This window comes from Nonomuraea sp. NPDC049714 (assembly GCF_044465295.1).
GTDB lineage: Bacteria > Actinomycetota > Actinomycetes > Streptosporangiales > Streptosporangiaceae > Nonomuraea.
Genome location: NZ_JBITLM010000003.1, coordinates 320,819 through 433,561 on the forward strand (window position 1 = coordinate 320,819; position 112,743 = coordinate 433,561).

Here is a 112,743-nt window from a genome sequence, read left to right on the forward strand (position 1 = left end):
GGCCCAGCGCGCAGCCAGCCGCGCCGTGGACGGGAACGGCGTGCCGTCCAGCCGGGCCACGGTGCGCAGCGCCGCGTCCTCCATCTCGGCGGTCGCCTGGGGTTCGAGCTGCCGCAGCCAGGGGCGCTGGCCGTAGCGGTCGGCCCAGACCGTCACCGCGTCACGCAGGTCGTGCAGCTGCACGCCGCGCTGGTGGGTGCCGGACCACAGGTCGGGCAGCGACCTGCCGAGCTCGGCATGCCACATCATGGGCGGCATGTCCTCGATCACGATCGCCATGCCCACATGGTTGACCGGGCTGTTGGTCATCGTCTGGATGGCGCGGTCGGGCACCGAACGCCCCCGGAAGATCCACAGATCGCCGGTCCTGGTCAGCTCAACGGCCTCGTCGAGAGTCAGCACACCGCTAGCGTAGGCACATGCGCTTGTGGAAGATAATCGGGCTGGCAGGAGCCGCGGGCGTCGCGGCCACCGGAGTGGCGATCGCGCGCGCCGAGCGCCGCCGCCGCGCCTACACACCGGAAGAGATCAGGGTACGGCTCCGCGAGCGGATCGAGGATCAGCCGGAGGGCCGCAGGTCGTAGACGAAGACCACGTCGGGATAGGCCGGGTTGTCGTCGTAACCCTGGATCCCGCCGAGGTAGGCCCTGCGTGAGTTCACCACCCACGGGATCGCCGCGGCGGCCCGCTTGTCCAGCACCCGCACGGTGGCCTGGGCGAAGGCGCGCTGCGCGGCGGCCTGGTCGGTCACGATCAACTCCGGCAGCGTCTCGAGCAGGGCGTCGGTGGCCGGGTCGTTCATGTACGACAGGTTGAACAGCGGCGGGTCCGCACTGTGGAAGACGTTGCCGAACCAGGAGTAGCCGTCGGCGTAGTCCGGCCACCAGTACATGAGGAAGATGTCCTGGCGCTTCTTCTTGCCCTCCTCCCACTGGGCGGTCCAGGGCATCGCCCTGGCCTTGAGCGTGACGTTGAGCGGGGCGAGGTCCCGGCGCAGCCTCCTGACGAGCAGCCGCTGGTCGGTGTCGCCCTCGGCGTAGGAGAGGGTCAGCGTGAGCGGCTCGCCCCCGGGGCCGTACCCGGCCTGCTGCAGCAGAGTGGCCGCGGCCTGCAGGTCCTGCCTCGGCACGCGGCCCCGGACGTGACCGAGCAGCCCCTCGGGCACGATGCCGCTGGCGGGCGCGACCCCGCCGCGCAGGGCCCTGACCACGCCCCCGTAGTCGACGGCCTTCTGCACCGCCCGCCGCACCCGCAGGTCGGTCATCGGCCCGTTGGCCATGTTGAACAGCAACATCGCCGTCTGGAACGAGGGCTGCTCGGCCGTGCGGATGCCCGGCGTGGCCGCCGCCCTGGCGAACAGCCGGGAGTCGAGCCGGTACACGAAGCTGACCTCGCCGCGCAGCAGCAGCCGCCAGGCCCGGGTGGGATCGGGCACGACGCGGTACTTGACCGTGCGGTAGTGCGGCCGGTCCCAGCCTCCCCAGTAGTCGCCGTACGACTTGAGCGTGAGCTCGTGCTCACTGCCCTTCTTCCACGCGGCCACGGTGTACGGCCCGGAGCCGGCGTCCCGGCCCGCCGCGAACCAGGTGCGCAGGTCGGGCGCCGCCTCGGTGTCGTAGATGTAGGCCGCGTACGCGGAGGAGGCCACCAGGTCCAGCGGGACCGGGTAGCGCAGCGTGAAGATCACGGTCGACGGATCCTCGGCCCGGATGGAGGAGACGGCATCCCAGATGTAGGAGGCGCCGGTCTTGGCCTGCCGGGTGCGCTCGATCGAGGCCTTGACCGCGCTCGCGTCGAGCGGCCGGCCGGTGTGGAAGGTCACGCCCTGGCGGATGGTGAACGTCCACGTGCGGCCGTCGGGAGAGGTCCGCCACGAGGTCGCCAGCCGCGGACCGGCCCTCTTGGTGACCGGATTCCACAGCGTGAGCGTCTCGTAGACGTTCTGCAGCGCGACGACTTCGTTGGAGTAGGACCGGCTCGGGTCCCACTCTGTGATCATGTCCAGGTGCCTGACGTAGACGAACGCCGAATCTCCTGGCGGAGCCTGCCGCACCTCGGGCGGGACCGAGCAGGCCGTGATCAGCAGCACCAGCGCGGCGACCGCTGCGAGTCGACGGCGCAACCTATCTCCCTCAGTGACCGAATCTACCTGCGAAACCTACTGCATGATCATGGTTACATGTCCAAAGGCGCTGAAAAATTGGGCATTCCGGAGATCCGATTGCTATCCTCTTGGCTTGTCCCGTCCGGGGTTGCCAGCAGGGGACCGACCGGAGTGAGGTGTCATGGGTCGTAGCCGCACGATCCGCACAAAGATCATCGGCCTGCTGCTGGTTCCGCTGGCTTCGATGGTCGTGCTGTGGGGAGTCATCACCGCGGTCACGGCCGGTGAGAGTCTGGAGCTCCGGCAGTACACCACGCTCTGGACCAACCTGCGTCATCCCGCGCACAAGCTCGGCAACGAGTTGCAGCGTGAACGCCTCGCCTCGGTGAAGTTCCTGCATGCCGGAAAGACGGCCGACGACAGGTCGGCCATCTCCCAGCAGCGTGCTCGCAGTGACAGGGCAAGAGAGGAATTCAAGAAGCTCTCGGGCCGGTCCCGGGACACGTCGGAGGCGATCCGCACGCAGGTTGACGTGGTTCACACGCAGTTGAGCAGGCTCGACTCGGTCAGAGGGGAGATCGACGCGGGCCTGTCCGATCGGCTGCACACGGTCGAGGCCTACAACGCGGCCATCGACGCGCTCTTCGGGCTGCACCGGCGGGTCGGCTTCATCGACGACATCCCGATCTACGAGCAGTCCCGCCTGGTCATCGACCTCGGCTACGCCGAGGAGCTGCTGACCAGGGAGCAGGCCATCGCGATCGGCCCCACCACGGCGGCCGAGCGCAGGCTCTTCACCCAACTCGTGGGCAACCGGCGCTTCCTCATCGACCACGCGCTGGGCGAGCTCGACCCCGCCCTGCGCGAGATCCAGGTCGCGATCATCACCTCGCCCGCCTATCAGCGGCTGCGGCTGATGGAGGACCAGATCATCGCCGGCGGCGCGCCGCGCGGCTGGCTCGCCACGACCGAGGCGCTGTCCAAGTCGTTCGCGGAGGCGCAGCTCAAGGCGAGCATGACGCTCTCGGCCCGGTCCGAGCCGGTGGCCGACGCGGTGCTCGTCCGGGCGCTCATCCTCGCGGGCACCTGTCTCCTGCTGATCATCGTGTCGATCGTCTTCACGCTGCGGATGGGCAACCGCCTGTCCAAGGAGCTGTTCACCCTCAGGGAGGCGGCGCTCGACGTGGCCAGGGAGCGGCTGCCGCAGGTCGTCGCCAAGCTCCGCAGCGGGGAAGCGGTGGAGGTGCCCGAGCTGTCGGTGGCCAGCACCACCGTGGAGATCGGCGACGTGGGCCAGGCCTTCTCCACCGTCCAGCAGACCGCGGTGGAGGCGGCCGTGGGCCAGGCGCAGCTGCGCGACGGCGTCGGCCACGTCTTCCGCAACCTGGCCAGGCGCAGCCAGACGCTGCTGCACCGCCAGCGCATCCAGCTGGAGGACATGCAGCACAAGGCCACCGACCCGGACGCGCTCGAAGACCTGTTCCGGCTGGACCACCTGACGACGCGTATGCGCCGCCACGCCGAGGGCCTGATCATCCTGTCGGGCGCCACCCCGGGGCGCGGCTGGAGTCGGCCGGTGCCGCTGCTGGACGTGGTCCGGGGCGCGGCGGCCGAGGTCGAGGACTACCAGCGGGTCATCGTCGAGCCGATGCCCGCGCAGCGGCTGGACGGGCCCGTGGTCGGTGACGTGATCCACCTGATCGCCGAGCTGATCGAGAACGCCACCGTCTACTCACCCCCGCACACCACGGTCATGGTGCGCGGGGAGGCGGCCGCCCGCGGCTTCGCCGTCCACGTCGAGGACCGCGGGCTCGGCATGAGCGCCGAGGAACTGGCCGACTTCAACGGACGGCTGGCCAGTCCTCCCGAGTTCGACCTGGCCGACAGCGAGCAACTGGGTCTTTTCGTCGTTTCCCGACTGGCAGCCCGGCATGACATCCGCGTGACGTTGCGCGGTTCACCATATGGAGGGACCACCGCCATCGTGCTGATCCCGGCAGAGCATGTGACAGATCCCCCGGCCGAACCGGCGGAACCCATCAGGCAGCCGGCACGCCCCATGCGGGTGGTGCAAGGTGAGTGACGAGCGCTGGCTGGACGAGGACGCCGGCCCCATCGTCCCGGCCTACTTACTCACCAGAGGCCGGACCGTGCCCGCGAGCGAGGCCATCGACCTCATCGCGGTGATCATCACCTCCGGCGGGCTCACCCCGCCGGTCGGGCTCGGTCCCGAGCATCTGATCATCCTGCAGAAGTGCACCAAGCCGACCCGGCTGGTGGACGTCGCGGCCGAGCTCAACCTGCCCATCGGCGTGGTGCGGGTGCTCGTCGGCGACCTCCACACGCAGCAGCTCGTCCAGGTGGAGTCGCCGCCTCCGGCCCCCGACGCCACGGTGCTCCTGGAGGTGATCACCGGGCTGAAGGCGCTGTGACGCCCCCTCAGGCGCTCAGCACGTCTTCGGCCCGGTGACAGGCCCCCGCTCAGGCGCTCAGCACGTCCTCGGCCCGGTGACAGGCCACCCGCCGCCCCGCCACCTCACGCAGCGCGGGAGCGCGCTCACACTCGGGTACGGCCAGCGGACAGCGCAGGCGGAACGGGCAGCCCGTCTCAGCCGGCCGCGTCTCGGCCCGCCCTCTCGCCACCGGCGGCTCTCCCCCCAGCTTCGGTACGGCCTCGCGCAGCGCCAGCGTGTAGGGATGGGCGGGTCGGGCGAGAAGGTCGGCCGTGCCTCCGGACTCGACCACGCGGCCCGCGAACAGCACGTGGGAGGTCCTGCACAGGCGTGCCACGATCGCCAGGTTGTGGGTGATGAGCAGGCGTTCGGTGTCGAGCCCCGCCAGCAGGTCGAGGATCTTCGCCTGCACCGTCACGTCCAGGGCGCTGGTGGGCTCGTCGAGGATGAGCAGGCGCGGGCGCACGGCCAGCGCCCTGGCGATCACCACGCGCTGGCGCTGGCCGCCGGAGAGCTGGTGCGGGCGGCGGGCGGCCAGGTCGGGGCTGAGGCCGACCTGTTCGAGCAGGCCGGGGACGCGGTGCCGGTCGCCGCGCGGCAGCGCCTCGGCGATGGAGCCGCCGACGCGCATCCGCGGATCCAGGGCCTCGGCCTGGAAGACCGGCTGTACGTCACTGCGGAACTTCCGCATATCCACTTTTCTCAGGTCTTGCTCGCCGTACCAGATATTTCCTGACAGGGGGGCGAGGAGGCCGAGGAAGGCGCGCGCCAGCGTCGTCTTGCCCGACCCGCTCTCGCCGATCAGGCCGACCCCGCCCTCGGTGATGTCCAGGGTGACGTCGTGCACCACAGGCGTACGGCCGTAACCGAGTGTCACCCGCTCCGCCCGGAGCGACGTCCGCACCGACGTCCTCACACCAGGGCTCCTTTCCGCCGCGTCTTCATGGGAGGGCCTCCAGGAGTTCGCGGGTGTAGGGGTGGGAGGGGTGGGCCAGCACCTCGGCGGCGGGGCCGCTCTCGACGACCTCGCCGTCCTTCATGACCAGCACCCGGTCGGCGATCGTGGACACCAGGGCCAGATCGTGGGAGACGAGCAGCAGCGCCAGGCCCCGCTGCTCCCGCAGCCTCCGCAGCACCCCGACGACCTCCGCCTGCACGGTCACGTCCAGGGCGCTGGTGGGCTCGTCGGCCAGGATCACCTCGGCGCCCAGCGCGATGGCCAGCGCGATGGCGAACCGCTGCGCCTGACCGCCGGAGATCTCGTGCGGGTAGCGGCGCAGGATCTCCGGATCGAGCATGACCGCCTCGACGGCCTCCGCCATGACCCGCTCCAGCCCGCCCTTCCCGGACCCGCCCGCCGCAGGGCCACGGGCCGCAGGGTCACCGTCGCGGGTGTCGCCGACGGGCGGGCCGGCGATGCCGTGCAGCTTGAGGGCGCGGCGCATCAGGGTGCCGAGGCGGGTGGTGGGGCTCAGGGCGGCCTGCGGGGACTGCATGACCAGGGCCACGCGCGCGCCTCTGATCTCGCGGAGCCGCCGGGCGGATGCCTGCAGCACCTCGACCCCACACACCCGGATATATCCCGAAATTTCGGCACCCTCCGTGAGCCCGAGCAGGGACAGCAGCGTCGTCGACTTGCCCGAGCCGCTCTCCCCCACGATGGCCACGCACTCCCCCGCGCTCACGTCCAGCTCCGGCACCCGCGCGACGACCCGCGTCCCGTACCGCACCTGAAGGTCCCGGACCTCGATCACCTGACGACCCTCCGGGGATCCAGCGCGTTGCGCAGCCCCTCCCCCAGCACGTTGAACGCGAAGGCCGTCACCAGGATCGCCAGCCCGGGGAAGGTGACGACCCACCAGTTGGTGGTGAACAACGTCTGCCCCTGGTCCACCATCAGCCCCCACTCCGCCGTCGGCTCCTGCGCGCCCAGCCCCAGGTACGACAGCGCGGCGGCGGTGAGGATGACCCCGCCCGCGTCGAGCGAGAGCTGGACCAGGACGGGCGTGATCGAGTTCGGCAGGACGTGCCGTACGATGATCACCGGCGCGGGCACGCCGAGGCAGCGGGCCGCGTCCACGTACGGGCGGGTGGCGACGGAGGCGGCCACCGACGCCGACAGCCGCGCGTACCACGGCCACCAGGTCACCGCGATGGCCACGATCACCGTCGTGACGTTCGGCTGCAGCACCATGGCCAGCATCAGCGACAGCAACAGCGCGGGAAAGGCCAGGAACACGTCCGTCACCCGCATGATCACGTCACGCACCCAGCCGCCGGCGTACCCGGCGACCAGGCCGAGCGTGACGCCCACGGCCGCCGACACCGCCAGCACGGACACGGCGATGAACAGCGACGTACGGCCGCCGTACAGCACTCTGGTGAGCACGTCGCGGCCGACCTGGTCGGTGCCGAACCAGTGCTCGGCGCTCGGCGCCAGCAGGGCGTTGACCGGATCCACCTCGTCCGCCGGGTACGGCGCGAGCCAGGGCGCGAGCAGCGCGGCCGCCGCGATGACCACGATGAGCACCGCGCCGGTGGCGGCGAACCGGTCGGTGATCCTGGGGAGGGTACGGCGCAGCCGCGCCTCGGGGAGTCCTGTCACCATGCTGCCATCCGGGCTGTCATCCGGCCCTGACCCTCGGGTCGATCAGGCCCTGAAGGAGGTCCACGACGAGGTTCGCCAGCACGTAGACCACCGCGACCAGCAGGGTCACCCCCGCGATGGCCGGGGTGTCGAGCGAGGAGATGGCGGAGGCGGCGTAGCGGCCCAGGCCCGGCCAGTTGAAGACGGCCTCGACCAGGAAGCCGTTGACGATCGAGTAGGCGAAGACCAGGGCGATCAACGACAGCACCGGGTTGAGCGCGGGCCGCAGCGCGAACCTGGTCAGGATGGACGTCTCACCGAAGCCGAGCGCGCGTTCGAGCCGGGCGTGGTCCTGGCCGGCCTCCTCGATGAGCATGGCGCGGGTCATCTGGGCGATCACCCCCGTCGGGTAGGCGGCCACCACCAGCGCGGGCAGCACCAGGTGCCGCAGGGTGCTGGTGAAGATGGGCCAGTTGCCGGTGATGAGCGCGTCGACGATGGTGATGTTGGTCCAGAGGGTCAGCGGGCTCGTGGTGTCGAGCGAGGAGTCGTACTCTCCCGCGACGGGGAACCAGCCGAGGTTGCTGGCGAAGACCGTCTGCAGCGCCAGGGCCAGCCAGAACACGGGGACGGAGACGGCCAGCATGCTGGTGACCCGTACCCCTAAGTCCGGAAATTTCGTCTTGAAGCGGGCGGCGAGCACCCCGACCGGAATGCCGACCACGATCGCGAACAGCAGCGCCGCCCCCACCAGCTCCAGGCTCGCCGGGAACGCCAGGAGCAGATCGTCACGTACCGGCTGCCGGGTGTGCAGGCTGGTGCCCCAGTCTCCCGTCACGAGGTCCCTGACGTAGCTCCAGAGCTGCGCCCACAGCGGATCGTCCAGCCCGAACCGCTCCCGCGCGGCGGCGAGCTGCTCGGGCGTGGCCTTGGGGCCGGCGAAGGCCACCGCCGGATCGCCCGGCACCAGCCGCATGACGACGAAGGTGAGCATGACCACGCCGGCCACGACCAGGAGCGCCTGGCCGAGCCGGCGGATCAGGTAGCGCAGCACACAGGCCTCAGCTCGCGCGCTTGAGGTCGTAGAAGAAGACCACGTTCGGATAGGCCGGGTTGTCGGCGTACCCCTGCACGTCCGCCGTCAGCGCGCGCTGGTAGGTCTGCACGTACGGGACCGCGACGGCGGCCTGCTCCTGCATGATCTTCTTCGTCAAGTTCTCGTACGAGGTCTCCGCCGCGAACAGGTCGGTGGCCGTCAGCTTGGGCAGCTCGTCGATGGCCGCGTCGATCTCGGCGTTCTTCAGGTAGGAGAGGTTGAGCTCCGGCTTGTCCTTGCTCCTGAAGACGTTCAGGAACCACGAGTACGCGTCGGGATAGTCCGGATACCAGTACATGACGAAGATGTCCTGGCCCTTCCCCTTGCCCTGGTCCCACTGGGCGTTCCAGGTCATCGGCTTGGCCTGCAGGGTCACGTTCAGCCTCTGCAGCGCCGAGGTGAGCAGGGTGACCAGCAGCTTCTGATCCTCGTCGCCCTGGGCGTAGGTCAGGGTGAGCTTGAGCTCCTCGTTGTCGGCGCCGTAACCCGCCGACGCCAGCAGCTCCTGCGCCCTGTTCAGGTCCTGCTTGGCCTCCAGGTTGGCCACGTGACCGACCAGGCCCTCGGGCACCAGCCCGCTGGCCTTCACACCCGAGCCCTTCAGCGCCGCGAGGAGGCCGTCGTAGTCGATCGCGAGCTGCAGCGCCTGCCGTACCCGGACGTCCTTGGTCGCGCCGCCGGCGGTGTTGAACAGCACCAGCAGGTTCTGGAACGACGGCGTCCGCGTCACCTGCACGCCCTCGGTGTCGCTCGCCTGCTCGAACAGCTGCGGGTTGAGCCGCTGCACGAAGTTGACCTCGCCCTGCTTCAGCAGCTGCCAGGCGGTGGTGATCTCCGGCGTGACCCGGAAGGCGACCTTCTTGTACTGGTCGGGCTTCCAGCCGCCCCAGTAGTCCTCGAACGCCTTCAGCGTGAGCTCGGTCTCCTTGCCCTTCTGCCAGCTGTCGATCGTGTACGGTCCCGTGCCGGCGTCGGTCTTGCCGTCCTTGACCTGGTCCACGGCCTCGGTGTCGTAGATGTAGGCGGCGTAGCCGGAGGAGGCGACCACGTCGAGCGGCGTGGCGTACTTGAGCGTGAACTTCAGCGTCGAGGCGTCAGGGGCCTCGATCGTGTCGACCGCGCCCCAGATGTAGGCCGCGCCCGAGTTCTGCTTGATCGTGCGCTCGATGGCCTTCTTGGCCGCCTCGGCGTCGAGCGGGGCGCCGGTGTGGAACTTCACGCCCTGACGCAGCTTGAACGTCCACTCCTTGCCCTCGGCCGCCGAGCTCCACTCGGTGGCCAGGCGCGGCTCGGGCTTCCTGGTCTCGGAGTTGTAGCGGGTCAACCCCTCGTAGATGTTGGACATCGCGACGATCTCGTTGGAGTACGAGGTCGCGGGGTCCCAGTCGGTCACCACGTCGAGGTTGGGGGCGTAGACGAAGGTGTCGTCGTTGGACGCGGCCGGCTGGGGGGCAGGCTGGGTCGCCGCCGTCTCGCCGGTGCTCGGCGGGGGTGACGCGGCGCCGCGTACCTGGCCGCCCGCGCACGCGGACGCGGCCATGGCCACGGCGCCGGCGAGCCCGGAGAGGAGCAGACGCTTGTGCCAGCGCATGTGGGGGAAGTCCTTTCGATCTGTCACCGGGTGAGGGGTCCGGCGGCTTTGACGTGCACCCGTACGGCGGGTTCCGACAGGTAGCTCAACGGCACCTCGAGGAGATCGACGATCTGGACACCGGCCGGATCCGCGCCTGCCGCGACGGCCCGCGCCGCAGCCTCCTCCTTGACCCTTTCGATCGCTTTTGACCGGCTTTCTCCTGCAGGCATGATCGTATCGACTCTGCCGCTCGCCAGCGCGATGGCTGCGCCGACGGCGTTGGCCACCGACGCGTGCTCCGGGCGGATGACCTGGCTCACCCCGGGGATCCGCTCCGGCAGGAGGAACGCCCCGCCACCCACCGCCACCAGGGGACGGTCGGCCCGGCCGAGGGTCATGCGGTCCACCGCGTCCAGCGCCAGCTCGTCGGCGACGGCCAGCGCCCTTTGCAGAGTGTCGCGAATATCTTCCGACATGTCGCCCACCGCCGCCCGTCCCGCCGACGCCCGTCCCGGCTCCGCCAGCGCCGACAGCGCTGCCTCCAGTCGCTCGTGCCAGTCCGAGACGCCTCGGGGCAGGCGCCCGCCCGCCACGGCCGCGTCCGTGAGCGTCGCGGTGCCGCCGCCGAACACCAGCGCCTCCTCGACGATCCGGTACCCGACCGAGTCCGGCCCGACGGCTCCCCGCCCTACCACGCTCCCGCCGCCCAGCGCGATGGCCAGGATGTCCGGCATGCGGAAGTTCGTCAGCACGCCGCCGATCTCCACCGCCGCCGCCGACTCCCGGGGGAACCCGCCCACCAGCACACCGAGGTCCGTCGAGGTGCCGCCCACGTCCGCGACGATCGCGTCCTGGACCCCCGACAGGAGCGCGGCCCCGCGCAGCGAGTTCGCCGGGCCGGAGCCGATGGTCGACACCGGCAGCCGCGCGGCGTGCTCCACCGTCATCAGCGTGCCGTCGTTCTGGGCGAGGTACGGCCTGGCCGACAGCCCGCGCTCGGCCAGCGCGCCCGTCAGCGCTCGCGTGACGTGCCCGGCGACGGTGTACAGGGCGGCGTTGAGCACGGTCGCGTTCTCGCGCTCCAGCAGCCCGAGCGATCCGATCTCGTGGCTCATCGAGACGGGCAGCCCGTACTCCCGCCTGACCAGCTCGTCGATCACCCGCTCGTGCTCGTCGTTGGCCGGGCTGAACACGCTCGTGACCGCGACCGCGTCGGCCCGCACCCCGTCCAGGAAGCGGCGGACCGCGTCCAGGTCGAGCGCGCCGATCTCCCGGCCGTCCACGTAATGCCCGCCGGGCACGATGGCCTCGCCCGCGGAGACGACCTCACGCAGGTCGGCGGGCCAGTCGGAGAGCGGCGGCACCGCCGTGGTCGCGGGCGCGCCGAGCCGCAGCACCGCCACCCGGCCGAGGTTCCTGCGCTCCAGGATCGCGTTGGTGGCGTGCGTGGTGCCCAGCATGACGCGGGTGACGCGGCTCCACGCCGCCATTCCACGCTCTGTCCCGTACGGCGCGAGCTCGGCCAGGACGGCGTCCAGAGCCGCCCGCAACCCGCCGGTGACGTCCGGGGTCGTCGGCCGCTTGGCCTTGGCGATCACCCGTTCGGACGCGTCCAGCACCACCGCGTCGGTGTTCGTGCCCCCGACGTCGATGCCGACGCGCAGATCGCCCTCAGCCACGCGACTCCTCCTTGACCGGCGCCTCGACGGGCACGTACTCCAGGTCGTAGCCGAACGCCCGCGGCCCGGCCGTCTCCAGGCCCTTGGGCGTGCGCCAGAGCGGGTCGCACGGCCAGGCGAGCACCGCCACGCGCTGGCCGTACCGCAGGCTCTCGGTCTGGATCGCGGCGGCCGTCTCGGTGTCGACCACCGTGATGAGGTCCGGCACCATGGCCCGGACCTCGCCGTCCTCGACGGCGACGAGGTTCTCGTTCTGCAGCTCCAGCCGGAGCGTGCGGCCGCGGTCGTCGCCGGTGCCCTCGATCGTGGCCGTGCCCCTGACGAAGCCGCCGGTGGTGCGCCGCTCCACGTCGGTCAGCTTGCCGGTGATCAGCCTGGCCGCCCCGAGCTCACGCTGGAGGGCCGGCAGCGGCTCGGCCGTGCCCTCGGTGGACCGGCCGACCTCCAGCGCGCGGGTGACCGTACCCTCGATGACCGCGCCGCGTGCCCGCGCGGCGGTGATGACGTAGTCGGCCATCAGCGCGTGCGAGCCGGCCGCCACGCACACCGCCCGCGCCAGCCGCTCCGACCACAGCCCGTCGATGGGACGGATCGTCACGACGTTGCCCACGATGTCGGACATGATGACGAGGTCGGCGGGCAGCCCCGCGACGTACATGGAGACCATCTGGACCTCGGGGAACGCCCGTCCCATGCCGTCGGCGTCGAGCAGTGGCAGGCCGAGCTGGGCCGCCCAGGCCACCGGCGCGACGCCGTTCGAGCCGCCGATCTCCGACGACATGACGGCGGCGGGCGGCCTGCCGAAGATCCGTTCGACCTCCTCGGCGACGCGCCTGGGCTCGTCCTCGCTGTAGATCATCTCGTGGCCCACCGTCGGCGCCCCGATCCCTGACAGCGGCATGACCAGGGCGTCCTCCGGCAGGTCGGCCAGCTGGACGAGCGGCACCTCGCCGTACGTCCGGATCGCCCGCACGGCCGCCAGCGCGCCGGTGCGCACGTCTCCCCCGCCGCCGGTGCCGAGCACCGCGCATCCTCGCGCCAGCGCTGGAACGTCTTCCGCTTGAATGCTGCTCATATGGCGACACAACCAAGCACATAAGACCGCATTACGCCACTTAATCGGTTGCCTTCCCTGCCCCTCTCACGCGAGGCTGCTGCTCGGCGGGTGAGGGTGCTGGTGTGCCCGGCGGTTTCATAAGCCGCTTCGGGTGGGTTCGATTCCCACACTCGCCACCATGCTCTGGTACATCTGAAGCCATGCGGATCTCAGTGGCGGCCGACAGCCTGGACGGGGTGGCCGAGCAGGTCGTGACGGCGCTGCGCGAGCGCGGCCACGAGGTCGTCCCGCACGGCGCGCTCAACGCCGGGGAGCGCGACGACTGGGCGTGGGCCTCGGAGTCGGCGGCCCGCGACGTCAGCGAGGGGCGGGCCGACCAGGCGGTGGTGTGCTGCTGGACCGGCACCGGCGCCGCCATCGCCGCCAACAAGGTGCCCGGCGTACGCGCCGCCCTCTGCGTCGACGCCTACACCGCCGACGGCGCCCGCAAGTGGAACGACGCCAACGTGCTGGCGCTCAGCCTCCGCCTCACCTCCGCCGTGATGCTGGAGGAGATCCTCGACGCGTGGCTGGCCGGCCTGCCGAGCACCGACTCCGGAGATCAGGCGAACGTCGCGCATCTGGGCGAGATCTAGAAGCGTCGCTATCGTCGGGCGATGACCGACTTGAGGTGCACGTACTGCGGCGAGGACGGCCTGCAGGCCGGATTCATTCTCGACGAGAGCCCGATGGGTTTCGGCAGGTGGGTGGAGGGCGCGTTGGAGCGAGGGATCTTCGGCGGTGCCAAGCTGTCAGGGCGACCCAAGTGGGAGATCGAAGCCCATCGCTGCCCTAACTGTCAGCACCTGGAAATGTTCGCCAAAAAGCGCGCCTGACCCGCGCGTCCTGGGAATCGTCGGTGCCGCGCTCTAGGGTGCTGGCATGACCGACGTGCCGGTGCCGGCGAGCGCTCCCGCCGAGGCCTTGATGGTTCACCCTGCGCGGACTCTGGTCATGAAAGACGGCGTCGTCCTGCACAATTGACCGGCGGGACCATCGAAAGGCAGGCAAGTGCTCTCTATTCACCAGCGGATCGCCGAAGAGCTCGGGGCGCGCGAGGGGCAGGTGCGAGCCGCGGTCGACCTGCTCGACGGCGGCGCCACGGTGCCGTTCATCGCGCGATACCGCAAGGAGGCCACCGGCGCCCTCGACGACGCCCAGCTGCGCACCCTCGAAGAGCGGCTGCGCTACCTCCGCGAGCTCGAGGAGCGCCGCACCGCGATCCTGGAGTCGATCGAGTCGCAGGGCAAGCTCGACGACGAGCTGCGCGCGCAGATCATGGCGGCCGAGACCAAGGCCCGCCTGGAGGACATCTATCTGCCCTTCAAGCCCAAGCGGCGCACCAAGGCGCAGATCGCCCGCGAGCTGGGCCTGGAGCCGCTGGCCGACAAGCTGCTCGGCGACCCCTCGCTCGACCCCGCCGAGGTCGCCGAGTCCTTCGTCACCGAAGGCGTCGCGGACGCGGGGGCGGCGCTGGAGGGGGCCAGGGCCATCCTGATCGAGCGGTTCGCCGAGGACGCCGACCTCATCGGCGGCCTGCGCGAGCGGCTGTGGACCCACGGCCGCCTGGCCGCCAAGGTCCGCGAGGGCAAGGAGGAGGCGGGGGCGAAGTTCTCCGACTACTTCGACTTCGCCGAGCCGTTCACCAAACTGCCCTCCCACCGCATCCTGGCCATGTTCCGGGGCGAGAAGGAGGAGATCCTCACCGTCACGCTGGAGCCGGACGACAGCCCCGATTACGAGCTGCGCGTCGCCTCCCGCTTCGGCGTCTCCGACCAGGGCCGCCCCGCCGACAAGTGGCTGACCGAGACGGTCCGCTGGGCCTGGCGCACCCGCATCCTCGTGCACCTCGGCATCGACCTGCGGATGCGCCTGTGGCAGGCGGCCGAGGACGAGGCCGTGCGGGTCTTCGCGGCCAACCTGCGCGACCTGCTCCTGGCCGCCCCCGCGGGCAGCCGCACCACCATGGGCCTCGACCCCGGGCTGCGCACCGGCGTCAAGGTCGCCGTGGTCGACGCCACCGGCAAGGTCGTCGACACCGCCACCATCTACCCCCATGAGCCCAAGCGGCAGTGGGACCAGTCGCTGGCGGTGCTGGGCGCGCTGGCCCAGAAGCACGGCGTCGAGCTGATCGCCATCGGCAACGGCACCGCCTCCCGCGAGACCGACAAGCTGGCCGGCGAGCTCGTCACGCACATGCCGACCATCACCAAGATCGTGGTGTCCGAGGCCGGCGCGTCGGTTTACTCCGCCTCCGCCTACGCCTCCCAGGAGCTGCCCGAGCTCGACGTGTCGCTGCGCGGCGCGGTCTCCATCGCCCGCAGGCTCCAGGACCCGCTGGCCGAGCTGGTCAAGATCGACCCCAAGTCCATCGGCGTCGGCCAGTACCAACACGACCTCGCCGAGTCCCGGCTCTCCCGCTCCCTCGACGCCGTGGTCGAAGACTGCGTCAACGCCGTGGGCGTCGACGTCAACACCGCCTCGGCCCCGCTGCTGACCCGCGTGTCGGGCATCGGCTCCACCCTGGCCGAGAGCATCGTCCGCCACCGTGACGCCAACGGCCCGTTCAAGGCCCGCAAGGCGCTCAAGGACGTCGCCCGCCTCGGGCCCAAGGCCTTCGAGCAGTGCGCCGGCTTCCTGCGGATCCCCGGCGCCGACGACCCCCTGGACTCCTCCAGCGTCCACCCCGAGGCCTACCCGGTGGTGCGCCGCATCCTCGGCTCGGTCCGTACCGACCTCAAGTCCCTGATCGGCAACACGGCGGCGCTGCGCTCCATCAAGCCGCAGGAGTTCACCGACGAGACCTTCGGCCTGCCGACGGTCACCGACATCCTGCGCGAGCTCGAGAAGCCCGGCCGCGACCCGCGCCCCGCCTTCAAGACCGCCACCTTCAAGGAGGGCGTCGAGAAGCTCTCGGACCTCAAGCAGGGGATGATCCTGGAGGGCGTCGTCACCAACGTCGCGGCCTTCGGCGCGTTCGTCGACGTCGGCGTGCACCAGGACGGCCTGGTCCACGTCTCCGCCATGTCCCACAATTACGTGAAGGACCCGCGAGACGTGGCCAAGTCGGGCGACATCGTCCGGGTCAAGGTCCTCGACATCGACATCCCCCGCAAGCGCATCTCCCTCACCCTCCGCCTCGACGACGACCCCGCCCAGTCCACCACCGGCGGCCCTCGCGCCGACACCGCCCAGCCCGGCGGCTCAGCCGAGGGAGGCCGCCGCCCACGCGGCGGCCGAGGCGACGGCGACCGCACCGGCGCGGGCGGCCAGCGCGCTCGCGGCGACGGCGCCCAGCGGGGCCGTGGCGACGGCCCTCAGCGTGACGGCGGCCAGCGTGACGGCGGCCAGCGCGGCCGTGGCGACGGTGCCCAGCGAGACGGCCAGCGGCAGCGCGATGGCCAGCGGCAGCGCGATGGCGGCAAGCGTGACACGGGCCAGCGCGGTGGAGGTCAGCGGCGCGCGGAGCCATCGGGCGCCATGGCCGAAGCCCTCCGCAAGGCAGGCCTCACCGGCGACAAACCCTGACCAACCCTCCTCCCTGCACCTTTCCGCCGCAGGGCCACGAGGAGTGCCGTCCCCCGCAGGCGTCCCCTACGGGGGACGTACCGCCGCAGGCGACCCCACAAAGGACACGCCGCCGCAGGCGATCCCACGGAGGACACACCGCCGCAGGCGTTCCCGCGGGAACGCCTGCGGCGGGCTCCTGTCTTCGGCGGCGGGACGGACGCCGAGGAGACGTTCAGGGCGGTTAAGGGCACCCGGCTCGGGACCCCGGCCAAGACAACGCTGACCGCCCACCGGACGGCGCTGGAGCGACGTTTCCCGCCGCAGGCACCTGCGGCGGGACCCTGGGCGTAAAACGAAACACCGAGGCGATCTCGTACAGGATGGCGAAAGCCCGCTGGCAGGATGGTGAAAGCACGCTCGGGCTCTCGGCCGGAGGCGGCGTCGGCCGCCTCGCCGGCTGGTGTGCGGCGCTAGACGCCCCAGGCCGGGATCGTGGCGACGGTCTTGCGGGTGTAGTCCTTCATGTCGCTCACGATGATCGCGGGGGGTTGGGTGACCATGTCACCCAGGTCCTGGCAGTGGCCCCAGAGGTCGATGACGAAGGCGTCGGCGTTCCAGTCGGCCGGCTTGCCATTGATGTCGCCGGTGGTCCGGCCGGCGACGAGGACGTAGTGGTTGTCGTGGCCCTTCTTGAGCTCGACGACCTCGATGGGGACGGTGAACGTCGGCGCGGTGCTCTTGAGCGCGTAGACGCACAGGTGGGCGAACAGGATGCACGTCAGCGGCCGCTCGGCGTCCTGTTCGAGGGCTCCGGCGACGATCTCGCCACCGGCGAACCAGTACTCGGGAGTGGTCGTCCAGGTCTTCATCTCGCCCGGGGTCCGGGAGACGCCGTCCGAGGGCCGGACGAGCGCGATCTTCCTTTCGAGCTGCCCGGCGAGATGGAGTTTCTGCTGGTCGGCGCTCTGGTTGACGGGATTGGCGACCTTTGACTTCGCGTAGGCACTCAGCACTTCGCGGGCGACCCTGACATCACTCATCCGCACCACTTTCGTCGTGCGCGGTGCGCCTCCCGGTCTGAGGCGACTCCGCGCAGACCCTCATTCTGTGCCTGAGCGCCGCGACGATGAGTATCCTCACGGACACAATCAGCTGGCATGAAGTGCCCTGTAGAAGTCCTTCCCGAGGGCGGTGTTGTGCGCTTCAGCCGGCGCGGACCGCCATGTCACCCGATCGTCAGGACCAGTTTGCCGCGTACGTGTCGCACGTCGCTGCGGGCCGGCGGCACGTAGGCAGCTCGCTGCCCTCCTGGCACGCCGCGCCCGGTCCCGCTGAGCCACCGCCGCCTCCGCCAGGGGGTATGTGGCCGCCACCGTGATGATCAGGACGCCCCCGGCGGCCCGCTCGACCGGCTCGGCCGGCTCGGCCGGCTCGCCGAGCGTTCCTGGGGGCGGGCCGCGAAGGTGATGCCGAACCGCTCGGCGCGGAAGTCGGCGATGGTGACGATGCGGTCGGTGCCGCCGCGCAGGTCGACGGAGCCAGGGAGCGCCCCCCCAGCCCGCGACGTCGAACACGCGTCGACGCCGTTGGGGGGAGCGCGTACCCGCTCGGCCAGCCCTTCACCGTAGGCGGGAGCCGTACAGGATGGAGCCGCTACGGGGGGCGCGGTCGTCAGTCGGCCGCGCGGGGGCGGTCCGCGATGGACTTCTCGATCACCTGGGCGAGAGCGACGAAGGACTCGATCTCGTCAGCGGACAGCCCCTGGACGGAGATGTCCTCAAGGGCGGACCACATGGCCTCGATGGGCTCGCGCATGGCGCGACCTCGGTCGGTGAGCCGGACGAGCTGCACCCGCCGGTCGTGTTCGGCCGGTTCGCGGGTGAGCAGGCCTGCCTCCTGCATGCGCCGCAGGGACTTGGAGACGGTGGAGTGGTCGAGGCCGACGGCGTCCAGGAGCTCCGACTGCGTCTGGCCGTCCCGGTCGAACAGCCGCATCAGCAGCAACTCCTGGCCGGGGTGAAGGCCCAGATCCCGCAGCATCCCGGCCGCGTGCGCGCGGTGGGCGCGGGCGAGGGTGAAGATCGCGAAACTCAGGCGTCCGCCGCCTGCCGCGCTGGGCCGCCGGTCCGGTGGGGAAGTGGTCATGCCTCGCCTCTGGCTGACGCTCGCATGGAGCTCTGTGGTCGTCTAAGCCTCCGTAGGGAGATCCCGTCAAGGTATCACCCATTAGGTGGCTAGCCAAATAGTCAGGTCGGTGCAGCTCAGAGACGATTCGCGGGGACTCCAGAACTCCGCTCGCAGCGCAACGCCCACACCGCCGGGGCGAGGCCGGGGGCGATACGGTCGAAGGGTGAGCACCACAGCTTTCGACACGACCATCAGTCAGGCCCGCGACCTGCTCAGGTGGCGTTCCCCGCTGCGCACAGAGCTCTGGGCCGCCCGGCTCACCACCGAGGCACGGGCCGACGAGACGCTCCTGCAGCAGCTGGCGCGAGACGGCGGAGCGGAGGCCCGGCTCGCTCTCGCCGCTCTGGCGGCGGTCAATCCCGAGGAGCCCGCCACCGCACCCGAGGACGACGACGTCCTCGGGCCCCACCTGCGGGCCGGTCGCGAGGCCATCGGCTCACTTCCCGGCTGGGTGGCCCGCATGGGCCAGGTGACCTGCGAAGGAGCCTGGTACGGCAAGGCGGACCGCTACGGCGAGCAGACCCTGGCCGCCCTCTCCTTCCGCTACGGCAACGGCAAGGAGCCCCACCTGCTCGTGGTCGGCATCGACCAGGTCCACGGCGGCCTGGCGGTCGACGCCGTCGTCGAGGAGCTCAAGTTCCTCGACGATCTCGATCTCGCGCCCACCGACGCGGGGGTGGCGGCGGGGCGCATCCTGGACGCGTTCGAGCTCACCGACCTCGTCATGGGGGCGGAGGTCGCGCCGACCCTCCCCGCCGTCCGCGCCCTCGCACTCTCCCGCGCGCACGCCGTCCCCCACCCTGTACGGCATGCGGGCGACGACCTCGTGGCCCATTTCCACGACCTGCCGGACGAGCCGGCGGCGCGGGAGGCGTTCGAGGCGCTGGTGGACTTCCTCGGCGACCGTCCGCTCTGGTGGAGTCCGGCCAGGGCTTCGCAGTTCCTCACCGCCTGGCTGCCCCGGGAGGCCCTGCTGTCGGACGAGGCGATCGCGGCCATGCCCGAGGTGGTCCGGCGGTGGACCCGCCACCACGGCGAGCACCCTGAGATCCTGCGCCGCATCGACGCCGACGCGCCGGGGCTGCCCCTTCTCATGGCGGACGACTCCCTGGCCAGCGTCAACAAGCGCATCAGCCGGCACCGGGCCTGACCACCGCCGCCCGTTCTCGCGGCAGCCGGGCCGGCGGTGAAAGCGAGGCATCCGGCAAGGGCGGCTATGCTGCGCAGTGACGTTCACGCCGCCCCAGCTCGGGCGTTCCAAGGGAGATCTACGCAATGTACAAGGAGTTCGCTGCCGAGGCCGTCGTCTGGCTGGTGCCGATCGTGGTTCTCATCGGTCTCGCCCTGATGGTGACCTCCTGACGACCGACACCGGATACGCCTGACGGGTTCGACGGCGGACGCCGTCAACGCGCCTGATGGTCGGCACCCCTGATGGTGCCGGCCCTTCAGCGACGGCTCATCTGTAGTACTCGTAGCGCACGACGGTGTTCGCCTTCTTGTCGAAGCGGATCTCGCCATCGAGCCACCGGTTCCACAGGGTGGACAGCGTGCGGGTTTTGACCGTGCAGCCTCCCCAGCGGACGCGCTTGGGGCGAATCTTGCCGATGTAGTCGTAACACGATCCGGCCTTGCGGCCGTTGATCTTCAGGCGTGCGTTCACATTCACCGAGTAGACGGTTGTCCGGGACTTATTGGTGATTCGCACCTTGATGCGACAGGTGTCCTTGCAACGGCCGAAGTAGATGGTGTATTTGATCAGCTTGGCCGCGGTGACCGTGGCTCTGTCAGCGGTGGTCGAGACGCTGGTCGCCGCCGGAGCAGCGGCCAGGTGCCCGATCGCGGCACTCGCCGGAGGTGGCGCGAGAGTGACGGTGACCGCTGTCGCGAGTAAGAGCGCGCCGGCGCACTTCCTGATCATGTTGCCCCCATAGCAACGAAACCAGCCGCTTCCCCCTGATGAAAACGGCCTCCCGCTTTCCGATTAACCGCCAGGAAAGCGACAGGGTCAATGATTACCGACAAAAGTCAGGCATACGCCTAATGTCCGGACGAACCGGCCGAGCAGTGGACCGCTGAGCCTCGGCTGATCGTCTCGGGGAGCGCGAGTGTGCCGCGAACGGGCATCACCCGGCGAAGGGCGGTGAGTCCCCTGGCTCGTTGAGCTCGGCGATGGCGAGCTCGGCCGTGGTCCGGATGTCGAAGAACTTGTCGAGCGCGGTGATCGCGAACAGGTGCTTGCACCTGCCGTTGAGCCCGGACAGCAGCAGCCGCCCGCCGGACGCGGTGACCGCTTTGTGCAGGTAGACCAGCACGGACAGCCCTGAGGAGTCGCAGACGGCGACAGCCTGCATGTCGATGACGAGCAATGGTGGCTGGGTCAGGTCGAGAGCCTTGGTGACACGATCGCGAACCTCGGCCGCGGATCCGAAGTCGAAGTCTCCCGTCAGCCTTGCGATGACGCACGGGCCCTGAAGCCCGAGACTGATCGACAAGGCTTGATCTGAACTCACCCAGCTCCACCTACCCGCGTTTGTGCTGTCCTTCCCCACACTTTACGAGAGGTCGCGTCGGGGGTCGGACACCAGCATCTGCTCGATCTGCTCATCGGACACACCGAGTCGCGCAGTGCGGCCAACACGTCGTCGTGAATGTGATCGTAGCGGCAGTTGGCCCTGTCGCGCTGAGGCGCACGTCCCAGGCAGAGGCAAAACAGCTCCCACCCCGGCGAGGGCGCGGCTGAGCGCGATCCGACGGCTCGGCCAGGGGCCACGAAAGTGGCCCCTGGCCGAGCCGTCGGGCCGGCGATGTCGATCAGGAATCGGCCCACACCAAACACCGCCAAACCAACGGCAAATACTCCAAATCGTTACTGCACTCGTCAGACCGACCGGCTCATCCCCCGAGCCGCGCGAACAACGGCTCCGGCCGCGGCAACCGCACCTCCCCCACCGCGCCTTCCGCTGCCTCCCCTACCGTGTCCCCCGCTGTGTCCCCCGCTGTGTCCCCCGCTGTGTCCCCCGCTGTGTCCCCCGCTGTGTCCCCCGCCGTGTCGCCTACTGCCGCCGCCACACGAGCCGCCGCAGTGGGCAGGAAAGGCGCAAGTTGTACGGCCAGCGCCCGGCAGGCGTGCACCAGAGTCGCCAGGGAGACCTCCCGGTCGGCCGGCGACTGGCGCCAGGGCTGCGCCGTTTCGACGTACTTGTTCGCCTCCTCGACGATGGCCCAGACGGCGCCGGCCGCCCGGCGGAAGTCGAAGGCCTCCAGCGCCTCGTGCACCAGCTCCGGCGCCCGCTCACAAGCGTCGATCCGCTCGGGAGGCACGTCCGGCACCAGCCCGCCGTGAAAGCGGTGGACCATGGTGACGACCCGGTTGACCAGGTTGCCGACGCCGTTGGCGAGGTCTTCGTCGGCCCTGGCGATCAGCCGCTCCTCGGTGAAGTCGGCGTCGCCCACGCGCGGCACCTCACGCAGCAGCCACCACCGCACCGCGTCCACGCCATAAGCGCGCACGAGCGCCACCGGATCGACGACCGCCCCGGACGACTTGCTGATCTTGTGCCCGGCCGCCGTCAGGTAGTCGTGCACGAAGATCCCGGTGGGCAGCGGCAGACCCGCCGAGAGCAGCATCGCCGGCCACGTCACCGCGTGGAAGCGAATCACGCCCTTGCCCATCAGGTGGATCTTGCGCGGCTCCCGCACCCACCAGCGTTCGTACCCGTCGCCGTCCAGCGCGGTGATGTAGTTGGCCAGCGCGTCCCACCACACGTAGATCACCTGGCTCGGATCGCCGGGCACCGGGATGCCCCAGCCGCGCGAACGGGCCGCGGAGCGCGAGATGCTGATGTCGTCCAGGCCCGTCTCGATGAACGCCAGCACCTCGTTCCTGCGGGCGGCGGGCTCGATCGTGAGCCGGCCGCTGCGGATCAGCTCCAACAGCGGGCCCTGATAACGCGACAGCCGGAAGACCCAGTTCTCCTCCGACACCCGCTGCAACGGCGTCCGGTGACCTTCCGGGCACGGACCCTCCGGGTAGAACTGCTCACAGCCGACGCAGTAGAGCCCCTCGTAGTGCCGCCGGTAGAGGTCGTGCCCGATCGCCTGCCAGATCCGTTCCACCCCGGCGCGGTGCCCGGGATGGGCGCTCGTCCGGACGAACGCGTCGAACGACAGGTCCAGCGGCTCGCGCAGCCCCTCGAACGCGGCGGCGTTGCGATCCACGAGCTCGCGCACCGGCACGCCTTCGGCCTCGGCGGCCAGCACGTTCTTCAACGAGTTGTCGTCGGTGCCCGTCTGGAAGCGCACCGGCTCGCCGCGCCGCCGATGGTGCCGGGCGAGCACGTCCCCCTGCACGATCTCCAGCGCGAACCCCAGATGCGGACGGGCGTTCACGTACGGGATGGTCGTCGTGATGTACATCGGATGCCTCCAAAGGGCCCCGGACACGACGAGAGGCCCCGGTCGCAGGGCCTCAACAGAACGTCGCCGGTGAGCCCCGCTAGGGGGCCATCATCACCTGATGCGCCGTCATGCCCCCATCGTAACGTCCGTCATCAGACGAACCCAGCCAATTTGTAGAGCACGAGCGACCCGGCGACCGCCACGTTCAGGCTGTGCCCCGTACCGATCATGGGGATCTCGACCACGGCATCGAGCAGATCGACCGCCTCTGCGGGGATCCCGGCCGCCTCGTTGCCGAGCACCACGATCGTCGGCTGCCTGGCCATCGGCAGGTCGGCCAGCCTGATCGCCTCCTCTGCCAGCTCCACCCCCACCACCCGGTCACCGGCCGCCCGCCGCTCCCCGAGCCACCGCAGCGGCCGCACCCAGTGCACGCACGCCCCGGCGCGCAGGGTGTTGCCCTTGTCCAGTGCCTCGGGCACCCACGGCAGGCGGGGCACGGCCATACAGGCTCCGACCGCGTCACAGGTGCGCAGCAGGGTGCCCAGGTTGACGCCGTGCAGCGGCCACAGCGGCGCCACGGTCAGATGGCCGAGACAGCGCGGCGGGCGGCGGCGCCGTACAGACCTCAGATCTTTTCTCGTACGGACCCTGACCCCGCTCATGCGCGCGGGCGGATCTCCTCCGCGGAGGTCGTCATGTGGAGGGCGCTTTCAGCGGCACGCCCGAGCCATCGAAGGGAGCCCTCAGGATAACCCTCCGGACCGTCCGTCCCAAGGCCGATGCCGCACCGCCCAGACGACGGCCCCGACGGCGAAGACGGCCAGCCCGGCGAGCACCGACTGCCCCGGGAGGGTGGCGGCGAGGCCCAGACAGAGCAGCAGGCCCAGCCCCGATACGACCTTGGGAGGCGCGCCCTCGTCGCGAGCGAGCGTCAGCGCGCTGGCGTTGGCGATCGCGTAGTAGACGAGCACCCCGAACGACGAGAACCCGATCGCCCCTCGCAGATCGGCCACCAGCAACAACCCGATCACCGCCGCACTCACCACCAGCTCCGCCCGCCGCGGCACCTGCACAGCGCCCCCGCTTACCGCGGAAGACCCTCCCGACACGTCCTGGGCACGGGCTGAATCGCCGGAACCGCCCGAGGCATCCTCCGAACGACCGGAAGCGGCGGAACCGCCCGAGGTGTCCTCCGGACGACCGGAAGCGGGGGGACCGCCGAGCGCGGGGCGGACTGGGGAGAGGACGGCGAGGACGGCTGGGAGGTCGCGTTCGCGTGCCATGGCGAGGACGGTGCGTGAGACGCCCAGGAGCAGGGCGAGCAGCGCGCCGAGCGCGGCCACGGCGGCACCGGCGCCGACGACCGGCCGTAGCCAGGCCGCGCCCGCCGCGTCCACCACGTCGGCGAGCGGCGCGGCGGAGTTCGCCAGCGCCCACGGCCCCAGCTCGGTCAGCGCGGCCGCCGCCACCAGCGCGTAGACCACCAGCGTGATGCCGAGCGCGAGCTGGATGGCGTGCGGGATGGTGCGGCCGGGGTCGCGGACCTCCTCCCCCATGGTGGCGATCCTGGCGTAACCGGCGAAGGCGAAGAACAGCAGCCCGGCCCCCTGCAGAACCCCCCAGAGTCCAGGGTCGGCGACCTCAGCCGTCAGGGCCTGGACGAAGGACCGGGCCGGGCCGTCGGGGAGACCTGCGAGGTCGGAAAGCTGGATGACCTGCTCTTTGTCGATGATCTTGGCGTTCAGTGGCAGCGTCTCACCGGCCCCATCGGACGGCACCGGCTGAACACCCTGGTCCGACGCGGCGGTGCTGGTGTCGCCCATGCCGCCGCTGGTGGGCGGGTGGCTCAGGAAGGCGGCGCCCACGACGGTGGCGAGGACCACGAGGACGAGCGCCACCATGACGCGGGCGGCCGTGGCCGAGCGCTGCACGCCGAAGAGGTTGAGCGCGGTCAGCGCCACCACGGCGGCGATGGCGAGCGGCCTGGCCAGGTCGGGGGCCACGTAGGCGCCGAAGGTCAGCGCCATCGCGGCGCAGGACGCCGTCTTGCCGACGGTGAACCCCCACCCCGCGAGGTAGCCCCAGAACGGGCCCAGTCGCCGCCTGCCGTACACGTAGGTGCCGCCGGACTCGGGATAGCGGGCCGCCAGCCGGGCCGAGGAGGTGGCGTTGCAGTAGGCCACGACGGCGGCCAGCGCCAGCGAGGCGGGCAGCCACGCCCCCGCCGCCCCGGCGGCCGGGGCGAAGGCCGCGAAGATCCCCGCGCCGATCATGGCGCTCAACCCGACGAACACCGCGTCGGCGGTGCCGAGCCGCCGCGCCAGCCCCTCCGCCATACGTCTCCCCCCGTTGTGCTCGCAGCAACTCTGCACCATCCGGCCGACACTTTGCCACGGCGGGTCCCGGCAACCCGCACCACGGTGGACAAGCGGCTACGCCGGGTAGGCGTGGGTCTCCGTGGCCTTGACGGAGGCCCAGACCGTCTGGCCGGGGGTGAGGTCCAGGTCGGCGAGGGCGGCGGCGGTGATGTCCGCGGCGACCGCGATCGGCCCGTCGAGGTGTACGCGGACGCTGTCGCCGTGGGGTTCCATGCCGTCGATGCGGCCTTCCCACAGGTTGCGCGGGGTGCCGTTGGGACGGGCTCGGTAGAGGGCCACGGCTGACGGCCGGAACGCCACGAACACCGGCCCGGTGGTCTCCTCCTGGGCCCGGAGCACCACCTCGGGCCCGAGCCGGACGAGGTGCCCGTCCGCGTCTCCCCGGTAGAGGTTCAGGCCGACCAGGCGGGCCACGTAGTCCGTACGGGGGCGGCGGGCCACCTCGGCGGGCGGTCCCTGCTGGACGACGGCGCCGTGTTCGATCACCACGAGCCGGTCGGCGAGCACCATCGCGTCCAGCGCGTCGTGCGTGACCAGCACGCACGCGCCGTCGAAGGCGGCCAGCCGCCGCCTCAGGTCCGCGCGGATCTCCAGCCTGGTGTGCGCGTCGAGCGCGGCGAGCGGCTCGTCCAGGAGGAGCAGTCTGGGCTGTACGGCCAGCGCGCGGGCCAGCGCGACCCGCTGAGCCTGCCCTCCGGACAGCTGTCCCGGCTTGGCGGCGGCGAAGTCGCCGAGGCCGACGCGTTCCAGCCAGGTCATGGCCGTACGGCGTGCCTCGGCCTTGGGTACGCCGCGCGAGCGGGGGCCGAAGGCGACGTTCTCCAGGGTCGACAGGTGCGGGAACAGCAGGTAGTCCTGGAACACCACCCCCACCGGCCGGGCGGCGGGCTCGGCCAGATGGAGCCGCTCCCCGTCCAGGTCGATGAACCCGTCGGCCAGCGGCTCCAGCCCGGCCAGGGCGCGCAGGGCCGTGGTCTTGCCGGCCCCGTTCGGACCGAGCAGCGCCACCACCTCGCCGGGCGCGACGTTCAGCGCCAGATCCAGCCGGAAGGCCGGCCGCTCGACCACGAGCCGTGCCCTCACGAGATCCACCGGTCCCTGAGCCCGGCCAGCACCACGATGGACACGGCCAGCAGGACCAGGCTGAGGACGATGGCGGCCTCGGGTTCGGTCTCCAGCGCCAGGTAGACGGCCAGGGGCATGGTCTGGGTGCGGCCGGGGAAGTTGCCCGCGAACGTGATCGTCGCCCCGAACTCCCCCAGCGCCCGCGCCCAGCACAGCACCGCGCCCGCCACGATGCCGGGCGCCACCAGCGGCAGCGTCACCCTGCGGAACACGGTCAGCCGCGAGGCGCCGAGCGTCGCCGCAGCCTCCTCGTAGCGTAGGTCGGTGCCCCGCAGTGCCCCCTCCACGCTGATCACCAGGAACGGCATCGCGACGAACGCCTCCGCCAGGACGACGCCCGCCGAGGTGAACGGAAGCTGGAATCCCAGGTACTGCCCGACGAGCCCGTTCCTGCCGAAGACCAGCAGCAGGGCCACGCCCCCGACGACCGGCGGCAGCACCAGCGGCACGGTGACCAGCGCCCGCACCACCCGCCTGCCCCTGAACTCCACCCGTGCCAGCACCCACGCCAGCGGCACCCCGAGCAGCAGGCACAGTCCGGTGGCGATGGTCGCGGTCACCAGCGACAGCCGCAGCGCGTCGAGCACCTGCGGCGCGGCGAGCCTGGCCCCGAGCGTCCCCCACGGCGCCTCGACCAGCAGCCCGGCCAGCGGCAGCACCAGGAAGGCCAGTCCGACCGCGGCCGGCACCGCCAGCACCCACGGCACCCGCCCCCGTACCACCCCGGCCTTCACGCTCACCCGCTCCCCCACCGCCCGGTCTTCACCCTCACCCGCCACCGGCGTCGAACCCGGCGTCGGTCAGCACCCGCTGTCCCTGCTCCGACAGGACGAGCGCGACGAAGTCCCGGGCCGCCTGACCGTCGCCGAGCGCCGCGATCGGGTAGTCGTTCACCGCCTTCGCCGACTCGGGGAACTCGATCCCCTCCACCTTCCCCTGGGCCGCGAGGACGTCGGTCCGGTAGACGAGCGCCGCGTCCACCTCACCGAGCGTCAGTTTGGTGAGCGTCGCCTTGACGTCCCGTTCCAAGGTCACGGGCGTGACGCCCAGCCCGGCGAGCACGGTCGCCGCGGCGGCCCCGCACGGCACCTGGGGCGCGCAGATGGCCACCTTCACCTCACTGCCGGCCAGATCCCGCAGCCCGCTGATCCGGGAGGGGTTGCCGGGCGGCACCGCGATCGTCAGCCGGTTGCGCGCGAACACCTGGGACTCCCCGGTGACCTGCCGCATCGTCGCGGGCGACGCCGCGGCGAACACGTCGGCCGGCGCCCCACGGCCGATCTGCTGGGCCAGGGTGGCACTCGACCCGAAGTTGAGCGTCACCTTCGTCCCGGGACGCGCCGCCTCGAAGGTCTCAGCCAGCTCGGTGAAGGTGCCGGTCAGCGAGGCCGCGGCGAAAACGGTCACCCCCGGCCCCGAGGCCGCACACGCCGTCGACACGGCGAACAGGCAGACCCCGAGCAGGCAGTGGACAAGAAGGCGGAGGCCCAGGAGGCGGGAGACGGGAGGCACACGACGCATCGGGGGCACTCCTAGGGAGCCAGCTCGATGACGACGTTCGTCGACTTGATCACGGCCACCGCGAGCACCCCCGGCGCCAGGCCGAGCTCGTCGGCGGCCTGGCGGCTCATCAGGGAGACCACTCTGTACGGCCCCGCGGCGAGCTCGACCTGAGCCATGACCGCGTCCTTGACGACCTCGGTGACGATGCCCCTGAACCGGTTGCGCGCCGAGGAGTAGCCCCACCGGCTCTCCTCGCCCACCTGGGACCGGGCGAAGACGGCGAGCTCCTCGCCCGGCACGACCCGGTGGCCCTGCTCGTCACGGGTGGCGGCGAGCCGGCCGGCGTCGATCCATCGGCGGACGGTGTCGGGGCTGACGCCGAGCAGCGTGGCCGCGTCGCCGATCCGAAATTCCGTCACAAAACCGTACGATATCCTGGCAGATACCAGGAGAGAACCCCCTAAGAGGTGGATTCTGCGCCTGGCACCACCAGCACGGGCCGGTGCGCGTGGTGGAGCACGCGGTCGGAGGTGCTGCCCAGGAGCAGCGACTTGACGCTGCCCATGCCCCGGGTGCCCGTCACGATCAGCGTGGCGTCGAGCTCGTCGGCCACGTCCACGATCGTGGCCCACACGGCGACGGAGTCGGGCTCGCAGCGGGGGGTGGCGTCCAGCCCGGCCTGCGTGGCGAGCTCGGCTCCCCCCTTGGCCAGCTCGGTCATGGCCTTGCCGACCGCCTCGTCCTCGGCGGCGGAGTTGTCGAGCGTCATGACGAGCCCCGCCGACGCGCGGGCGGTGGTCAGCGCCAGCCGCTCCCACACCGTCAGCACCACCGCCGACTGCCCCGGGAACAGCTTGCCTGCGAACGCGATCGCGGCCTTGGCGTCGTCCGAACCGTCATAAGCGATCAAAATGGTCATTTCCGGCCAACCTCCAGAAGTAAGCAGGCATTCCCTCTAACCCGGTGGGAGCCGTTCACGCCTGGATCAGGCCAGGACGGCCGAGATCCCGCTCTGGGAACGCCGGGCCAGCGGCTGCAGCATCGACAGCCCGGCCAGGGCGAGCACGCCGAGCTCGGTGACGACCACGGTGCGCTGGATCAGCCCGGCGGGGATGTCGTCGTTGGACAGCGGGATGCCGAACCACCGCACCACGTACGGGACCACGACCAGCACCAGCGCGCCCAGGGCGATCACGCTGAGGATCCGCACGCATCTGGCGTAACGGATGCGGGCCCTGGCCAGCAGCAACCCGGCCAGCGGCATCACCAGGAAGGCCACGAAGGCGGCGTAACGATGGATGCCTCCGGACAGCGACAACGGCAGGCCGGGAGCGTCGGTGGGGAAGGCGCCGACCAGGAACATGCTCGCCCCCCACGTCAGCACCAGCGCCACGACCCAGCGATCCGCCCCGGACCGGCGCAGCGCCTCGGCGATCAACGCGGAGCCGAACGCGAACAACGTCAGGGACAGGGGGAGCATCCAGCCCGCCGCCTGGAAGGCGTACTCACTGATCACGGAGTGCAGTGGGTCGAGCCCCGCTTCCGTGTGCAGGGTGAGCATGGCGCCGGTTCCGGTGCCGATGGCGGTGAATCCACTTACGAGCAAAGCCTTCATGCCTCAAAGGTCGTGCAGCACGGCCTTTTCGAGTATCGGAGATATGCCCCAGCAGGCCCTGAACGATCCCCTAATACTTGAGTCGCACTACCCCTGAGACGCCCGCCTGACCAGCGTGAATACCGTCTCCGGTAGGGAAGGCCCCCTCAGGGAGGGTAGGGGGTCAGCGCGCGGGGACGTCGAAGTAGGTGCGGATGACCGTGGCGCCGGCTCGGGTGTGCACCCGGACCAGGTCGCTGAGCAGGTTGACGATGAGCAGCCCGCGCGAGCCTGCCACCCGCGGATCGACCGGATTGCGCCCGGCCAGCGGGTCGGTGATGTGGCCGGAGTCGCTCACCTCGCAGACCAGCCGGTCGTCCTCGCTCCAGATCCTGATCCGGCCGGAGCCGCCGCCGTGGTCGAGGCTGTTGGCGCCCAGCTCGGCGACCACCAGGCGGACGTCGTCGACCCTGACGGCGCCGAACCCCAGCTCGGCGGCACGGTCGGCGGCGAGGGTGCGGACCTCGGCGAGATTGGTGCGGTCGAAGTGGAGGGCCATGAAGTCGACGGGGTCGGCGAGGGGCCCGTTGTGCCCGTCGACGACCCGCTGCGGGGCGTAGTGGTCGCTGACCCGCTCGCCGGATCCGTCGCGCAGCACGGGGTGCGTGATCGCGGCCTCGTGGATGACCTCGGGGTCGAGCCCCTCCAGGTCGTACGGGCACAGGATGGTGGCGTGGCGGCCCCTGAAGGCGTAGTTGATCAGCGCCTCGTGCTGGGCGCACGCGGGATATTCGGCCTCGCTGCGGCCCGGCCAGATCGGCTCGCCGATGATCCGCACATGCTCGTCGGGGTGGCGGTCGGCGAACTCCCTGAGCACGCCCGGGATGATCCGCCCCGGATTGCGGCCGGCCTCCGTCATGTCGAGCAGCATGACCCGCTGCGCCTGGGATCCCAGCTCTTTCTCGATCAGCGCGAGGTTGCGCCCGGGAACCGCGACGGCCACGGGCTCGCCGGCTTCGAGGCCCTCGCGCACGAAACCGGTGGTGGCAGTCACATACTCCCGGTCGCCTCTGTAGAAGAGTGCCGGGTGCGTGAACGGGTCCGCCAACATCGTCTACCACGCTACCCGTCGTTGAGGAGTTCAAGGCACACCGTTGGGTAGCTATTCACCGTGAAGACTCAACAGGTCGTCCAGCGCCCTCGGCCTCCCCGTCGGCCGCTCCCCCTCGATCTGCGCACTCCCACCGGCAAGTTGCTCCCGTTTTGAGACCCTTTTACCTATGCTCGAAGCATGTCGGACATGCAGATCCGCGCCTCCGACGCGGATCGAGAGCGCACCGCCCAGCAGCTGCAGCAGGCCTTCACCGAAGGCCGGCTGGACCACCTTGAGCTGGAGGACCGCCTGGAACGGGCGCTGACCGCCAAGATCAACGCCGATCTCACCGAACTGGTCGAGGACCTCCCCGCCGAAGCGCCGTCGGCGGCGGAGGCCGTCGTGCTGGAGAGCGTGCACGATCAGGTGAAACGCACGGGCGACTGGGCGGTCCCCCGCCGCCTGCGGATCGTCGCCAAGCACGGCGGCGCCCACCTCGACTTCACGGAGGCGGTCATCCCGCACCAGGTCGTCGAGGTCGAACTCGACCTCAAGTACGGCTCCGCCAAGATCGTGCTGCCGGAGGGCGCCACCGCGGACATCGACGGCTTCCGCACCACTTACGGCACGGCCTCCTCCGCCGTGGCGGGCCGCCCCCGGCCCGGCACCCTGCACCTGGTGGTGACGGGCGAGAGCAAGTACGGCCAGCTCGCGGTCCGCTATCCGCGCAAGCGCTGGTTCACCCAGTCGTGAAAGGCGGAGATGTGGTGCTCGCTGGGCACCAGCACGCCGCCCTTGCTGTAGGCGCGTGACGACATGCCGGGCTGGGTCCGCTCGCAGGCGTCGAAGTCCTGCTCGTTGACCCGATGGAACAGCTCGACCGACAGCGACAGGTCGGCCCCCGAGGCCACCACGTCGGGGTGGTAGAGCCAGTCGCACTCCACGATCGTGCGGTCGGCGGCCAGCGGGTACATCCGGTGCATGATCACATGGTCGGGCACCAGGTTGACGAAGACCTGCGGCTTGACGGTGATCGCGTAGTAGCGCCGGTCCTGCTCCTCCGACACGTCCGGCAGCTTGCCGAAGCCGGGACTGCCGTCCACCGTGAACCCCTCGACCTTCTTGGCGAACTCCGCCCCGTGGCCCACGTAGTACTGCGCGGCGTAGCCTCCGGCGAACTCGGGGAGCACCGCCGTCAGCTCGGGGTGGATGGTGGCGCAGTGGTAGCACTCCATGAAGTTCTCGACGATGAGCTTCCAGTTGGCGCGCACGTCGTAACGGATGCGCCGGCCCAGGGCGAGGGCGTCCACGTGGTAGTGCTCGATCGCGGCCAGGTCGCCCAGCCGTTCGACGGCCGCGTGCGTCACCGTCTCCTCGAACGAGGGCGGCTCGTCGGCCAGGCAGACCCAGGCGTACCCGAGCCACTCGCGCAGGCTCACCGGGATCAGGCCGTACTCGACGCGGTCGACGTCGGGCATCTTGACCAGGTTCGGTGCGGCCACGAGCGTGCCGTCGAGGTCGTAGGACCAGGCGTGGTAGGCGCACCTGATGGTCCGCTTGACCTCGCCGTCCTCCTCCAGGCACAGGCGCGCGCCGCGGTGCCTGCAGACGTTGAGGAAGGCCCGTAAGGCTCCGTCGCGGCCCCGGACGACGATCACGTTCTCCCTGCCCACCTGGACCGTCTTGAAGGCCCCCGGCTTGCTGAGCTGGTCCGATCTGACCGCGCAGAACCACAGCGCTTCGAAGATCTTCGCTTGCTCCTCGGCGAACACCGCCGGGTCGGTGTAGGAGCGTCCGGGCATGGTGGAGATCAAACTCGAAGTGCTGGTCAAGGGACACTCCTTGTTGCGTAATACGCACCGAGTTGCTCTATATGCGACATAGTCAGCTCGGCCCAGGAGGCTGTCAAGAGGGAGGTTCGCGCGCCGTCGTTTTACGCCCCCTTGATGCCGGTGGTGTTAGTGGGGTGCAAGCGACAGTCAAGAATGCGGCCATACTGTCTCTTCGTCTCCACAACAACGAAGGGCACGGAAATGACTCCCCCTCGCCGTCGCATCGCCATCGCGTTCGCGACGCTCACCCTTGCCGCGATGACCAGCGCCTGTGGCGCCGTCGGAACCGCGGTGGACTGCAACGCCGCCGCGCAAGAGGCAAGCAAGATCACCACTGACTGGTCCGGCACGGTCACCAAGAGCATGACCGACCCGGCGGCCATCGAGAAGGCCTCGCAGGACGCGGCCACGAAGACCAAGGACCTCGCGAGCAAGCACGACGGCGAGATCGCCGCCGCGCTGAACGACCTCGCCGCCGGCTTCGAGAGCATGAAGGGCGACATGACCGACGTCAGCACCTTCACCACGAAGATCCAGGGCTTCCAGACCAAGATCACGGCTGCCTGCTCCTGATGAGTCCGGCGGCCGTTCCGCCTGCGGGGGGCAGGACGGCACGGCGAGCCGGGGCACGTTGATGTGACATCGGTAGTGTGATCACCCGTGAAGCGGGACACGTCGGCGGCGCGGTCCGGGGCGACCGTCGCCGCCACCACCACCGGCCGGAAGGCCGGGCTCGGCGGACATCGCTCGCGCGTCGGTCTCATCTGCCTGGTGGCGGCCGCCGCCTACGCGATGATCGGCCTGGTCAAGCTGGCCACCTACCGGACCTCCACCTTCGACCTGGTCATCGTGGACCAGGCGGTGCGCAACTACGCCGCCTTCCAGCCTCCGTACGTGCCCGTTCTGGGGGCATGGCACGACCGGGGGCTGGACTATCTCCAGTTGGCCGACCACTTCTCGCCCGTCTACGCCCTGCTGGCGCCGTTCTACTGGGTGCACGACGGGCCGGAGTCGCTGATCGTCGCGCAGGCGCTGCTGTTCGCGGCTGCCGTTCCGTTCGTCTGGCTGTACACCCGGCGGGTGCTCGGGACCGCCCCCGCCTACCTGGTCGCGGTGGCGTTCGCGCTGTCGTGGCCACTCGCGCGGGCGGCCTCGTTCGACGCGCACGAGGCGATGTTCGTCCCGCTGCTCTCCGCGATCGTGATCGAGCGCTACCACGCGGGCAGGCGCCTGCCCGCCTTCCTCGCCCTGCTCGCCCTCCTGCTGGTCAAGGAGGACATGGGGCTCATGGTGATCGGCTTCGGCGGCTACCTGTTCTGGATCGGCGACCGCCTGCGCGGCGTGTGCTGCGCCCTGGCCGGCCTGGCCGGGATCCTGGTGGCGCGGGGCGCGCTCATCCCCATGCTGGGCGGCGATCCCAAGGACTTCTGGGCCTACGGCCATCTCGGCGCCGATCTGCCGGGCGCGCTGCTCGGGATGGCGCGCGACCCCCTGGCCACGCTGCTGCTGCCGTTCAGCGCCGAGGCGAAGGTCGACACGCTGTTCCTGCTGGCCTGGCCCACACTGCTGCTCTGCCTGCTGTCGCCGCTGTCGCTGGTCGCGCTGCCGCAGGTGCTGGAGCGCATGCTGTCGGACCGGCCTCTGTGGTGGCAGTCGGACTTCCACTACAACGCCTTCGTCGTGGTCATCCTGTTCTGCGCGGGCGTGGACGGCCTGGCCAGGTTGCTGCGCCGGCTCGGCCGGGACGGCGACCGCTCGCTCGCGCTGACCTGGGCGGTGGCCGTCGCCGCCGTGGCCCTGACCCTGGTCCCCCGCTTCGGCCTGGATCAGCTCTACCATCGCGACTTCTACCGAGGCGACCCGGTCAAGACGGCCGCCGCCGCCGAGGCCGTCGCCAGGATCCCCTCGGGGGTCACGGCCGAGGCGGCCAACTCACTCGGCCCCGCGCTGACGCGGCGCACCACCGTCCTGCTGTGGACCGGCCGGCCGAACGGCGCTCCCTGGGTGGTGGCCGACACCTCCCGCTGGGAGTTCCCCTTCGGCAGCCCGGAGGAGCAGCTCGCCCAGGTGGACAGGCTGGTGTCGGAGGGGTACGCCAGGGTCTTCGAGCGCGACGGTTACGTGGTGCTCCACCGCGGCTGACCCCGGCGCAACAGGGTCGCGATGTCCTCCTCCCAGGACCGGAGGAAGGACGCGTAGCGCGCGGCGAAGTCGCTCAGCCCCCGCGCGCCCTCCGGGGACAGGGCGGTGAGCTCGTAGGTGACCTGGACGGCGGTCCCGCCCCGGCCGTCGCCGTCCGCCGCCACCGTCACCTTGCCGGCCCGCGAGCCGGGGGTCACCCGCGCGTAGGCGATGCGGCGGCCCTCCTCACGCTCGGCCACCACCCAGATGGTGTGCTCGCCGTCGGCGTGGGTCTCGAACACGGTGCCGGGCGCGGAGTCGTCGTCCGACGACACCGGGAAGCGCGGCCGCCAGCCCGGCACCCACCGCTCCTCACCACGCGGCGTGAACAGCGCGAGCGCCTCGCCGGGCGGCAGCGCCACCGCGACCTGACCGGTGAGCGAGACCTGGGCCCCGCTCATTTCTCCACCAGCCGGTGCGCGTCGTCGGCGGTCAGCGTCAGGCCGTAGACGGCCTTGAGCTGGTCGATCTTCGCCAGTGTCTCGGGGGTGAACGGCGCGCGCCCCTCGAAGGCGTGCAGCGCGATGCCCTCGACCAGATCGCCCAGCGACATGTCGAGATACTCGGCGAGGCCCTTGAGGACCTTGAGCAGGTTCTTCTCTACGCGGAGCCCGGTCTGCGTCCGCTCGGCAGTTACCATGGTAACAATGTACCGCTACACGCTCCTGTCGACGGCCTGGGCGTACGCGCGGTCGAAGCCGGCCAGGACGGTCGGCCACGAGCCCGCCGACGGGGTCGTGGACCGGTTGTGCGCGGTGATGCGCGCACGCAGGCCAGCGTCCACGCAGAGCCGGGCCACCGCCTCGGCCAGCGCGTCGAGGTCGCGGCCGAGCAGCCCCTCGGTGCCGTGCGTGACGAAGTCCGCGACACCGCTCTGCGCCCGCGCGACCACCGGCAGCCCGGCCGCCCGCGCCTCCAGGGCCGCGATGCCGAACGACTCGCGCGGCGCGGGCGCCACGAAGACGTCGGCCGACTCCAGGACCTTGGCGATCTGCTCACGGGTGTAGCGGCCGGGCAGCGAGACCCACTCGGTCATGCCGTGCCTGGCCAGATAGCGCTCCATGGAGCCGCGGGCCGGACCGTCGCCCACCACGGTGGCCCGGAGCGGGATCGCCGCCGGGACCCGGGAGCGCACCGAGGCGAGCAGCCTGAGCAGGCGTACGGGCTGCTTGCGCGGCGCCAGGCGGCCCACGGCGACCAGGTGGACGGCGTCCGTCCCGGACGGGGGCCCGGCGGGGGCGAGCCGCCAGCCGGACAGGTCGAGGCCGTTGGACACCACGTGCACCGGCACCCGGGGGCCGGCGACCGAGCGGATGGGGACGGCCGCGGCGTTGCTCACCGTGGTGGCCACCAAGGACCACCGCTGCCAGCCGTACCCGAGCCCGAGCAGGCGGTACAGGGCGCGGGTGAAGGGATCCCACATGCTGTGCACGGTGACCACGCACGGCAGCCCGGCGCGCACCGCGGCGCGCACCCCCATCCAGGCGAACGGCGAGACCGCCCCCGTGTGCACGTGCACCACCTCGGGCCGCGACAGCGCCAGCCGCCGCGTGAGATGCCTCACTCCGGCAGGGTGCACCGGCAGGTCGAAGGGCATCCTCGCGACGATCCTGTGCACACCCGGCAGCGGCTCCCCACCGGTGGCCGTGGCCACCTCGACGTCGTGGCCGGACTCGCGCTGCATCCGGACGAGATCGGCCACCTGCACCTCGATCCCCCCGAGTCTCGGCAGGTAACAGTCACTCACGTGAAAGATCCGCACCCCTCCCAGACTAATCTGGCCCTGTGCCTCCACGTACCGCTGTGTTCTTCCATGCCCACCCCGACGACGAGGCCCTGCTGACGGCGGGCACGATGGCCATGCTCGCGTCCGAAGGACACCGCGTCGTGCTGGTGGTGGCCACCGCCGGCGAGCGCGGCCTGGCCGAGATGAGGCCGGGCGAGGCGCTCGGCGAGACCCGGATGAAGGAGCTCTACGAGTCGGCCGCCGTGCTCGGCTGCGCCCGCGTGGAGTGCCTCGGCTACGGCGACTCCGGGCTCAGCCCGCAGGGCGGGGTGGCCGACGAGCGCCCCGACAACGCCTTCATCGACGCCGACACCGAGAAGGCCGCCCAGGCGCTGGCCGCCATCCTGGAGGAGGAGGACGCCGACCTGCTGTCGATCTACGATCCGGCCGGCGGCTACGGCCACCCGGACCACGTGCAGGTGCACCGGGTCGGCAGGCGGGCGGCGGAGATCGCGGGCACGGAGATCGTCCTGGAGGCGACGGTCAACCGCGACCCGCTGGTCAAGCTGCTGAAGATGGCGGGCCGGGTCTACCGCTTCCCGCCCGAGTTCGACGTACGGACCTTCGAGAGCGCCTATTCGCCGAGCGAGGCGATCACGCACCGGGTGAACGTGCGCAGATTCGCCCGGCAGAAGCGGGCGTCCATGGCCGCGCACGTCTCCCAGGCCAGCGGCGGCGAGAGCGACCGCACGCTGGCCGTCATGCTGAAGGTCCCCAGCCCCGTTTACCGCCTCGTCTTCGGCACCGAGTGGTTCGTCCGCCGCGATCTGCCCCCGGGCACCCGGCTGGCTCATCCGCTCGACCGATGGCCGAAATAGTCCGCAGAAAGGACTCCACGCCCGACAGACTGGTAGCGATGAAGAACAAGTGGCTCCAGATCGCCCTTTCCGTCCTGTCGCTGGGGCTGGCCGTGCTGCTCGTGGTCTACCTGCCGCAGATCGTGCAGGCGCTCACCGGCAAGCCCGTCTCCTGGCATGAGATCGGGGCCGTGTTCGGGGCGCTGGAGGCCGGCACGATCGCGCTGATGGCCGCGCTGTGGTTGCTGAGCCTGCTGGCCTACACGTTCGTGCTGACCGGCTCGCTGCCCGGGCTCAACAACCTGCAGGCGCTCACCCTCAACGCCGCCGGCAGCGCGGTGAGCAACCTGCTGCCGTTCGGCGGCGCGGCCGGGGTGGCGCTGACCTTCGCGATGACCAAGGGCTGGGGGTTCGCCAACCGGTCGATCGTGGTCATGACCCTGGTCAGCGGCATCTGGAACACGCTGTTCCGGTTCATCCTGCCCGCCGTGGGGATCATCGGGCTGCTCCTGGCCGGACAGGTGCCCGACCGGACGGTGGCCAACGCGGGCTGGGCCGGCGCGGTCTCCATCCTGGCCCTGTGCGCGCTGGTCGCGGCCGCTCTCTACTGGGACCGCGCCGCCACCGCCCTGGGCAAGGGGCTGGACTTCCTCATGCGGCTGGTCCGGCTGAAGGCGCGGCCGTCGGCGGCCTTCCACCGGCTGCGGTCCGACACGGCCGAGATCGTCAGGACCCGGTGGGGGCGGCTGTCGCTGGGCATGGCCGGCTTCCTGGTGTTCCAGTGGACGATCATGGTCGCCTGCATGGTCGCCACCGGCGCCTACCCCGGGCTGGCGCAGTCGATCGCCGTCTTCGCGCTCTCGCGGGTGCTCACCTCCGCCCTGGTCACGCCCAGCGGGGCGGGGATCATGGAGGCCGGGGTGGTCTTCCTGCTCACCAGCGCCTTCGGCATGGCGGCCGCTCCGGCGACCGCGACTGCACTGCTCTTCGGCTTCTGGACTTACACTATCGAGATCCCGTTCGGCGGCCTCGCGCTGGGCGCGTGGGCGCTCCTGCGCAGGCGCAACAGCCGCGGCGCCGCCGCACAGCCACCATCAACGATCTCGAAGGCCCCCCAGTGACTATCCCGAACCGAACCAGCGATTATCGACCATGGGCCTTGTGCGTGATTCGGAAGCACGCATAGCGTGGCGGCTGACATGGTGGCGTTCCGAGTTCTGGGGCCAGTCGAGGCGTACGAAAACGACGAACTCGACCTCGGCGGGTTGCGGCAGCGGGCCGTCCTCGCCCGGCTTCTCGTGGCCAGGGGTCAGGTCGTGCCGGTCGACACGCTGCTCTACGACCTGTGGGCCGACGACACGGCCAAGGGCGCGCAGTCGGGCCTGCAGGTCTACATCTCACGGCTGCGCAGGGTGCTGGAGCCCGGCCGCCCGCGCGGCGGCCCCAACCGGCTGCTGGTGACGGTCGCCTCCGGTTACGCGCTGCGGGTGGCCGCCGACCAGGTCGACGCGCTGCGCTTCGAGCAGCTCGTCAGGGCCGCGGGCGAGCACCTCGAAGAGGGCGATCCGCACGCCGCCAGGGGCCGTCTGGAGAAGGCGCTGGGCCTGTGGCGCGGCACCCCCTACTCCGACTTCGCCGACCAGCAGTGGGCCGAGGCCGAGGTCAACCGGCTGACCGAGCTGCGCCTGGTGGCGCGCGAGCGACACGCCGACACCGGGCTGCGCCTGGGCATGCACGCCGAGACCGTGCCCGACCTGGAGGCGCTCACCACCGAGCACCCGCTGCGCGAGGAGGGCTGGCGGCTGCTCGCCCTCGGCCTCTACCGGTGCGGCAGGCAGGGCGACGCGCTCGCCGCGCTGCGCAGGACCCGCGCCATCCTGGCCGACGAGCTCGGCATCGACCCCGGTCCCGCGCTGCGCAAGCTGGAGTCCGACATCCTCTCCCAGGCGCCGGAGCTGGAGCTGGCCGCGCCGCCGCGGACGTCCCGGCAGGTTCCGGCCGCCGACACCTGGCCGCCCAGGCCGGCCACCCCGGTCGAGCCGCCGCCGCTGGACCCCGAGCCTTTCGTCGGCCGTGACACCGAGCTGGCCCGGCTCACCACGACCGCCGCCCGCACCGGCAGGTTCCAGGTGGCGATCGTCACCGGCGTGGCGGGCGCCGGCAAGACCACCCTGCTGCGCCGGCTCGGCCAGCAGCTCACCGCTGACGGCTGGATGGCCGCCTCCGGCGCCTGCCCCGACTCCAGCGCCACCCCGCCCGGCTGGGCCTGGGTGGAGATCCTGCGCACACTCGTGGCCGGGACCGGCGCGGGCGAATACTCCCAGCTGCTGGCCCCGCTGCTGGACGACGCCGCGCCCGACCCCGACGACGACGAGGTGTCCGGTGGTTTCCGGCTGCACCGGGCCGTCGGCGGCTACCTGGCCGGGGTCGCGCGCCGGGCGCCGGTCCTGCTGACGCTGGAGGACCTGCACTGGGCCGACGACCAGACGCTGGCGCTGCTGCGCGCGCTGCCCAGCCTGCTGGCCACCAGCCGGGTACTGCTCGTGGTGACGTGCCGGGAGAGCGAGCTCGACGACCGCCAGGCCGACGTGCTGGCCGCCCTGGCCAGACTCGGCCCGGTCCGTGTGGGTCTGTCGGGGCTGGAGCCCAAGGCGGTGGCCGAGCTGGTCCGGGCCACCTGCGTGCGGGAGATCGACGAGGACGCGGTCGAGTCGATCGTGGAGCGCACCGGCGGCAACCCGTTCTTCGTCCGCGAGACCGTACGCCTGCTCGACGCCGAGGGCGCGGCCGACCGGGCGAGCGCGGCCGAGGTGCTGTCGCGGGTGCCGTCCGGCGTGCGTGACGTGCTGCGGCGGCGCATCTCCCGGCTGCCCGCCGGCGCGCAGCAGATCCTGCTGCAGGCCGCCGTGATCGGCCGCGACGTGGACGTGGACGTGCTGGTCGACGTCGCCGGCGACGAGGACGCGGTGGTGGAGGCGGTCGAGGCCGCGCTGCTGGCGGGGCTGGTGACCGAGCCGGGGCCGGGGATGCTCCGGTTCGACCATGACCTGGTCCGTGACACCATCTACTCCGACGCCTCCCGGCTGCGCCGTACCCGCCTGCACGCCGCCGTGGCGGCGGTGATCGAGCGGCGGGCGCCGTCCGACGTGGCCGCGCTCGCCCACCACTACTTCCTCGCCGACGCCGCCGAGAAGGCCGTCCACTACGCGGGGCTGGCGGCCGAGCAGGCCGAGCGGCGCTTCGCGCACCGCGAGGCGGCCACCCTGTGGGAGCAGGCCACCGCCGCGTTCGACCGCACCAGCGGCGACACCAAGCAGCGCCTGCAGCTCATGCTCCGCCGGATCAAGGCGCTGGCGTTGTGCGGCGACATGGCGGCGGCCAGGCTGCTGCGGCGTGACGCCATGGACGCCGCGCTGCCGCTGGGCGACCTGGAGCTGACCGCGCGGGTGGCGGCGTCGCTGGCCGTGCCGCACAAGGGCATCGCACGCGACTTCACCCGCACCGCGTGGGAGATCGTCGACGTCACCGAGAAGGCGCTGATGGAGCTCCCCGAAGGGGAGCAGTCGCTGCGCGCGAGCCTGCTGACCACGCTGGCGCTGGAGCTGGAGGGCTCCTCCTCGCCCGAAAGGGGCCGTCAGGCGTCGCTGGAGGCGCTGGAGGTGGCCAGGCAGAGCGGCGACCCGGTGCTCATCGCGGTGGCGCTGAGCGGGCGGCTGCGTCAGTCCTACGACATCCCCGCCGTCGACACCCGCGAGAGCATCGGCCGTGAGCTGCTGGACGTGGCGCAGCGGTCCGGTCAGATCGCCACCCAGGCGCTGGCCCATCTGGTGCTGCTGGAGTGCGCGGCGGCGCGCGGCGAGTTCGCCGTCGCCGACGAGCACGCGGCCGCGGCCGACCAGCTGGCCAGGCAGTACGACCTGCCCGCGCCGGCGGCCGTGCACGCCTGGTACTCCGGGCAGCGGCAGATGATCGCCGGCGACTACGCCGGCGCCGAGCGGGCCTACCGGGACGCCGCCAGGATGACCGCGCGGGCGGGCATGCTGGAGGGCCGCCAGGACCTGCCGCTGATCGCCGCGTTCTGCCTGCACCTGGTCTCGGGGCGGGCCGCCGAGATGGTCGACATGCTCGCCGAGAAGCACCAGCGCGGCGCCAAGTGGACCCTCGACGCCTACGCGCTCGCACTGGCCTCCGCCGGTCACGTCCCCGACGCCAAGGCGGTCGCCGCCGTGCGCCCGCCCGTGCGGCCGGACTTCCTGTACGAGCTCGCCATGACGTGGCGGGCGCTGGCCGGGATGCTGCTCGACGACCGGGAGCGGATGGTCGACTGCTACGACAAGCTCAAGCCGTTCGCCGACCGCATCGCGGGCGCCGGGACCGGGGTCGTGGCGCTCTGGCCGGTGGCGCTGACCCTGGGCGACCTCGCCGTGCGGCTGGACCTGCCCGACGCCGCCCGCGCCCACTACGACAAGGCGCTGGAGGTGGCCCAGCGGGTCGGAGTGCCCCGGTGGGTGGAGGCGGCGCGGCGCTCGGTCAGCAACTCGATCAGCAACTCACCTGAAAGCGATCGCTCCTGACGGTCTTGCGGCCCTCGGCCTTGAGCTCGACGCGGTACCACCCGGGGTTGGCGGAGATCGTGTAGGCCCAGTCGGCGCTGTGCTCGGCGCCGGCGAAGCCCGAATAGTCGACCAGGTAGGTGTGCCAGGTGTTGGTGCCGGGGTTCCAGCGTGACAGCCGCCAGTTGTAGGAGACCGTCTCCCGCGGCGCCGGGTTGACGATGAGGCTGCGGGCCACGAACGTCTTGAGGCAGCTCGGGCCGGTGGCTCGCGTGCTGATGCCGATCCGGCCGGCGGCGACGGCGGGTTCCTGGGCCGCCGGCGCGACGATCGGCCGCTCGTCGGCGGACAGGTGCGCGGCGGGGGCGGGGGCCGAGTCGGCGGTGCCGTAGGCGGACAGACCGACGTAGGCTGCGGTGAAGGTGAGAGCCGCCACGAGGAACTTGGCCGCGCTCGCCGAGCCGCCCGCCAGAATCGTGCTACCGATCTTCGCCATGATCTTTACCCCTCTTCGCTCATATACAGGGATAAGGCAGAGTGGTTGAGCACGGCTTGTCGGGCGGTTGCACCGCGCTGCGGGCCGGTGTGGCGACGGCCTGTCCGTTGAACTAAGGTAAGGCTGACCTTACGGATTTGCTGGGAGGAGTGAGCAGATGCGACACCTCCCGCTCGCCGTCCCGGGCCCGGCCGACCCCTTCCTGCTCGGCCTGCCCTACTGGCTGGTCGGCGCCGTCCTGATCCTGGCGCTGTTCGGCGCGTTCCAGGTCTACTACTGGGTCGGCCGCGCGCTCGGCGAGAAGATGTACGACTCCCGCCTCGGCCTCAAAGTGGGCCGGGAGCGGATCGAGAAGGTCGAGCGGGTCGTCGAGAAGTGGGGGGCGTTCGCCGTCTACGGCTGCTTCTGGGTGCCCATGCTGCGGCACACGCTGCCGTGGGTGGCGGGGGCGTTGCGGGTGTCGTATCCGTGGTACGTCGTGGCCAGCGCGCTCGGCTGCCTGACCTGGGCGCCGCTGTGGTGGTTCGGCCTGTGGGGCTGGCTGCACCTGGCCGTCCGGTCGCCGGTCACGGCCGCGGCCGTGGCGGTCGTGCTCATCGCGGGGGTGGTCGCGCTGGTCGTCCGGCGCAGAAGGAAGCGAGCGCACGTCGCCGCTTGACCCGTCCCACACCATCCGGATATGCCCGATTTACCCTATTTGTCATTACTTTACTGCTACTGGTGCGTTGTTTCCGCGTCGCGAGTAATTTTCCGCATCCCGCGGCTCCGCCGGGATGCCACCATGTCCGGCATGCGTATTGCCGCTCTCATCAGCTCCACCCTCCTCGCCCTGGCCATCGGGGCCTCCTCAGCCGCGCCCGCGACCGCCGCGGACGCCCCGGCCGTGGGAGCCAGGGTCGCCTACGTGGTCGACTCGGCGGGAACGATCCACTACGACAAGCGCGAGACGGCCCGCGTCCCGGTCGCCAGCCTGGTCAAGGTGATGACCGCCTACGTGGTGCTGCGCGAGGCCGAGCCCGGCGACATCGTCAGGGTCACCGCCGAGGACGTCCGCTACGCCGCGAAGAACGGCGCCGCCACCGCGTCGCTCCGGGCGGGCGAGCGGTTCACCGTCAGGGATCTGCTGTACGGCCTCATGCTGCCGTCCGGCGCGGACGCCGCCAACGCCCTGGCCCGCACGTACGGCCCCGGCAAGCCGGCCTTCATCCGCAAGATGAACGTCGCCGCCCGCTCGCTGGGCCTGGACGACACCCGCTACACCAACGCCGACGGCATGCCCACCCCGTCGCAGGGCGGCTACTCCACCGCCGTCGACCAGGCCAGGCTGGCGCAGCTGGCGCTGTCCGACCCCATGTTCGCGGAGATCGTCGGCAGCCGGGCGCACGTCGTGCGCAAGACCGCCGCGCACCGCGCGCACACCTGGCGCAACACCAACAAGCTGCTGACGCGCACGGACGACGTGCTGGGCGTCAAGACCGGCTACACCCGCGCGGCGGGGCACTGCCTGCTGTTCGCCGGTGAGCGCAACGGCAGGCTGGTGGTCGGGGTGCTGCTGAACGACCAGGACGAACGCCGCTTCAGCACGGCCGAGAAGCTGCTCGACCATGCCGGCGACCAGATCGCCTTCGGCTGAGAATCGTACTGAAATTTCAGTGAAAAGGAGCTGATCGGGTACCGTACGCGCGCCCGGAGTGGACCGTCAAGTGGCGCGGGAGGCAGGAAAATCGCCCATCTCAACCCATTGACCTCATGAGCATCGCGTCGTAGTTTCACTGAAAATACTGCGAAAAGTGTGATTCGCGAGGAGACGTGTGAACACGATCGCGTTCATGGGCGCCAACTACGTCACCAGAGAGACCGGCTACCGCATGCCCTCCGCCGGATGGGGTGAGGCCGACCGGGTCACCAACGAACGGTTCGCGCCGCTCGACGGGTACGCCGAGCGGTTCGGGCAGATCGTCGCGGAGGTCGAGGAGCTCGGCTTCGATTCGATGGACGTCTGGACCGCCCACCTGAACCCGCGCTGGGCCACCGACGAGCATCTCCGGATCGCCGCCGGACTGCTCGCCGAACACAAGCTCACCGTGCCGAGCCTGGCCGGGTCCGCCGGGGCCGACCTGGACTACTTCCGCGGCCTGTGCCGGATCGCCCGCGCGGTCGGCGCGCCGGTCATCGGCGGCATGGCGCCCGTGCTCGCCGCCGACCGGGCCGGCGTGGTGGCGGCGCTGGAGGAGTACGACCTGGTGCTCGGCGTGGAGAACCACCCCGAGCGCACCCCGCAGGAGTATCTGGAGTCCATGGGCGACGCGGCCGGCGGCCGGATCGGCGCGGCGCTGGACACCGGCTGGTTCGGCACGCACGGCTACGACGCCGCCGACGCGATCGAGGCGGTCGCCGACCGGCTCAAGCACGTGCACATCAAGGACGTGGCCGCGCCCGGCGGGCACGACACGGTGTCACTCGGCGAAGGCTGCGTCCCTGTTCAGCGATGCGTGGAGGTGCTGCGGCGCATCGGCTACGAGGGCACGATCAGCATCGAGCACGAGCCCGAGGACCGCGATCCGGTCCCGGAGGTCCTGAGATCACGAGAACTGCTGCGCCAGTGGCTGGCCGCCTGATCCGCTCAGAAGGGATGCCATCGTGACTTCCGAGATCACCGGCGTGGCCGTCGTCGGCTGCGGCAACATCGCCCAGGCCTACGCCCGCCAGCTCGCCGGCTACCCCGAGATCGACCTGCTCGGCGTACAGGATGTGGACGCCGGGCGGGCGGAGACGCTCGCCGCCGCGCACGGCGTGCGCGCCTACGGCTCCCTGGAGGAGCTCCTGGCCGACCCCGGCGTGGAGATCGTGGTCAACCTGACCGCGCACCGCGCCCACTACGAGGTGATCCGCCGCTGCCTGGAGGCCGGCAAGCACGTCCACAGCGAGAAGCCGCTCGCCCTGACGCACGAGGAGGCGGCGGAGCTGGTCGAGCTGGCGGACAAGCGCGGCTTACGGCTCGGCGGCGCCCCCGCGACCTTCCTCGGCGAGGCCCAGCAGACCGCGCTCAAGCTCCTCCGCGAGAACGCCGTCGGCCAGGTCAGGCTCGTCTACGGCGAGGTGAACTGGGGCCGGATCGAGGTCTGGCATCCGGATCCGGTCGGCTTCTACGAGGTGGGGCCGCTGTTCGACGTGGGCGTCTACCCGCTGACGATGACCACCGCCGCGCTCGGCCCGGCCCGGCGGGTGACCGCGTTCGCCTCGATCGTGCGGCCGCGGCGCGTGCGCCTCGACGGGGAGCCGTTCGCCATCACCACCCCCAACTACGTCGTCGCCCACGTCGAGTTCGACGGCGGCGTGCTGCTCCGGCTGACCTGCGACTTCTACGTCGACAACCACAACACCCACCAGCACGGGCTGGAGTTCCACGGCGACGAGGGATCGCTGCTGCTGCACAGCTGGCAGAACTTCGACTCCGCCCTGGAGATGTCCGCCTTCCGTGAGGAGCTCCGGCCGGTCGCGCCGGTGCGGGAGCCGTACCCGGGAGTGGAGTGGGGCAGGCCCGTGCGGGACCTCGCGGCGGCGATCCGGGAGGACCGGCCGCACCGGGCCACCGGGGAGCAGGCCGCGCACGTCGTGGAGATCCTCTGCGCCATCCGCGCGTCCTACGAGACGGGCAGGCCGGTCGACCTCGTCTCGTCTTTCGTCCCGGCGGCGCCGATGGAGTGGGCGCTGTGACTGGGTAGGCCCTCACAGGACGAGAGCTTTCCAGGAAGGAATGCGATGCCGATCAGGGTCACGGTCTGGAGCGAGAACTACCACGAGCCGCGCGAACCGGACGTGCGGCGGCGCTATCCGGACGGCATTCACGGCGCGATCGCGGCCGGGCTGGCCGAGCACCTCGGCGAGCGCGTCCGCGTGCGCACCGCCGTGCTGGAGGATCCCGAGCACGGCCTGTCGGACAAGGAGCTCGCCGAGACCGACGTGCTGACGTGGTGGGGGCACATGGGCCACGAGGACGTGGCCGACGAGGTGGTGGAGCGGGTACGCCGGCGTGTGCTCGGCGGCATGGGCCTGCTGGTGCTGCACTCGGGGCACTACTCGAAGATCTTCCGCGCCCTGATGGGCACCACCTGCAGCCTCAACTGGCGGGACGCGGGCGAGCGGGAGCTGGTCTGGACGGTGGCCCCCGGCCATCCCATCGCCGCGGGCGTCCCGCACCCGTTGGTCATCGGCGAGCAGGAGACCTACGGCGAGCCGTTCGGCATCCCGCAGCCCGACGAGCTGGTCTTCATCAGCTCCTTCAGCGGCGGCGAGGTGTTCCGCAGCGGCTGCTGCTACCGCCGGGGCAAGGGCAGCGTCTTCTACTTCAGCCCCGGCGACCAGAACTACCCCGTCTATCACAATCCAGATGTACGCCGCGTCCTGGCCAACGCGGTGCTGTGGGCCGCCCCGGCCCGGGGGGTCGGCGAGCCGCTCGACAACGCGCACACCCCCATCCAGTGGTAGGAGATCCATGACCTTCGACACGGTCGACACGGACCGGCCGCTGCGCGGCGTACTCGTCGGGGCCGGGTTCATCGGCGGCCAGTGGGCCCCCGAGCTGCTCGCCCACCCCGGCACCCGGCTTGTGGGCTGGGTGGACGTACGGCCGGAGCGCGCCCGCGCCGCCGCCGCCGGGCTGGGGCTGACGGGCTTACCCGTCGGCGCGTCGCTGACCGCCCTGCTGGACGGCGAGGAGCCCGACTTCATCGTCAACTGCACCGTCCCCGAGGCCCACCACGAGGTGACCGTCACCGCCCTGGAGCGTGGCGTCTCGGTGCTCAGCGAGAAGCCGATGGCCGTCACGCTCGGCGAGGCCAAGAGCATGATCGCCGCCGCGGACCGGGCCCGGCGGCTGTTCATGGTCAACCAGAACCGCCGCTACATGCCTGCCTTGGCGGCCTACCGCAGGACCGTGGCCGACCTCGGCGAGCTGGGGCTGCTGGCGTCGGAGTTCCTCATGCCGTACAAGGGCGCCGAGTTCCTGTCCTCCCTGGAGCATCCGCTGCTGCAGGACATGGCGATCCACCTGTTCGACGCGGCCAGGGCCGTCTCCGGCGCCGACCCGGTCTCGGTCTACTGCGAGTCCTTCCGGCCGCCGTGGACCTGGTACCCCGGCGCCTGCTCGGCGATGGCGATCTTCGAGATGAGCGGCGGGCTCCGCTACTCCTTCACCGGAAGCTGGTCCGCCCCCGGCCTGCCGACCTCGTGGACGGGAAGCTGGCGGGCCTCCGGCACGCGCGGCACCGCCCTGTGGGACGGCCAGGACGCCATCACGGTCGGCGCCGCGCGAGGCGAATCACTCAAACCCGCCGAACCCGAGCCGGACCCGTACCCGGAGCGCCGCCGCTACACCGGCCTGGCAGAAGGGCTGGCGGAGTTCGTCACCGCCCTGCGGACGGGCGACCGCCCGCAGGGCGAGTGCCACGACAACCTTCGCAGCCTCGCCATGGTGACGGCCGCCCTGGAGTCCGCCCGTACCGGGAACCGGGTGCCGATCTGACCCCGGTGCGGTAGGTCAGCGCAGCTGGGAGGCGGTCCAGCAGTCCACCGCCCCCGGCTGTCCGCAGTCGCGCAACGTGTCCAGCGCCGTGGCGAGCCCGGCCGTCCCGGCGTGGTCCGGGTCGTTGTTCTCCTGGTGGGGATCGGCGACCGTGTCGTAGTACTCGGGCTTCGCCTCGCCCTCGTACTCGACGTACAGCTCCTTGGCCGTGCGCAGGGCCGCGTAGGTCGGCGGCTGTGCGTTGCCGGCCTGGCGGACGTCGGCGTCGGGGTCCGGCTCGCCCTGCGCGGCGGGGTCCGGCTTGACGTGCTCGATCAGCGCCGCGTCGCGCCAGTTCGCGACCTTGCGGCCCTGGATGAGGGGCAGCAGGCTGCGGCCGTCGCGGCTGTCGCGCACCGCCCTGTCGACGCCGGCCATGTCGAGGAAGGTCGCGAACAGGTCCACGTTCTGGGCGACGGCCCCCGTCACCAGGTCGCCCTGCCGGCCCGCTGCCGGGCGCTTGACCAGCAGGGGCACCCGGACGTCGTGGTCGTAGGCGGTGGACTTGCCGCGCACCAGGCGGTGCTGGCCCAGGTGGAAGCCGTTGTCGCTGGTGAACATCACGTACGTGGTGCGCTTCTCGTGCTCCGTCAGCGTGGACAGGACGCGCTCGACCATGTCGTCGATCGACTGCACCATCCGCACCCGGTCGCGGAAGTCCCGGCGCAGCTCCTTGACGAGCTTCGCGCCGATCGGGGCGCGGCGCACCCAGGAGGGCTTGTCAGCGGTGTCTTCGTTGAAGCCGGGCAGCGTGGTCACGTCGAGGTCGGCACAGTCGGGGCCGCCGCAGTCGCCGTGCGGGAACTCCCCCGCGGGCCACTGGGTCTTGGGGCGGTCCCGGCGCGCGGGCGGGAAGAGCGGCTCCTTCTCGCCCGGCTTGGCGCCGACCCTGGAGTGCGGCGAGAACGGCGCGACCTGGAGGAAGAACGGCTCGCCGGGGGCGTGCTCACGGGAGCGCTCGATGAAGGCGGTCGCCCGCCGCCCGAGCTCGTCCACGAGGTACGTGCCGTCGGAGGGGTCGAGCGGCTTCTCGCCGGCCGTCTCCTCCTTGATGTAACCGGTCAGCTTGTACCTGAACTCGTTGTAGCCGCCGCCCGCCGCCACGTGCCACTCGTCCCATCCGGACGGCACCCGGTAGTCGGCGCCCACGGGGTACTCGTTGATGTACTTGCCCAGGTAGCCCGTGCGGTAGCCGGCCCCGTCCAGGGAGACGGCGTAGGTACGGCCCTCGTGCTTCTCGAACGCGGGATAGCCGCCGCCGTCGGAGCCCTTGTTCGTGGCCACGCCCGTGTTGTGCGGGAACTGGCCGGTGAACGTGGAGGCGCGCGAGGGGCAGCACAGCGAGTTGGACACGTAGAAGTCGGTGAAGGTGGTGCCGCCGTCGGCCAGGCCGCGCACGGTGTCCATGTACTGGAGCAGCTCGGCGGACAGGTCGTCGACCTGGAAGAAGATGATGTTCGGCCGCTTGGGCGTGGAAACCGTGCCGGCGGGGGCCTGTGACGTCATCGTCAGGGCCAGGGCGACGGCCGGCGCCACCGCCAGATATTTTCGGATATTTCCGCTTAAGGCCATGACTGCCCCTTCAACACCGATTCGAGATCAAAGTTGCGGAAACGCTATTCTCCGGCCCGAGGGCAGGGCAACGGATCCCTCCTGCGGGTTCTCTGGCAAGCATCCGGCGCTTCCGGAGCGGCCCGTCAGATCCAGGCCCGACAGATCCGGGCCCGACAGATCCAGGCCAGTCAGAGCCTCGCTCGTCAGCCCCTGGCCCGGCTCTCGATCGTCCGGTGCCGGAAGGTCTGCGCGCTCGCGCGGTGCACGGCGGCCTTGACCAGGCCGAAGAGCGCACCCTGCATCGCGGCGGCGACGAGGATCTCCGTCCAGCCGCGATCGAGGTCCTCGGCGTCCGGCGCGTCGTCCTCCCCGGACGACAGCTTCCACATCCTCCTGAACATCGCGGTCGCCAGCGCGGCGCTGACCAGGCTGATCCCCAGCGAGGTCGCTTTCTCCACGGGGTGCATGTCGTCTCCTCACAGTGGTGTCCGACCACCCCTGGGCCACAGACCCACGGTCGGTGTGGCCCAGGGTCAGACGACACGCACTACCCCGTACGCCGAAGAAGATTCGATCGCGGCCGACTCGGACGAATGCGCCCTACGAACTCGAGAAGCAGCTCAGCAGTTCCTTGATCGCGGTGATCACCGGCACGCCCACTTCTCCGAGAAGGGCCGCGATTCCCGCGATCCGCTTCAGCGGCCCGTCGAGCTCCGCCGCGGTGCCGTTCGCGTCGAGTTGCCGAACCGCCGAATCGACCGCGGCCCGGTCCGTCTCATTGAGATGCCCTTTCAGGACCTGGACCGCCGCGAGCACATTCGCCATCGCGGCCGACGGCGATTCCGGGCCGTGAACGCGCTTGTCTCCGGCCACATTGTCGCCCGATCCGGTGTGCTGTTGCTTGCCGACGCTTCTGTCGCCGTACTGGCGAATGTGGTCGCCGCCGGTCATCTGCCGACCGTGTTGTTTCCGGAGCCGCTGTGCTGCTGCTTGCCGACGCTGCCCGCCCCGTACTGCTGGATCAGGTCGCCCTGGACGGCGTGCTCGACGTTGTAGATCAGCTGGGCGACGTCGGGCCGGCCGATCGCCTTGGCGACCTCGTTGACCAGGTAGTCGACCTCGGACCAGGCCGTGCTCCAGACGGCGTCGCGTTGTGTCCCGGAGGTGTTGATCACCAGGCCGTACAGGTCCGGCCTGGTGATCACCGAGATCAGCTTCCAGGTCAGCAGCGCCAGCACGGCGAGCAGGACGACGAGCCCGGCGGTGTCGAAGAACGGCACCAGAACTCCGCCGACGACCAGGGAGATCAGAACACGGATGAGAAATCTCCGCCAGGCGGCCCCCTTGTCCACCTGGAGTATCCGCTGCCCGACATGAGAGATATTCCGCAATGGATAGGCCTCGCCGCCCACCCACAGTATTCCGCCCTCGACCCTGACCTGGACCACTGAGTGGTTGATGGCCATTACCCCGCCCCTTTCTTTTGGCAGTGAAAAGAAATGTAGGCAGAGCCAAGACCACCAGCGCACAGCAAACGATAACGATGCCATAACCCTAAAAAGCCAAAGAACCGCAAATCCCCCGTACGCCCCTATTAAATTATAACTGCTTTGCATTTCGGCTTTTTCAGCAAAAATCGGTATAAATGAGGAACTCAGTTCTCCTGGCTGGACCTCATCAGCCCATGGCAGGCGATGGCCGCCGCCGCCACGACGTTCAGGGAGTCGACGCCGTTGGCCATCGCCGACGGGCTCATCGGGATGCACACCGGCTCGTCGGCCTCGTGCAGCCAGCGCGACGACAGCCCGTCCCCCTCCGCCCCGAGCAGCAGCGCCACCCGGTCGCCCATCTTCACCCTGTCCAGCGCGGTGGCCGACTGGTCGGGGGTGAGCGCCAGCGTCTGGAAACCGGCGCCGCGCAGCTCGTCCAGGCCGGTGTACCAGTTGTCCATGCGCGCGTACGGGATGGAGAAAACCGCGCCCATGGACACCTTGACCGCCCGCCGGTAGAGCGGGTCCGCGCAGCGGGGGGACAGCACGATGCCGTCCACGCCCAGGGCCGCGGCGCACCTGAAGATCGCCCCGACGTTGGCGTGGTCCACGATGTCCTCCAGGACCACTACGCGGGCGGCGGGGTCGAGGACGGTCTCCGTCGAGGGCAGGGGCAGGCGCTCCATGGAGGCCAGGGCTCCCCGGTGGACCTGGAAGCCGGCGACGCCCTCCATGGTCTCGTCGCTGACCACGTACACGGTCGCCTCGCCGAGGACGTCGGCGAGGGAGGCCACCCAGCGGGAGGTGGTCAGGACCGAGCGGATGGGGTAGCCCGCCGCGATGGCGCGCCTGATCACCTTCTCGCCCTCGGCCACGAACAGGCCGCGCTCGGCTTCGAGGCTCTTGCGGAGCTCGACGTCCCGCAGCCGGGTGTAGTCGGCGAGCCTGGGGTCGGCGGCGTCCGTCAGATGTTCAAGCACCTTCCGATACTGCCATGAGGCGCCTGACCTGCCAGACCGCCGCGTAGCAGGTGAGCACCAGGCACAGGCCGACGACCGTGCCCGCGCCGACCTTGGTGATCACGCTGGCCAGGCCGAACGCCGGGTTCGGCTCGTCCACCAGGGGCCACAGGAAGGCGCCCGCGACGATCCCGGCCGAACCGCAGCCGATGACCGCGCCGCGGACCCGGGCCGAGATCATGAGAAGGCCGGGCACCGGACTCGCGGGCATGGCCCTCAGGCCGCACCAGGCCCACCGGACGACGAGCGCCAGGCCCACCGCCGAGGAGACGTACTGCAGGAGGCGGAAGACGGGCAGCACGCCGAAGATCATGGCTCCGAGCCAGTGGCCCCACTCCGCGGCGGCGGTGGAGTGGGTGAAGGAGTCCCACAGGACATGACTGGCCGCGCCGATCAGGGCGCCCGCCACGATGGCGGGCAGGCTGCCCGCGAGGTGACTCCACGAGGGCCGCAGGGTGGCGGCGCGGCCGGCCAGCGCGGGCGGCAGCAGTGACAGCAACGGGTCGCGGAAGAGGCCGTGGAACAGCACGAGCAGGATCAGGACCGAGGCCAGGTCGACCGTGACCACGCCCTGCCAGGAGTGCCAGTCGCTGTAGTCGGGCAGGATCGGCAGGAAGATCGGCAGGTCGGGGACCATGGCGCCGATGGCCAGCGCCCACGGATCGGCGAACCTGCGCAGCCGCGGCGACGACATGAGTGGCAGCACCGCCGCGATGTGGCTGGGCGTGAACGGCATCGGCCCCCGTTTCTCCCCGTCGTGATCATTTAACCCTACCCATTCTTTGCCACGACTCTCTAAGCGTCACGATAGGTAACGGATAGGCTACTTATCGCTGTCGACGGCCGGAAGGCGGGAATGCGGAGGTTCAAGGTGCCTGATCAGCTGGTTCATGCGCATCCGGCCGCGTCAGCCGATTGGTTCAGGGCTGCCCGCCTGACGCGGTCGCTGTCGCTGCTCACGCTGGCCTGGCTGGCCGTGGAGAGCTCGCTCGGGCTCCTGGCGGGGCTGTCGGCGCACTCCGTCGCGCTGATCGGGTGGGGGCTGGCGGCCCTGGTCGAGGCGGCGGGGAGCCTGATCGTGCTGTGGCGCTTCACCGGGGCGCGCACGCTGTCGCCGAACGCCGAGCACCGGGCGCGGCGGGCGATCGCGGTGAGCTTCTGGCTGCTCGCCCCCTACCTGATCATCCATGTGTGGTACGACCTGGACGCGGGACATCGGGCGGCGCCGACCGTCCTCGGCATCGTGGTGACCGCGTTCAGCCTGGTCAGCATGCCGGTCCTGGGGACGATCAAGCGGCGACTGGCGGTGCGATTGGGCTCCGGGGCGACCGCCGGCGAGGCCACCCAGAACTTCATGTGCGGCGCGATGGCGGCCGGAGTGCTGGCCGGCCTGTGGCTCAACACCATCGGATGGTGGTGGGTGGATCCGGTGATGGCGGTGGCGCTGGCGGCGGTCGCGATCAGGGAGGGAGGTCGCGCCTGGAGCGGTCACGGATGCTGCCACTGACCGTAACAGAGGGTCATCACTGCACCAAAAGGGCTGTTTTGCCACAGCAAGCGTACCGAGTATCGTTCCCCGAGTATCGCGGAGCATCTCCGGCTATGGTCTCCGGAAGGTCTCGAAGTCACCAAGATCACACCAAGAGGACATCGTGGGGCGACACCGCACAGACGAGTTCGAAGGCGGCTACCAAGCCCAGGATCCATCCCCTCGCCGGCGCTCCCGCGCCGGCCGCGGCCGGGTGCTCGTCCCGCTCGCGGGAGCCGTGGCGCTCGCCATGCTGCTCGGTGTGGCCGCATTCGTGATCTTCAATCGGGAGCATGACTGTTCGAGCGGGAAGCTGCCGCTCCAGATCGTGGCGACGCCCGACATCCAGCCCGCCCTCGGCAAGATCGCGGATACGTACAACAAAGCCCTGCACTCGATCGATGCCAAGTGCGTCGAGGTCGCGGTGGCCAAGCAGGCCGCGACGCGGACCGAGAACTCACTGGCCGCCGGCAAGTTCGCGGCCGACGTCTGGGTCGCCGACTCGAGCCTCGTGGTGAACCGGGTGCGCAACCATCCGTCCGGCGCGGTCGAGCTCCCGGAGTCGTCCGGCTCGATCGCCAGCTCGCCCGTGGTGCTGGCGGCCGCCAAGTCCTCGGCGGCCAAGCTCGAAGGCAGCCTCAAGCCGAGCTGGTCGAGCCTGGTGGCGGCGGCCAACGTGGCGAACGTGGACGGTCCCGGCAAGAAGGTCCGGGTGCTGGCCCTCGACCCGCAGAAGAACTCGGCGGGGCTCGCCGCGCTGCTGGCCGCCGCCGGCACCGCCAAGGCGGCCAAGCAGGACAAGGCTCTGGTGGGCGCGCTCAAGGAGCTTTCGGGGCAGCTCGTCTCCGACCCGACCGCGCTGCTGGCCAGCCTCACGGTGAAGGGCGGCAGCAAGATCCCGCTCGGCGTCACCTCAGAGCAGGCGATTCACGCCCATAACGCGAAAAAGCCGGAAACGCCGGTCGTGGCGCTCTATCCCGGCGAGGGCACGCTGAGCCTCGACTACCCCGTCACGGTCGTCACCAAGGATCCCGAGGTGCGCAAGGCCGCCGCCGCCTTCAGCCAGGAGCTCGCCAAGGAGTCCGCGCAGAGGGTGCTGCGCGGGCAGGGCTTCCGCAGCCCGGACGGCGAGGCGGGCGAGGTGCTGACGGCGGCCAAGGGCTTCGTCCCCAGCCCGCCGAAGGCGCTGCCGGCCCCCAACGTCAAGACCGTGGCCACCCTGACCCAGACCTGGACCCGGCTGAACCTCGGCACCCGGCTGCTCACGCTGCTGGACGTCTCCGGCACCATGGCGCTGCCCGTCCCCGGCACGAACCTGACCCGCATGCAGGCCATCGGCAAGATCGCCACCGAGGGCCTGGGCCTCTTCCCCGCCGACTCCGAGATCGGCGTGTGGAAGTTCTCCACGCACCTCGACGGCCAGGGCAAGGACTGGCGGGAGGTCGTCTCCATCGGCCCGCTCACCGAGAGCATCGACGGCGTGCTGCGCAAGGACGCGCTGGCCCGCCAGATGGCCACCGTCCAGGCCAAGGCCACCGGCGACACCGGCCTGAACGACACGCTCAAGGCCGCCTACACGGAGATGACCAAGACCTACCAGCGGGACAAGATCAACACCCTGCTGATCCTGACCGACGGGGCCGGCAACGACGACCCCGACGGCGGCGTCACCAACGCGCAGATCCTGACGTTCCTCAAGAAGACCTACAACCCCGAGCGGCCGGTGAGCATTCTGCTGATCGCGTTCGGCCCCGAGGCGCAGTCGGGCAAGCGGCAGATGGACGCGGTGGCGCAGGCCACCGGCGGCGAGGCCTACATCGCCAAGGACCCGCTGCAGGTGCGCGACTTCTTCCTCCAGGGCATGGAGCGGCGCCTCTGCTCCCCCAACTGCGACGGCTGATGTCATCAGTCACATCTGACCCAGTTTTCCCTGGTCAATGCCTGTTCGGCATGATCTAGACGCCTATGTCAACCCGCCTGCCGCAGGCGGCGTCCTCTACGTCGAGGGGCCGCCGAACCTGCGGGGAGGGAATTCGTGGCTGGATGGCCGACCGTCGAACGCGCCGACGAGCTGGAGCTCGTCAAGGCGCTGCGCCGCGCCGACACCGGCGCCCCTGACAGGTTGTACGGCGCGTACGCCGAGCGGCTGTTCGACTACGCCTCCTCGCTGCTCGGTGACCGGGACCGCGCGGCCGACTGCGTGCACGACGCCCTGGTCACCGCTCAGGGATGCGTCGACCGCCTGAAGGACGCGGGCAGGCTGCGCGCCTGGCTGTACGCGTTGACCAGGTTCCAGGCGATGGCCCGGCTGGGACACCGCGGCCAGGACCGGACACCGCCGCCGGCGATCGAGGACCCGGAGGATCCGGAGCTGGCCGAGCTGGTACGCGAGACGCTGGGTGAGCTGAGCAGGAACGCGCGCGAGGTGCTGGAGCTGTCCCTGCGCCACGGGCTGACGGCCTCGGAGGTGGGCTCGGTGCTGGGGCTCACCTCTCGGCAGGTCGCCGCCCGGCTGGGCCGGGCACGCGACACCCTGGAGAACGCCGCGGCCGCCGTGGTGCTGGCGAGGACGCAACGAGCGCACTGCCCGGACCTGTCGGCGATGGTGGACTCCTGGGAGGGGCCGCTGACCCCGCTGCTGCGCCGGCGGCTGTCCGGCCACATCGGCCGCTGCGAGGTGTGCACCGAGCGGCGGCACCGGCAGGTGTCGGCGGGCCGGCTGCTCGGTCTGGTGCCCGTGCCGCTGCCGCCGCTCTCGCTGCGCGGCAAGGTGGTCGGGACCTGCGTGGACCCCGGACTCGACCAGACCCGCACGCTGATCACCGACCGCGGCGACAGCTTCGACCGCACCGGTTTCCCCGTCGCGCACGAGGACCGCTCGCGACGCCAGGGCCGGCGCGGGCTCGCTCCGGTGGTGCTGGCCGGCGCGTGCGTGCTCGCGGGGACGAGCGTGCTGATCGTGCTGAACGCCGGCGAAACCGCCACGAGCGCGCTGCACGTACCGCCGAGCTCCCTCCCCACCGAGGACGAGGACTACGCCTTCCAGAGCCCCGAAGGCACGCCGAGCACCGAGCCGGTCGCCACGCCCACGCCCACGCCCTCACCCTCGGGCGGCGAGCCCACCGGCGCGACGCCGAGCAGGCGGGCCGCCGTCACCGGCGCGACCACCCGGCCACCGGCCGTGCCCACGCCCACCCGCCGGCGAGCGGCGCCCGCGGCCCGGCTCTCCGTCGACTGCCCGGCCGGGATCGAGGACGCCGCCGAGGTGGGCCTGAAGGCCCGCAACGCCGCCGTCACCTGGAGCGCCGGCACGTCGAGCGGCCTCAACGTGTCTCCCGCGACCGGCTCGATCAAGGCGGGCGGCTCGGTGGTGGTCTTGGTCACAGTGGACGACCCCGGCGCCGCCGGCAGCGGCACGATCTCGTTCACCTCGAACGGGGGCGGCGCCACCTGCTCGCTGTCGTGGCCCGGCGACGATCCGCGGCCGCAGACCCCGCCGTCCGAGGAGCCGCTCCCGGACCTGGAGCCGACCGGGACACCCCGTGCTTCCTCGGAGAGCACGCCGGTTGAGAGCGCCGCGGACACGGCCAGAGACATGACCGGAGACGGTGTCCGAGAGGACGCCGGCACCGAGTCGTTGCACGCCACCGACGGGCATTGATCACCATCGGATCGGCAAGCGCCGGTAGATAATGATTTACACGACAAAGGGGTAGGTATCGGGCCCCGGGTCGCTACCTCTGCGACAAGTAGGGCATCCTGGGGTGCTTGGGAATGATGTCGGGGACCGGAACCTCTTTTCCATGTGTTGAACGCCACATGGAAAAATCTGCCTACCGGTAAACCAGATGACGCATCCAAGCGTCGGCGTTGACGTACACGCGCGAGGATTGATCCCATGAATGCGATCGATCGTCGCTTCGTCCAGCGGGAACGGGAGAGAGACAGTAGATGCTCAAGCACCGCAGAGCGCTCACGTGGCTGCTCGCGCTCGCCTGCATCGCGGGAGCGGTGATCGCGCTCGTCGACATCGACACGCCACTGCGACCACTGCTGATCTCCCTGTTCCTGCTCGTGGTTCCCGGGGCGGCGGTCGTGGGACTGTTGCGTGATCGTGATCCGCTTGCAGCACTATCTGTAGGAGCCGCGGCAAGTCTCGTCATCAACGTGCTGCTCGCCCAGGCCATGCTGCTCTTCAACGCGTGGTCGCCTCGGGCCGGCGTGGCGACGGTCGCCGTGCTCGGAGGATTCATGTACGTGCTTCGGGTGCTGTACCGGGGGAAGAACATGCAGACCGAACAGGGGGCCAGGGCAAGGTGAAGATCAACGTCATCCGCCCAGGAGAGCTCGGCGCTTCTGAGCGAGCCCGATGGCGGGAGCTTCAGAAGGCCGATCCCAGCCTGGACAACCCGTTCCTGTCGGTGGAGTTCGCCATCGCGATGGACCGTCTGCGCGACTATGTGAGAGTGGCCGTCATTCAGGACGGAAACCGCATAGTCGGCTTTCTTCCGTACGAACGGCACAGCTTCGGCATCGGCAAGCCGCTCGGCGGCTTCCTCACCACCTGCCACGGATTGATCGCGGTCCCGGATCTGAAGATCGACGCGCGGGTCCTCCTTCGGGCCTGCAAACTCACCGTCTTCGACTTCGATCACCTGGTCGCCGGCCAGCCGACGTTCGCGCCCTTCGAGAGCGACGTCCGCCCCGCGCCGGTGATGGACTTCACGCTCGGTTTCGACGCCTGGCTCGACCAGGTCAAGACCAACTCCCCGAAGAACCTGAAGACCGTGCGCTACAAGGAGCGCAAGCTCGGCAGGGAGCATGGTGAGCTCCGCTTCGAATGGTCCTCCGCGGACCCCGAGGTGCTGCGCACGCTGCTCAACTGGAAATCGGACCAGTATCAGCGGACCGGCCGGGTCGACCGGTTCGCGCAGCCGTGGATCGTCGAGCTCATCGACCTCATGCACGCCGAGCGGTCGCCCGACTTCTCCGGCGTGCTCACCATGCTCTACTCGGGTGACGTGCCGGTCGCGGGCCATTTCGGACTGAGCACCGCCACCACCCTCGTCGGCTGGTTCCCGGCCTACGACACCGAGTTCGCCAAGTACTCCCCCGGCATCGTCCACCACATGCAGATGGCCGAGGCCGCCGCCGCGAGCGGCCTGCACATGGTCGACATGGGCAAGGGCGGCAAGGAGTACAAGGACTGGCTCAAGAGCGGAGTCCTCTACGTCGCCGAAGGACGCGTCTCCCGACCGTCTCCCGCGGCGGCCGTTCACTGGATGGGCCGGACTCCTTTCAACAAGGCCCGAACAATTGTCATGGACCGACCGTCTCTCTATAGGGCGGCCGATCGCGTGCTGAAGGGTTTCGGCCGAGTACGCCGCTCCATGCAGCAGGACAACGCAGTCGCCAAGGATCCGACGGGGGCGGGCTGAGCCCGTCTCCGCCCCGGCACCAAGGCAGCACGGCACCACAAGCACCACGGCAGCACAGCACCGAAGCAGCACAGCACCAGCACAGCCCTCACCTCAGGACCCACCCGATGCACCGCTCGCCTCATCAGCCATTCCCTCAGCACCAGGGAGTCGCTGACCACACGGTGCATCGGGAGGTCTCGGAAGGATCAACCTCGCTATGAGTCCCGAGATCACGAAGTACAACGGCAAGACACAGATCAAGCCGCTGCGCTCCATGCCCCCTATCGAGCGGTTCACCCCGGTCACACCTCACCTGGCCATCTCTCCGACGGTGAGCGTCGTGGTGCCCGCGATGAACGAGGCGGAAAACCTGCCTCACGTGTTCGCCACCCTGCCTCAGTGGCTCGACGAGATCGTGCTCGTGGACGGCAACTCCGTCGACGACACGGTGGCCGTCGCCCGCCGCCTCCGGCCCAACATCAAGGTCGTCACCCAGACCGGCAAGGGCAAGGGCGACGCCCTGGCCGCCGGTTTCGCCGCGTGCACCGGCGACATCATCGTGATGATCGACGCCGACGGCTCGACCGACGGCCACGAGATCATCTCGTTCGTCGGCGCGCTGGTGACGGGCGCCGACTTCGTCAAGGGCTCGCGCTACGCCGCGGGCGGCGGCAGCGATGACCTGACGTTCAACCGCCGCTTCGGCAACAAGGTCCTCACCGGCATCGTCAACACGATGTACGGCACCCAGTACACCGACCTGTGCTACGGCTACAACGCCTTCTGGGCCCGCCACCTCGACGTGCTCGACGTCGACTGTGACGGCTTCGAGGTGGAGACCCTGCTGAACATCAGGGCCGCCAAGGCCGGGCTGCGGGTGCACGAGGTGCCGAGCCACGAGCGCAACCGCATCCACGGCGAGAGCAACCTGCACGTGGTCCGCGACGGCCTGCGGGTGCTCAGGACCATCCTGCGCGAGTGGCGCCGCCAGCCCACTCTCTCGCAGCCCGAGCCCGCCGCGACACCGGCCGCTGACCGGGGCGTCGCGTAGGTCGTCCGAGTCGCTCGAAGGAATCGTTGTGAACACGTCTGTTGTCATCTGCGTCTACACCGAGGACCGGTGGGAGGACATCAGGCAAGCCGTGGAGTCGGTCGAGCGCCAAACGCGCCGGCCGTACGAGCTGATCCTGGTGGTCGACCACAATCCGGACCTGCACCTGAAGCTCAAGCGTGAGTATCCCGACGTGATCGTCGTGGAGAACACGCACGAGCAGGGGCTGTCCGGCGGCAAGAACACCGGCGTGGCCACGGCCACCGGTGACATCGTCGCGTTCCTCGACGACGACGCGGTCGCCGACGCTGGGTGGCTGGAGGCTTTGGAGGAGGGCTTCCAGGATCCCGGTGTCGTCGGAGTGGGCGGTCGCACCGAGCCGATCTGGGCGTCGAAGCGCAGGCCGCGCTGGTTCCCGTACGAGTTCGACTGGACGGTCGGCTGCACCTACCGGGGCATGCCCGAGGTGCGGGCGCCGATCCGCAACGTCATGGGAGGCAACGCGGCCTTCCTGCGCGAGGTGGTGTCCGAGGTGGGCGGGTTCCACAGCGGCATCGGCCGCAGCGTGCAGGGCCGTAAGAGCAGGCCGCTGGGCTGCGAGGAGACGGAGTTCTGCATCAGGCTGAGCCAGCGCAGGCCCGGCTCGGTCATGCTGTTCGAGCCACGGGCGCTCATCGGGCACAAGGTGTCCGGGCAGCGGGAGACGTTCGGTTACTTCCGCTCCCGCTGCTACGCGGAGGGGCTGTCGAAGGCCCTGGTCACGCAGGAGGTCGGCACCCAGGACGGGCTGTCCAGCGAGCGGGCGCACGCGCTCAAGACGCTGCCGCTCGGCGCGCTGCGCGGTGCCGGCGAGGCGCTCAAGGGCGACGTGGGCGGGCTCGGCAGGGCCGGCGCGATCGTGGTGGGGCTGGCCTGGACGGCCTGGGGGTATCTCGTGGGTTCGGTACGACTGAAAGTGGTGCGGTCATGATCCGGGTGCCGATCCTGATGTACCACTCGGTCAACGACAAGCCCAACGAGGAGACCAAACCCCATTCGGTACGGCCGTCCGACCTGGCCGAGCAGCTCGCCTACCTGAAGGAGAGCGGCTTCACCCCGCTGACCCTGGGCGATCTGGTGGCCTCGTTCAACAACAACAACGGCCGGGTCCTGCCCGACAAGCCCATCGTGCTGACCTTCGACGACGGCTACGCCGACTTCCACAGCCAGGCGCTGCCGCTGCTGGAGCGCTACGCCTTCCCCGCCACGGTCTTCCTGACCAGCGGCTGGGTGTCCGACGCGGGCAAGGACGCGGCGGGCCGGCCGCTGGACGACATGCTGTCCTGGACCCAGGCCCGCGAGGCCGCCGGGGCCGGCATCGAGATCGGCGGCCACAGCCACAGCCACCCGCAGCTCGACCAGCTCCCCAGCGAGGAGCTCCGCCAGGAGCTGCGCCGCAACAAGGCCCTGCTGGAGGACAAGATCGGCGCACCGGTCGCCACCATGGCCTACCCCTTCGGCTACAGCAGCGCCCGTGTCCGGCGTGAGGTGCGCAAGGCCGGCTACTTCGCCGCCTGCGCCGTGGCCAACTCGATCGCCGCCGACAAGCACGACATGCTCGCCATCCCGCGGCTGACGATCTCCACGCACACCACCACCGCCATGTTCAGGCGCGCGGTCGAAGGCACCGGTGTGCCCCTCATCTATCTGCGCGAGCGCATCCTGACCAAGGGGTACGCGGTCGTCCGGCGAACACGGTACGGACTGCAACGGGTCCGCGGAAATGTCTAGCCTCTGGCAGAAACTGCTCCGCGACCTCCGCAATCCACTGTTCAGGAACGGCTACGCGTTGATGGCCAACACCGGCATCACCGCTGTTCTCGGCATGGGCTACTGGCTGCTCGCCGCGCACTACTTCTCCGAGGAGGAGTTCGGCCGCGGGCAGGCGGTGATCGTGCTGATGCGGCTGTTCGCGTCGCTGACCGCGCTGGGGCTGGTGGGCGCGCTGGCGCGCTTCCTGCCGGTGGCGGGCCGCCGCACCCCGGAGCTCATCCTGCGGGGGTACGGCATAGCCGCCGCCACCGGTGTGACCGCGGCCGTCGGCTTCTTGCTGACCCTGCCGCTGTGGGGTGAGACGTACTCCGTGCTGGCGGGGTGGGGGCCCGGCCTGTTCTTCCTCGCCGCGGTGGCGGTCTGGGCCGTCTTCACCCTCCAGGACGTGGCGCTGACCGGGCTGCGCCAGGCGACCTGGGTGCCGCTCAACAGCGTGGTGTTCGGCCTGGTCAAGATGGGGCTGCTGGTGGCCCTGGCCGGCGCGCTGCCCAACGGCGGGATCTTCGTCTCTTGGATCGTTCCCACGGCCGTCGCGCTGATCCCGATCAACTGGCTGATCTTCGGCGTCGTGGTGCCCCGGCACGTCAGGCAGACCACCGACATCGGGCAGAACCCTCCCGGGCTGCGCGAGGTCGGCAGGTTCCTGGCAGGCGACTTCCCGGGCGCCCTGTCGGTGCTGGCGATCGTCTACCTGGTGCCCGTGGTCGTCGCCACACAGGTGGGCGAGGCCACCTTCGGGCGCTTCTCGATGGCCCACACGCTGGGCTGCATGATCGAGGTGCTGGCGATCAACATGGCCGTGTCGCTGACCGTCGAGGGCTCCTTCGACCGGTCCCGGCTGGCCGCCAACTGCCGCCACGCGCTGCGGCGGGCGATGCTGATCATCGTGCCGATCGTCGTGGTGGTGATCATCGGCGCGCCGCTCATCCTGCAGATCTTCGGGTCGAAGTTCGCCGACGAGGGGACCATGCTGCTGCGGCTCATGGCGCTCGCCGTGCTGCCACGGGTGCTCATCGAGGTCTACCTGAGCGCGCTCCGGGCGCAGAGCCGGGCGAACACGCTCGCGCTGGTCCAGATCGGGCTGGCGTCGCTCGTGCTGGCGTCTATCTTGGTCCTTTTCCCGTTCACGAACGTGAACGCGGTGGGATACGGAATGCTGCTCAGCGAGACCGTGGTGGCACTTTTGATCTTCGGAAAGCTACGTAAAATTCTCAAATATGGCGAAACTACGCGAACGGAAGTCGCTCAGGGGTCGCCCGGGGCCGCATGATGGTCAACGTGAGGCAACGGGACGGCGATGGTATGACAGCGGGGACCGGCTCTTCCGGCGTACGGGGGGACGCGGGAGAGGAGTCAGAGGTGCCATTCGATCCGGAAGCGACGGGGATCATCCCCCGGCTGGATCTCGAATCCGCCAAGGAGGCCCCACCGTCGGGCCCCACCAAGACGCCGCCTGACTCGCCCGAGCCTGAGCCCGAGCCTGAGCCCGAGCCTGAGCCCGAGAACGGCTCGAAGGCCGAAGCCGGGGCGGACTCCAGTGCCACCATGACCTTTCGCATCCCCGAGTCCGCGGCCGTGCGCATCGGCGGTCCGCCGACGCTCGAAGAGGCGGAGGAGGAGGCGGAGGAGGGGGCGGCCAGGCCCGCCCCCGCCGACGAGCAGGCCAAGGAGACCCGGCCCGCCCTCCCCCGCCCGGACACCGGCAAGCGGCCCGCCCGCAAGCAGGCCACGCCCGGTGACGGCGTTGCGGGTGGTGACGCCGAGGAAGTGACCGCCATCCAGCCCACCCCGGTCGCATCCCCGGGCGAGGCGGACCAGGACGCTCCCACGGCGGATGCCACCGATGACACCGACGTGCCGCCGAAGCCCTCAAGCGGCCCGGCCCCCAAGGCCGGCGCCAGGCCCCACGCTCCCCCGTCATCACCGGCCCCAGCTTCCCCAAGCGCCGCAGAAGCCCCGAAGCCCGGCGCAGGCCAGCAAGGCCCCCGAAAGCCTGACATGACCCCGCAGAGCGCCTCAGGCGACGACCCTGAGGCCACCACGGCACTGCGAAGCACCACAGGCGACACCAAGACCGGCGCACCACCAAAGAGCGCCACGGGCGACACCAAGACCGACACGTTGCCCAAGAGCGCCTCGGCGGGCTCGGCGGGCTCGGCGGGCTCGGGCTCGGCGGGCTCGGCGGGCTCGGCGGCGGGAGTTTCGCCGCGTGGCGAGGATTCCCCTCCGGCGCGTGCGGGCGGCTCTCTGGGCGCTGCTTCTGAGGTCGACGGCGCGTCGTCGAAGTCGTCCGGCGCTGAGTCACCCGCGGCCGACACCGACCCTGCGGGCCTCGGTACGGCTCCGGCGTCCCCCGGGACGAAGCCCACCGAGCCGGGCACGATGCCGGCCGGGCCGCAGACGCCGCCGATCGGACCGGGCGTGCAGCCGGCAGGGCCGATCGGGCCGATCGGGGCGGACGCGATGCCGTCCGTGCCTGGTGGGGCCGGGTCGGCGGCCGGTGGGCGTACGCAGGTGCGGGAGCCCGCCGCGCGGGCGCAGGCGCCGGCGGTGGGGTTCATGGGGAAGGTCACGGCGCTGATCGCCAGTGCGCCCAAGTGGCTGCCGCTGGTGCTGGTGCTGGAAGGCCTGGTCATGTACGTGCTGGCCCTCAAGGTCAGCCCGGGGCCGCTGCGCGGGGTCGATCCGGCCGACATCAACGGCCTGGGCCTGATCGCGGCCCTGCCCACGAGCGCGTTCGTCGCGATCCTGATCATGCTGGTGTCGTTCTTCGTCACGGTCGCGCAGAGCACGGACCGCAAGTTCCTGCTGCTGTTCCAGATCGCCGCGATCACCTTCGCGTTGCACGGCGCCGGTGCGCTGGTGGCCGAGGAGCCCCGGTTCCCGACCGCGTACATCCACGCCGGTTTCGTGGAGTTCATCGGCAGGACCGGCGAGACGGCGATCAACATCGACGCCCGGATGGGCTGGCCCGGCTTCTTCGCACTGTTCGCGTTCGTGACGAAGGCGGCGGGGATCACCGACCTGACGCCGATCCTGAACTGGACGCCGCTGCTGTCCAACCTGCTCTATCTACTGCCGTTCGTGCTGATCCTGCGTCAGGTGGTGGCCACCACGCGGGCGCGCTGGTTCGCGGCGTTGCTGTTCGTGCTGGTGCAGTGGATCGGCCAGGACTACTTCTCGTCGCAGGGCTTCACCTTCGCCCTCTATCTGGCGTTCGTGGCGATCCTGTTGCGATGGTTCGGGCGGGTGGAGCCGCGAAAGAAGCCCATCGCGCCGAAGGGGCTGCGCAGGCTGCTGGGCCGGCTGGACGCGATGACGCCGGGCGAGCTGGCCAACACCGGCATGTACCGCGCCGACAAGCTGCTCATGCTGATGTTGATGGTCGCCCTGTTCGTCGCGGCGACGGCCTCGCACCAGATCACCCCGTTCATGATGCTCGGGGTGATGACCGCGTTCCTGATCGTGAAGCGGACCTCGCTGACGTGGGCGCTGCCGTTCTCCCTGGGCATGGTGGTGCTGACCTGGATCAGCTATCAGGCCGTCGGCTTCTGGGCGGGCCAGATCGAGGCCATCTTCGGCGGTTTGGGCAAGATCCTGACGAACCTGCAGACCAACACCGGTGACCGCATCGAGGGGACGGACCCGCTGCACGCGCTGGTGCTGCAGGCGCGGCTCGGCATCCTCATGGTGATTCTCACGCTGGCGGCGGTGGGCCTGTTCCGGCGGATGCGGCGCGGGGTGTTCGACCGGGCCGCGCTGATCCTGCTCTGCGTACCGGTGCTGGCGCTGGGGCTGCAGAGTTACGGCGGCGAGATCGGGCTGCGGATCTACATGTTCGCGCTGCCCGGAGCCTGTTTGCTGGCGGCGTTCGCGTTCTTCCCGAACCTGCCGGCGGACAGCACCGACGTGCGGGAGGAGACCGTTCCGATCCGCAAGCGGAACGTGCGCTTCAACCCGGAGCTGACCAAGAAGGTGTCGCTCGTGCTGGCGGCCTGCTTCGCGGTGGCGTTCTCGATGGCCTTCCTCGTCGCCCGCTACGGCAACGAGAAGTTCGAGCGGGTGACCGCCGGCGAGGTCGCCGCCATGCACTACGTGTACGAGCACGACAAGCCGAGCGCCCGGGTGGTCTACCTGACGTCGCAGCTGGGCCCGGAGGTCACACCGACGCTGCCGTGGGGCGAGAGGGACATCGAGCTGGTCAACTTCGCCGGGCAGGCGCTGGTGCACAAGGACCCGACGATCGTCAAGGACGTGGTGGAGCGGCTGAAGCCCGGACCGGAGAGCCCGCGCAACACCTATCTGGTCGTGAACCGGGGACAGGTCAACTTCCTGCAGCTCAACGAGAACTTCCCGGAGGGCTGGGGGGAGAAGTTCCGGGCCGCGCTGGACGCCACGCCTCAGCTGAAGAAGGTCTACGGCAACGAGGACGCGGCCCTCTACACCTGGGGGTCGTTCGTCAGAGGGACGGAGACTCCGGATCCGCAGCCGTACCAGACGCCCGGCGACCCGAGCTCGCCGTGGACGCCGGTCGGCATCGTGGCGCTGATCGTGATGTGGGTGACCCTGTTCGGTTACGAGGTCATCCGGCTCAACGGGGCGAAGCGGGCGCCGCGGGCCCGCAGGTGGCTGCTGTTCATCGGCATCCCGGCCTTCGTGGTGGCCGTCGGAGTGATCGCCGAGCGGTTCGTCTACATCGCCGCGGGCGCCTGAACCGTCCCGATCGTACGGCGAAGGTCCCCTGTCAATCCGTGACAGGGGACCTTCGCCGTCCAGAGAGGGCCGTCAGGCCGTCCAAGGAGGCCGTCGGGCTGTCCAGAGGAGGCCGTCAGGTCGCGCTCCGGCCGCTCCACTGGATTTCGTACGGTTTGAGCGTCACCTGCTTGCCGTCGACCGTGGCGGTCAGGGCGGCGTCGGTGGTGTTGACCATGACCATCTGGCGGGCCTGCGCAAGCACCTTGACCCGCTGGTCGGAGACCTCGACCTGCTCGATCGGCACGCCGGCGGGGAACCACTTGGTGAAGCCGCTCAGCAGCCCCGCCATCGGCAGCTCGGCGCCGCTTCCGCCGTCCCACAGGCAGCCGGCGCAGGGGCCAGGGTTCTTGGTCTGGGGGCTCCAGTAGAGGGCCGTGGTCACCCCGGTCCTGGCGAACTCCATGAGCGTGGCGGCCTGCACGGCCATGCGCTTGTCCTCGGTCCAGCCCGAGCTCTCCGGCTCGACATACCACTCGGCCCACCAGACCGGCATGTTGCCGCTCTTCTCCTTGAGCCAGGCGGTGATGGCGCTGAACTTGGCCGTGGCGGCGAAGTCGTCGGGGATGTTGCCCTTGTCCTTCGTCAGGGTCGCGCCGTCGACCACGATGAAGTCGGCGCCCTTCTTGTGCTCGATCCAGTACTCGATCGCGTCGAGGGTCCGCTGGTCGATCGTGCCGTAGGTGCCGGACAGCTCGGAGGGCGGGCCGCTCTGGTAGCTGTCGATGGGCACGTACGGGCCGCCGACCTGGATCTCCGGGTCCACCTTCTTCAGCGCGTCGTAGACCTTGTTGTAGAGCTCTGTGTAGCCTTCGGCGTCCCAGCGGTTGGTGGTCGGGTTCCAGAAGCCCTTGAACTCGTTCCACACCATGTAGTGCTTGACCGTCGGGTACTGCTTGGCGACCTTGACCGCGAGCTTGGCGTAGTCGTCGAAGTGCTCCGGGTCGGGGGCGACCGTGTGGTTCTTGCTCCAGTCGGTGTAGCCCGCCCTGCCGCCCTTCATCCAGTCGGGCGCGCAGCACAGCGTGATGATCGGCAGCGCCCGCGACGACGCCATGAACTCCAGCCGCCGGTTGAGGTCACGGAAGTTGTACTGGCCCTGGCTGGGCTCGGGGTTGCCGGCGCCCCAGCCCATGATGTGCTGGTTCTGCAGCATCGGCACCCGGCCGAGGATCCCCTCGGCGGCCTCCCGTACCTGCTCGGCGGCGTTGTCAGCGCTGTACTGGGTGTGCGTGACACCCCAGCGGGGCCAGTCGTCGACCGGGGGCGGCGGCTCCAGGCTGGGCGCGGGCTCGCTGGGCGCGGGCTTGGCCACCTCGCCGCCGCTGAACTCGCCGCTGGACTCGGGCCTGGACGCAGATCTCATGCTCGCGTACAACATGATGCCCGCCACGAGCAGGACGGCGAGGACACCGGCCCCTACGGCGATCGGCCAAGGCGACCGCCTGCGGGCATGTCGGCCGTCCGTCGGAATCACGGAATCCACCCCTCACGCGACGTTCAAAAGGCCGGGCGAGATCGCCCGGCCCATATAACCGTATAGGCACTACTTGAGCGCCACTTGCGACCGGTCAGGAAGATGGCGGGCGCTGGCCCGTCGCAGGACCGGGGACCCCCGCATAACGGTACGGCACCGGCTGCCTGCCCGGCTGCACGATGAGCAGGGTGCCCGTCTCCTCCGAGTAGAAGGCGGACTCCACGGCGGCGGCCACGTCGTCGGCGTCCAGCAGCGGGAATCCGGCGCTGGTGAACAACTCCCTGGCCTCGGCCACCAGTGGGGTGTCGGTGAAGCCGGGGCAGACGGCGTCGATCCTGATGTTCTCCTTCGCCAGCGGGTTGGCCAGGCCTCTGACCAGGCCGACGACGGCGTGCTTGGTCAAGGTGTAGATCGGGTCGCCGTCGTAGCCGACGAGCCCGGCCAGCGACGCCGTGACGACGATCGCGCCGCCGCCCGAGCGCTTGAGCAGCGGCAGGCTCGCGGCGACGCCGAAGACCACGCCGTCCACGTTCACCCCGACCGCCTTGCGGTAGGCGGCGGCGTCGAAGGCCGCCAGGTCCACACCGCTGGTGATGCCGGCGTTGAGGTGCACCAGGTCCAGCCGGCCGTACTTCTCCCGGGCCAGCTCGACGGCGCGCAGCGAGGCCTCCTCGGTGCTGACGTCGGCGGCCAGCCACGCGCCGCCGACCTCCTTGGCCAGCCGTTCGGCGCCTTCGCCGTCGAGGTCGACCAGGACGCAGGTGGCCCCGCCCGTCGACAACCGCCTGGCCACGGCGGCCCCGATGCCGCTCGCCGCTCCGGTGATCAGTGCAACAGTGCTCATGACGCTCCTCAGGGGTCGGACATGATGGGGATCACGACTCGTCGAGCATGCGGTGGGCGCGGGTGATCAGAGTGGGCACGGCGGCCCCGATCTGCTCGAAGCCCTCACCCACGGTCTTACCCTGCCGGAAGCGGGCGTGGATACCCTGCACGATGACCGCGAGCTTGAAGTTGCCGAAGGCCGTGTAGAAGCCGAGGTCGGAGATGTCGCGGCCGGACACCTTGCCGTAGTGGGCGGCGAACTCGGCGGCGTTCATGAAGCCGGGCGCGACCGTCACGTCCCCGGCCACCGGGATCCGGGCGCGCTCCTCGTCGCCGCGGTCCTGCCAGTAGGTCAGCGTGAGCCCGAGGTCGGCCAGCGGGTCGCCGAGCGTGGACATCTCCCAGTCCACCACGGCCATGATCTCCAGCTCCGCCGGACCGAGCCGTACGAGAGTGTTGTCGAGCCGGTAGTCGCCGTGCAGCAGCGTGCCGGCCGAGCCGGACGGCAGGCGCTCGCGCAGCCGGGTGCGGAGCCTGTCGTACTCGGGCAGGTCGTCGGTCCTCGACCGCTCCCACTGCTGGTTCCAGCGTTCGAGCTGACGGGTCAGGTAGCCCTCGGGCCGGCCGAAGTCGGCCAGGCCGACCTCGCGGTAGTCGACGGCGTGGATGGCGGCCAGGATCTCGGCCAGCCGCTCCGACAGCCGCCGGGTCCGCGCGGGCGCGGGCTCGCCGAGCTGCTGCCTGCTGCGTACGGCCTCGCCCTCGACGTGGCCCATCAGGTAGAACGGCGCTCCGATGACGTCCTCGTCGGCGCAGAACGCGATCGGCTCCGGGACGGGCACCGGGGTCGGGGCGAGCGCCGAGATGACCCGCCACTCGCGCCGCATGTCGTGCGCGGTCGGCAGGACGTGCCCGAGCGGCGGGCGGCGCAGCACCACACGCCGCTCGCCCATCTCGATCAGGTAGGTCAGGTTCGACCTGCCACCGGAGATCAGCGACACCGACAGGGGCTCACCGGCGTCGGGCACGTGCCGGCCCAGCCATCCGAAGAGCCGGGTCCGGTCAATCCCTGGTACGGTCATGGATCACTATTAGAACGTTATTCGGTCCTGAATGCCACCTGGGAGTTGGATAACGTTCCGAATCATGACCGGCCTACCACGGGCGCATATCCTCTAAGCTGGTCGAACATGTCTGCCCGCATGCTGATCCGAGTTCCGAGTAAGGCATGTCGACAGTAGGAGCCCATGCACGTCACACTCGTTCGCCCCAGCGAGTTGGGAGCATCCGAAGTAGGCCGCTGGCGCGCGCTTCAGGAAGCCGACCCAGCTTTCGACAACCCGTTCCTGTCTCCCGAGTTCACGATCACGGTCGGCGAACTCCGCGACATGGTATGGGTGGCGGTCGTCTATGACGGACCCGACATTGTGGGATTTTTCCCCTTTGAGCGTCATCCGCTGGGCATCGGCAGACCGGTGGCCGCCGGCCTGACCGACGCGCAGGGCATGATCCACGTCAAGGACGCCGACATCCATCCGCAGCGGCTGCTCAAGCTGTGCGGGCTCGCCGTCTACGAGTACGACCATCTGGTCACGGGCCAGCCGGTGCAGGGTGCCATGGCCGACGCCTACCCGTCGCCGGTCATCAATCTGCGCGACGGCTACGGTCCGTACACCGAGTTCCTGCGCGAGCACTCCGGCAAGACCTACAAGAGCACGCTGGCCAAGTCGCGCAAGCTCCAGCGCGACATCGGCGAGGTCCGGCACGACTACGCGACCCCCGACCTGGCGCCGCTGCGCACACTGCTGTCCTGGAAGACCGACCAGTACCGGCGCACCGGCCGCACCGACCGCTTCGCCCACCAGTGGATCGTCGAGCTGGTCGAGCGCCTGCTCGACACCCGCACCGACAGCTTCGCCGGTGTCCTCGACATGGTCTACGTCGACGGCACGCCGGTGGCCGGACACTTCGGCATCCGCACCCGCACCACCCTGGCCGGCTGGTTCCCCGCCTACGACACCGCCTTCGCCAAATACTCCCCCGGCCTCATCCAGCACCTGGCCATGGCCGAGAAGGCCGCCGAGTCCGGCATCCTGGTGGTCGACATGGGCCGCGGCCACAAGGAGTACAAAGAGAAGCTCAAGAACGGCGAGCTCATGGTGACCGAGGGCCGCATCGCCCGGCGCAGCGCGTCGGCAGGCGTCCACTGGATGCTCCGGGTGCCCGCCCGCAAGGCCCGCGCCACGGTGCTGGCCAACCCCCTGCTGCACCGGACCGCCGACAAGGCGCTGAAAACGTACGGACGGTTGCGTGCCGTCCTGCCCCTGTGAGACTGATCGCGGAGCGCACCGGCAGGCACTGCTTACTGCTGCCCTCCAACCGCCTGGGCCTCTACCTGGCGCTGCGCCACTGGTGCACGCCCGGCCAGCGGCTCCTCATGTCGCCCATCTCGGCCGACGAGATCCTCTTCCTCGTGCTGGCGGCGGGCCTGCGCCCGGTGATCGCGCCGCTGTCGGCGCGTGACGGCAACATCGACGCCGCCCAGGTGGACCTCTCCACGGTCGACGCGGTCCTGACCACCAATCTGTACGGCCTGCCGGACCAGGTGTCGGCGTTCACCGGCAAGATCCTCATCGAGGACGTGGCGCACGCCATGGAGACGAGCGTCGACGGCCGGCCGCTCGGCACCTTCGGTCAGGCCGGGGTCTTCAGCCTGTCCAAGCATCCCGGCGCCGGCTCGGGCGGGGTCCTGGCCGTCGAGCACGCGGCGGACCTGAAGGCCCTGGAACGAGCCCGCGACCAGCTGCTCCAGCCGGGCGCCTTCCGCGCCGAGCTACTCAGTGTGGCCACCTCGATGGCCCGCCAGGCGGCGCTCAGGCTCGACCTCGTCCGTCCCGCGCTGCGGCTGGCGCGGGCGCTGGGGCTGCAGGAGCCCCGTGACGGCTACCGCATCCCGCTGCTGGCCGAGGCCCTGTCGAAGGCGCTGCCGCACGCTCCGCTGCTGCCGCCCTTCGACCCGTGGGTCCAGGCCGACCTGCACTCCTACCGCACCGAGCGGGGCCGCCTGGCCCGGTGGTACCAGACGCGACGGGTGGCGGCGGTGGCCAGGGAGCGCTCGCGGAGGCTGGCGGGCGTGGCCCGGCTGGCCACCCTGCCGTCGGCCGCCTCGGCCGTCCGCGACCACCTCGACCAGCCGCTGTTCCGCGTCCCGCTGCTGGTGCGGGAGCGCGACGCCGCCATCGCCGAGCTGGAGCGGCACGGGGTGGCGACGGGCTATCTGTACGACCCGCCCTACGACGACTACGCCGAGCCCTTCACCCAGCCCTCCGACGACCCGGCCGCGGCCCGCTGGTGGGCGCGGCACGTCCTGCCTGTCGACCCGCTGTTCGCCTCCCGCTCGCTGCCGGTGCTGCGCAGCCTGGAGCCCGCCTGGGAACGCGTCCGATGACCCGGCTCAGGCCGCGCCGCCGATCAGCCCGGCGAGGATCCGGCACCCACGCCTGACGTCGGTGAGCGACGCCGAGCCGTAGCCGATCACCAGGCCGTGCAGCCGCTCGGGGCCGAAGTGGTGCCGTTCGACCGTGTCGAGCAGGACACCGCGCTCCGCGGCCCGCTCCACGATGTCCGGCCCGGTCCCGGGCGCCAGCTCGGCCAGGACGTGCAGCCCCGCCGTGTCCCCGCGCAGGCGGCAGACCTCGCCGAGGACCTCGACGACCACGGCGCGGCGGCGCGCGTACTCCAGACGCATCCTGCGCAGGTGCCGGTCGAGGTCGCCGCGCTCCAGCAGGGTCGCCACCGCGTGCTGCACCGGGCCGCTCGTACGGTCGCAGACGGCGCGCCTGATCTCGGCGATCCGGTCCAGCAGCTCGGGGGCCCCGACCAGCCAGCCGACCCCGATGTCCGGCGCCAGCGACTTCGACAACGTGCCCAGCAGCACCACACGGGCCGGGTCGAGGCCGTAGAGGGCGGGCAGCGGGGCGACGTCGTAGCGGAACTCGGCGTCGTAGTCGTCCTCCACGACGATGGCGCCGGTGCGCCTGGCCCAGGCGAGCAGCCGCTCCCTGCGCGGGATCGGCAGCCGCCCGCCCACGGGATACTGGTGCGCCGGCGTGGTGTAGAGCAGGCGCAGGTCGTCGGGCAGCCCTTCGGCGATCACCCCGTCCTCGTCCACCGGGCACGGCACCACCTCCGCTCCCCTGGCGGCGAACACGGTGCGGGCCACGTGATAGCCGGGATCCTCCACGCCCGCCCTGGTGCCGGCACCGAGCAGCGCCAGCGCGCAGAGGTCGAGCCCGTTGCCGGTGCCCCTGGTGACCAGGATGTTCTCCGGCCCCACCGGCACGGACCTGGCCCTGCGCAAGTGGTCGGCGAGCAGCTCTCTGAGGTGCGGCAGGCCGTAGGGGTCGGGGTAGTCGCCCGGAGGCAGCTCGGCGGCCTTGCGCCAGGCCCGCTTCCAAGCCGCCCGGTCGTAGTCGCGGACCCAGGGGTGGCCCGGCGTCAGGTTGATCTCCTTCTCGCCCGGCACGGCCCGACGCCGCATCCTGGGGCTGGGGGTCTCCGGCACCGAGCGGCGGGGCGAGTCCAGCGTGGCGACGAACGTGCCGGAGCCGTGCCGTCCCTCCAGCCAGCCCTCGGCGTAAAGTTGCTGGTACGCCTCCGTGACGACCGTCCGGCTCACGCTGAGCTGGTCCGCGAGCCCACGCGAGGAGGGCAGCCGCTCCCCGGGCGCCAGCGACCCGGACAGCATCGCGCCGCGCAGCCAGTCGGCGAGCTGCGTGGTGAGCGGGACGGCCGCCTCCCGGGACAGGGAGATGGGCAGGTCAACGAGGGAACGCACGGAAGTGGTCTCCGGAAAGTGTCCGATAGTGGCTCTCCAGGATAGGTCCACTTTCTCGTTACGGTCGTACGCATGCTCTCCACTACCGCCCGGACCCGCCTCGGCCGCGAGAAGAACCGGGGCAGCGCTGACCGGAACGATCTGTACGACGTGCTCGACGCCGGCCTGATCTGCCATCTGGGCGTGGTGGTCGACGGCCACCCGATGGTGATCCCCACCGGCTACGGCCGGATCGGCGACACCCTCTACCTGCACGGCTCGACCGGCGCCCGGTCCCTGCGCGCCGCCGGCTCCGGCGGCTCGGGCGGCTCCGGCGGCTCCGGCGGCTCGGGCGGCTCCGGCAGTGACGTGTGCGTCACGGTCACGCACGTCGACGGCATCGTGCTGGCCCGTTCGGTCTTCAACCACTCGGTCAACTACCGCTCGGCGATGATCTACGGCCGGGCCCGGCCGGTGACGGACGAGGAGGAGCGGATGGCGGGCCTGCGAGCCCTGACCGAGCAGCTCGCCCCCGGCCAGTGGGACTACGCCAGGCCGCCCACGGCCAAGGAGCTCGCCGCGACCGCCGTGCTCGCGCTGTCCCTGGAGGAGGCGTCGGTCAAGATCCGCCGGGGCGCGCCGATTGACGACGAGGCCGACTACGCGCTGCCCGTATGGGCGGGAGTGTTGCCCATTGACACCAAATGGGGCGAACCACAGCCAGACCCGGTGCTTCCCAAAGAAATCGGTATACCTGTTCACATATCAAGCCGGTAGTAGTTCCATAAACACGGGCCGCCAGGCAAACCCGGCCCCCGGATCGAACGTCTCATCAGGTGGGCCGACTTCTGATGGGAGAGCCAAATGGAGTGGGAAGCTCCTGGTTACACGGAAGTCAAGCAGATCGGGGCCGGTGTCAGCGGCCGGGTCGTGCTGGCGGTGCACGACGAGACGGGCATCAAGGTCGCGATCAAGTACCTCTCGCAGAGGTGGCGGCGCGATCCGGTGGCCCTGGCACGGTTCCGGTCCGAGGCCCGGCTGCTGACCACGCTGCGCGACCCGAACGTCGCCACGCTGTGGGAGTACATCCAGGACCAGCACGGTGCCGCCATCGTGATGGAGCTGGTCAACGGCGTCTCCCTGCGCGCCCTGCTGCGCGAGAACGGCACCACCGGGCCGGAGGCGGCGCTGGTCGTGCTCAAGGGCTCGCTGCTCGGCCTGGCCAAGGCCCACTCCCTGGGGCTGGTGCACCGGGACTACAAGCCCGAGAACGTGATCGTCCGCGAGGACGGCGCGAGCAAACTGGTGGACTTCGGCATCGCCGTACGGGAGGGGACGATCTCCCAGCCCGAGGGGACGCCCCCGTACATGGCGCCCGAGCTGTGGTCCGGGCAGCCCTCTACGGCCGCCACCGACGTCTACGCCGCCACGGCCGTGTTCTTCGAGTGCCTGACCGGGCACCGGCCCTACCGTTCGACCGAGCCGACCGTCCTCGGCTACCAGCACGTACACGTCCCGGTGCCCGCCCACGACGCGCCCGAGCCGGTGCGCGAGCTCATCCTGCACGGCATGGCCAAGGACCCGGCGGCCCGCCCCGCCAGCGCGGAGGCGTTCCTGGCCAAGCTGGAGGCGACCGCCAGGGCCGCCTACGGCGAGGACTGGGAGGAGCGCGGCAGGCGCCGGCTGGCCGCGCTGGTGGTGCTGCTCGGCCTGCTCTTACCGGTGCCGCAGACCCCGCCGCCCGCGCAGGTCACCACGTCACTGGCACAGACGGTATTCCGGAGCGGGCGCGGCGGCGCGGTCAAGGCGGCGAAGGGCACCACACGCGGGGTGCGCGGCGGCGCGGTCAAGCTGGCGATGGGCACCACACTCGCCGCCCTGGTGGCCGCGACGGTGATCATCGTGATGGCCAACCGGGACCGGCCCACGCCGTTCAACCCGGTGGCGGCCGCGCCCTCGGAGTCGAGGCCGCCGGCCGGGCTGTCGTCGCCGCCCTCCACCGCGCCGAGCCGGACGACGGCCGAGACCCCGGCGGCCGTCCCGCAGGTCGGCCCGCAGCAACTGATCACCGACAGTCCGTCCCTCGGCCAGCCGCCCGCCTCCGACTCCCTCTCCCCCACGACGACCACCGGCCCCCCACCCGCCTCGACGCCCCCCTCGACCCCGACGTCGCCCCCCACTGCGACGTCCACCCGCAGCACACCGCCGAACTCGGCCCCGCCCACCGGCACCCCGACCACCCCGCGGGTCACCACACCGCCTGCGACCACGCCACGAGTCACCACCCCACCGGTCACGACACCACCCGTCACCACGCCTGCCACCACCCCGCGGGTCACCACACCGCCTGTCACCACACCACCCGTCACCACACCACCCGTCACCACACCACCCGTCACCACACCACCCGTCACCACGCCGCCGGTGACCACGCGGCCCGTCACCGCTGTGTCGCGGCTCACCGTGGACCGCTTCACGGTGGACCGCGCCGTGGCCGGTGGGACGTACACCGTCGGCGCCACCGGCACCGCGCCGATCGTCCTGAACGCCGCCTGGCGGGTGGGCGGCGAGACAGTCCACAACGAGCGGGTACGGCTCAGCGGCGCCACCTCCTACACCGGCTCCCTGCGGCACGTCCTGCGGGAGCCGCCGTGCGGCGAGCGGGTCACCTTCACCGTCAGCACCACCCCGGCGGCCGCCGGCGGGGCGAGTTCGTCCACGGTCAGCGTGCCCGAGTGCCCGACGCGGGTGACCGGGCTGCGCGTCGGCCTCCGGATGGACGCCGCGTCCGGCGTCGCCCGCGCCCAGGTCACCATGACGACCAGCGGCACCGCGGCGGTGCCCGTGACGGCCGCGTTCGCGGTCAACCGGGATCAGGTCGGGACACGGGACGCGACCCTGTCCGGGCGGACCTCGTACAGCCAGTCCTTCACGCACACCTTCAGGTCCCGTCCGTGCGGTGCCGTCGTCACGGTGCGGGTGCGCGCGGGCGGGCGCGCGGCGACCGGCCGCGCGGAGGTCACCTGCCCGGCTGAGGTGAAGCGGGTGTCGATCTCACGCGCCGTGCTGGACGGGAACACCGCCAGCGCGTCGATCGCGGTGACCACCGGCAACACACGACCGGTACGGGTGAACGTGGTTTTCACCCTGGACGGCAGGACCGTCGGCGCCAAGGCGGTCACCCTGTCCGGCGAGACTTCATACCTCACGACCGTGAGCCACGCCTACGGCGAGGTGCCGTGCGGGGCGTCCTGGCGGGTGCGGGCCGGCACCCGGCCCGCAGCGGGCAACGGAGGCGACTCGGCGGGCGGCAGGACCCCGGCCTGCCCACAGCCCGAGGAACCCACGAAGAGCCCTCGGCCAGAGAGTTCGGATACGGGCGAAACCATTAACTGACCTGCCCTTTCTTACTTATCGGGATATTACCTGTCATAGGTCTGTAGCGGCTGGATAAACTACGCTCCTTCTGTATAGGGCGGGGGCCCAGAGGACTCCAGGAGGAGACCGTATGTACGGGGATAGTCAGTGGGGGGTTCCCGGATACACCGAGGTTCGCGAGCTCGGCAGCGGAGCGACCGGCAGAGTGGCCCTGGCCCGGCGGGACCACGACGGCGCCGAGGTCGCCATCAAATACCTGTCCGACGAGCTCAGGGCCGACGTGGGCTTCGTGGCGCGTTTCCGGCACGAGGCCAGGCTGCTCGGCACCATGCGCAGCCCGCACAACGCCCGCCTGATCGACTACGTCGAGACGGGCTACGGCGCGGCCATCATCATGGAGCTGGTCAACGGCGTCTCGTTACGCGAGTTGGTCAGGTCGCAGGGCCCGACGGGTCCCGAGGCCGCGCTGACGGTTCTCAAGGGCTCGCTGCAGGGTCTTGCGGCCGCTCACGCGATGGGAGTCGTGCACCGCGACTTCAAGCCGGAGAACGTGATCGTCCAGGGCGACGGTGAGAGCAAGCTCGTCGACTTCGGCATCGCGGTCATGGCCGGAGAGGGCACGAGCGCTGCCGGCACCCCGCCGTACATGGCGCCGGAGCAGTGGGCCGGCCACCCGGCCTCGCCCGCCACCGATGTCTACGCCGCCACCGTGGTGTTCTTCGAGTGCCTGACCGGCGCCCGCCCCTATCGGGCCCCCAACCTCGCCGCGCTCGCGCGGCAGCACCAGAGCGCGCCGCCGCCGGTCGAAGAGGTGCCCGGCCCGCTGCAAGGACTGCTCGAGCGGGGCCTGGCCAAGCACTCGATCGAGCGCCCACCGTCCGCCGAGGCGTTCCTCACCGAGCTGGAGGCCATCGCGGCCGACGCGTACGGGCCCGGCTGGGAGGAGCGCGGCAGGCGACGGCTGGCCGGCCTGGCCGGTCTGCTGCTCCTGATGTTCCCGAACGCGCCCGAGGCTCCCGCCGAGGTGGGGACCACCCTGGCGGAGACCCGCTTCAGCGAGCCGGCCAAGGTGATGGGCAGGTTCCCGGCGAAGGTCGTGATCAGCACGGCGTGCGCCGGTGTGGTGATCGCGATCGGGGTCGTGCTGGTGAACACCCTCGACGAGGAGCCCGTGCTGCGGGCGCAGACCTCGCAGGTGACGCCGAGCGCGCTCCCGCCCGAGACCGAGCCACCCGGTGCGGAGCCGACCGAGACCGAGCCACCCGTCGAGTCCGAGCCCGAGGAGGAACCGACACCCGAGGCGACCCCTGCGGAGCCGACGGAGACCGCGAGCGTCGCCCCGCCCGTCGTGAACCCGACCACCACCAAGACTCCCATCAGGAGCCCCAAGGTGAAGACCCCGGCGGCCAGACCCACCCGCACGCGGGTGAAGACGCCCGCCCCCACCGCCACCGGGCCCTCGGACCCGGTGCTGAACAGCAAGCCCCGGAACGACGACGACGGCGTGCCGATGGTCACCCGGACCCCGCAGCCGACCCGATCGCCGGTTCGCACCCCCGACACCCGGCCCACCCGGTCCGAGATCCCGACCACGAGTCCCGGTACGCCCACCACCTCGTCCAGCGGGGGCTCCACTCCCCGCGACACACCTACCGACTCCGACGGGAACCCGGTCACCCCGCGCTCGGCGAACGTTCCCGAGATCCGGCGGGTTCCCGAGATCAAGCGGGTACGGGAGTCCGCGGTCGTGGCCCCGGCCGCGCTGCTCGCGCTCGGCCTGATGACGTCCGGCGCGGTTCCGGTCACACTGGCGGTGAAACGTCGCATGGCGGGACGGCACCGCACGAAGCGCTGAACGGGCCGGGGGCATCGTCGATGACCAATCCGAGAAACGGCATCGCCGGATTCCAGTTGACCGAGCACACCTGGATCACCGAGGTGGGCAACTGGATCGACGCGATCTCGCCCGATGGCCGCCGGGCGGGAGCGCTGCTGTTCGACGCCCGCATCATCGACACGCCGGGCGTGCGCGACCGGGTCGTGTCGGCCGTGCTGACCGACCGCGGGCTGGCCCTGGGCGGGCTGCCCGGCCTCATCCCGGTCGCGGACGTGGTGGCGGCCGGGCCGCAGGTGTGGCTGCTGACCGCGCAGGCCGTCACCCCGACCCTGACCGGCCTGCTGGCCACCGGGTCGGTCGACGCGAGCGGCGCGGCGTCCGTGCTCGCCGAGACGGCCCACACCCTCGTCGCGCTGCACGCGGCGGGGGTCACGCACGGCTCGGTGCATCCCGGCACCGTGGTGATCACGGCCGAGGGCGGCGCGCTGCTGTCGGAGCGCGGCCTGTCGGACGCCATCCATGGCCGGCTGTCCACGCCCGAACGCGACGCGTCCGGATGGGCCGCGCTGGCCCGCGGACTGGCCGCCTCGTGCGCGCGCGACGCTCCCAGGGCCGCCGACCTCTTCGAGCGGGCCGCCGTGACGGCGACCACCCGGGGGCTCGCGGCGGCCAGGAGCATGCTGCTGGCCGAGCGTGACCTGCTGCCCGGTGGCGTGCTCAGCCGGCACGGGCTGGCCCAGGCGGCCCGTGGCCAGTCGGTGTTCGCGCAGCCGGCCGCGTACACCAGACCGGAGGACGCGGCCGGTCGCGGCCGGGAGGCGGACCGCGACGAGGGCGACATCGTCACACTGCTCCGCGTCCCGGGCACAGGCACAGGCCCTGGCCTAGGTGGGGCGGGCGCGGGGGCCGGGATGGGCACGGGACCGGGGGGTCAGCATCCCGGCTCGGGCGCCGGTGGGTTCGGGCAGGCGCCCACCGGGGGGCAGGCGATGCTGGGCAGCCAGGCGTCGACGCACCCCAGTCCCGGCGACCAGGGCGGGGTGCGCTTCGGACCCGGCGTGGGGGCCGGGGTCGACACCGAGACACCGGCCGAACGGATCTGGCGCGAGGGGCGCGACGGGCCCGGGCGGGGCACGGCGAGGCGTGCCAAGGCGCGGCGCCGCCGGACGATCCTGGCCGCGGGCATCCTCGCGGTCATCCTGGCCGGCGCGGCCGTCGCCTGGCTCAGGCTGGGCGACTCGCCGGACCTGGCGGTCGCGTCCGTCGCCGTCAAGGCCCCGAAGAAGACCCAGCGCTGCAACAGCTCCGTGCTCATCACCGGCACGATCGTCACCAACGGCGAAGCCGGCGAGATCACCTACGAGTGGCGCAAGAACCTGGACAAGGAGGTGGTCAAGGCGACCCTGGAGACCACGTCCGACAAGACCTCCTACAGTGTGCCGCTGAGGTGGTCGCTGCAGGGCAAGAGCACCGTCAAGGCCACCGCCACGTTACGGGTGCTGTCGCCGGGCCCGGCGCGCACCGGGAAGGCGAGCTTCACTTACCGGTGTTGAACCACGCAACAATGCATCTCAAACCGGTTCTTACTACTCTGACGGACATGACCACGCAGACCCCCGCGGGCTGGTACCCCGACCCCTACGGTTCGCCACAGCTCAGGTGGTGGGACGGCTCCCAGTGGACGGACGCCACCCACCCCTTGGAGCAGCAGGGACCCCAGCAGCAGCCGCCCGCCGGCCCCCAACCGGCCTCAGGCCCGCAGCAGCCCTACGGCAACCACCAGCCCGACTGGTCGGCCACCCCCGCGAACCCCACGCTCGCATACGGCCAGTCACCGCAACCTCCCCACGGCCGGCAGCAGCCCACCCAGTGGAGCGGCGCCCCGCTGCCCGGCGCCGGCTACGGCCCGCCGCGTAAGCAGAGCAATCCTCTGCCGTGGGTGTTCGGCGGGCTGGCGGCGGTGGTCGTGATCGCGTTGATCGTGGTGGCCGGCGTCTTCGTGGTCAACAACAGCTCCGCCCCGGTCGGGATGCCCTCCGAGTCGCCCTCGCAGAGCCTGGAGGAGACACCGGAGCAGACTCCTGAGTCGACGCCTGAGCCGACGCCGTCCGCCGAGCCGCCCACAGCCTCGGCCGAGCTCCCCGCGCCGGAGTCAGGTCGGGTCACCGACCCGAAGGCGGAGGTCTCGTTCGAGGTGCCCGAGGGCTGGGAGGTGCCGAAGACCCCGATCAACGGCAGCGACCCGCGAAGCCAGCAATGGACGAGTGGCGTCCAGAAGACCTCGCACGACAACTACGACGGCAAGAATGCCAGCTGGATCGGCAACGTCTACACCGGGACGCTGAGCGAGAGCTATCCCTACGCCGGGACGTCCGGGCTGAGCGCCACGGCCAAGACCATCTTCCTGGACTTCAACGCCAGGTACTACGGCCTCCCGCACAAGAACAAGATCATCGCTGACAAGGCCATGAAGATCGGCGACCGGGACGCCTGGGTGCTCCAGTTCGAGCTCGACTTCACCGAGGAGTCGGAGAAGAACGACTACAAGTGGAAGAAGGAGAACGGCGCGATCGTGCTGATGGACCGGGGGGAGGGCCAACGACCGGCCCTGGTCTACATGTCCGTCCCGGACAATCTCGGCACCGACGTCGTCAGCGACGTTCTGAGCTCGCTGAAGCCCGCCTGACCGGTGGCACTAGGCTGGTGGGACAAGCAAGCGGGCGGATCGCTCCGAGCCGCTGCGGCGAGGAGAACGAATGAGTGACGTGCTGGTCTGGATCGACTGCGAGATGACGGGGCTCGATCTCGGGCGCGACGCGCTCGTCGAGGTGGCGTGCGTCGTCACCGACAGCGAGCTCAACCAGCTGGACGAGGGCGTCGACGTGGTCATCAAGCCGCCGCCGGAGTCCCTGGAGCAGATGTCGCAGGTGGTCCGCGAGATGCACACCGCCTCCGCGCTGCTGCCCGAGCTGGCGGGCGGCGTGACGCTGGCGGAGGCGGAGTCCCTGGTGCTCGACTACATCCGCCGCCACGTTCCGGAGCCGAAGAAGGCGCCGCTCTGCGGCAACTCCATCGGCACCGACCGCACGTTCCTGTCCAGGGACATGCCGGCGGTCGACGGCTACCTGCACTACCGCATGATCGACGTCTCGTCGATCAAGGAGCTGGTGCGCCGCTGGTATCCCCGCGTCTACTTCGCCGCGCCGGAGAAGCAGGGCGGCCACCGGGCACTGGCGGACATCACCGAGAGCATCCGGGAGCTGCGCTACTACCGCGCGGCCGTGTTCGTGGGTCAGCCGGGGCCCGACTCGGCGACCGCCCGGACGCTCGCCGAGCGTGTCACGGGTTAATCAGTGGCGTAAAGGGTCCCGAAGACCGCTACACTTTTCCTGTGCCGCTCATGCGGGTGGCTCATGGTGGGTGTAGCTCAGGCGGTAGAGCGCCAGGTTGTGGTCCTGGATGTCGAGGGTTCAAGTCCCTTCACTCACCCCAAGGCGTAACGGCCGGTCCTTCGGGACCGGCCGTTGCCGTTTTTTCCAACATTGTCCCCAAAACATGACAATGCGAGTTATGCTCGCTGTCTACCGCTAACGCCGGAAGCGCGGGGGCCTCGGCGATCTGACCGTCTTCGTTCCGGAGGCCGGATGAGAGTCGACGATGCAGCGTTTGACAGCGTGTTCACGTCCTTGAGCAAGCGCGAGGCCGAGGTCATGGATCTGATCGCCACCGGTCAGTCCAACGGCCAGATCGCGCAGCGACTGTTCCTCAGCGAGAAGACGGTGAAGAACCACGTCAACCGCATCTACGCCAAGCTCGGCGTGGACTCGCGGGTCACGGCCATCGGCCTGTGGCTGTCTCGCTCCTCCGAATAGCCGGTACGCCCCCCGGCCCCTCCCGGCCGGCCCGGCGCCGGAGACGTCCTGTCAGGGCTACGAGCGCTGTTCCAGGGACGTCGACAGGGCCGCGAGGCCGTGGTCGAGGTCGTGCTCGGAGATGTTCAGGGCCGGGCGCAGCCGGATGGAGCGCGGGCCGCACGGCAGCACCAGGACGCCCGCCTCCTCCCTCAGCTGGGTGACCAGGGCGTCGCGCTCTGCGGTGCCGGGCAGGTCGAAGGCGCACATGAGGCCCCGGCCGCGGACGTTGGCGACGGTGGCCGGATGCTCGGCTTCGAGCTTGGTGAGCCGTTCGAGGATGAGAGCGCCCAGCGTGCCGGCGCGCGGGATCAGGCCGTCCCGTTCGACGATCTCCAGCAGGCCCCTGCTGCGCACCATGTCCACCAGGCCGCCGCCCCAGGTGGAGTTGATCCGGCCGCTCTGCCGGAAGACGTTGTCGGACACCTGGTCCAGGCGGCCGCCCGCCATGATGCCGCCCACCTGGACCTTCTTGGCGAAGGCCACGATGTCGGGCGACAGGCCGAGCTGCTGGTAGGCCCAGGGGGTGCCGGTCGTGCCGCCGCCCGTCTGGACCTCGTCCAGGACGAACAGCGCGTCGTGCTCGTGACAGAGGCCCTGCATGGCCTGCAGGAACTCCGCGCGCATGTGGTTGTCGCCACCCTCGCCCTGGATGGGCTCGGCGATGAAACAGGCGATGTCGTACGGATACCGCTCGAACGCGGCGCGAGCCTGGGCGAGCGCTCGTTCCTCGGCCGCCTCGACGTCGCCGTGGTGGATGGCCGGCACATCGATGCGCGGCCAGTCGAAGACGGGGTACCGCTCGGTCTTGACCGGGTCGGTGTTGGTCAGGCTCATCGTGTAGCCGCTGCGGCCGTGGAAGGCCTTGGTGAGGTGCAGGACGCGGGTGCCGAGAGCGGGCGATCTGCCTTCGGCCTCGTTGCGGCGGCTCTTGTAGTCGAAGGCGGCCTTCAGGGCGTTCTCGACGGCCAGGGCGCCACCCTCGACGAAGAACAGGTGCGGCAGGGCGGGGTCACCGAGCACCCGGGTGAAGGTGTCGACGAAGTCGGCCAGATGCTCGGTGTAGATGTCGGAGTTGGCGGGCTTGTTCCGCGCCACCTGGCCGAGGAGCCGGGTGAAGTCCGGGTCGAAGGACGGGTTCACGCCGAGGGGAGCCGAGGCGAAGAAGGTATAGAAGTCCAGATATCGGCGGCCGTCGCGGGCGTCGACGAGCCAGGGCCCCTGGCTCAGCTCCAGATCCAGCACCAGGCGGTAACCGTCGACGAGCAGGTGGCGGGCAAGGCGGGCGTGTACGTCCATGTCTCCTCCACGTATGGCCGGACATTCAATACATTCCCCTCCTCAACCTCGACATATCCACAAAATTTACGGATATTGGCTCTTTGGCACCATCTTCTTCACCCGGAACGACAGCGCGACCAGCGCGATGCCGTACAGGATGGCGAAGATCGCGATCAGCCAGACCAGGCTGAGCATCCCCGCCCCCGGCCAGATCAGCAGGAGGATGCCGAAGATCACCGACAGGGCGCCGGCCAGGATGAGCGTCCACTCGTTGTCGATCACCTTGCGGAGCCGGATGCCGTCCATGATCTCGGCCACCCCGGTGAAGATCGCCCAGAAGGCGATGACGTACAGCAGCGCCAGGGACGTGATCCCCGGCCAGATGAATGCCACCAGGCCCGCCAGGATCCCGACAATTCCGGAGATGATGAGCCAGGCCCGCGACCGCGCCCCATGCCGGAACGCCGAGAAGATCGAGAAGACCCCGTCCACGATCGCGTAGGCGCCGAAGAAGATCACCAGCACCAGCAGTGTGATGCCTGGCCAGATCAGCGCCAGGATCCCGAAGATGATCGCCGCGATGCCGCGGATGAGCACCAACCACCAGGTGCGCGCGAGTTGCTCCATTCCCGACTGTTGTCCGCGCCGAGCACCCGCCCAACCCCTGACAAGGTCAAAACTGTGTGGCTGGGGATGGACGCGGTCAAACTGCGTGACTGGGGATGGACGCGGTCAAACCGTGTGGCCGGGGATGGACGCGGTCGAACTGCGTGACGCGCGCACGTGGTCGGAACCGCGTCACTGGGAGTAGACGACGATCGACACCGCGATGTACTGGACCAGGTAGGCGGCGAGGGTGAAGGCGTGGAAGACCTCGTGGTAGCCGAACCAGCGCGGCGACGGGTCCGGGCGGCGCAGCCCGTACACGATCGCGCCCGCGCTGTAGAAGACGCCGCCGACGGCGACCAGCACCACGGCGACCATGCCCGCACCCTGCAGGAGTTGCGGCATCACGAAGACGGCGGTCCAGCCGAGCGCCAGGTACAGGACCGTGTAGAGCCAGCGCGGCGCGCCCATCCACAACACCCTGAACAGCACGCCGGCCAGCGCTCCGCCCCAGGTCACGGTGAGCACGGCGACCCTGGGGATCCCGTCGAGCGCGAGCAGCGCGAACGGCGTGTAGGTGCCCGCGATGATCAGATAGATGTTGGCGTGGTCGAGGCGGCGCAGCACCTCGGCCAGTCGGGGGCCGAGCGTGCTGCGGTGGTAGGTGGCCGAGATGCCGAAGAGCAGCGCGGAAGTGATCGCGTAGATGGCGGAGGCGAGCCGGGCCTGCAGGGTCGGCCCGAGGGCCACGAGCGTGAACCCCGCGATCAGCGTCACGGGCAGCGCCCCCGCGTGCAACCACCCCCGCAGCCTGGGCTTAACGGTGATCGTCGTCATTTAACCTACGGTACCGTAGGTTAGAGTCCCTTGAGGAAGCGGGTGGCGATCGGCACGGCCGCCGAGCCACCGGATCCGCCGTGCCGCACGAAGACGCAGAAGGCCAGGTCGTCACGGTAGCCGACGAACCAGCCATGTGATCGCCGGCCCTCCACCTCGGCCGTTCCGGTCTTGCCGGACACCCCGTCGGGCAGTCCGCCGCCGCTGGCCGTGCCGTGCTCCACGACGGCCCGCATCATCTCGCGCAGCTTGGCGACCACGCCCTGGTCCAGCTCGACCGGCGGGGACGGCTCGCCGTCGATGCGGCGTACCTGCTTGTCCGACAGCAGGCGGGGCGAGCGCCAGGTGCCGTCCTGCACCGCGGCGGCGATCGCAGCCATGCAGAGCGGGCTGGCGACGACCGTGCCCTGGCCGATGGCGTTCGAGCCGAACCAGTCGGCGTCCGCGGGGTCCTCGATGGTGCCGCACACGCCCTGCGCGCCGGTCCGCATCGGCCTGCCGAACCCCCACTCGTGCGCGGTCTCGCGCAGGTCCTCGCGTTGAAGGCGGGTGAGCGCCTGCTCGACGAAGGTGGTGTTGCAGGAGTAGGCGAAGGCGTCGGTGAAGGAGACCAGGCCGCGATCCGCCCCGCCGTCGTTGGTGAAGGCCCGCCGCTCCGGGAAGCTGTACGTGGCCGGGCAGGGCACCTGGGCGGCCGGTTCGAGCCCGGCCTTCATCAGGGCGGCGGCGGTGATCATCTTGAACGTCGATCCCGGGGGGAAGAGGTCGTGGAAGGCGCTGTAGTTCTCCTCCAGCCTGTCGGCCACCGCGAGCACCTCACCGGTGGCGGGCCGCAGCACGACGATCGCGGAGTCCTCCACCCCGTCCAGTGACCGGGCGGCGGCGGCCTGGACGGAGCTGGACAGTGTGGTGCGCTCCACGTCGGGCTTGGGCGCGGCCGTCATGACCCGCTGCTCCGGCCGGCCCGGCGCCTTCGCCACCAGCGCCCACCCCGCGTTGTCCTCGTCCAGCTCCGGCCGCAGCCGCGCCAGGATGGACTCGGCGTAACCGTTGTTGGGGATCTTGTGGCCTTCCCTGGTGAGCAGCTCGACCGGGGGCCCGTCGAAGTCCACGACCTCCACCGTCCCGCCGTCCTTGAGCAGCGGGTGGAGCGTCTCCGGCGTCCACAGCACCTTCCACTGCCGATTCCGTACGGCCAGCCGCAGCGTGCTGTCGAACGGCCAGGCGCCGAAGGTCTCCAGTGTCCTGCTTCCGCTGAAGGGCACCTCCGCCGTCTCGTCGCCGGTGGCCTTGATCGTCCCTGGCCGCAGCTCCAGGCTCTCGACACCGAGTTGGGCGCTCATCGACAGGTGGCGGGCGCGGAAGTCGCCGGGGGGCTCGTGCACCAGGCCGGCCATGGCGTCGACGTTCCCAGCGCGCCAGGCCGTGAAGTACGCGGCCGAGGTCTCTGCGGCGCTGCCCTTGACGCCGCCGGCGGCCGCGACCGCGAAGGTGACCGCCCCGAATACCGCCGCAACCGCGCTAACGAGCACAATCAACCTTCGACGTCGCATACGGTTCTCCCAGGAGGGATCAACGTGGCACGTGGACAGCGAGAGCCGATGCCCGGGCAATATCCGGTGACCTTCGGCGAGGTCGAGCTGCTCCGGGATCTTGATAGGCAGGACGGCTGGGTGCTGTCCAAGGATGGCGTACCTCAGTCATATATTGACCTACAAGACCCGACATTTCTTGAATTCGAGTACGTACGCCTCATGGCGGATGTCATCGACCTGCTGGACGAGGGGCCGCTGAGCTGTGTGCACGTGGGGGGCGGCGCCTGCACCATCCCGCGCTACGTCGCGACCACCCGCCCCGGCTCCCGGCACATCGTCATCGAGCCCGACGGGCTGCTCATCAACCTGGTGCGCGAGCAACTCGACCTGCGCTCGGTGCCGCGCCTGAAGGTGATCGTGGCCGGCGGCCGCGAGGGCACCGCCAAGGTCTGGGACGACACGGCCGACCTGGTGGTCCTGGACGCCTTCATGGGCGCCACGATGCCGGTGGAGCTGGCCACGACCGAATACCTGGGCGACCTCGCCAGAGTGCTGCGCCCCTCGGGCACTTTGCTGATCAACCTGGCCGACGGCAAGGGCCTGGCCTTCGCCAGGCGCCTGCTGGCCACCGTCACCGGTACGTTCGGGCACGTGGCGCTGCTGGCCGAGCCGGGCGTCATGCGCGGCCGGCGCTTCGGCAACCTCATCGTCGCGGCCTCGCGCACCGGGCTGCCCCTCGACCTGCTCACCCGCCGCGCCGCCGGCGGCCTCACCCAGGCCAGGTGCGTGCACGGCACGGCGCTGACGAACTTCATCGCCGGGGCCGCGCCCATCAAGGACGGCGACGCGGTCCTCGCGCCGGTGCCGCCGCCCGCCGTCTTCGGATAGCGCCGTCTCCGGTCTGTGCCGTCTCCGGTCTGTGCCGTCTTAGGTCTGCGCCGTCCCTGTCAGGGCCGTCTTCGGTCAGGGCCGTCTTCGGTCAGGGCCGCAGGTAGGCCAGCACCGCCGCCACCCTGCGGTGCACGTCGGCGCTGTTCTCCAGGCCGAGCTTGGTGAATATGGAGTTGACGTTCTTCTCCACCGACGACACCGACAGGTGCAGCGCCCTGGCGATGGCGCCGTTGGACCTGCCATGGGCCATCTCGCGCAGCACGTCACGCTCGCGCGGGGTGAGCGCCTGGTGCTCGCCCCGCACGTCGTGCCGGTCGAGCAGCCCCTCCACCACCTTGGGGTCGATGACCGAGCCGCCCGAGACGACGGCCCTGATCGCGCCGAGCAGCTCGTCCAGGTCGCCGACCCGGTCCTTGAGCAGGTACGCCACCCCCTCGGTGCCGTGCTTGAACAGCTCCAGGGCGAACAGGGCATCGGAGTACTGCGACAGCACGACGACCCCCACACCGGGATGCTCCTCGCGTAAGCGGTGCGTGGCGTCGATGCCCTCGAAACCCTCCCGCCACCGCCTGCCGGGCATCCGGATGTCGGTGACCACCACGTCGGGCCGGAGTCTTCGTACGGCGTCGAGCAGCTCGTCGGCGTTGCCCACCGCGCCGACCACGGCGACCTCGCCGGACATCTCCAGCAGCCGCCTGGTGCCCTCACGCACCAGGTAGTGGTCGTCGGCCACGACGGTCCTGATCGTCTCAGCCACCGACCGGCACCCAGCCCTCCACCCGTGTCCCCTTCCCGTGCTCGCTGTCGAGCTCCAGCCCGCCGCCCAGCGCGTCGAGCCGGTCGGCCGGCGTCGCCAGCCCACGACGCGCACCGGAGCCGAACCCCTTGCCGTCGTCGACCACCGCCACGCTCAGCCGACCGGCCGACCTGTCCAGCCGTACCTCTATCGTGGTCGCCTCTGCGTGCTTGAGCGCGTTGGCCACCGCCTCGCTCACCGTGAAGTACATCGCACCCTCGATCTCGTCGGGGAACCGCTCCTCTCGCAGCTCCCTGCGGGCGAAGACCTGGGTGGGCACGGGCAGCCGGGAGCAGCGGGCCTCGACGGCCTCCACCAGACCACCCTGGGTGAGCGCCGACGGGTGGATGCCCGCCGCCAGTTCCCGCAGGTCCTGAAGGGTCTGGCCGGCCTGCTCGCGCAGGTGGCCGAGCGTCTCGGCGTCGCCGCAGGTGGCGCGGGCCAGCTCGATCCCGGCGATCAGGGCGACGAGCTGCTGCTGCACGCCGTCGTGGATGTTGCGCTCGATCCGCCGCCGCTCGGCCTCCTGCGCGTTGACCAGGCGCGCGGCCAGCCCGGCGCTCTGGATGGCCAGCCCGGCGGGTACGGCCAGCGCCTCCAGGAAACGCTGGTCCTCCTCGTGCAGGCGGCCCCGGTCACGGGTGCCGCACTCGATCCGTCCCAGCCCGCCGCGCACGGGCAGCGTCAGCGCGGCCGGGCCGTCCTCCGATCCGGAGACCACCCGCCTGCCGTCGGCGAGCGTGACGGCGGCCCACCGGGTGTCCAGCCCGGTCCGCACGGCGGCGGCCAGCTTGCCGAGCATGCCGACGTGCTCGGCGGACTGGTCGTGCGCCCCGCGTTCTGATCGCTCGCTGCGCCGCCAGGCGGCGGCCAACCAGGTCGGGTTCGTGCTGATCTCCCTCTACAACATGGACCACGGCCTGCCGCCAGTACGGTTGGATGCTGGCGGGCGGGAACCCTTTCACACCGGACAGCGCAGGGGATGGCGAATCTCCGAAGACGGCCATTGCGAATCGGCACCCGCAGCTCACCCATGGCCATGAACCAGTCCAACGGCGTGCGTGACCGGATCCGCAAACGCGTACCCGGCCGGGACGTCGAGTTGATGCCGATGACCACGAGCGCGGACCTGTGGCCCGGAGACCTGCGGGTCCGAGCCCGGCGGGCTCGGCCTGGACAAGGGTAAGTGGCCGTCGGTGTGGTACAAGGGCGGATCCGAGCCCGGCGTGCTCGACCTGAGCTACCTCGCCCGCTCGAAGGACGGCCGGACCTTCGTCGTCACCGTGATGGGCGTCGACCCCGCCAAGCCGCACGACGCCGGGAAGCTCGGTCAGGAGTTCGCGGCGCTGGTGCGAGGGGGGTTCGCGCTCGCCAGGAATAGTTGAAACATAAACTTGGTTGTCCCGGGCACCTGAAGCCGGAAGGAGCCCGACATGCCCGCCGTAACTGTCGAAAACCCGCTCACCCTCCCCCTGCTGCCCGAGCCCGCACCGGGCACCCCCCAGCGCAAGGTGCTCGCCGTGGAGTCCGCGCCGAGCGGGTTCGAGGGCGAGGGCTTCCCCGTGCGGCGGGCGCTCGCGGCGATCAAGCCCGCCTACCTGGACCCGTTCGTGATGATGGACCAGATGGGCGAGGTCGACTACGCGGCCGGTGAGCCTAAGGGCACCCCCTGGCACCCGCACCGCGGCTTCGAGACCGTCACGTACATGATCGACGGCGTGATGGACCACCTCGACTCCAACGGCGGCGGTGGCACCATCACCAACGGCGACACGCAGTGGATGACCGCTGGGGCCGGGATCCTGCACAAGGAGGCGCCGCCGGAGTGGCTCGTGCAGCAGGGCGGGCTGTTCCACGGCATCCAGCTGTGGGTGAACCTGCCGGGCGCCAAGAAGATGACCGCCCCGAAATATCAGGACATCCGGAGCTCCAGCGTCGCGCTGCTCGGCAGCCACGACGGGGGCGCGCTGGTACGGCTCATCGCGGGCGACCTGGCGGGCCACAGCGGCCCCGGCAGCACCCAGACGCCCATCGCCCTGCTGCACGCCACCGTCAGCCCGGGTGCCCGGCTCGCCCTGCCCTGGCGCAAGGACTTCAACGCGCTGGCCTACGTGCTGTCGGGCAGCGGGACGGTCGGAGCCGACAACCGTCCGCTGAAGAGCGGACAGCTCGCGGTCTTCAACGGCTTCGGCAACCGCCCGGGGCTCAGCACGGACGGCGAGTTCATCACGATCTCCGCCACGGAGACGCTGGAGGTCGTCGTGCTGGGCGGCGAGCCGATCGGTGAGCCGGTGGCCCACTACGGCCCGTTCGTCATGAACACCCAGGCGGAGCTCGCCCAGGCCATGGAGGACTTCCAGAAGGGCAGGCTCGGCACCATCCCGGCCGGGCACGCGTAACCGGTGAGGGGCCCGCGCGGCGGTGACCGCGCGGGCCCCGTCGCCGTCGTCGCCGCCGGGGTCGTCGGGGTCGCCGTCAGCCTCGTCGGCAGGCGAGGATCACTTGAGCGTCAGGCAGGCGGCGCGGTCTCCGGCCGCGCCGATGTCGGGGCCCGAGGTCGTGGTGGGCTTGGCATGCACGATGAGCGACCTGGGCAGCCTGGCCGAGTCGAGGGCCCAGTCGTTGCGCGCGGTGGAATGGCCCGCCCCCGAGGCGTCGGTGGTGAAGTCGAGCCAGACCTCGCTGGCGGCGCTCACCTGGCCGGGCACATGCTGGTAGTGCGGGCCGGCGTCCTCGCCCTTGGGGCCGCAGGGCTTGGTGTGCAGGTGGGCGCCGTAGGTCCGCTCCGGCCGGAAGCCCTCGACCACCAGGGACGTGAGCGTCCGGCCGGCGGTGGACTCGGCGGTGAGGTTGGCCTGGGCGCCGACGGGCACCAGCTTGCGGTCGTAGGTGATGGCGTCGGGGCCACTGGCGGTGAACTCACCGCTCCCCTTGAGCATGATGCCGTCCTGTGCCGCCGGATGCGCGAGCTGTGCCGGAGCGCCGGAGCAGCCCGCCGCGAGCAGGGCGAGCAGAAGTGCGGGCAGGCGCATGTGAACCCCTCAGGAGCACGAGCCCGTACGAACGCGGACTCTCGGGGCACCTACTCTATAGAGTAGCCGCTCGGCTACGCACCGTATTCGGTCGCGATGGCGTCGATTCGTGCGGCAAGGGTGAAGTCGAGCTCGGTCAGGCCGCCCTGGTCGTGCGTGGTGAGCGCCAGGTGCAGCTCGCGCCACCGGATGTCGATGTCGGGATGGTGGTTGAGCTCCTCGGCCCGGACCGCGATCTCGTCGACGATCCGGATGGCCGTGGGAAAGTCGGGTGCGGTGATCGTGCGGCGGATCTCGTCGCCTTCGCGCCGCCATCCGGGCAGCTCGCGCAGCTTCTTCTCGACGTCCATGCGGCAACGTTACTTCAACGTTCCGGCGCCGAGCCCGGACTGGATCTGGCGCTGGAAGATGATGTAGACGAACAGCACGGGCAGGATCGCCATGCTGAGCGCCGCGAACAGGCCCGGCCAGTCGGCCTCGTAACCGGCCAGGGTGGAGATGTTGGCGATGCCCTGGGTGATGACCCAGTCCTCCTGGTCGCGGGCGAGCAGCACCAGAGGCAGCAGATACTGGTTCCACTGGCCGAGCACGTTGAAGATGGTGATGCTGACCAGGCCGGGCCTGGCCATGGGCACCATGATCTGGAAGAACGTGCGGGTGTGCGAGGCGCCGTCGATCCTGGCGGCCTCGGCCACCGCCTCCGGCAGCGTCCTGAAGAACGCGGCCAGGAAGAAGATCGTGAACGGCATCGAGTAGGCGATGTAGACCAGGATCAGCCCCGCGTGCGTGTACAGCAGGCCCAGCTGGTCGACCACCAGGAACAGCGGCCCCAGCGCCAGGAAGACGGGGAAGGCCATGCCGGCCACGAAGAAGTAGTAGAGGAGCCGGTTGCCGGGGAAGCGGTAGCGCGCCAGCACGTAGGCCGCCATCGAGCCGAACAGCATCGTGCCCAGCGTGCCGAAGAAGACCACCACGACCGTGTTGAGCAGATACTGCCCGATGTGCGCCTTGTCCCAGGCCCTGCCCCACGAGTCGAGGCGCAGCGCGCCGGGCAGTTGCAGCGCGTCGCCGAAGAGCTCGGCGTTGCTCTTGAACGACGCCAGGAACGTCCACAGCAGCGGCGCGATGATCAGCAGCGCCCAGATGAACAGCGCCACATGGGACAGCCCGCCGAGCACACTGGGCCGGGGCTTGCCCTGACGAGGCGAGGCCATATCAGAACTCGATCCTTTCGCGCCGGGTGGTGCGCAGCGTCAGCACCGCGAACGTCACCGTGAGGAAGAACAGCGCCACCCCCATCGCCGACGCGTAGCCGTAGTCGGTGTAGCTGAAGGCGGTCTTCCAGATCTGCACGGGCAGCACGCTCGTCGTCCCGTCGGGCTCCCCCTTGTCCCCCACGAGGACCTGGATCAGGGCGAACCCATCGAACGCGGCGATTCCCAGATAGACCCAGCCCACCTGGACGGTGTCCCGCAGCAGGGGCAGCGTGATGGAGAAAAAGAGCCTGAACCGCCCCGCGCCGTCCAGCGCCGCCGCCTCGAAGTAGTCCTTCGGGATGGCCGCCATCCCCGCCGAGAACAGCACCACGTAGAAACCGACCGCCTGCCAGACCATCACCGCGATGACCGACCACAGGGCCAGGTCCGGCTCCACCAGCCAGCCGACGGGGTCGAGGCCCAGTTTGATCAGCAGCCCGTTGACGACGCCGTACTCGTCGGGCCGGTAGATGGCCCGGAACAGCACCCCGACCACCGCCACGGCGAGCACCTGGGGGAAGAAGAACACCACCCGGTAGAACGTCGACCCCCAGATCCCCTTCATGCCCGCGCCGCTGGACCCGCCGCCCAGGTTGAGCAGGTAGGAGAAGAACAGGGCGATGACGATGGTCAGGATCGGCAGGACGAGCAGGATGAGCCCGTGGTTGCGCAGGGCCTGCCAGAAGTCCTGGTCCGCCAGCAGCTCGGCGAAGTTCGCCAGCCCCACGTAGGTGAGCTCACTGGCGTAGCCGTCCCAGTCCGTCAGCGAGATCTGGAACGCCTGGACGTACGGACTGATCACGAAGACCGAGTAGAGGGCGAGGGGGACGAGGAGGAAGCCGGCGACGAATCCGTACCTGCGCAGCCGCTCCATCGGCTACTGGCTCCGGATCTGCTTGGAGACCGAGGAGTCCTTCTTGATCTCGTCGGCCCTCTTCTGCAGGTTCGCGCAGAACTCCTCCGGGGTGATCCGGCCGGCCATGACCCGGTTGACCTGCTCGGTGGCCTGGTCGAACAGCTCCTTGTACCAGCCTTCGAAGCGGGCGTCGGTGATGATGTTCTGTCCGGCCGCGTCCTGGGCCTTGGCGGCGCTCTTCAGGGCGGCGGGCAGGTCGATCCCCTCGGCCGCGCCGTTGACGACCGTGAGGTTCTTGGTCTGCTCGGTGAAGCCGCGCGCGCCTTCCTGGGAGAGCATGATGCGCAGGTATTCGAGGCCGCCCTGCGGGTTCTCGCCCTTGGCGGCCACGACGAAGTTCTCGCCGACGCCGACCTGGATGGCGCCGTACGGCATCTTGTCGGTGGCGGTGACGTCGGGGATGGGGGCGATGGCGTACTCGAAGTCGTCCGGCTTGTCCTTGGCCATCTCGTTCTCGATCCAGGAGCCGACCGGGTAGAACAGCAGCCTGTTCTGCAGGTGCTTGACCTGGGTCTGGGTGTGATCAAGGCCGAAGTACGATTTATCGCCGTATTTGCTTTGGACGTCCACCCAGGCGGCGACCGCCTGCTTCATCGGCGCGGCGAGCCAGGCGCCGTCGACCAGATTGTCGATGTCGATGATGACCTGGTTCCCGCCGATCTTGGCGGCGGTGTAGAGGATGTTCCAGAGCTGGTAGTACGGGCCCTTCTGACCTGGATAGGCGAACAGGAGGATGCCCTCCTGCTTCGCCGTCTCCCCCAGCGCCGTGAACTCGGCCCACGTCTTCGGCAGCGCCCAGCCCTTGTCGGCGAAGAGCCTGGCGTTGTACCACAGCGCCCGGTGCGACACCGTGTAGTTGAGCACCAGGTCCTTGTCACCGATCTTGGCGTTGGTGATCACGGCGGGCGTCAGCGTGTCCCGCACCTTCCTGGCCGGATCGTCGAGCGAGGGCGCGTCGAACAGCACGGACAGGTCGGCCAGGTGCCCCTGCCCGGCCAGCGCCACCAGGTCCATCGACTCCGGGCCGGAGTTGTTGACCACGTCCGGCACGTCGCCGCTGACGAAGCGGGGGCGGAGCTGGGTGCTGATCTGCTGGGTCGCGTTGTGCTTGACGGTCGCGCCGGGGAAAGCCCTCTTGTACGCCTTCTCGTGCAGATTCTTCGCGTACGCGTCGCCGTACCCGCCGCTGAAGATCGTCACCTCGAGCGGCTTGGCGGGATCGACGCCGAACGGGTTCTTCCCGTCGGCGGAGGCGGCGAGCGAGGTGGCGGGCGCCGCCGACGATCCACCGCCCGCGGTGGCGCAGGCGCTCAGCAGGCCCGCGCCGGGACCGGCGGCGAGCGCGGTGATGCCGATCCGGCGCAGCAACTGGCGCCGGGTGATCTCTCCGGGGTTGGGCATGGGGGGCTCCTGAAGAGAGGACTGATTAGGAAAGTTTCCTAATCATGGGCCCGAACGTATGAACGTCCGCCGATGCCCGTCAAGAGCCCCCCACGGAGACGTGACCTTGCCGTGATGTCCGGCCCGGCTCCGCCGCCGCTCAGCCCGCCGGCGAGGACGCCAGCTCGCGCTTCACGGTGCGGGTCAGTTCGTCCGCGAGGATCTCCGGCGCGCCCGACTCGACCGCTTCCAGCGCGGCGGTCGCGACCGTGGCCGGGTCGGTCTTGTCCTCCGGAGCGACGAACGTGGCCATGGCGGTGTCCATGTACCCGACGTGCAGGGCGGTCACCTGAATGCCCTTGGGAGCCAGCTCACCGCGCACCGCGTCCGTCATCGCCCAGCTCGCGGCCTTCGCGGCACTGTAGGCGCCGGAGCTCGGCAGGTGCAGCCAGGACAGGATGGACAGCACATTGAGGATCGCGCCGCCGCCGTTCGCCCCGATGATCGGTGCGAAGGCGCGCGTCACGCCGAGGGTGCCGAAATAGTGGGTCTCCATCTCCAGGCGGATCTGATCCAGGTCGCCGGTGAGGAGCGAGCTGCGGGTGGAGATCCCGGCGTTGTTGATCAGCAGCGTGACGTCGGCCGCGACCTGGGCAGCCTGCGCCACCGACTCCGGGTCGGTGATGTCCAGCCGCAGCGGAATCGCGCCGGGCACGTCGACCGACTCGGGATCGCGGGCGGCGGCGTACACCTTGGCGCCGCGCTCGATGAGCTGCGTGACGAAGTGCCTGCCCAGCCCCCGGTTCCCGCCGGTCACCACTGCCACAGATCCGTTGATGTCCATGCCATGTCCTCCTTGTTTGCCACGATTCGTACCCATTAATGCTGATTTATAGGTTTTTGTCGGCTTTCGTGCGCGCTGCGCTCCGGCAGCCCCGGTCAGGCCGCCGCGTCCAGGACGATGCGGAACCTGGCCTGGCCGGACATCATCCGCTCGTACGCCTCGGGCGCCCGCGACAGCGGCATGACCTCGACCATCGGGCTGATCCCGTGCCGCTCACTGAAGGCGAGATTGTCCTCGTTCTCGATCGACGTGCCAGTGAGGCTGCCGCTGACCGATCGGGAGCCGAAGATCAGGTCCGCAGGACTCACCGGGATGGGGTCCGGGGCCGCGCCGACGACCACCATGCGGCCGCCCGGCGCCAGACCCGCCGGCAGCGGAGCCATCGAGGCGCCGGTGGTGGCCGTCGCGACGATCAGGGCGGCGCCGCCGAGCTCTCGCAGCGCGGCCCCCGGGTCGGTCACCGAGCTGTCGATGTAGTGGTCGGCGCCCAGGCGCCCGGCCGCCTCCGCCTTGGCGCCGCCCCGGGCGACGGCGGCCACCCGGTAGCCCAGCTTGGCGGCGTACTGCAGGCCGAGGTGCCCCAGGCCGCCGATGCCCTGGATCGCCACGAGCGCCCCTGGCCGGCCGTGGATCTGCTGCAGCGCCTTGAACATGGTCAGGCCGGCGCACAGCAGCGGCGCGGCCTCGACCGAGCTCATCCCCTCGGGGACGCGGACCAGACCGCTGCTCCTGGCGAGGATCGCCTCGGCGTATCCACCGTCGGCCGTGATCCCGAGCTGCGGCTGGTCGGCGCAGTTGACGAAGTCACCGCGCCGGCAGGGGTCGCACTCGCCGCACTGACCGCCGAGGAAGCCCACGCCGACGCGCTCGCCGATCCGCCATCCCCGCACCTCGCCACCGACCGCGTCGATGACGCCGACGATCTCGTGGCCGGGGACGATCGGCAGGCTCGGATCGGCGCGCAGGCCCTCTGCCGCGGCGGCGTCGGTGTGGCAGACCCCGCAGGCCTCGACCCGGATCCGCACCTGGCGGGCGGCCGGCTCGGGCAGCCGCCGGCTCACGAGCTCGAACTTCCGCGCTCCCGTCACCTCGAAGGCACGGTAGGAGCCGTTCTGACTGGGCATCTTGCTCTCTTCTCTGGCTGACGACTTCTTCAATATGACCGGTCGTCTTAGATACGTCAAGTCGCCGTACGAGAGTTGACAGCAGGTGAGACGACCGGCCATATTGGACACCATGGCCAGGCGGAGCATGCGCAACGAGATCGTCACGGCTGCGCTGGAGCAGTTCCACGCGCACGGCTACAACGCGGCCGGGGTCAAGACGATCACCGACGCGGCGGGCGTACCGAAGGGGTCGTTCTACAACCACTTCGACAGCAAGGAGACGCTGGCCGTCGAGGTGCTGCGCGTTTACGGCGAGGGGCGTCTCGACGAGCTGCTCAACGGCGCGGGCGAGCCGCTGGACCGCCTGCGCGCCCACTTCGGGGCCCTACGGGACGAGGTCGTACGGCGCGAGTTCACCCGGGGGTGCCTGCTGGGCAACTTCGGCGCCGAGATCGCCGACCACAGCGAGGTGATCCGGGAGACCGTCGCGGAAGGCTTCCGGCAGTGGGTCGAGGCGATCTCGACCGTCCTCGCCCAGGCTCAGCGCGGCGGCGCCGTGCGGGCCGGGCTCGACCCCGAGCTCACGGCCCGGTTCCTGCTCAACGCCTGGGAAGGCACCCTCCTCCGGGCTCGGGCGGACCACTCCGCCGAGGCCCTGGACGCCTTCTTCGCCATCGCCTTCGGCCCGCTGCTCGTCGAGGGCGCCTGAGCGACTTCGCGCACGCGGTGGCCTATGCCGTTCCGGTCAGGCGGAGCCGGGTGCGAGCCGGCGCCGAGGCGGGCAGGCTGTCGAGGATGTCCGCGAGAGTGACGGCGGCGAGGCTGCGCCGCCACGCCTCGTGCGCCTGCGCCATCTTCTCGGCGAGGACGCAGGTGCTGCGACACTCCTCAGGGGGTAGCGCTCCGCGCCCTCGCCGGCGGATCTCGCGGCACTCATAGGGCGGGGACGTGCCGTCGACGGCCTCGACGAGCTGCAGGAGCGTGATCTCGGAGGCGGGCCGCGCGAGCCGGAACCCGCCCCGCGGGCCCGTGGTCGCGGCCAGCGCGCCGGCTTTGACGAGCGCCTTCAGCTGCTTGGCGAGATAGGGCGCCGGCAGGTCGTAATACTGCGCGAGCTGTGTCGTCGACGCGCTGGCCCCCGGATCGAGCTGCGCCAGCGTCGTGGCGCAGTGCAGGGCCCATTCAGTGCTCACCGGCAGCTTCACGTCCTCCAGCCTATCGTGGATATCATGGACCCCTTTAGTCCGTAATTGCTGGGGAAGAAGGAGATCATCGTGCGGATCGCCATTGCCGGGTCCACCGGGAACATCGGCGCACGCACCGTCGCCGTCCTCGAACGGGACGGGCACGACGTCGTGCGCATCAGCCGCTCGCTGGGTGTGGACCTGTCGACCGGTGACGGCCTCGACGACGCCCTGGCCGGTGTCGAGGCGGTCATCGACGTGACCAACGCGTCGGCGGCCGACCGGGACGAGACGGTGGCGTACCTCGGCGGCACCACACGGAACCTGCTCGCCGCCGAGGAGCGCGCCGGGGTCCGGCACCATGTGCTGCTCTCGATCGCCGGCATCGACCGGATCGACGGCAACGCGCACTATGCCGGCAAGCGGGAGCAGGAGCGTCTCGTCGCCGCCGGGCCGGTGCCGTGGACGATCGTCCCGGCCACCCAGTTCCACGACTTCGCCGAGATGGTGGCGGGCTGGACCGAGCAGGACGGCGTCGCCACCATCGCGCCGCTGCTCGTGCAGCCGATCGCGCCCGCGGACGTGGCCGTCGTTCTCGCCGAGATCGCGACAGGCGAGCCGCAGGGGCGTTACGTCGACGTCGCCGGGCCCGAGACGCAGGACCTGGTGGACATGGCCCGGCGCACCCACCGGACGCGCGGGCGCACGGTGAAACTCGTGCCGACCTGGTCAGCGGTGTTCGGTCCCACGATGGCCGGCAACGTGCTGCTCCCCGGCGAGGGCGCCCGCATCGCGCCGACCACCTTCGACGAGTGGCTCGCCGAACAGCGGTGATGCCGCCCGGTCCAGCTGCTGGCTCACGGCCGACTGCACGATGGAGTTCGTCCTCGGTGAGGAGACGGCGACCGTCGCCGAGGGCGGGTCGGTCGCCGTGCCCCCAGGGCTGCCTCATGCGTTCGGCGCGGCGCCGGGGGTGGGCGCCGACCTGCTCGCCGTGCTGACGCCGGAGCAGGAGCGCTACGACGTGCACGTCGTGGCCATGGCCGCGCCCTGACAACCCGCCGGGAAGGCTCAGCCGAAGTGGGCGCGGGTCTCCGCGAAGGCCAGGTCAGTGCCCTCCAGGGCGCGGGCCACGTCCTCTTCGGTGTGGGCGGCCGACATGAACCAGTTGTGCCAGGGGTGGAGGTAGACCCCGTGGCGCAGGCAGGCCTCGCTCCAGTGCAGGGCCGTCGACAGGTCGGCGTCGCCGTCGAAGCTCAGCCAGGGGATCGTCACCGGTCCCGTCTGGTTGACGGTGAAGCCGTGTGCCTTGGCCTGGGCGTACAGGCCCTCGCGCAGTTGGGTGCCGGCCCGTTCCATGGTGGCGATCCCGCCGGTGTCGCGCAGGGTCTCGATCGTGGCCTTGGCCGCCGCCATGGCGACCGCCGAGAACCAGAACGATCCGGTCGAGTACAGCGTCTGGGCGGGGCCGCGCAGCGCGTCCATGCCGGTGACGGCGGCGATCGGATAGCCGTTGGCCATGGCCTTGGACCACGCCGTCAGATCCGGCCGGACCCCGTACTGCTCCCAGGAGCCGCGCAGGTCGATCCGGAAGCCCGCGCGCACGTCGTCGATCACCAGCGCGGCCCCGAGCCGGTCGGCCAGTGCCCGCGCGCCGCGCGCGAAGGCGGGCTCCACCAGCTCCTGGTCCTCGAACGCGTCGTGCTTGAACGGCGTCACGATGATCGCCGCCACGTCACCTTCGACGGTGGCCGCGGCGGCCTCCAGCGACTCCAGCGAGTTGTAGGCGAACTCCACCAGGTCGGCCCGCTCGTTCGGGGTCGTGCCGGCCGTGGAGGGCGTGCACCAGGGGTCGGCGCCGTGGTAGGCGCCGTGCGCCATGAGGACCTTCGTCCGGCCGGTGGCCGCCCTGGCGACCATCAGCGCCTGGGTGGTGGCGTCGGTGCCGTTCTTGGAGAACATCGCCCAGTCGGCGCTCGGCACGGTGTCGACCAGCAGCTCGGCCAGCTCGACCATGACAGGGCCCGGCCCGTTGAGGCAGTCGCCCTGGGCGAGCTGGCGGGCCGCCTCCTCCTCCACGCGCGGGTGCCGGTGGCCGAGCACGACGGGCCCCCAGCTGCACATGAAGTCGATGTACTCGCGCCCGTCCACGTCCCACTGCCTGCACCCGTCACCCCGCGCGAAGAACTGCGGGTAGCCGGGGGCGAAGATGGCCGCGTTGAGATGCCCGTACATGCCGCCGGGCACCACCTTCATGGCCCGCGCGCGGAGATCGGCGTCTGTCATCGGAAAGCTCTCTTCCACGAGAAGGTCAGCTGAGAAGGGCCAGGGTGGCGGCGAGGTCCGTCAGGCCGGCGTCCGAGCCGAGGCCCGTGGCGACCTTCGCGGCGGCGGCCGTGCCCCAGCGGGCGGCGGTCAGCACGTCCTGATCGTGCAGCAGGCCGGTGATGAACCCGGCGCAGTACGCGTCCCCGCAGCCGGTGGTGTCGGCCACGTCCGTCTTGAGCGCCGGCACCGTCTCGGCTCCGGCCTCGGTCACGACCAGGCTGCCGGCCGCCCCCAGCGTGACCAGCACGCCGCGCGGACCGTCGGCCAGCAGGGCCGAGGCCGCTGCCGGTACGTCTGCCGCGCCGGTCATGAGCAGCGCCTGGGAGTCGTTCGGCAGGACGTAGTCCACATGCGGCAGGAACGCCCGCGCCATGCCGAGCAGGTCCGGCATCTCCGATAACAGGTCCATCGTCACGATGACGCCGCTGGCCCGGACGGAGTCGAGCAGCTCGAAGAAGGCCGGGTCGCCGAGGCCGAAGGTCACGTCCATGCCGCCGAGGTGGATCGCCCGCATGCCGCGCAGCGCCTCGGTGTCGAGGTCGGCGAGGGTGACGCCGAGGTTGGCGCCGGGGACGTGGAAGCTGGGACGGCCGCCGTCGGGCCGGATGGGCAGGATGGAGGCGGCCGTCTGCTCACCGGCCCGGCGGGCCAGCCGGGACACGTCCACGCCCCGCTTGGTCATCACCGCCACCAGGAAGTCGCCGAGCTCGTCGTCGCCGATCGCGCCCATGGAGACGACCTCGTTGCCCAGCTTGACCAGGTCGACCGCGGTCCCGGCGGCGGCACCCGCGGCGGTCAGCCGGATCTGGTCGACCAGGACGGTGTCCTGCCCGTCGGGGATGCGCTCGACGGGCCTGGCGAGGATGTCGACGATGTGCACGCCGACCGTGGCGACGGTCATGGTCTAAATAGACAGACGTCCGAATAAAAAGTCAATATGCTGAGGCGAGCACGAGAGGGGGCCGCCGATGCCGAAGATCGTCGACCATGACGAGCGCCGGCGCGAGGTGCTGGCCGCCGCCCGCCGGGTGATCGTCAGGGACGGCATCGACGCCGCCACCACCCGCGCCATCGCCAAGGAGGCGGGCTACTCCAACGGCGTCCTGGCCCACTACTTCACCGACAAGGACGAGATCCTGCTGTCGGCGCTGCGCCAGTCGCACCAGCGCATCCGCGAGCGCCTGGCCGGCAAGGTCGACGCCGCCTCAGGGCTGGCCGCCCTGCGTGAGCTGCTGCTGGACAATCTGCCCCTCGACGCCGAGCGCACCCAGGAGACCCGCCTTGAGGTGAGCTTCTGGAGCCGCAGCCTGGCCGCCGAGCGCCTGGCCGAGGTGCAGCGCGCCGAGGCGGCCGAGCTCCGGACCGCCGTGCGCGACCTGCTCGGCCAGGCCGGCGCGGCGGGCGAGCTGACGACGGACCAGAGCCTCGACGACGTCACCGAGCAGCTCCTCGCCCTCGTCGACGGCCTCAGCCTGCACCTGCTCCTCTACCCCGACCGCCTGCGCCGGGCGGACCTGGAACGCCTGCTCCTCCGGTTCCTCGACCGGCTCTGACGGTCAGGGCCGGTCGTCGCCGATGACGAAGCCGGTGTGGGTGTCCACGTCCACCGCCGAGCGGGCGATCACCGCGCCGTCGCTGACCAGGGCGAGGTGCAGCCGCCCGCTCGACCAGCCGGCCGGCAGCTCGGCGCGGACCTCGGCGGGGCCGCTCAGCAGGTACGGCTTGGCCTCGATCCACGGCCCCTCGACGCCCGGCGCGGCCGGTGCCGGGCCGAAGACGGGGGTCCAGGCCGCGTGCAGGCGGCCGTTGACCGGCTCGGTCCCGTGGTGCGAGACGCGGACGGGCACGGTGACCTCACGCTCCGGGCTGAGCAGGTCACGGCCGGGCGCGACCGGGACGACGTCGAGGACGAGCGCGGTGGCGGCGTTCACGTCCGCCGGGCTCACCCCGGCCAGGTCCTTGGCCCGCCGCTCGAAGTCCAGCAGGCCTGCGGACTCGTGCTCGACGTCGTACAGCTCGGTGTAGACGTAGCCGGCCAGCCGGTCGTGGCGGCGCAGCTCCTGGGTCTGCCAGCGCAGGTGCCAGGCGCGTTCGACACAGGTGAAGCCGCCGCCGTACTCGCTGTTGAGGTTCGGCAGGCCGCGCAGCGGCTGCGACGGGACGCCCGCCAGCTTCTTGCGCACCACGTAGTCGGGGCCGAGCCGGACGGGGAAGTCGTCCTGCTCGCCGTCGAGCAGCGCGGCGACCGTCCGGCCCCAGGAGGCGGCGGACTCGTCGTAGTAGTGCCAGTCGAGCAGGTCGGTCCTGACGTGCGTCCAGCCCGAGTTGTCCACCGCGGGCCTGGTCGGGTCGAGCGCCTTGAGCAGGTCGTACGCGCGCGCCGCCGCCTCCTGCTTGGCCGGGTCGCCCGGGATGTCCCAGTCCAGGCCCCATTCCTCGTTGTACAGGCCCCAGATGACGATCGCCGGGGAGTTGCCGTCACGTTCGACCATGGGCGCGATCTGCTCCTCGAACGCCGCCACCGACTCGGGCGAGAAGCGGCCGGTCGCGGCGGGCTCGGCCCACACCAGCATGCCGAGCACGTCGGCGTGGTGGACGAAGCGCGGATCCTCCAGCTTGAGGTGCTTGCGCACCAGGTTGTAGCCCGCCGCCGCGGCCAGCTCGATGTCGTGGCGCAACGCGGCGTCGTCGGGGGCGGTGATGCCGGTACGCGGCCAGTAGCCCTGGTCGAGCACGCCGCGCACGAACAGGCGGCGGCCGTTGAGGTGGAGGTCCTCGCCGATCACCTCGATCCGGCGCAGCCCGGTGTAGGCGGCGACCCGGTCGGTGCCGTCGGCGGAGACCAGCTCGGCGTCCACGTGGTAGAGGTACGGGTCCTCGGGTGACCAGAGTCGCGGCTCGGCCACGGGGAGCACGATCGGGTCCGTGGCCGTCGCGGCCTCCGAGCCCGCGACGGCGCCCGTGCCGGTGACCGGGAGCTCGACCGTGGTGCCCGTCTCGCGGACGGTCAGGCGCAGCGTCGCCTCCGACCGGCCCTCGACCCGGGCCGTCACCTCGATGGCGGCCAGCCCGGCGGAGGGGCGCAGCCGCAGCTCGGCCAGGTGCGTGGCGGGCCGGGCCTCCAGCCACACGCTCTGCCAGATCCCCGACGACGGGGTGAAGCACACGCCGTCGAAGTCGTCGCGCGGGATGCTGCGCTGCTTGCCGTGCGCGAGCTCCCGCTTGTCGAGCGGCGCGGAGACCCGTACCAGCACCTCCTGCTCGCCCTCGCGCAGCGCGTCGGTGATGTCGGCCTCGAACGGCGTGTAGCCGCCCCGGTGCGTGGCCACCTCGATGTCGTTCACCCACACGGTGGCCTCGTGGTGGACGGCCCCGAAGTGCAGCACCACCCGCTGTCCCGTCCAGGCGGAGGGGACGGTGATCCGGCGCCGGTACCAGGCCAGGGGCAGCCAGTGGGCCTCGATGCCCGACGCCGGGGTCTCCCAGGCGAAGGGCACGGTGATGGTGGCGGTCCAGTCCTGCTCGGTGTCGGCCCGGAAGTCCCAGTCACCGTTCAGGCTCGACCAGGTGTGCGACCGGTCGAAGTGGGGCCGGGGGTATTCCGCACGCGGCGTCATGGTGCTCCGTTTCGTTGGGATGGCGGGTCAGCCCTTGACGCTGCCCGCGAGGATGCCGTTGATGAAGTGGCGCTGCAGCAGGACGAAGATCACCAGCAGCGGCAGCATGGCGATGCTGCCGGCGGCCAGCAGTTCGCCCCAGACGGTGGCGAAGTCGGCGCCGATCCGGTTGCCGGTGATGTTCTGCGCCAGCGTGGCCAGCACCACCTGGAGCGTCTGGTGGGAGGTGTCGTTGACGGCGACGACCGGCCAGACGAAGTCGTTGTAGACGTTCATGGTGGTCAGCACGGCCAGCGCGGCCATCCCCGGCCTGATCACCGGGAGCACGACCTTGGCGAAGATGCCGAACTCGCCGGCCCCGTCCACCCGTCCGGCGTCGATCAGCTCGTCCGGGATGGCGGCGATGGTCTGCCGCATCCAGAAGATGCTGAACGCGTCGATGCTGCCCGGCAGGATCAGCGCCTGGTAGGTGTTGACCCAGCCGAGCGCGCTCATCTCCAGCAGCAGCGGGATGATCAGCACGAGCGTCGGCAGCATCAGCGTCAGCAGCACCACGCCGAACAGCGCGTTCTTGCCGGGGAAGGTGTACTTGGCGAAGGCGTAGCCGGCCAGCGGGCAGAAGAACATGGTCATCGCGCCCTTGACCGCCAGCACCAGCGCCGTGTTCGCGAACCCGGTGCCGATCGGCACGTCGGCGAACATCGCCCGGTAGTTGTCCAGCGTCGGCGCGCCGATCGACAGCGGACTGGTGATGATCTCGGCGGCCGGCTTGAGCGAGGAGCTGATCGCCCACCAGATCGGATACAGGAAGGCGAGGGCGAGCAGCGTCAGCAGCACGTACTGCGCGACGCCCGGTCTGGTCCGGTTCATGACACCTCGTCTTTCGGCCGCAGCAGCCTGACCGCGCCCAGCGACAGGCCGAAGACCAGCAGGACCAGCAGGAACGAGTTCGCGGCTCCGGTGCCCAGGTCGGAGGCGGCGATGTGCTCGTACAGGTAGAGGCCGGCGGTGGTGGTGGAGCCGTACGGGCCGCCCTCGGTGACCACGAACGGCTCGGCGAACATCTGGAAGACGGCCAGCGTCTGCACGACCACCAGGAACGCCATGCTCCTGCGCACCAGCGGCACGGTGATCGACCAGAACTGCCGCCACCGGGACGCGCCGTCGAGCGCGGCGGCCTCGTACACGCCGCCGGGGACGGCCTGGAGGCCCGCGAGCAGGATGATGATCGCGAACCCGGTGGTCTTCCACAGGAACAGCAGCGCCAGCGTCGGCTTGGCCCACACCGTGGACGTCAGCCACCCCACGTCGGGCAGCCCCACCAGGTTGAGCAGGTAGTTGACCGGCCCGTGGTCCTCGTCGAACACCACGATCCACACCTGCGCCATGGCCACCAACGGGGTCACGAAGGGCGCGATGAACGCCACCCGGTACAGCCCCCGCAGCCGCAGCCTGGCGTTGGCCAGCAGCACCGCGCCGCCCAGGCCGGCCACGACCTGGATCGGCACGATGAGCACCCACATGACCGCGCTGTTGCCGAGCGAGCCCCAGAACTCCGGGCTGGTCAGCAGGTAGAGGTAGTTGTCCACGCCGACCCAGTGGGCCGCGCCCGCGCCCCGCCAGCGCATGAAGCTGAGCTGCAGCGCGTAGATCAGCGGGTAGACCCCGAACGCGGCGAAGACGACGAAGAACGGGGCGACGAACAGGTACGGCGTCAACCGCACGGACCTCATGAGCGGTCGATCAGGTTGCGCTGGATCTTCTCGCCCGACTCGGAGATCACCTGGTCGGGCGACATCTTGCCCTCCATCAGGCGCTGGAGGTTGTTGCCCAGGTAGTCCACCGACTCGGCCCACCACCACGGGATCGGCGCGGCGGCCGGGATGGTGGCGGCGGCCTCGACGGCGACCTTCCACAGGTCCTGGCCGCCGAGCGCCTCGATCGGCTCGAACAGCGGCTTGGCCGGGTCCAGCGCGGGCTTGAAGCTGGGGACCGAGGTGGACAGGCCGCCGGGGTAGACGTCGTTGGGGCCGTACACCGCGGTGTAGCCGGGCTCCTTGAAGCAGAGGAACTCGTACAGCAGCCAGGCCAGCTCGGGGTTCTTGGCCTTGGCGGGGATGACGAAGCTGCTGCCGCCCATGGCGCCGCTGCGCGCGCCGCCGGGCGTCCAGGCCGGCAGCGGGGCGGCCCGCCACTTGCCCTTGGTCTGCTTGAGCAGCTGCTGCGGCGCGAACGACCACCAGATCGCCCACGGCACGAACACCTGCTGGCCGTTGTCGAGCGTGTTGACGTCGGCCGGCTTCAGGTAGGGCGCGTGGGTGACCAGGCCGTCCTTGACCGCGGTCTCGATCCAGGTGAGGATCCGCCGGTACTCGGCGGAGTCCAGCCTCAGCTTGCCCTGGGCGTCGGTCAGGCTGGTGCCCTGCTGGTTGGCGAGCATCTCCAGCCACAGCTGGCCGAGGAAGGGGTCCTTGTCCAGGTGGATGGGCTTGGTGGAGGGAACCTTCTCCTTGACCGTCCGGGCGGCGGCCACCAGGTCGTCGTACGTGGCCAGGCCCGCCGGGTCGACCCCCGCGTCCTCCAGGATGTCCTCGCGGTACCAGAGCAGTCCGGGGTCCAGGTCCCACGGCACCCCGTAGATCTTGCCGTCCACGGTGTTGACGGACAGCTTGTACGGCGCGGTCTGGTCGCGGTAGGGCGAGATGAGGTCGGTCAGGTCGAAGAGGTGCTCAGCCTGCCCGCTGATCTTGGCGTCGTCCCAGAAGCTGCCGTCGGGCACGCCCGTGCCGCTGATCAGCGTGTTGGCCAGCTTGGCGTCGATGTCCACGGCCTGGTGGTTCACCTTGACGCCCGGATAGGCCTCGCGGAACTTGCCGATCGCCGCGTCGAACACCTTGAACAGGTCACCCGACCGATTCCAGATCGTTATCTCGCCCTTGGCCGACGACGCGGAGGCGGTCGGCTTGGCGAGCTTGCTCGGCGCGGCGGTGGTGCCGCCGGGAGCGCACGCCGCGAGTGAGCCGGTGGCGGCGAGAGCGCCCATGCCGAGGGCTCCCTTGAGGAAACCGCGACGGGCGAGCGGGGGTGTGGACATCTTGGGACTCCTCGGCATGGCAGCTCTGCAACGATGCAGACATCATGCATACTTGTCTGCAACGATGCAAGAGCGGGTTTGGGATCTTCCCAGTCCCGGTGGCGGGAGGTACAAGAGACGCATGTCCGGTCCTACCCTGCGCGACGTCGCCAAGCGGGCGAACGTATCGATTCGCACGGTGTCCAATGTGGTCAACGGGTACGCGCCGGTCTCCGACGAGCTGCGCGCACGGGTGCAGGCCGTCCTGGACGAGCTCGACTACCGTCCCAATCTGATCGCCCGCAACCTCAAGCAGGGTCGTACGGGGATGATCGCCCTGGTGGTGCCCGAGCTCGACGTGCCGTACTTCGCCGAGCTGGCCCGCGAGGTGATCACGGCGGCCCGCGCCCACGGGTACGTGGTCATGATCGACCAGACCGACGGCGCGGTCGAGCGGGAGCGCGCGTTGCTCGGGCGGGACTCACGGGCCATGATGTTCGACGGCCTGCTGCTCAGCCCGCTCGCCGTCTCCGCCGAGGAGCTGCGCGAACGCGGCAACCGGATCCCGATCGTGCTGCTCGGCGAGCACATCTTCAACGGCAGCTTCCACCACGTCGCCATCGACAACGTGGCCGCCGCCCGCGAGGCCACCGCGCACCTGCTGGGGCTGGGCCGGCGCCGGGTGGCCGCCATCGGCGACCAGCCGTACGCGACCGGGGAGACCGCCCAGCTGCGCACCGCCGGCTACCGCCAGGCGCACGCCCACGCCGGCCTGGCGGTGGACGAGGAGCTCATCATCGCCACGCCGCACTTCCACCGGCGGCTCGGCGCGCAGGCCATGGAGCGGCTGCTCGCGCTGCCGGACCCGCCTGACGCCGTGTTCTGCTACAACGACCTGCTCGCGCTCGGCGCCATGCGGGCGCTGACCAGGGCGGGCCGCCGGGTCCCCGGCGACGTCGCCGTGGTGGGCCTCGACGGCATCGAGGAGGGCCAGTACAGCACGCCGAGCCTGACCACGGTCGCCCCGGACAAGGGCGAGATCGCGCGCACGGCGGTGGACACGCTGATGGAGTCGATCAGCGGCGGCGCGGCCAACCCCACCGAGATCGTGGTGCCGCACAGGCTGATCATCCGTGAGAGCACCGCGGGCGAGGACGACGCGCGATGGTGACGCGCGCCCGAGCGGCGGCGGGCCCGGCTTCCGGACGGGCTCGGGGCCGGCTGGTGCGGATCCGGCCGACCGGCTACATTGCCGTCGCATGAGCCTGCGCGAACAGCTGTGCGAGTACGGCCGGCGTGCCGTCGAGCTCGGCCTGGTCATCGGCACGTCGGGAAACCTGAGCGTGCGCGACGGAGACCGGGTCGCGGTCACCCCTTCGGGCGCGGCGCTCGACCGGCTGACCCCGGAGATGTGCCCCGTCGTCGACACCGACGGCTACCTCCTGGAGGGCGAGCTCCAGCCGTCCTCGGAGACCCCGATGCACCTGGCGGTCTACGCCGCGACCGGCGCGCAGGCGGTGGTCCACACCCACTCGGTGTTCGGCACGGTGGTGGCCACCACGATGACCGAGCTGCCGCCCGTCCACTACAACGCGCTGCTGCTCGGCGGCGTGGTCAAGGTCGCCGAGTACGCGACGTACGGGACCGACGAGCTGGCCGCGAACGTGCGGGCGGCGCTGGCGGGCAAGCAGGCGGCGCTCATGGCCAACCACGGCGGGGTGACCGTCGGCGCGACGCTCGACCAGGCCTTCGAGGCCACCCGCCTGCTGGAGTGGCTCTGCGAGGTCTACGTGCGCGGCCTGAGCGTCGGCAAACCGGCGATCCTCACCGACGAGCAGCTCGCGGCGGTGGTCGAGCGCTCGCTCAACCCGCCGGAGTTCCCCCGCCGCCCGTCCCCGTGACGGTCATCCTCTGACGGCGGCCTCCGCGAGGCCGAGCGGCAGCCCGCCCGCGCCCGCGATCCGGTCGTGGAACGACTTCAGCGACCCCTGGTACGACTCCCGGATGCGGTCGATCTCGATGGCGCCGGTGAGGTACGACGGCGCCTGCGTGGGCCAGGCGCAGTAACGGTCCACCTCGCCCTGGGCGGTTCCGGGAGACAGGGACGCCTTGGTGGCCATGAACGTCTCGGCCTCCTCGATCGGCAGGTCGTCGCAGTGCAGCGCCGTGTCGACCACCATCCGGGCGGCGCGGAAGATCCGGCAGTCGAGGTGGGCCAGCTCGGTGGCCGGGGTGTCGAAATAGCCCTGCTCGTGCAGGAGCTTCTCCACGTACAGGGCCCAGCCCTCGGTGAAGTACGGCGTGCGGAACACCTTGCGGACGGCGCTCGGGTGACCCGCCATGTAGGACAGGTGCCAGTGGTGTCCCGGGTAGGCCTCGTGGACGGCCAGCGAGGGCATCACCGCCCGGGAGTTCGTCCGCAGGCGCTGCCGTACCTGCTCCTCGGTGAAGTCGTCCGGGGTGTAGGGGACGAAGAAGACGCCGGTGCGCGAGGTGCTGAGCGGCGGCGGCGCGAGGTAGTGGGCGACGGACAGGACAGGCCGGGTGTAGACGGCCGACGGCAGCACCAGGCACTCCTCCCCCTCGGCGAAGGTGACCAGGTCGCGGTCACGGACGAAGTCGCGGGCCCGCCGGGTCTCGACCTCGTACTCCGCGCGCATCTCCGCCAGGGTCGCGGGGTGGTCGTCCATCAGGGACTCCATCGCGGCCCGCCAGTCCGGGGAGCCGTTCACCCGTGGCGAGACCTCGCGCATCCGGTCGTTCAGCGCGTCCCAGGCCGCCCGGCCCTTGTCGTGCAGCTCGGCCGCGCCGTACCCGAGGAGTTCGCGCTCGCGCAGCAGCGTGGAGTAGAGCCGCTCGCCCATCCGCCAGGTGCCGCCGCACCGGAAGCCGTCGAGGAAGACGACGAGCTCGTCGAACGCGACGGCGGCCGGTTCGGCGGCGTCGGCGAGCCGGGCGCCCAGGACGGGGTCCTCGATCATCGAGGGGACGGTCTCGGTGAGGAAGCCGCGCCCGGTGCGGGCCTGCCGGAGCCCGCGCTGGACCAGCAGCGGCGCGGCGAGGTCGGGGTCGAGGTTGACCTGGCAGGCGGCGAGCACGCCGGGCACCTCGGCCAGCAGGGAGAGCGCGGCGGACACCAGCTCGGGTTCGGGCTTGAGCCGCCGCTGGAGCGGGGTGTAGAGGGCGCTGAAGACGGTCCCGAGGTAGCCACCGGGGTCGCGGCGCCACTCGGGCCAGGCGGCCATCGCGATGGAGCCGCGCAGCTGGGACAGGACGAGGTCCCGGTCGATCGCCTCGTCGGGGGTAGCGGTCTCGGCGGCGGACAGGCGCTCCAGCCAGCGGAGCTCGTCGCGCTCGCGGTCGGTGAAGGCGGTGGCGGAGAAGTCGCCGAGCGTATGGTCATAGCCCTCGGCGCCCAGGGTGGCGGCAACCACCGGACGTCCGGAAAAGTACCACTTGAGAAACTCGTCCACCGATGCACAATATCCTGGTGGAATGCCCCTTCAGATCACCGGCGCGCTAGGCGATTCCGACCTGATCCGGCTCCCCTGGGAGCTCCCGCTGGAACAGTGGCCGCAGCGCCATCTGGTCGATCTTCCCCGCGGCATCTCGCGGCACGTCGTGCGCTTCGCCCGGCTCTCCGGCAAGGTCTACGCGATCAAGGAGATCAGCGAGCGGTACGCCAAGCGCGAGTACCAGCTCCTGTGGGACCTGGCCAGACTCGACGCCCCCGCCGTGGAGCCGATCGCCTACGTCACCGGCAGGGACGAGGGGCTCGACGCGGCGCTGATCACCCGGCACCTGCAGTTCTCGCTCCCCTACCGGGCCGTCATGTCGGGCACGCTGCGCCCGGACACGCTCACCCGCCTGCTGGACGCGCTGGCCGTGCTGCTGGTGCGGCTGCACCTGAACGGCTTCTTCTGGGGCGACTGCTCGCTGTCCAACACGCTGTTCCGCCGGGACGCGGGGGCGTTCGCCGCCTACCTGGTCGACGCCGAGACCGGCGAGATGCACCCGATGATCAGCGAGGGCCAGCGGGCCGCCGACATCGACAGCGCGCACACCAACATCTTCGGCGAGATGCTCGACCTGGAGGCCGGCGGACTGCTGGACCCCGCGATCGACCCGATGAACACCGCCGAGGACGTGGTCAACCGCTATCACCGGCTGTGGAGTGAGATCACCCAGGACGAGATCATCGAGGAGGTCGACTGGCACCGGGTGGAGCACCGGATCCGGCGGCTCAACCTGCTCGGCTTCGACGTGGCGGAGATGATGGTGCGGCGCAAGGTCGGCACCGGCCGGCTGATCGTCCGGCCCAAGGTCGTCGACTCCGGGCACCACCAGCGCCGGCTGCTCCGGCTGACCGGCCTCGACGCCGAGGAGAACCAGGCGCGCCGGCTGCTGAACGACCTCGACGGGTTCAGGGTGGCCAAGGGGCTGCGGCACGAGGACGAGGCGATCGTGGCCCACCGGTGGCTGGCCGAGGTGTTCCAGCCCACGCTCGCGGCCATCCCCGCCGAGCTGCGCGGCAAGCTGGAGACCGCCCAGCTGTTCCACGAGATCCTGGACCACCGGTGGTACCTGTCGGAGGCGGCCGGGGGCGACGTCGGCCTGAGCGCGGCCGTCAAGTCGTACGTGGACAACGTGCTGGTATTCAAGCCCGACGAGAAGGCGCTGCTGCCCGCCGAGCCCACCGATCCGCAGATATGAATCGAATTCCGAGACCTCGCGAACTGTTCCCATAAATCACGGGATTCTGTATCACGGTGGGGTTTTTCTTCGCCTCAGCGATATACATCTCCATCTCTGTACGACTCCTGACAAGTTCCGGCATTCGGCACTCCTTTCGTCACTCCTAAGCTGTCCCAGTCCCAGGACGGCGAGGGAGGCCAGATGCTCGGACTAGACACCTGCCTGACCGCGGTCATGGCCATACCGGGAGCGCTCGACGCGATGCTCGTGGACCACACGAGCGGTATGGCCGTGGCCGTCAGCGGGCAACCGCACGGCGTGGACGCCGAGAAGTCGGCCGCGGCGCTCACCGAGACGCTGCGCGCCACCGTGGAAGGGCTGGCGCACTCCTGTCCGGGCGACACGGTCCGCGTCGACGACATGCTCATCACCACCGACAAGGGCCACCATCTGCTCCGGATGCTGGACACCCTGTTCGAGGGCCCGCTGGTGATCTACGTACGCCTCGACCTGGAGCGCTCGAACCTGGCCCTGGCACGCCACCGCCTGCGCGCCCTGTCCGACCAGTTGCTGGCGTGAGCGCATGCCACCGCTCGACACACTGCTGGCCGGCCTCGCCAAGGAGCGATCCACCGGCGCCCTGCGCGTGGGCAGGGCCGGCACCGTCTTCCTCGACGAGGGGCGCGTCACGTACATGGACTGTGCGCAGACGCCGGGCGTCGAGCGGCTGCTGGCCGCGCGGGGACGCGTGCCGGAGGCAGCGCTGCGCGCGCTGCGGGCGGACGGCGGCTGCGAGCGACTGCTCGAACAGGGGCCCGTCACCCTCGGCGAGCTGCAGTACTGCGTGCTGGGCGCCGTCCTGGACGCCGCGTTCTTCCTCCTGCCCACCACCGGGACCAGGCCGAA

At 70.6% G+C, this 112,743-nt stretch carries 110 protein-coding genes and 2 tRNA genes (2 of these 112 only partly in view); 53 read left to right on the forward strand and 59 right to left on the reverse strand.

Features of this window, described 5'->3' with window-relative positions; translation table 11 throughout:
- A protein-coding gene (locus ACIBQX_RS14750; protein ID WP_397005427.1) for a hypothetical protein crosses the window boundary here: on the reverse strand, positions 1-399 show its 5' portion. The gene continues 246 nt to the left of window position 1, outside the view; only the first 399 of its 645 coding nucleotides appear in the window; its start codon is at positions 397-399; the stop codon falls past the left edge of the window.
- A 20-nt stretch (positions 400-419) separates the two neighbouring features.
- Here ACIBQX_RS14750 and ACIBQX_RS14755 point away from each other — a divergent pair, with 20 nt between their 5' ends.
- Positions 420-584, forward strand: coding sequence for a hypothetical protein (locus tag ACIBQX_RS14755; protein WP_397005459.1), 165 nt, complete (start codon positions 420-422; stop codon positions 582-584).
- Here the strand turns inward: ACIBQX_RS14755 and ACIBQX_RS14760 are convergent.
- Positions 560-2,122 (reverse strand): ABC transporter substrate-binding protein, encoded by a 1,563-nt coding sequence (locus ACIBQX_RS14760; RefSeq protein ID WP_397004475.1) that lies wholly within the window; start codon positions 2,120-2,122, stop codon positions 560-562. The two genes, ACIBQX_RS14755 and ACIBQX_RS14760, sit on opposite strands and share 25 nt — an antisense overlap.
- Positions 2,123-2,285: 163 nt before the next feature.
- Between ACIBQX_RS14760 and ACIBQX_RS14765 the strand changes: the two genes are divergently transcribed.
- A complete protein-coding gene (locus ACIBQX_RS14765) occupies positions 2,286-4,187 on the forward strand; it encodes a nitrate- and nitrite sensing domain-containing protein (RefSeq protein WP_397004477.1) in 1,902 nt (633 codons plus the stop codon).
- The gene (locus tag ACIBQX_RS14770) at positions 4,180-4,536 is read left to right on the forward strand and encodes a DUF742 domain-containing protein (protein ID WP_397004479.1); all 357 of its coding nucleotides are present in this window, start codon (positions 4,180-4,182) and stop codon (positions 4,534-4,536) included. The genes ACIBQX_RS14765 and ACIBQX_RS14770 overlap by 8 nt, the downstream gene beginning before the upstream one ends.
- A gap of 49 nt (positions 4,537-4,585) precedes the next feature.
- Here the strand turns inward: ACIBQX_RS14770 and ACIBQX_RS14775 are convergent, their stop codons facing one another.
- From ACIBQX_RS14775 to ACIBQX_RS14805, 7 genes are read right to left on the reverse strand one after another with little or no spacing between them, the layout of a single operon-like run.
- Entirely contained in the window at positions 4,586-5,473 is an 888-nt protein-coding gene (locus tag ACIBQX_RS14775; protein WP_397004481.1) for an ABC transporter ATP-binding protein, read from the reverse strand.
- 25 nt (positions 5,474-5,498) lie between these two features.
- Positions 5,499-6,311, reverse strand: a complete 813-nt coding sequence (locus ACIBQX_RS14780) for an ATP-binding cassette domain-containing protein (protein ID WP_397004483.1) — start codon at positions 6,309-6,311, stop codon at positions 5,499-5,501.
- A complete protein-coding gene (locus ACIBQX_RS14785; protein WP_397004485.1) occupies positions 6,308-7,165 on the reverse strand; it encodes an ABC transporter permease in 858 nt (285 codons plus the stop codon). Before ACIBQX_RS14785 ends, ACIBQX_RS14780 begins: the two co-directional genes overlap by 4 nt.
- Before the next feature lie 16 nt (positions 7,166-7,181).
- Positions 7,182-8,198 carry an ABC transporter permease gene (locus tag ACIBQX_RS14790; RefSeq protein WP_397004487.1) on the reverse strand — a complete coding sequence of 339 codons (1,017 nt, stop codon included), beginning with the start codon at positions 8,196-8,198 and terminating at the stop codon, positions 7,182-7,184.
- A 7-nt stretch (positions 8,199-8,205) separates the two neighbouring features.
- Positions 8,206-9,831: an ABC transporter substrate-binding protein gene (locus ACIBQX_RS14795; protein WP_397004489.1), complete on the reverse strand. Its 1,626-nt coding sequence runs from the start codon at positions 9,829-9,831 to the stop codon at positions 8,206-8,208.
- 23 nt (positions 9,832-9,854) lie between these two features.
- Positions 9,855-11,492 carry a hydantoinase/oxoprolinase N-terminal domain-containing protein gene (locus ACIBQX_RS14800; RefSeq protein ID WP_397004491.1) on the reverse strand — a complete coding sequence of 546 codons (1,638 nt, stop codon included), beginning with the start codon at positions 11,490-11,492 and terminating at the stop codon, positions 9,855-9,857.
- Entirely contained in the window at positions 11,485-12,567 is a 1,083-nt protein-coding gene (locus ACIBQX_RS14805; protein WP_397004493.1) for a DUF917 domain-containing protein, read from the reverse strand. The genes ACIBQX_RS14800 and ACIBQX_RS14805 overlap by 8 nt, the downstream gene beginning before the upstream one ends.
- 85 nt (positions 12,568-12,652) lie before the next feature.
- Here ACIBQX_RS14805 and ACIBQX_RS14810 point away from each other — a divergent pair.
- From ACIBQX_RS14810 to ACIBQX_RS14825, 4 genes are all read left to right on the forward strand, one after another.
- Positions 12,653-12,728: transfer RNA gene (locus ACIBQX_RS14810), tRNA-Met, on the forward strand.
- Positions 12,729-12,749: 21 nt separating this feature from the next.
- Positions 12,750-13,184 (forward strand): RpiB/LacA/LacB family sugar-phosphate isomerase, encoded by a 435-nt coding sequence (locus tag ACIBQX_RS14815; RefSeq protein ID WP_397004495.1) that lies wholly within the window; start codon positions 12,750-12,752, stop codon positions 13,182-13,184.
- A 21-nt stretch (positions 13,185-13,205) separates the two neighbouring features.
- The gene (locus ACIBQX_RS14820; protein WP_397004497.1) at positions 13,206-13,424 is read left to right on the forward strand and encodes a hypothetical protein; all 219 of its coding nucleotides are present in this window, start codon (positions 13,206-13,208) and stop codon (positions 13,422-13,424) included.
- A gap of 175 nt (positions 13,425-13,599) precedes the next feature.
- Positions 13,600-16,116: a Tex family protein gene (locus tag ACIBQX_RS14825; protein WP_397004499.1), complete on the forward strand. Its 2,517-nt coding sequence runs from the start codon at positions 13,600-13,602 to the stop codon at positions 16,114-16,116.
- A 452-nt stretch (positions 16,117-16,568) separates the two neighbouring features.
- Here the strand turns inward: ACIBQX_RS14825 and ACIBQX_RS14830 are convergent, their stop codons facing one another.
- Positions 16,569-17,138 carry a hypothetical protein gene (locus ACIBQX_RS14830; RefSeq protein ID WP_397004501.1) on the reverse strand — a complete coding sequence of 190 codons (570 nt, stop codon included), beginning with the start codon at positions 17,136-17,138 and terminating at the stop codon, positions 16,569-16,571.
- Positions 17,139-17,769: 631 nt separating this feature from the next.
- A complete protein-coding gene (locus ACIBQX_RS14835) occupies positions 17,770-18,243 on the reverse strand; it encodes a MarR family winged helix-turn-helix transcriptional regulator (RefSeq protein ID WP_397004503.1) in 474 nt (157 codons plus the stop codon).
- A gap of 205 nt (positions 18,244-18,448) precedes the next feature.
- Here ACIBQX_RS14835 and ACIBQX_RS14840 point away from each other — a divergent pair, with 205 nt between their 5' ends.
- Positions 18,449-19,435, forward strand: coding sequence for a hypothetical protein (locus ACIBQX_RS14840; protein WP_397004505.1), 987 nt, complete (start codon positions 18,449-18,451; stop codon positions 19,433-19,435).
- Between the two features lie 309 nt (positions 19,436-19,744).
- On the opposite strand, the gene ACIBQX_RS14845 is transcribed toward ACIBQX_RS14840, so the two are convergent.
- From ACIBQX_RS14845 to ACIBQX_RS14900, 12 genes are all read right to left on the reverse strand, one after another.
- The gene (locus tag ACIBQX_RS14845; protein ID WP_397004507.1) at positions 19,745-20,206 is read right to left on the reverse strand and encodes a hypothetical protein; all 462 of its coding nucleotides are present in this window, start codon (positions 20,204-20,206) and stop codon (positions 19,745-19,747) included.
- A 205-nt stretch (positions 20,207-20,411) separates the two neighbouring features.
- Entirely contained in the window at positions 20,412-20,780 is a 369-nt protein-coding gene (locus ACIBQX_RS14850) for an STAS domain-containing protein (protein ID WP_397004509.1), read from the reverse strand.
- A gap of 400 nt (positions 20,781-21,180) precedes the next feature.
- A complete protein-coding gene (locus ACIBQX_RS14855) occupies positions 21,181-22,704 on the reverse strand; it encodes a methionine--tRNA ligase (protein ID WP_397004511.1) in 1,524 nt (507 codons plus the stop codon).
- Between the two features lie 134 nt (positions 22,705-22,838).
- Entirely contained in the window at positions 22,839-23,351 is a 513-nt protein-coding gene (locus ACIBQX_RS14860) for a TrmH family RNA methyltransferase (protein ID WP_397004513.1), read from the reverse strand.
- 81 nt (positions 23,352-23,432) lie between these two features.
- The gene (locus ACIBQX_RS14865) at positions 23,433-25,025 is read right to left on the reverse strand and encodes an APC family permease (RefSeq protein ID WP_397004515.1); all 1,593 of its coding nucleotides are present in this window, start codon (positions 25,023-25,025) and stop codon (positions 23,433-23,435) included.
- 96 nt (positions 25,026-25,121) lie between these two features.
- The gene (locus ACIBQX_RS14870; RefSeq protein WP_397004517.1) at positions 25,122-26,159 is read right to left on the reverse strand and encodes an ABC transporter ATP-binding protein; all 1,038 of its coding nucleotides are present in this window, start codon (positions 26,157-26,159) and stop codon (positions 25,122-25,124) included.
- On the reverse strand, positions 26,147-26,932 hold the full coding sequence (locus tag ACIBQX_RS14875; protein WP_397005429.1) for an ABC transporter permease: 786 nt from the start codon (positions 26,930-26,932) through the stop codon (positions 26,147-26,149). The genes ACIBQX_RS14870 and ACIBQX_RS14875 overlap by 13 nt, the downstream gene beginning before the upstream one ends.
- 28 nt (positions 26,933-26,960) lie before the next feature.
- Positions 26,961-27,713 carry a molybdate ABC transporter substrate-binding protein gene (gene modA / locus ACIBQX_RS14880; protein WP_397004519.1) on the reverse strand — a complete coding sequence of 251 codons (753 nt, stop codon included), beginning with the start codon at positions 27,711-27,713 and terminating at the stop codon, positions 26,961-26,963.
- Positions 27,714-27,724: 11 nt separating this feature from the next.
- Positions 27,725-28,114, reverse strand: a complete 390-nt coding sequence (locus tag ACIBQX_RS14885) for a molybdopterin-binding protein (protein WP_397004521.1) — start codon at positions 28,112-28,114, stop codon at positions 27,725-27,727.
- Between the two features lie 41 nt (positions 28,115-28,155).
- Complete coding sequence (locus ACIBQX_RS14890) at positions 28,156-28,614, reverse strand: universal stress protein (RefSeq protein WP_397004523.1); 459 nt, start codon at positions 28,612-28,614, stop codon at positions 28,156-28,158.
- A gap of 66 nt (positions 28,615-28,680) precedes the next feature.
- On the reverse strand, positions 28,681-29,310 hold the full coding sequence (locus ACIBQX_RS14895; RefSeq protein ID WP_397004525.1) for a DUF998 domain-containing protein: 630 nt from the start codon (positions 29,308-29,310) through the stop codon (positions 28,681-28,683).
- A gap of 163 nt (positions 29,311-29,473) precedes the next feature.
- Positions 29,474-30,400, reverse strand: a complete 927-nt coding sequence (locus tag ACIBQX_RS14900; RefSeq protein WP_397004527.1) for an anti-sigma factor RsbA family regulatory protein — start codon at positions 30,398-30,400, stop codon at positions 29,474-29,476.
- Positions 30,401-30,580: 180 nt separating this feature from the next.
- On the opposite strand from ACIBQX_RS14900, the gene ACIBQX_RS14905 reads away from it, so the two are divergent.
- The gene (locus ACIBQX_RS14905; protein WP_397004529.1) at positions 30,581-31,135 is read left to right on the forward strand and encodes a DUF1707 domain-containing protein; all 555 of its coding nucleotides are present in this window, start codon (positions 30,581-30,583) and stop codon (positions 31,133-31,135) included.
- Here ACIBQX_RS14905 and ACIBQX_RS14910 read toward each other — a convergent pair.
- The gene (locus tag ACIBQX_RS14910; protein WP_397005431.1) at positions 31,102-32,184 is read right to left on the reverse strand and encodes an SRPBCC family protein; all 1,083 of its coding nucleotides are present in this window, start codon (positions 32,182-32,184) and stop codon (positions 31,102-31,104) included. The genes ACIBQX_RS14905 and ACIBQX_RS14910 overlap by 34 nt on opposite strands.
- A 231-nt stretch (positions 32,185-32,415) precedes the next feature.
- On the opposite strand from ACIBQX_RS14910, the gene ACIBQX_RS14915 reads away from it, so the two are divergent.
- Together ACIBQX_RS14915 and ACIBQX_RS14920 are read left to right on the forward strand one after the other, a co-directional pair.
- Positions 32,416-32,787: a hypothetical protein gene (locus ACIBQX_RS14915; protein WP_397004531.1), complete on the forward strand. Its 372-nt coding sequence runs from the start codon at positions 32,416-32,418 to the stop codon at positions 32,785-32,787.
- Positions 32,788-32,874: 87 nt separating this feature from the next.
- Positions 32,875-34,356 carry a DUF2079 domain-containing protein gene (locus ACIBQX_RS14920; protein WP_397004533.1) on the forward strand — a complete coding sequence of 494 codons (1,482 nt, stop codon included), beginning with the start codon at positions 32,875-32,877 and terminating at the stop codon, positions 34,354-34,356.
- On the opposite strand, the gene ACIBQX_RS14925 is transcribed toward ACIBQX_RS14920, so the two are convergent.
- Genes ACIBQX_RS14925 through ACIBQX_RS14935 form a run of 3 tightly spaced genes read right to left on the reverse strand, consistent with a single transcriptional unit; the run spans position 34,332 to position 36,142 of the window.
- Positions 34,332-34,796, reverse strand: a complete 465-nt coding sequence (locus ACIBQX_RS14925; protein ID WP_397004535.1) for an SRPBCC family protein — start codon at positions 34,794-34,796, stop codon at positions 34,332-34,334. The genes ACIBQX_RS14920 and ACIBQX_RS14925 overlap by 25 nt on opposite strands.
- Positions 34,793-35,035, reverse strand: coding sequence for a hypothetical protein (locus ACIBQX_RS14930; protein WP_397004537.1), 243 nt, complete (start codon positions 35,033-35,035; stop codon positions 34,793-34,795). The genes ACIBQX_RS14925 and ACIBQX_RS14930 overlap by 4 nt, the downstream gene beginning before the upstream one ends.
- Positions 35,036-35,050: 15 nt before the next feature.
- Positions 35,051-36,142, reverse strand: a complete 1,092-nt coding sequence (locus ACIBQX_RS14935; protein WP_397004539.1) for a glycosyltransferase family 4 protein — start codon at positions 36,140-36,142, stop codon at positions 35,051-35,053.
- A gap of 38 nt (positions 36,143-36,180) precedes the next feature.
- On the opposite strand from ACIBQX_RS14935, the gene ACIBQX_RS14940 reads away from it, so the two are divergent.
- From ACIBQX_RS14940 to ACIBQX_RS14950, 3 genes are all read left to right on the forward strand, one after another.
- The gene (locus ACIBQX_RS14940; protein WP_397004541.1) at positions 36,181-36,999 is read left to right on the forward strand and encodes a PIG-L deacetylase family protein; all 819 of its coding nucleotides are present in this window, start codon (positions 36,181-36,183) and stop codon (positions 36,997-36,999) included.
- Between the two features lie 38 nt (positions 37,000-37,037).
- Positions 37,038-38,099, forward strand: coding sequence for a lysylphosphatidylglycerol synthase domain-containing protein (locus ACIBQX_RS14945; RefSeq protein ID WP_397004543.1), 1,062 nt, complete (start codon positions 37,038-37,040; stop codon positions 38,097-38,099).
- A gap of 78 nt (positions 38,100-38,177) precedes the next feature.
- On the forward strand, positions 38,178-41,552 hold the full coding sequence (locus tag ACIBQX_RS14950) for a BTAD domain-containing putative transcriptional regulator (RefSeq protein ID WP_397004545.1): 3,375 nt from the start codon (positions 38,178-38,180) through the stop codon (positions 41,550-41,552).
- On the opposite strand, the gene ACIBQX_RS14955 is transcribed toward ACIBQX_RS14950, so the two are convergent.
- Positions 41,521-42,027 (reverse strand): hypothetical protein, encoded by a 507-nt coding sequence (locus ACIBQX_RS14955; RefSeq protein ID WP_397004547.1) that lies wholly within the window; start codon positions 42,025-42,027, stop codon positions 41,521-41,523. The genes ACIBQX_RS14950 and ACIBQX_RS14955 overlap by 32 nt on opposite strands.
- A gap of 157 nt (positions 42,028-42,184) precedes the next feature.
- Here ACIBQX_RS14955 and ACIBQX_RS14960 point away from each other — a divergent pair, with 157 nt between their 5' ends.
- The 6 genes from ACIBQX_RS14960 (at position 42,185) to ACIBQX_RS14985 (ending at position 47,551) form a co-directional block, all read left to right on the forward strand.
- Complete coding sequence (locus tag ACIBQX_RS14960) at positions 42,185-42,685, forward strand: DedA family protein (RefSeq protein WP_397004549.1); 501 nt, start codon at positions 42,185-42,187, stop codon at positions 42,683-42,685.
- Positions 42,686-42,817: 132 nt separating this feature from the next.
- Positions 42,818-43,660 (forward strand): D-alanyl-D-alanine carboxypeptidase family protein, encoded by an 843-nt coding sequence (locus tag ACIBQX_RS14965; protein WP_397004551.1) that lies wholly within the window; start codon positions 42,818-42,820, stop codon positions 43,658-43,660.
- Positions 43,661-43,838: 178 nt separating this feature from the next.
- A complete protein-coding gene (locus ACIBQX_RS14970; RefSeq protein WP_397004553.1) occupies positions 43,839-44,645 on the forward strand; it encodes a sugar phosphate isomerase/epimerase family protein in 807 nt (268 codons plus the stop codon).
- Positions 44,646-44,667: 22 nt separating this feature from the next.
- The gene (locus ACIBQX_RS14975) at positions 44,668-45,744 is read left to right on the forward strand and encodes a Gfo/Idh/MocA family protein (RefSeq protein ID WP_397004555.1); all 1,077 of its coding nucleotides are present in this window, start codon (positions 44,668-44,670) and stop codon (positions 45,742-45,744) included.
- Positions 45,745-45,789: 45 nt separating this feature from the next.
- Positions 45,790-46,515 carry a ThuA domain-containing protein gene (locus tag ACIBQX_RS14980; RefSeq protein ID WP_397004557.1) on the forward strand — a complete coding sequence of 242 codons (726 nt, stop codon included), beginning with the start codon at positions 45,790-45,792 and terminating at the stop codon, positions 46,513-46,515.
- A gap of 7 nt (positions 46,516-46,522) precedes the next feature.
- Complete coding sequence (locus tag ACIBQX_RS14985) at positions 46,523-47,551, forward strand: Gfo/Idh/MocA family protein (protein ID WP_397004559.1); 1,029 nt, start codon at positions 46,523-46,525, stop codon at positions 47,549-47,551.
- 15 nt (positions 47,552-47,566) lie between these two features.
- Here ACIBQX_RS14985 and ACIBQX_RS14990 read toward each other — a convergent pair whose 3' ends face one another.
- From ACIBQX_RS14990 to ACIBQX_RS15015, 6 genes are all read right to left on the reverse strand, one after another.
- Positions 47,567-49,162, reverse strand: a complete 1,596-nt coding sequence (locus tag ACIBQX_RS14990) for a sulfatase (protein ID WP_397004561.1) — start codon at positions 49,160-49,162, stop codon at positions 47,567-47,569.
- A gap of 185 nt (positions 49,163-49,347) precedes the next feature.
- Positions 49,348-49,611 carry a DUF4235 domain-containing protein gene (locus ACIBQX_RS14995; RefSeq protein ID WP_397004563.1) on the reverse strand — a complete coding sequence of 88 codons (264 nt, stop codon included), beginning with the start codon at positions 49,609-49,611 and terminating at the stop codon, positions 49,348-49,350.
- A 133-nt stretch (positions 49,612-49,744) separates the two neighbouring features.
- Positions 49,745-50,095, reverse strand: coding sequence for a hypothetical protein (locus ACIBQX_RS15000; RefSeq protein WP_397004565.1), 351 nt, complete (start codon positions 50,093-50,095; stop codon positions 49,745-49,747).
- Positions 50,092-50,610 carry a DUF6232 family protein gene (locus tag ACIBQX_RS15005; protein WP_397004567.1) on the reverse strand — a complete coding sequence of 173 codons (519 nt, stop codon included), beginning with the start codon at positions 50,608-50,610 and terminating at the stop codon, positions 50,092-50,094. The genes ACIBQX_RS15000 and ACIBQX_RS15005 overlap by 4 nt, the downstream gene beginning before the upstream one ends.
- 188 nt (positions 50,611-50,798) lie before the next feature.
- Positions 50,799-51,614 carry a TrmH family RNA methyltransferase gene (locus ACIBQX_RS15010; RefSeq protein ID WP_397004569.1) on the reverse strand — a complete coding sequence of 272 codons (816 nt, stop codon included), beginning with the start codon at positions 51,612-51,614 and terminating at the stop codon, positions 50,799-50,801.
- Positions 51,607-52,389, reverse strand: coding sequence for a DUF4184 family protein (locus ACIBQX_RS15015; RefSeq protein WP_397004571.1), 783 nt, complete (start codon positions 52,387-52,389; stop codon positions 51,607-51,609). Before ACIBQX_RS15015 ends, ACIBQX_RS15010 begins: the two co-directional genes overlap by 8 nt.
- A 135-nt stretch (positions 52,390-52,524) precedes the next feature.
- Between ACIBQX_RS15015 and ACIBQX_RS15020 the strand changes: the two genes are divergently transcribed.
- The 10 genes from ACIBQX_RS15020 (at position 52,525) to ACIBQX_RS15065 (ending at position 66,177) form a co-directional block, all read left to right on the forward strand.
- Positions 52,525-53,160 carry a hypothetical protein gene (locus ACIBQX_RS15020; protein ID WP_397004573.1) on the forward strand — a complete coding sequence of 212 codons (636 nt, stop codon included), beginning with the start codon at positions 52,525-52,527 and terminating at the stop codon, positions 53,158-53,160.
- A gap of 145 nt (positions 53,161-53,305) precedes the next feature.
- Positions 53,306-55,081, forward strand: coding sequence for a substrate-binding domain-containing protein (locus ACIBQX_RS15025; RefSeq protein WP_397004575.1), 1,776 nt, complete (start codon positions 53,306-53,308; stop codon positions 55,079-55,081).
- Positions 55,082-55,216: 135 nt separating this feature from the next.
- Positions 55,217-56,842 carry a sigma-70 family RNA polymerase sigma factor gene (locus ACIBQX_RS15030; protein WP_397004577.1) on the forward strand — a complete coding sequence of 542 codons (1,626 nt, stop codon included), beginning with the start codon at positions 55,217-55,219 and terminating at the stop codon, positions 56,840-56,842.
- 290 nt (positions 56,843-57,132) lie between these two features.
- A complete protein-coding gene (locus tag ACIBQX_RS15035) occupies positions 57,133-57,501 on the forward strand; it encodes a hypothetical protein (protein WP_397004579.1) in 369 nt (122 codons plus the stop codon).
- The gene (locus tag ACIBQX_RS15040; protein ID WP_397004581.1) at positions 57,498-58,619 is read left to right on the forward strand and encodes a GNAT family N-acetyltransferase; all 1,122 of its coding nucleotides are present in this window, start codon (positions 57,498-57,500) and stop codon (positions 58,617-58,619) included. Before ACIBQX_RS15035 ends, ACIBQX_RS15040 begins: the two co-directional genes overlap by 4 nt.
- A gap of 199 nt (positions 58,620-58,818) precedes the next feature.
- Complete coding sequence (locus tag ACIBQX_RS15045; RefSeq protein ID WP_397004583.1) at positions 58,819-59,652, forward strand: glycosyltransferase family 2 protein; 834 nt, start codon at positions 58,819-58,821, stop codon at positions 59,650-59,652.
- 28 nt (positions 59,653-59,680) lie between these two features.
- Positions 59,681-60,622, forward strand: coding sequence for a glycosyltransferase family 2 protein (locus tag ACIBQX_RS15050; RefSeq protein WP_397004585.1), 942 nt, complete (start codon positions 59,681-59,683; stop codon positions 60,620-60,622).
- On the forward strand, positions 60,619-61,422 hold the full coding sequence (locus ACIBQX_RS15055; RefSeq protein WP_397004587.1) for a polysaccharide deacetylase family protein: 804 nt from the start codon (positions 60,619-60,621) through the stop codon (positions 61,420-61,422). Before ACIBQX_RS15050 ends, ACIBQX_RS15055 begins: the two co-directional genes overlap by 4 nt.
- A complete protein-coding gene (locus ACIBQX_RS15060; RefSeq protein ID WP_397004589.1) occupies positions 61,415-62,734 on the forward strand; it encodes a lipopolysaccharide biosynthesis protein in 1,320 nt (439 codons plus the stop codon). Before ACIBQX_RS15055 ends, ACIBQX_RS15060 begins: the two co-directional genes overlap by 8 nt.
- A gap of 89 nt (positions 62,735-62,823) precedes the next feature.
- Entirely contained in the window at positions 62,824-66,177 is a 3,354-nt protein-coding gene (locus ACIBQX_RS15065) for a hypothetical protein (protein WP_397004591.1), read from the forward strand.
- Between the two features lie 115 nt (positions 66,178-66,292).
- Here ACIBQX_RS15065 and ACIBQX_RS15070 read toward each other — a convergent pair whose 3' ends face one another.
- The 3 genes from ACIBQX_RS15070 to ACIBQX_RS15080 form a co-directional block, all read right to left on the reverse strand.
- Complete coding sequence (locus ACIBQX_RS15070) at positions 66,293-67,582, reverse strand: xylan 1,4-beta-xylosidase (RefSeq protein ID WP_397004593.1); 1,290 nt, start codon at positions 67,580-67,582, stop codon at positions 66,293-66,295.
- Between the two features lie 205 nt (positions 67,583-67,787).
- A complete protein-coding gene (locus tag ACIBQX_RS15075) occupies positions 67,788-68,537 on the reverse strand; it encodes an SDR family oxidoreductase (RefSeq protein ID WP_397004595.1) in 750 nt (249 codons plus the stop codon).
- A gap of 31 nt (positions 68,538-68,568) precedes the next feature.
- Complete coding sequence (locus ACIBQX_RS15080; RefSeq protein WP_397004597.1) at positions 68,569-69,600, reverse strand: phosphotransferase family protein; 1,032 nt, start codon at positions 69,598-69,600, stop codon at positions 68,569-68,571.
- A gap of 165 nt (positions 69,601-69,765) precedes the next feature.
- Here ACIBQX_RS15080 and ACIBQX_RS15085 point away from each other — a divergent pair, with 165 nt between their 5' ends.
- Positions 69,766-70,848: a GNAT family N-acetyltransferase gene (locus ACIBQX_RS15085; RefSeq protein WP_397004599.1), complete on the forward strand. Its 1,083-nt coding sequence runs from the start codon at positions 69,766-69,768 to the stop codon at positions 70,846-70,848.
- A complete protein-coding gene (locus tag ACIBQX_RS15090; protein ID WP_397004601.1) occupies positions 70,845-71,966 on the forward strand; it encodes a DegT/DnrJ/EryC1/StrS family aminotransferase in 1,122 nt (373 codons plus the stop codon). Before ACIBQX_RS15085 ends, ACIBQX_RS15090 begins: the two co-directional genes overlap by 4 nt.
- A 6-nt stretch (positions 71,967-71,972) precedes the next feature.
- On the opposite strand, the gene ACIBQX_RS15095 is transcribed toward ACIBQX_RS15090, so the two are convergent.
- Positions 71,973-73,355: a PLP-dependent aminotransferase family protein gene (locus ACIBQX_RS15095; RefSeq protein ID WP_397004603.1), complete on the reverse strand. Its 1,383-nt coding sequence runs from the start codon at positions 73,353-73,355 to the stop codon at positions 71,973-71,975.
- Positions 73,356-73,427: 72 nt separating this feature from the next.
- Here ACIBQX_RS15095 and ACIBQX_RS15100 point away from each other — a divergent pair, with 72 nt between their 5' ends.
- From ACIBQX_RS15100 to ACIBQX_RS15135, 8 genes are all read left to right on the forward strand, one after another.
- The gene (locus tag ACIBQX_RS15100) at positions 73,428-74,111 is read left to right on the forward strand and encodes a pyridoxamine 5'-phosphate oxidase family protein (protein WP_397004605.1); all 684 of its coding nucleotides are present in this window, start codon (positions 73,428-73,430) and stop codon (positions 74,109-74,111) included.
- Between the two features lie 87 nt (positions 74,112-74,198).
- A complete protein-coding gene (locus ACIBQX_RS15105; protein WP_397004607.1) occupies positions 74,199-76,730 on the forward strand; it encodes a protein kinase in 2,532 nt (843 codons plus the stop codon).
- 112 nt (positions 76,731-76,842) lie between these two features.
- Positions 76,843-78,567 (forward strand): serine/threonine-protein kinase, encoded by a 1,725-nt coding sequence (locus tag ACIBQX_RS15110; RefSeq protein WP_397004609.1) that lies wholly within the window; start codon positions 76,843-76,845, stop codon positions 78,565-78,567.
- 20 nt (positions 78,568-78,587) lie between these two features.
- Positions 78,588-80,102: a hypothetical protein gene (locus tag ACIBQX_RS15115; protein WP_397004611.1), complete on the forward strand. Its 1,515-nt coding sequence runs from the start codon at positions 78,588-78,590 to the stop codon at positions 80,100-80,102.
- Positions 80,103-80,149: 47 nt separating this feature from the next.
- Entirely contained in the window at positions 80,150-81,235 is a 1,086-nt protein-coding gene (locus ACIBQX_RS15120; RefSeq protein WP_397004613.1) for a DUF2510 domain-containing protein, read from the forward strand.
- 70 nt (positions 81,236-81,305) lie between these two features.
- Positions 81,306-81,899, forward strand: a complete 594-nt coding sequence (gene orn, locus ACIBQX_RS15125) for an oligoribonuclease (RefSeq protein ID WP_189136750.1) — start codon at positions 81,306-81,308, stop codon at positions 81,897-81,899.
- A gap of 66 nt (positions 81,900-81,965) precedes the next feature.
- Positions 81,966-82,041: transfer RNA gene (locus tag ACIBQX_RS15130), tRNA-His, on the forward strand.
- Between the two features lie 194 nt (positions 82,042-82,235).
- Positions 82,236-82,421, forward strand: a complete 186-nt coding sequence (locus ACIBQX_RS15135; RefSeq protein WP_397004615.1) for a LuxR C-terminal-related transcriptional regulator — start codon at positions 82,236-82,238, stop codon at positions 82,419-82,421.
- Positions 82,422-82,478: 57 nt separating this feature from the next.
- Here ACIBQX_RS15135 and lat read toward each other — a convergent pair whose 3' ends face one another.
- From lat to ACIBQX_RS15155, 4 genes are all read right to left on the reverse strand, one after another.
- A complete protein-coding gene (gene lat / locus ACIBQX_RS15140) occupies positions 82,479-83,759 on the reverse strand; it encodes an L-lysine 6-transaminase (protein WP_397004617.1) in 1,281 nt (426 codons plus the stop codon).
- A gap of 66 nt (positions 83,760-83,825) precedes the next feature.
- Positions 83,826-84,368: an HdeD family acid-resistance protein gene (locus tag ACIBQX_RS15145; RefSeq protein ID WP_397004619.1), complete on the reverse strand. Its 543-nt coding sequence runs from the start codon at positions 84,366-84,368 to the stop codon at positions 83,826-83,828.
- 171 nt (positions 84,369-84,539) lie between these two features.
- Complete coding sequence (locus tag ACIBQX_RS15150) at positions 84,540-85,184, reverse strand: hemolysin III family protein (RefSeq protein WP_397004621.1); 645 nt, start codon at positions 85,182-85,184, stop codon at positions 84,540-84,542.
- A gap of 20 nt (positions 85,185-85,204) precedes the next feature.
- Positions 85,205-86,716 (reverse strand): penicillin-binding transpeptidase domain-containing protein, encoded by a 1,512-nt coding sequence (locus ACIBQX_RS15155; protein ID WP_397004623.1) that lies wholly within the window; start codon positions 86,714-86,716, stop codon positions 85,205-85,207.
- A 69-nt stretch (positions 86,717-86,785) separates the two neighbouring features.
- Between ACIBQX_RS15155 and ACIBQX_RS15160 the strand changes: the two genes are divergently transcribed.
- Entirely contained in the window at positions 86,786-87,607 is an 822-nt protein-coding gene (locus tag ACIBQX_RS15160) for a spermidine synthase (protein ID WP_397005433.1), read from the forward strand.
- Between the two features lie 91 nt (positions 87,608-87,698).
- On the opposite strand, the gene ACIBQX_RS15165 is transcribed toward ACIBQX_RS15160, so the two are convergent.
- Together ACIBQX_RS15165 and ACIBQX_RS15170 are read right to left on the reverse strand one after the other, a co-directional pair.
- Positions 87,699-88,367 carry a response regulator gene (locus tag ACIBQX_RS15165; protein WP_397004625.1) on the reverse strand — a complete coding sequence of 223 codons (669 nt, stop codon included), beginning with the start codon at positions 88,365-88,367 and terminating at the stop codon, positions 87,699-87,701.
- Positions 88,360-89,280, reverse strand: a complete 921-nt coding sequence (locus ACIBQX_RS15170) for a sensor histidine kinase (protein ID WP_397004627.1) — start codon at positions 89,278-89,280, stop codon at positions 88,360-88,362. Before ACIBQX_RS15170 ends, ACIBQX_RS15165 begins: the two co-directional genes overlap by 8 nt.
- 108 nt (positions 89,281-89,388) lie before the next feature.
- Here ACIBQX_RS15170 and ACIBQX_RS15175 point away from each other — a divergent pair, with 108 nt between their 5' ends.
- The 3 genes from ACIBQX_RS15175 to ACIBQX_RS15185 are packed head-to-tail and all read left to right on the forward strand — an operon-like array spanning position 89,389 to position 90,805.
- Entirely contained in the window at positions 89,389-89,592 is a 204-nt protein-coding gene (locus ACIBQX_RS15175; protein WP_397004629.1) for a hypothetical protein, read from the forward strand.
- A gap of 10 nt (positions 89,593-89,602) precedes the next feature.
- On the forward strand, positions 89,603-89,791 hold the full coding sequence (locus tag ACIBQX_RS15180) for a hypothetical protein (protein ID WP_397004631.1): 189 nt from the start codon (positions 89,603-89,605) through the stop codon (positions 89,789-89,791).
- 48 nt (positions 89,792-89,839) lie between these two features.
- Positions 89,840-90,805, forward strand: a complete 966-nt coding sequence (locus ACIBQX_RS15185) for a pirin family protein (protein ID WP_397004633.1) — start codon at positions 89,840-89,842, stop codon at positions 90,803-90,805.
- Between the two features lie 99 nt (positions 90,806-90,904).
- On the opposite strand, the gene ACIBQX_RS15190 is transcribed toward ACIBQX_RS15185, so the two are convergent.
- The 7 genes from ACIBQX_RS15190 to ACIBQX_RS15220 form a co-directional block, all read right to left on the reverse strand.
- On the reverse strand, positions 90,905-91,438 hold the full coding sequence (locus ACIBQX_RS15190) for a superoxide dismutase family protein (protein WP_397004635.1): 534 nt from the start codon (positions 91,436-91,438) through the stop codon (positions 90,905-90,907).
- A 74-nt stretch (positions 91,439-91,512) separates the two neighbouring features.
- Positions 91,513-91,788 carry a 4a-hydroxytetrahydrobiopterin dehydratase gene (locus tag ACIBQX_RS15195; RefSeq protein ID WP_397004637.1) on the reverse strand — a complete coding sequence of 92 codons (276 nt, stop codon included), beginning with the start codon at positions 91,786-91,788 and terminating at the stop codon, positions 91,513-91,515.
- Positions 91,789-91,797: 9 nt separating this feature from the next.
- Positions 91,798-92,652 (reverse strand): carbohydrate ABC transporter permease, encoded by an 855-nt coding sequence (locus ACIBQX_RS15200; protein WP_397004639.1) that lies wholly within the window; start codon positions 92,650-92,652, stop codon positions 91,798-91,800.
- 1 nt (position 92,653) lies between these two features.
- Positions 92,654-93,568, reverse strand: a complete 915-nt coding sequence (locus ACIBQX_RS15205; protein ID WP_397004641.1) for a carbohydrate ABC transporter permease — start codon at positions 93,566-93,568, stop codon at positions 92,654-92,656.
- Positions 93,569-93,571: 3 nt separating this feature from the next.
- On the reverse strand, positions 93,572-95,011 hold the full coding sequence (gene ngcE / locus ACIBQX_RS15210) for an N-acetylglucosamine/diacetylchitobiose ABC transporter substrate-binding protein (RefSeq protein WP_397004643.1): 1,440 nt from the start codon (positions 95,009-95,011) through the stop codon (positions 93,572-93,574).
- Between the two features lie 139 nt (positions 95,012-95,150).
- Positions 95,151-95,834 carry an SDR family oxidoreductase gene (locus ACIBQX_RS15215; RefSeq protein WP_397004645.1) on the reverse strand — a complete coding sequence of 228 codons (684 nt, stop codon included), beginning with the start codon at positions 95,832-95,834 and terminating at the stop codon, positions 95,151-95,153.
- Between the two features lie 95 nt (positions 95,835-95,929).
- Positions 95,930-96,958 (reverse strand): alcohol dehydrogenase catalytic domain-containing protein, encoded by a 1,029-nt coding sequence (locus ACIBQX_RS15220; protein WP_397004647.1) that lies wholly within the window; start codon positions 96,956-96,958, stop codon positions 95,930-95,932.
- Positions 96,959-97,070: 112 nt separating this feature from the next.
- Here ACIBQX_RS15220 and ACIBQX_RS15225 point away from each other — a divergent pair, with 112 nt between their 5' ends.
- Positions 97,071-97,649 (forward strand): TetR family transcriptional regulator C-terminal domain-containing protein, encoded by a 579-nt coding sequence (locus tag ACIBQX_RS15225; protein WP_397004649.1) that lies wholly within the window; start codon positions 97,071-97,073, stop codon positions 97,647-97,649.
- A 22-nt stretch (positions 97,650-97,671) separates the two neighbouring features.
- Here ACIBQX_RS15225 and ACIBQX_RS15230 read toward each other — a convergent pair whose 3' ends face one another.
- A complete protein-coding gene (locus tag ACIBQX_RS15230) occupies positions 97,672-98,145 on the reverse strand; it encodes an RrF2 family transcriptional regulator (RefSeq protein WP_397004651.1) in 474 nt (157 codons plus the stop codon).
- Between the two features lie 69 nt (positions 98,146-98,214).
- Between ACIBQX_RS15230 and ACIBQX_RS15235 the strand changes: the two genes are divergently transcribed.
- A complete protein-coding gene (locus ACIBQX_RS15235; RefSeq protein ID WP_397004653.1) occupies positions 98,215-98,958 on the forward strand; it encodes an SDR family oxidoreductase in 744 nt (247 codons plus the stop codon).
- 40 nt (positions 98,959-98,998) lie between these two features.
- On the forward strand, positions 98,999-99,178 hold the full coding sequence (locus ACIBQX_RS15240) for a hypothetical protein (protein WP_397004655.1): 180 nt from the start codon (positions 98,999-99,001) through the stop codon (positions 99,176-99,178).
- A gap of 17 nt (positions 99,179-99,195) precedes the next feature.
- Here the strand turns inward: ACIBQX_RS15240 and ACIBQX_RS15245 are convergent, their stop codons facing one another.
- Positions 99,196-100,410 (reverse strand): aminotransferase class III-fold pyridoxal phosphate-dependent enzyme, encoded by a 1,215-nt coding sequence (locus tag ACIBQX_RS15245; protein ID WP_397004657.1) that lies wholly within the window; start codon positions 100,408-100,410, stop codon positions 99,196-99,198.
- A gap of 25 nt (positions 100,411-100,435) precedes the next feature.
- The gene (locus ACIBQX_RS15250; RefSeq protein ID WP_397004659.1) at positions 100,436-101,353 is read right to left on the reverse strand and encodes a carbohydrate kinase family protein; all 918 of its coding nucleotides are present in this window, start codon (positions 101,351-101,353) and stop codon (positions 100,436-100,438) included.
- A gap of 67 nt (positions 101,354-101,420) precedes the next feature.
- Here ACIBQX_RS15250 and ACIBQX_RS15255 point away from each other — a divergent pair, with 67 nt between their 5' ends.
- Complete coding sequence (locus ACIBQX_RS15255) at positions 101,421-102,005, forward strand: TetR/AcrR family transcriptional regulator (protein WP_397004661.1); 585 nt, start codon at positions 101,421-101,423, stop codon at positions 102,003-102,005.
- Positions 102,006-102,008: 3 nt separating this feature from the next.
- On the opposite strand, the gene ACIBQX_RS15260 is transcribed toward ACIBQX_RS15255, so the two are convergent.
- Genes ACIBQX_RS15260 through ACIBQX_RS15275 form a run of 4 tightly spaced genes read right to left on the reverse strand, consistent with a single transcriptional unit; the run spans position 102,009 to position 107,163 of the window.
- Positions 102,009-104,069, reverse strand: coding sequence for a glycoside hydrolase family 2 protein (locus ACIBQX_RS15260; protein WP_397004663.1), 2,061 nt, complete (start codon positions 104,067-104,069; stop codon positions 102,009-102,011).
- A gap of 27 nt (positions 104,070-104,096) precedes the next feature.
- Positions 104,097-104,939 carry a carbohydrate ABC transporter permease gene (locus ACIBQX_RS15265; RefSeq protein WP_397004665.1) on the reverse strand — a complete coding sequence of 281 codons (843 nt, stop codon included), beginning with the start codon at positions 104,937-104,939 and terminating at the stop codon, positions 104,097-104,099.
- Positions 104,936-105,802, reverse strand: a complete 867-nt coding sequence (locus tag ACIBQX_RS15270) for a carbohydrate ABC transporter permease (RefSeq protein WP_397004667.1) — start codon at positions 105,800-105,802, stop codon at positions 104,936-104,938. Before ACIBQX_RS15270 ends, ACIBQX_RS15265 begins: the two co-directional genes overlap by 4 nt.
- A complete protein-coding gene (locus ACIBQX_RS15275) occupies positions 105,799-107,163 on the reverse strand; it encodes an ABC transporter substrate-binding protein (RefSeq protein WP_397004669.1) in 1,365 nt (454 codons plus the stop codon). The genes ACIBQX_RS15270 and ACIBQX_RS15275 overlap by 4 nt, the downstream gene beginning before the upstream one ends.
- A gap of 121 nt (positions 107,164-107,284) precedes the next feature.
- Here ACIBQX_RS15275 and ACIBQX_RS15280 point away from each other — a divergent pair, with 121 nt between their 5' ends.
- Both ACIBQX_RS15280 and ACIBQX_RS15285 read left to right on the forward strand, forming a co-directional pair.
- On the forward strand, positions 107,285-108,313 hold the full coding sequence (locus ACIBQX_RS15280; protein ID WP_397004671.1) for a LacI family DNA-binding transcriptional regulator: 1,029 nt from the start codon (positions 107,285-107,287) through the stop codon (positions 108,311-108,313).
- 88 nt (positions 108,314-108,401) lie between these two features.
- The gene (locus ACIBQX_RS15285) at positions 108,402-109,043 is read left to right on the forward strand and encodes a class II aldolase/adducin family protein (RefSeq protein ID WP_397004673.1); all 642 of its coding nucleotides are present in this window, start codon (positions 108,402-108,404) and stop codon (positions 109,041-109,043) included.
- A 3-nt stretch (positions 109,044-109,046) separates the two neighbouring features.
- Here the strand turns inward: ACIBQX_RS15285 and ACIBQX_RS15290 are convergent, their stop codons facing one another.
- Positions 109,047-110,615, reverse strand: a complete 1,569-nt coding sequence (locus ACIBQX_RS15290; protein WP_397004675.1) for a DUF885 domain-containing protein — start codon at positions 110,613-110,615, stop codon at positions 109,047-109,049.
- 22 nt (positions 110,616-110,637) lie between these two features.
- Here ACIBQX_RS15290 and ACIBQX_RS15295 point away from each other — a divergent pair, with 22 nt between their 5' ends.
- The 3 genes from ACIBQX_RS15295 to ACIBQX_RS15305 all read left to right on the forward strand — a co-directional run.
- Positions 110,638-111,855: a DUF4032 domain-containing protein gene (locus ACIBQX_RS15295; RefSeq protein WP_397004677.1), complete on the forward strand. Its 1,218-nt coding sequence runs from the start codon at positions 110,638-110,640 to the stop codon at positions 111,853-111,855.
- 183 nt (positions 111,856-112,038) lie between these two features.
- The gene (locus tag ACIBQX_RS15300) at positions 112,039-112,416 is read left to right on the forward strand and encodes a roadblock/LC7 domain-containing protein (protein WP_397004679.1); all 378 of its coding nucleotides are present in this window, start codon (positions 112,039-112,041) and stop codon (positions 112,414-112,416) included.
- 4 nt (positions 112,417-112,420) lie between these two features.
- Positions 112,421-112,743, forward strand: partial view of a MarR family transcriptional regulator gene (locus tag ACIBQX_RS15305; protein WP_397004681.1) — the start only. The gene runs 478 nt beyond the window's last position; 323 of the gene's 801 nt are visible here — the first part of the coding sequence; it begins with the start codon at positions 112,421-112,423; its stop codon lies off the right edge, out of view.

Coding starts and splice junctions, on each gene's coding strand:
- ACIBQX_RS15275 (WP_397004669.1), bottom strand. CDS start 107,163: ATGTCCACACCCCCGCTCGCCCGTCGCGGTTTCCTCAAGGGAGCCCTC.
- ACIBQX_RS14815 (WP_397004495.1), top strand. CDS start 12,750: ATGCGGATCTCAGTGGCGGCCGACAGCCTGGACGGGGTGGCCGAGCAG.
- ACIBQX_RS15250 (WP_397004659.1), bottom strand. CDS start 101,353: ATGACCGTCGCCACGGTCGGCGTGCACATCGTCGACATCCTCGCCAGG.
- ACIBQX_RS14805 (WP_397004493.1), bottom strand. CDS start 12,567: ATGAGCAGCATTCAAGCGGAAGACGTTCCAGCGCTGGCGCGAGGATGC.
- ACIBQX_RS15120 (WP_397004613.1), top strand. CDS start 80,150: ATGACCACGCAGACCCCCGCGGGCTGGTACCCCGACCCCTACGGTTCG.
- ACIBQX_RS14985 (WP_397004559.1), top strand. CDS start 46,523: ATGACCTTCGACACGGTCGACACGGACCGGCCGCTGCGCGGCGTACTC.
- ACIBQX_RS14835 (WP_397004503.1), bottom strand. CDS start 18,243: ATGACCACTTCCCCACCGGACCGGCGGCCCAGCGCGGCAGGCGGCGGA.
- ACIBQX_RS15240 (WP_397004655.1), top strand. CDS start 98,999: ATGGAGTTCGTCCTCGGTGAGGAGACGGCGACCGTCGCCGAGGGCGGG.
- ACIBQX_RS14845 (WP_397004507.1), bottom strand. CDS start 20,206: ATGATCAGGAAGTGCGCCGGCGCGCTCTTACTCGCGACAGCGGTCACC.
- ACIBQX_RS15145 (WP_397004619.1), bottom strand. CDS start 84,368: ATGGAGCAACTCGCGCGCACCTGGTGGTTGGTGCTCATCCGCGGCATC.
- ACIBQX_RS14765 (WP_397004477.1), top strand. CDS start 2,286: ATGGGTCGTAGCCGCACGATCCGCACAAAGATCATCGGCCTGCTGCTG.
- ACIBQX_RS14925 (WP_397004535.1), bottom strand. CDS start 34,796: ATGAGCGGGGCCCAGGTCTCGCTCACCGGTCAGGTCGCGGTGGCGCTG.
- ACIBQX_RS14910 (WP_397005431.1), bottom strand. CDS start 32,184: ATGCCCGGACGCTCCTACACCGACCCGGCGGTGTTCGCCGAGGAGCAA.
- ACIBQX_RS15100 (WP_397004605.1), top strand. CDS start 73,428: ATGCTCTCCACTACCGCCCGGACCCGCCTCGGCCGCGAGAAGAACCGG.
- ACIBQX_RS14865 (WP_397004515.1), bottom strand. CDS start 25,025: ATGGCGGAGGGGCTGGCGCGGCGGCTCGGCACCGCCGACGCGGTGTTC.
- ACIBQX_RS14990 (WP_397004561.1), bottom strand. CDS start 49,162: ATGGCCTTAAGCGGAAATATCCGAAAATATCTGGCGGTGGCGCCGGCC.
- ACIBQX_RS15260 (WP_397004663.1), bottom strand. CDS start 104,069: ATGACGCCGCGTGCGGAATACCCCCGGCCCCACTTCGACCGGTCGCAC.
- ACIBQX_RS15220 (WP_397004647.1), bottom strand. CDS start 96,958: ATGCCCAGTCAGAACGGCTCCTACCGTGCCTTCGAGGTGACGGGAGCG.
- ACIBQX_RS15070 (WP_397004593.1), bottom strand. CDS start 67,582: ATGAGATCTGCGTCCAGGCCCGAGTCCAGCGGCGAGTTCAGCGGCGGC.
- ACIBQX_RS15035 (WP_397004579.1), top strand. CDS start 57,133: ATGCTCAAGCACCGCAGAGCGCTCACGTGGCTGCTCGCGCTCGCCTGC.
- ACIBQX_RS14915 (WP_397004531.1), top strand. CDS start 32,416: ATGACTCCCCCTCGCCGTCGCATCGCCATCGCGTTCGCGACGCTCACC.
- ACIBQX_RS15265 (WP_397004665.1), bottom strand. CDS start 104,939: ATGAACCGGACCAGACCGGGCGTCGCGCAGTACGTGCTGCTGACGCTG.
- ACIBQX_RS14895 (WP_397004525.1), bottom strand. CDS start 29,310: ATGAAGGCTTTGCTCGTAAGTGGATTCACCGCCATCGGCACCGGAACC.
- ACIBQX_RS15060 (WP_397004589.1), top strand. CDS start 61,415: ATGTCTAGCCTCTGGCAGAAACTGCTCCGCGACCTCCGCAATCCACTG.
- ACIBQX_RS14820 (WP_397004497.1), top strand. CDS start 13,206: ATGACCGACTTGAGGTGCACGTACTGCGGCGAGGACGGCCTGCAGGCC.
- ACIBQX_RS15255 (WP_397004661.1), top strand. CDS start 101,421: ATGCCGAAGATCGTCGACCATGACGAGCGCCGGCGCGAGGTGCTGGCC.
- ACIBQX_RS14900 (WP_397004527.1), bottom strand. CDS start 30,400: ATGTTGGCGGACCCGTTCACGCACCCGGCACTCTTCTACAGAGGCGAC.
- ACIBQX_RS14995 (WP_397004563.1), bottom strand. CDS start 49,611: ATGCACCCCGTGGAGAAAGCGACCTCGCTGGGGATCAGCCTGGTCAGC.
- ACIBQX_RS15015 (WP_397004571.1), bottom strand. CDS start 52,389: ATGCCGTTCACGCCCAGCCACATCGCGGCGGTGCTGCCACTCATGTCG.
- ACIBQX_RS15185 (WP_397004633.1), top strand. CDS start 89,840: ATGCCCGCCGTAACTGTCGAAAACCCGCTCACCCTCCCCCTGCTGCCC.
- ACIBQX_RS14890 (WP_397004523.1), bottom strand. CDS start 28,614: ATGACCATTTTGATCGCTTATGACGGTTCGGACGACGCCAAGGCCGCG.
- ACIBQX_RS15300 (WP_397004679.1), top strand. CDS start 112,039: ATGCTCGGACTAGACACCTGCCTGACCGCGGTCATGGCCATACCGGGA.
- orn (WP_189136750.1), top strand. CDS start 81,306: ATGAGTGACGTGCTGGTCTGGATCGACTGCGAGATGACGGGGCTCGAT.
- ACIBQX_RS14855 (WP_397004511.1), bottom strand. CDS start 22,704: ATGTACATCACGACGACCATCCCGTACGTGAACGCCCGTCCGCATCTG.
- ACIBQX_RS15115 (WP_397004611.1), top strand. CDS start 78,588: ATGACCAATCCGAGAAACGGCATCGCCGGATTCCAGTTGACCGAGCAC.
- ACIBQX_RS15000 (WP_397004565.1), bottom strand. CDS start 50,095: ATGACCGGCGGCGACCACATTCGCCAGTACGGCGACAGAAGCGTCGGC.
- ACIBQX_RS14830 (WP_397004501.1), bottom strand. CDS start 17,138: ATGAGTGATGTCAGGGTCGCCCGCGAAGTGCTGAGTGCCTACGCGAAG.
- ACIBQX_RS15280 (WP_397004671.1), top strand. CDS start 107,285: ATGTCCGGTCCTACCCTGCGCGACGTCGCCAAGCGGGCGAACGTATCG.
- ACIBQX_RS15105 (WP_397004607.1), top strand. CDS start 74,199: ATGGAGTGGGAAGCTCCTGGTTACACGGAAGTCAAGCAGATCGGGGCC.
- ACIBQX_RS14955 (WP_397004547.1), bottom strand. CDS start 42,027: ATGGCGAAGATCGGTAGCACGATTCTGGCGGGCGGCTCGGCGAGCGCG.
- ACIBQX_RS15045 (WP_397004583.1), top strand. CDS start 58,819: ATGAGTCCCGAGATCACGAAGTACAACGGCAAGACACAGATCAAGCCG.
- lat (WP_397004617.1), bottom strand. CDS start 83,759: ATGGACGTACACGCCCGCCTTGCCCGCCACCTGCTCGTCGACGGTTAC.
- ACIBQX_RS15245 (WP_397004657.1), bottom strand. CDS start 100,410: ATGACAGACGCCGATCTCCGCGCGCGGGCCATGAAGGTGGTGCCCGGC.
- ACIBQX_RS15295 (WP_397004677.1), top strand. CDS start 110,638: ATGCCCCTTCAGATCACCGGCGCGCTAGGCGATTCCGACCTGATCCGG.
- ACIBQX_RS15075 (WP_397004595.1), bottom strand. CDS start 68,537: ATGAGCACTGTTGCACTGATCACCGGAGCGGCGAGCGGCATCGGGGCC.
- ACIBQX_RS15190 (WP_397004635.1), bottom strand. CDS start 91,438: ATGCGCCTGCCCGCACTTCTGCTCGCCCTGCTCGCGGCGGGCTGCTCC.
- ACIBQX_RS15200 (WP_397004639.1), bottom strand. CDS start 92,652: ATGGCCTCGCCTCGTCAGGGCAAGCCCCGGCCCAGTGTGCTCGGCGGG.
- ngcE (WP_397004643.1), bottom strand. CDS start 95,011: ATGCCCAACCCCGGAGAGATCACCCGGCGCCAGTTGCTGCGCCGGATC.
- ACIBQX_RS15285 (WP_397004673.1), top strand. CDS start 108,402: ATGAGCCTGCGCGAACAGCTGTGCGAGTACGGCCGGCGTGCCGTCGAG.
- ACIBQX_RS14945 (WP_397004543.1), top strand. CDS start 37,038: ATGAAGAACAAGTGGCTCCAGATCGCCCTTTCCGTCCTGTCGCTGGGG.
- ACIBQX_RS15175 (WP_397004629.1), top strand. CDS start 89,389: ATGGCGAATCTCCGAAGACGGCCATTGCGAATCGGCACCCGCAGCTCA.
- ACIBQX_RS14980 (WP_397004557.1), top strand. CDS start 45,790: ATGCCGATCAGGGTCACGGTCTGGAGCGAGAACTACCACGAGCCGCGC.
- ACIBQX_RS15270 (WP_397004667.1), bottom strand. CDS start 105,802: ATGAGGTCCGTGCGGTTGACGCCGTACCTGTTCGTCGCCCCGTTCTTC.
- ACIBQX_RS15005 (WP_397004567.1), bottom strand. CDS start 50,610: ATGGCCATCAACCACTCAGTGGTCCAGGTCAGGGTCGAGGGCGGAATA.
- ACIBQX_RS15215 (WP_397004645.1), bottom strand. CDS start 95,834: ATGGACATCAACGGATCTGTGGCAGTGGTGACCGGCGGGAACCGGGGG.
- ACIBQX_RS14785 (WP_397004485.1), bottom strand. CDS start 7,165: ATGGTGACAGGACTCCCCGAGGCGCGGCTGCGCCGTACCCTCCCCAGG.
- ACIBQX_RS15110 (WP_397004609.1), top strand. CDS start 76,843: ATGTACGGGGATAGTCAGTGGGGGGTTCCCGGATACACCGAGGTTCGC.
- ACIBQX_RS14960 (WP_397004549.1), top strand. CDS start 42,185: ATGCGACACCTCCCGCTCGCCGTCCCGGGCCCGGCCGACCCCTTCCTG.
- ACIBQX_RS14755 (WP_397005459.1), top strand. CDS start 420: ATGCGCTTGTGGAAGATAATCGGGCTGGCAGGAGCCGCGGGCGTCGCG.
- ACIBQX_RS14950 (WP_397004545.1), top strand. CDS start 38,178: ATGGTGGCGTTCCGAGTTCTGGGGCCAGTCGAGGCGTACGAAAACGAC.
- modA (WP_397004519.1), bottom strand. CDS start 27,713: ATGCGTCGTGTGCCTCCCGTCTCCCGCCTCCTGGGCCTCCGCCTTCTT.
- ACIBQX_RS14965 (WP_397004551.1), top strand. CDS start 42,818: ATGCGTATTGCCGCTCTCATCAGCTCCACCCTCCTCGCCCTGGCCATC.
- ACIBQX_RS15055 (WP_397004587.1), top strand. CDS start 60,619: ATGATCCGGGTGCCGATCCTGATGTACCACTCGGTCAACGACAAGCCC.
- ACIBQX_RS15150 (WP_397004621.1), bottom strand. CDS start 85,184: ATGACGACGATCACCGTTAAGCCCAGGCTGCGGGGGTGGTTGCACGCG.
- ACIBQX_RS15080 (WP_397004597.1), bottom strand. CDS start 69,600: ATGACCGTACCAGGGATTGACCGGACCCGGCTCTTCGGATGGCTGGGC.
- ACIBQX_RS15205 (WP_397004641.1), bottom strand. CDS start 93,568: ATGGAGCGGCTGCGCAGGTACGGATTCGTCGCCGGCTTCCTCCTCGTC.
- ACIBQX_RS14860 (WP_397004513.1), bottom strand. CDS start 23,351: ATGAGCGGGGTCAGGGTCCGTACGAGAAAAGATCTGAGGTCTGTACGG.
- ACIBQX_RS15225 (WP_397004649.1), top strand. CDS start 97,071: ATGGCCAGGCGGAGCATGCGCAACGAGATCGTCACGGCTGCGCTGGAG.
- ACIBQX_RS15195 (WP_397004637.1), bottom strand. CDS start 91,788: ATGGACGTCGAGAAGAAGCTGCGCGAGCTGCCCGGATGGCGGCGCGAA.
- ACIBQX_RS14905 (WP_397004529.1), top strand. CDS start 30,581: ATGTCGGACATGCAGATCCGCGCCTCCGACGCGGATCGAGAGCGCACC.
- ACIBQX_RS14930 (WP_397004537.1), bottom strand. CDS start 35,035: ATGGTAACTGCCGAGCGGACGCAGACCGGGCTCCGCGTAGAGAAGAAC.
- ACIBQX_RS14795 (WP_397004489.1), bottom strand. CDS start 9,831: ATGCGCTGGCACAAGCGTCTGCTCCTCTCCGGGCTCGCCGGCGCCGTG.
- ACIBQX_RS15160 (WP_397005433.1), top strand. CDS start 86,786: ATGCCCGGGCAATATCCGGTGACCTTCGGCGAGGTCGAGCTGCTCCGG.
- ACIBQX_RS15085 (WP_397004599.1), top strand. CDS start 69,766: ATGCACGTCACACTCGTTCGCCCCAGCGAGTTGGGAGCATCCGAAGTA.